This window comes from Variovorax endophyticus (assembly GCF_025376855.1).
Lineage (GTDB): Bacteria > Pseudomonadota > Gammaproteobacteria > Burkholderiales > Burkholderiaceae_C > Variovorax.
The window spans coordinates 111,286-221,138 of sequence record NZ_JAHUTH010000002.1 but is presented as its reverse complement, the minus strand read 5'-3'; the positions used below and the strand labels follow the sequence as shown (position 1 = coordinate 221,138).

General features: G+C 69.0%; 110 protein-coding genes (2 of these 110 only partly in view). 67 read left to right on the top strand and 43 right to left on the bottom strand.

Annotated features, from left to right (window positions below):
* The 5 genes in view from KV106_RS03770 to KV106_RS03750 are tightly spaced (at most 57 nt apart) and all read left to right on the top strand, a layout consistent with a single transcriptional unit that may run on beyond the window.
* On the top strand, positions 1-507 hold the 3' portion of the coding sequence (locus KV106_RS03770; protein WP_261206194.1) for a fumarylacetoacetate hydrolase family protein. 369 nt of this gene lie to the left of the window's left edge; only the last 507 of its 876 coding nucleotides appear in the window; its start codon lies off the left edge, out of view; its stop codon occupies positions 505-507.
* Between the two features lie 17 nt (positions 508-524).
* Complete coding sequence (locus KV106_RS03765) at positions 525-1,553, top strand: zinc-dependent alcohol dehydrogenase (protein WP_261206192.1); 1,029 nt, start codon at positions 525-527, stop codon at positions 1,551-1,553.
* Between the two features lie 27 nt (positions 1,554-1,580).
* A complete protein-coding gene (locus tag KV106_RS03760; protein ID WP_208508640.1) occupies positions 1,581-2,063 on the top strand; it encodes a VOC family protein in 483 nt (160 codons plus the stop codon).
* 41 nt (positions 2,064-2,104) lie between these two features.
* Entirely contained in the window at positions 2,105-3,508 is a 1,404-nt protein-coding gene (locus KV106_RS03755) for an MFS transporter (protein WP_261206186.1), read from the top strand.
* 57 nt (positions 3,509-3,565) lie between these two features.
* Entirely contained in the window at positions 3,566-4,009 is a 444-nt protein-coding gene (locus KV106_RS03750; RefSeq protein WP_261206184.1) for a lipocalin-like domain-containing protein, read from the top strand.
* A gap of 13 nt (positions 4,010-4,022) precedes the next feature.
* On the opposite strand, the gene KV106_RS03745 is transcribed toward KV106_RS03750, so the two are convergent.
* The 6 genes from KV106_RS03745 to KV106_RS03720 all read right to left on the bottom strand — a co-directional run bounded on the left by KV106_RS03745 (position 4,023) and on the right by KV106_RS03720 (position 9,916).
* Complete coding sequence (locus tag KV106_RS03745; protein WP_261206182.1) at positions 4,023-4,532, bottom strand: TetR/AcrR family transcriptional regulator; 510 nt, start codon at positions 4,530-4,532, stop codon at positions 4,023-4,025.
* Positions 4,533-4,749: 217 nt separating this feature from the next.
* A complete protein-coding gene (locus KV106_RS03740; RefSeq protein ID WP_261206180.1) occupies positions 4,750-5,649 on the bottom strand; it encodes a dihydrodipicolinate synthase family protein in 900 nt (299 codons plus the stop codon).
* A 44-nt stretch (positions 5,650-5,693) separates the two neighbouring features.
* Positions 5,694-6,617 (bottom strand): LysR family transcriptional regulator, encoded by a 924-nt coding sequence (locus tag KV106_RS03735; protein ID WP_261206178.1) that lies wholly within the window; start codon positions 6,615-6,617, stop codon positions 5,694-5,696.
* A 76-nt stretch (positions 6,618-6,693) separates the two neighbouring features.
* Positions 6,694-8,370, bottom strand: coding sequence for an MFS transporter (locus tag KV106_RS03730; RefSeq protein ID WP_261206176.1), 1,677 nt, complete (start codon positions 8,368-8,370; stop codon positions 6,694-6,696).
* Positions 8,371-8,464: 94 nt separating this feature from the next.
* Complete coding sequence (locus KV106_RS03725; RefSeq protein ID WP_093346426.1) at positions 8,465-9,082, bottom strand: amino acid synthesis family protein; 618 nt, start codon at positions 9,080-9,082, stop codon at positions 8,465-8,467.
* 189 nt (positions 9,083-9,271) lie between these two features.
* Positions 9,272-9,916, bottom strand: coding sequence for a CGNR zinc finger domain-containing protein (locus KV106_RS03720; protein WP_261206170.1), 645 nt, complete (start codon positions 9,914-9,916; stop codon positions 9,272-9,274).
* Positions 9,917-10,297: 381 nt separating this feature from the next.
* Here KV106_RS03720 and KV106_RS03715 point away from each other — a divergent pair, with 381 nt between their 5' ends.
* Both KV106_RS03715 and KV106_RS03710 read left to right on the top strand, forming a co-directional pair.
* Entirely contained in the window at positions 10,298-11,068 is a 771-nt protein-coding gene (locus KV106_RS03715; RefSeq protein ID WP_261206168.1) for an SDR family oxidoreductase, read from the top strand.
* Positions 11,069-11,140: 72 nt separating this feature from the next.
* Positions 11,141-11,911 carry an SDR family oxidoreductase gene (locus KV106_RS03710; protein WP_261206166.1) on the top strand — a complete coding sequence of 257 codons (771 nt, stop codon included), beginning with the start codon at positions 11,141-11,143 and terminating at the stop codon, positions 11,909-11,911.
* 72 nt (positions 11,912-11,983) lie between these two features.
* Here the strand turns inward: KV106_RS03710 and KV106_RS03705 are convergent, their stop codons facing one another.
* Positions 11,984-12,691 carry an alpha/beta fold hydrolase gene (locus tag KV106_RS03705; RefSeq protein WP_261206164.1) on the bottom strand — a complete coding sequence of 236 codons (708 nt, stop codon included), beginning with the start codon at positions 12,689-12,691 and terminating at the stop codon, positions 11,984-11,986.
* A 345-nt stretch (positions 12,692-13,036) separates the two neighbouring features.
* Between KV106_RS03705 and KV106_RS03700 the strand changes: the two genes are divergently transcribed.
* Positions 13,037-13,708, top strand: coding sequence for an HD domain-containing protein (locus KV106_RS03700; protein ID WP_261206162.1), 672 nt, complete (start codon positions 13,037-13,039; stop codon positions 13,706-13,708).
* A 9-nt stretch (positions 13,709-13,717) separates the two neighbouring features.
* On the opposite strand, the gene KV106_RS03695 is transcribed toward KV106_RS03700, so the two are convergent.
* The gene (locus KV106_RS03695; RefSeq protein ID WP_261206160.1) at positions 13,718-15,196 is read right to left on the bottom strand and encodes an amidase; all 1,479 of its coding nucleotides are present in this window, start codon (positions 15,194-15,196) and stop codon (positions 13,718-13,720) included.
* A gap of 242 nt (positions 15,197-15,438) precedes the next feature.
* On the opposite strand from KV106_RS03695, the gene KV106_RS03690 reads away from it, so the two are divergent.
* Positions 15,439-16,797 carry an epoxide hydrolase family protein gene (locus KV106_RS03690; protein WP_261206158.1) on the top strand — a complete coding sequence of 453 codons (1,359 nt, stop codon included), beginning with the start codon at positions 15,439-15,441 and terminating at the stop codon, positions 16,795-16,797.
* A gap of 16 nt (positions 16,798-16,813) precedes the next feature.
* Here the strand turns inward: KV106_RS03690 and KV106_RS03685 are convergent, their stop codons facing one another.
* Positions 16,814-18,049 carry an amidohydrolase gene (locus KV106_RS03685; RefSeq protein ID WP_261206157.1) on the bottom strand — a complete coding sequence of 412 codons (1,236 nt, stop codon included), beginning with the start codon at positions 18,047-18,049 and terminating at the stop codon, positions 16,814-16,816.
* A 255-nt stretch (positions 18,050-18,304) separates the two neighbouring features.
* Between KV106_RS03685 and KV106_RS03680 the strand changes: the two genes are divergently transcribed.
* The 5 genes from KV106_RS03680 (at position 18,305) to KV106_RS03660 (ending at position 24,146) form a co-directional block, all read left to right on the top strand.
* Positions 18,305-19,060 carry an SDR family oxidoreductase gene (locus tag KV106_RS03680; protein ID WP_261206156.1) on the top strand — a complete coding sequence of 252 codons (756 nt, stop codon included), beginning with the start codon at positions 18,305-18,307 and terminating at the stop codon, positions 19,058-19,060.
* Between the two features lie 40 nt (positions 19,061-19,100).
* Entirely contained in the window at positions 19,101-20,765 is a 1,665-nt protein-coding gene (locus KV106_RS03675) for an MFS transporter (protein ID WP_261206155.1), read from the top strand.
* A gap of 32 nt (positions 20,766-20,797) precedes the next feature.
* Entirely contained in the window at positions 20,798-21,766 is a 969-nt protein-coding gene (locus KV106_RS03670) for a LysR family transcriptional regulator (RefSeq protein ID WP_261206154.1), read from the top strand.
* A gap of 140 nt (positions 21,767-21,906) precedes the next feature.
* Complete coding sequence (locus KV106_RS03665) at positions 21,907-22,818, top strand: alpha/beta fold hydrolase (RefSeq protein ID WP_261206153.1); 912 nt, start codon at positions 21,907-21,909, stop codon at positions 22,816-22,818.
* Entirely contained in the window at positions 22,818-24,146 is a 1,329-nt protein-coding gene (locus KV106_RS03660) for an aminotransferase class III-fold pyridoxal phosphate-dependent enzyme (RefSeq protein ID WP_261206152.1), read from the top strand. The genes KV106_RS03665 and KV106_RS03660 overlap by 1 nt, the downstream gene beginning before the upstream one ends.
* A 10-nt stretch (positions 24,147-24,156) precedes the next feature.
* Here the strand turns inward: KV106_RS03660 and KV106_RS03655 are convergent, their stop codons facing one another.
* Positions 24,157-25,446, bottom strand: a complete 1,290-nt coding sequence (locus KV106_RS03655; protein WP_261206150.1) for a phospholipase D-like domain-containing protein — start codon at positions 25,444-25,446, stop codon at positions 24,157-24,159.
* A gap of 116 nt (positions 25,447-25,562) precedes the next feature.
* Here KV106_RS03655 and KV106_RS03650 point away from each other — a divergent pair, with 116 nt between their 5' ends.
* From KV106_RS03650 to KV106_RS03640, 3 genes are all read left to right on the top strand, one after another.
* A complete protein-coding gene (locus KV106_RS03650; RefSeq protein ID WP_261206148.1) occupies positions 25,563-28,091 on the top strand; it encodes an excinuclease ABC subunit UvrA in 2,529 nt (842 codons plus the stop codon).
* A 75-nt stretch (positions 28,092-28,166) separates the two neighbouring features.
* Positions 28,167-29,234 (top strand): RNA methyltransferase, encoded by a 1,068-nt coding sequence (locus tag KV106_RS03645; RefSeq protein WP_261206147.1) that lies wholly within the window; start codon positions 28,167-28,169, stop codon positions 29,232-29,234.
* Positions 29,213-29,494 carry a ribbon-helix-helix domain-containing protein gene (locus tag KV106_RS03640; RefSeq protein WP_261206146.1) on the top strand — a complete coding sequence of 94 codons (282 nt, stop codon included), beginning with the start codon at positions 29,213-29,215 and terminating at the stop codon, positions 29,492-29,494. The genes KV106_RS03645 and KV106_RS03640 overlap by 22 nt, the downstream gene beginning before the upstream one ends.
* Positions 29,495-29,610: 116 nt before the next feature.
* On the opposite strand, the gene KV106_RS03635 is transcribed toward KV106_RS03640, so the two are convergent.
* The gene (locus KV106_RS03635) at positions 29,611-30,327 is read right to left on the bottom strand and encodes an alpha/beta hydrolase (protein ID WP_261206145.1); all 717 of its coding nucleotides are present in this window, start codon (positions 30,325-30,327) and stop codon (positions 29,611-29,613) included.
* Complete coding sequence (locus KV106_RS03630) at positions 30,324-31,985, bottom strand: ATP-binding protein (RefSeq protein ID WP_261206144.1); 1,662 nt, start codon at positions 31,983-31,985, stop codon at positions 30,324-30,326. The genes KV106_RS03635 and KV106_RS03630 overlap by 4 nt, the downstream gene beginning before the upstream one ends.
* 134 nt (positions 31,986-32,119) lie before the next feature.
* Between KV106_RS03630 and KV106_RS03625 the strand changes: the two genes are divergently transcribed.
* Positions 32,120-32,752 carry an ankyrin repeat domain-containing protein gene (locus tag KV106_RS03625; protein ID WP_261206143.1) on the top strand — a complete coding sequence of 211 codons (633 nt, stop codon included), beginning with the start codon at positions 32,120-32,122 and terminating at the stop codon, positions 32,750-32,752.
* 15 nt (positions 32,753-32,767) lie between these two features.
* Here the strand turns inward: KV106_RS03625 and KV106_RS03620 are convergent, their stop codons facing one another.
* The 3 genes from KV106_RS03620 to pdxR (KV106_RS03610) all read right to left on the bottom strand — a co-directional run bounded on the left by KV106_RS03620 (position 32,768) and on the right by pdxR (KV106_RS03610) (position 36,256).
* Positions 32,768-33,895, bottom strand: a complete 1,128-nt coding sequence (locus KV106_RS03620; protein WP_261206142.1) for a hypothetical protein — start codon at positions 33,893-33,895, stop codon at positions 32,768-32,770.
* Between the two features lie 22 nt (positions 33,896-33,917).
* On the bottom strand, positions 33,918-34,667 hold the full coding sequence (locus tag KV106_RS03615) for an extensin-like domain-containing protein (protein WP_261206141.1): 750 nt from the start codon (positions 34,665-34,667) through the stop codon (positions 33,918-33,920).
* A gap of 113 nt (positions 34,668-34,780) precedes the next feature.
* On the bottom strand, positions 34,781-36,256 hold the full coding sequence (pdxR, locus tag KV106_RS03610; protein WP_261206140.1) for a MocR-like pyridoxine biosynthesis transcription factor PdxR: 1,476 nt from the start codon (positions 36,254-36,256) through the stop codon (positions 34,781-34,783).
* 117 nt (positions 36,257-36,373) lie between these two features.
* Here pdxR (KV106_RS03610) and KV106_RS03605 point away from each other — a divergent pair, with 117 nt between their 5' ends.
* The 4 genes from KV106_RS03605 to map all read left to right on the top strand — a co-directional run bounded on the left by KV106_RS03605 (position 36,374) and on the right by map (position 40,251).
* Complete coding sequence (locus KV106_RS03605) at positions 36,374-37,642, top strand: 4-aminobutyrate--2-oxoglutarate transaminase (RefSeq protein WP_261206139.1); 1,269 nt, start codon at positions 36,374-36,376, stop codon at positions 37,640-37,642.
* The gene (locus KV106_RS03600) at positions 37,639-39,105 is read left to right on the top strand and encodes an NAD-dependent succinate-semialdehyde dehydrogenase (RefSeq protein ID WP_261206138.1); all 1,467 of its coding nucleotides are present in this window, start codon (positions 37,639-37,641) and stop codon (positions 39,103-39,105) included. Before KV106_RS03605 ends, KV106_RS03600 begins: the two co-directional genes overlap by 4 nt.
* Positions 39,106-39,181: 76 nt before the next feature.
* Entirely contained in the window at positions 39,182-39,460 is a 279-nt protein-coding gene (locus tag KV106_RS03595) for a ParD-like family protein (RefSeq protein ID WP_057589954.1), read from the top strand.
* Positions 39,457-40,251: a type I methionyl aminopeptidase gene (gene map, locus KV106_RS03590; protein ID WP_261206136.1), complete on the top strand. Its 795-nt coding sequence runs from the start codon at positions 39,457-39,459 to the stop codon at positions 40,249-40,251. The genes KV106_RS03595 and map overlap by 4 nt, the downstream gene beginning before the upstream one ends.
* Here map and KV106_RS03585 read toward each other — a convergent pair.
* Complete coding sequence (locus KV106_RS03585; RefSeq protein ID WP_261206134.1) at positions 40,248-41,639, bottom strand: tryptophanase; 1,392 nt, start codon at positions 41,637-41,639, stop codon at positions 40,248-40,250. The genes map and KV106_RS03585 overlap by 4 nt on opposite strands.
* Positions 41,640-41,910: 271 nt before the next feature.
* On the opposite strand from KV106_RS03585, the gene KV106_RS03580 reads away from it, so the two are divergent.
* The gene (locus KV106_RS03580; RefSeq protein ID WP_261206571.1) at positions 41,911-42,369 is read left to right on the top strand and encodes an Lrp/AsnC family transcriptional regulator; all 459 of its coding nucleotides are present in this window, start codon (positions 41,911-41,913) and stop codon (positions 42,367-42,369) included.
* Between the two features lie 9 nt (positions 42,370-42,378).
* Here KV106_RS03580 and KV106_RS03575 read toward each other — a convergent pair whose 3' ends face one another.
* Positions 42,379-43,281 carry a LysR family transcriptional regulator gene (locus KV106_RS03575; RefSeq protein WP_261206132.1) on the bottom strand — a complete coding sequence of 301 codons (903 nt, stop codon included), beginning with the start codon at positions 43,279-43,281 and terminating at the stop codon, positions 42,379-42,381.
* A gap of 108 nt (positions 43,282-43,389) precedes the next feature.
* Between KV106_RS03575 and KV106_RS03570 the strand changes: the two genes are divergently transcribed.
* On the top strand, positions 43,390-44,268 hold the full coding sequence (locus KV106_RS03570; RefSeq protein ID WP_261206131.1) for an aldo/keto reductase family oxidoreductase: 879 nt from the start codon (positions 43,390-43,392) through the stop codon (positions 44,266-44,268).
* Positions 44,269-44,316: 48 nt separating this feature from the next.
* On the opposite strand, the gene KV106_RS40045 is transcribed toward KV106_RS03570, so the two are convergent.
* Positions 44,317-44,577 carry an energy transducer TonB gene (locus KV106_RS40045; RefSeq protein WP_409976479.1) on the bottom strand — a complete coding sequence of 87 codons (261 nt, stop codon included), beginning with the start codon at positions 44,575-44,577 and terminating at the stop codon, positions 44,317-44,319.
* 229 nt (positions 44,578-44,806) lie between these two features.
* Between KV106_RS40045 and KV106_RS03565 the strand changes: the two genes are divergently transcribed.
* The 9 genes from KV106_RS03565 to KV106_RS03525 all read left to right on the top strand — a co-directional run bounded on the left by KV106_RS03565 (position 44,807) and on the right by KV106_RS03525 (position 49,523).
* Positions 44,807-45,262 (top strand): DUF5990 family protein, encoded by a 456-nt coding sequence (locus KV106_RS03565; RefSeq protein WP_261206130.1) that lies wholly within the window; start codon positions 44,807-44,809, stop codon positions 45,260-45,262.
* A gap of 215 nt (positions 45,263-45,477) precedes the next feature.
* Complete coding sequence (locus tag KV106_RS03560; RefSeq protein WP_261206129.1) at positions 45,478-46,005, top strand: hypothetical protein; 528 nt, start codon at positions 45,478-45,480, stop codon at positions 46,003-46,005.
* Between the two features lie 188 nt (positions 46,006-46,193).
* Positions 46,194-46,625, top strand: coding sequence for a ribonuclease E inhibitor RraB (locus tag KV106_RS03555; protein ID WP_261206128.1), 432 nt, complete (start codon positions 46,194-46,196; stop codon positions 46,623-46,625).
* Positions 46,626-46,635: 10 nt separating this feature from the next.
* A complete protein-coding gene (locus tag KV106_RS03550) occupies positions 46,636-47,058 on the top strand; it encodes a tetratricopeptide repeat protein (protein WP_261206127.1) in 423 nt (140 codons plus the stop codon).
* 137 nt (positions 47,059-47,195) lie between these two features.
* Positions 47,196-47,594: an ankyrin repeat domain-containing protein gene (locus KV106_RS03545; RefSeq protein ID WP_261206126.1), complete on the top strand. Its 399-nt coding sequence runs from the start codon at positions 47,196-47,198 to the stop codon at positions 47,592-47,594.
* A gap of 138 nt (positions 47,595-47,732) precedes the next feature.
* Entirely contained in the window at positions 47,733-48,182 is a 450-nt protein-coding gene (locus KV106_RS03540; RefSeq protein WP_261206125.1) for a hypothetical protein, read from the top strand.
* 112 nt (positions 48,183-48,294) lie between these two features.
* Positions 48,295-48,627 carry a hypothetical protein gene (locus KV106_RS03535; RefSeq protein WP_261206124.1) on the top strand — a complete coding sequence of 111 codons (333 nt, stop codon included), beginning with the start codon at positions 48,295-48,297 and terminating at the stop codon, positions 48,625-48,627.
* Between the two features lie 66 nt (positions 48,628-48,693).
* The gene (locus tag KV106_RS03530) at positions 48,694-49,140 is read left to right on the top strand and encodes a hypothetical protein (RefSeq protein WP_261206123.1); all 447 of its coding nucleotides are present in this window, start codon (positions 48,694-48,696) and stop codon (positions 49,138-49,140) included.
* On the top strand, positions 49,137-49,523 hold the full coding sequence (locus tag KV106_RS03525; protein ID WP_261206122.1) for a hypothetical protein: 387 nt from the start codon (positions 49,137-49,139) through the stop codon (positions 49,521-49,523). The genes KV106_RS03530 and KV106_RS03525 overlap by 4 nt, the downstream gene beginning before the upstream one ends.
* Before the next feature lie 107 nt (positions 49,524-49,630).
* Here the strand turns inward: KV106_RS03525 and KV106_RS03520 are convergent, their stop codons facing one another.
* From KV106_RS03520 to KV106_RS03505, 4 genes are all read right to left on the bottom strand, one after another.
* Positions 49,631-50,122 carry a hypothetical protein gene (locus KV106_RS03520; protein ID WP_261206121.1) on the bottom strand — a complete coding sequence of 164 codons (492 nt, stop codon included), beginning with the start codon at positions 50,120-50,122 and terminating at the stop codon, positions 49,631-49,633.
* 34 nt (positions 50,123-50,156) lie between these two features.
* Positions 50,157-50,456: a DUF6881 domain-containing protein gene (locus tag KV106_RS03515; RefSeq protein WP_261206120.1), complete on the bottom strand. Its 300-nt coding sequence runs from the start codon at positions 50,454-50,456 to the stop codon at positions 50,157-50,159.
* A 139-nt stretch (positions 50,457-50,595) separates the two neighbouring features.
* The gene (locus tag KV106_RS03510) at positions 50,596-51,426 is read right to left on the bottom strand and encodes a helix-turn-helix transcriptional regulator (protein WP_057589945.1); all 831 of its coding nucleotides are present in this window, start codon (positions 51,424-51,426) and stop codon (positions 50,596-50,598) included.
* 75 nt (positions 51,427-51,501) lie between these two features.
* Positions 51,502-53,649: a PQQ-dependent dehydrogenase, methanol/ethanol family gene (locus KV106_RS03505; RefSeq protein ID WP_261206119.1), complete on the bottom strand. Its 2,148-nt coding sequence runs from the start codon at positions 53,647-53,649 to the stop codon at positions 51,502-51,504.
* Between the two features lie 227 nt (positions 53,650-53,876).
* Here KV106_RS03505 and KV106_RS03500 point away from each other — a divergent pair, with 227 nt between their 5' ends.
* From KV106_RS03500 to KV106_RS03475, 6 genes are all read left to right on the top strand, one after another.
* A complete protein-coding gene (locus KV106_RS03500) occupies positions 53,877-55,322 on the top strand; it encodes an aldehyde dehydrogenase family protein (RefSeq protein WP_261206118.1) in 1,446 nt (481 codons plus the stop codon).
* A gap of 208 nt (positions 55,323-55,530) precedes the next feature.
* Entirely contained in the window at positions 55,531-55,821 is a 291-nt protein-coding gene (locus KV106_RS03495) for a proteophosphoglycan ppg4 (RefSeq protein WP_261206116.1), read from the top strand.
* Positions 55,822-55,837: 16 nt separating this feature from the next.
* Positions 55,838-56,512: a L,D-transpeptidase gene (locus KV106_RS03490; protein WP_261206115.1), complete on the top strand. Its 675-nt coding sequence runs from the start codon at positions 55,838-55,840 to the stop codon at positions 56,510-56,512.
* Positions 56,513-56,597: 85 nt separating this feature from the next.
* Positions 56,598-57,344, top strand: coding sequence for an SDR family oxidoreductase (locus KV106_RS03485; RefSeq protein ID WP_261206114.1), 747 nt, complete (start codon positions 56,598-56,600; stop codon positions 57,342-57,344).
* A complete protein-coding gene (locus tag KV106_RS03480) occupies positions 57,341-57,853 on the top strand; it encodes a helix-turn-helix transcriptional regulator (protein ID WP_261206113.1) in 513 nt (170 codons plus the stop codon). The genes KV106_RS03485 and KV106_RS03480 overlap by 4 nt, the downstream gene beginning before the upstream one ends.
* Positions 57,850-58,257 (top strand): VOC family protein, encoded by a 408-nt coding sequence (locus tag KV106_RS03475; RefSeq protein WP_057589938.1) that lies wholly within the window; start codon positions 57,850-57,852, stop codon positions 58,255-58,257. Before KV106_RS03480 ends, KV106_RS03475 begins: the two co-directional genes overlap by 4 nt.
* A gap of 10 nt (positions 58,258-58,267) precedes the next feature.
* Here the strand turns inward: KV106_RS03475 and KV106_RS03470 are convergent, their stop codons facing one another.
* Together KV106_RS03470 and KV106_RS03465 are read right to left on the bottom strand one after the other, a co-directional pair.
* Complete coding sequence (locus KV106_RS03470; protein ID WP_261206112.1) at positions 58,268-59,359, bottom strand: ABC transporter substrate-binding protein; 1,092 nt, start codon at positions 59,357-59,359, stop codon at positions 58,268-58,270.
* Positions 59,360-59,458: 99 nt separating this feature from the next.
* Complete coding sequence (locus KV106_RS03465; RefSeq protein ID WP_261206111.1) at positions 59,459-60,085, bottom strand: flavin reductase family protein; 627 nt, start codon at positions 60,083-60,085, stop codon at positions 59,459-59,461.
* Between the two features lie 129 nt (positions 60,086-60,214).
* On the opposite strand from KV106_RS03465, the gene pdxR (KV106_RS03460) reads away from it, so the two are divergent.
* The 5 genes from pdxR (KV106_RS03460) (at position 60,215) to KV106_RS03440 (ending at position 63,755) form a co-directional block, all read left to right on the top strand.
* A complete protein-coding gene (pdxR, locus tag KV106_RS03460) occupies positions 60,215-61,618 on the top strand; it encodes a MocR-like pyridoxine biosynthesis transcription factor PdxR (RefSeq protein WP_261206110.1) in 1,404 nt (467 codons plus the stop codon).
* Positions 61,619-61,738: 120 nt separating this feature from the next.
* Positions 61,739-62,482 carry an NAD-dependent epimerase/dehydratase family protein gene (locus KV106_RS03455; protein ID WP_261206109.1) on the top strand — a complete coding sequence of 248 codons (744 nt, stop codon included), beginning with the start codon at positions 61,739-61,741 and terminating at the stop codon, positions 62,480-62,482.
* Positions 62,479-63,015 (top strand): cupin domain-containing protein, encoded by a 537-nt coding sequence (locus tag KV106_RS03450; protein WP_261206108.1) that lies wholly within the window; start codon positions 62,479-62,481, stop codon positions 63,013-63,015. The genes KV106_RS03455 and KV106_RS03450 overlap by 4 nt, the downstream gene beginning before the upstream one ends.
* Before the next feature lie 87 nt (positions 63,016-63,102).
* Positions 63,103-63,432 (top strand): type II toxin-antitoxin system RelE/ParE family toxin, encoded by a 330-nt coding sequence (locus KV106_RS03445; RefSeq protein ID WP_409976475.1) that lies wholly within the window; start codon positions 63,103-63,105, stop codon positions 63,430-63,432.
* Positions 63,429-63,755, top strand: a complete 327-nt coding sequence (locus KV106_RS03440; protein WP_057589932.1) for a helix-turn-helix domain-containing protein — start codon at positions 63,429-63,431, stop codon at positions 63,753-63,755. Before KV106_RS03445 ends, KV106_RS03440 begins: the two co-directional genes overlap by 4 nt.
* A gap of 56 nt (positions 63,756-63,811) precedes the next feature.
* Here KV106_RS03440 and KV106_RS03435 read toward each other — a convergent pair whose 3' ends face one another.
* Entirely contained in the window at positions 63,812-64,369 is a 558-nt protein-coding gene (locus tag KV106_RS03435) for a DUF308 domain-containing protein (RefSeq protein ID WP_261206106.1), read from the bottom strand.
* A gap of 124 nt (positions 64,370-64,493) precedes the next feature.
* Between KV106_RS03435 and KV106_RS03430 the strand changes: the two genes are divergently transcribed.
* The 3 genes from KV106_RS03430 to KV106_RS03420 all read left to right on the top strand — a co-directional run bounded on the left by KV106_RS03430 (position 64,494) and on the right by KV106_RS03420 (position 69,498).
* A complete protein-coding gene (locus tag KV106_RS03430) occupies positions 64,494-65,969 on the top strand; it encodes an HD domain-containing phosphohydrolase (RefSeq protein ID WP_261206105.1) in 1,476 nt (491 codons plus the stop codon).
* Positions 65,970-66,106: 137 nt separating this feature from the next.
* Positions 66,107-68,200 carry a carboxypeptidase regulatory-like domain-containing protein gene (locus KV106_RS03425; RefSeq protein WP_261206104.1) on the top strand — a complete coding sequence of 698 codons (2,094 nt, stop codon included), beginning with the start codon at positions 66,107-66,109 and terminating at the stop codon, positions 68,198-68,200.
* 203 nt (positions 68,201-68,403) lie between these two features.
* Complete coding sequence (locus KV106_RS03420; protein ID WP_261206103.1) at positions 68,404-69,498, top strand: helix-turn-helix transcriptional regulator; 1,095 nt, start codon at positions 68,404-68,406, stop codon at positions 69,496-69,498.
* Positions 69,499-69,602: 104 nt separating this feature from the next.
* Here the strand turns inward: KV106_RS03420 and KV106_RS03415 are convergent, their stop codons facing one another.
* Positions 69,603-70,817 carry a GAF domain-containing sensor histidine kinase gene (locus tag KV106_RS03415; RefSeq protein ID WP_261206102.1) on the bottom strand — a complete coding sequence of 405 codons (1,215 nt, stop codon included), beginning with the start codon at positions 70,815-70,817 and terminating at the stop codon, positions 69,603-69,605.
* A gap of 242 nt (positions 70,818-71,059) precedes the next feature.
* On the opposite strand from KV106_RS03415, the gene KV106_RS03410 reads away from it, so the two are divergent.
* The 3 genes from KV106_RS03410 (at position 71,060) to KV106_RS03400 (ending at position 74,490) form a co-directional block, all read left to right on the top strand.
* The gene (locus KV106_RS03410; protein WP_261206101.1) at positions 71,060-71,968 is read left to right on the top strand and encodes a LysR family transcriptional regulator; all 909 of its coding nucleotides are present in this window, start codon (positions 71,060-71,062) and stop codon (positions 71,966-71,968) included.
* Between the two features lie 78 nt (positions 71,969-72,046).
* Positions 72,047-73,405: an MFS transporter gene (locus tag KV106_RS03405; protein ID WP_261206099.1), complete on the top strand. Its 1,359-nt coding sequence runs from the start codon at positions 72,047-72,049 to the stop codon at positions 73,403-73,405.
* Entirely contained in the window at positions 73,402-74,490 is a 1,089-nt protein-coding gene (locus KV106_RS03400) for a M14 family metallopeptidase (protein WP_261206097.1), read from the top strand. The genes KV106_RS03405 and KV106_RS03400 overlap by 4 nt, the downstream gene beginning before the upstream one ends.
* 24 nt (positions 74,491-74,514) lie before the next feature.
* On the opposite strand, the gene KV106_RS03395 is transcribed toward KV106_RS03400, so the two are convergent.
* Positions 74,515-75,222: a Crp/Fnr family transcriptional regulator gene (locus KV106_RS03395; protein ID WP_261206096.1), complete on the bottom strand. Its 708-nt coding sequence runs from the start codon at positions 75,220-75,222 to the stop codon at positions 74,515-74,517.
* A 69-nt stretch (positions 75,223-75,291) separates the two neighbouring features.
* On the opposite strand from KV106_RS03395, the gene KV106_RS03390 reads away from it, so the two are divergent.
* Positions 75,292-76,107 carry a crotonase/enoyl-CoA hydratase family protein gene (locus KV106_RS03390; RefSeq protein ID WP_261206095.1) on the top strand — a complete coding sequence of 272 codons (816 nt, stop codon included), beginning with the start codon at positions 75,292-75,294 and terminating at the stop codon, positions 76,105-76,107.
* Here the strand turns inward: KV106_RS03390 and KV106_RS03385 are convergent, their stop codons facing one another.
* Positions 76,108-78,489, bottom strand: coding sequence for a DNA polymerase II (locus KV106_RS03385; RefSeq protein WP_261206094.1), 2,382 nt, complete (start codon positions 78,487-78,489; stop codon positions 76,108-76,110).
* A 41-nt stretch (positions 78,490-78,530) separates the two neighbouring features.
* On the bottom strand, positions 78,531-79,952 hold the full coding sequence (locus tag KV106_RS03380; RefSeq protein ID WP_261206093.1) for an aminotransferase-like domain-containing protein: 1,422 nt from the start codon (positions 79,950-79,952) through the stop codon (positions 78,531-78,533).
* Positions 79,953-80,081: 129 nt separating this feature from the next.
* Here KV106_RS03380 and KV106_RS03375 point away from each other — a divergent pair, with 129 nt between their 5' ends.
* Together KV106_RS03375 and KV106_RS03370 are read left to right on the top strand one after the other, a co-directional pair.
* The gene (locus tag KV106_RS03375) at positions 80,082-80,957 is read left to right on the top strand and encodes a DMT family transporter (protein ID WP_261206092.1); all 876 of its coding nucleotides are present in this window, start codon (positions 80,082-80,084) and stop codon (positions 80,955-80,957) included.
* Between the two features lie 7 nt (positions 80,958-80,964).
* Positions 80,965-82,044: an ABC transporter substrate-binding protein gene (locus tag KV106_RS03370; protein ID WP_261206091.1), complete on the top strand. Its 1,080-nt coding sequence runs from the start codon at positions 80,965-80,967 to the stop codon at positions 82,042-82,044.
* A gap of 34 nt (positions 82,045-82,078) precedes the next feature.
* Here the strand turns inward: KV106_RS03370 and KV106_RS03365 are convergent, their stop codons facing one another.
* Together KV106_RS03365 and KV106_RS03360 are read right to left on the bottom strand one after the other, a co-directional pair.
* A complete protein-coding gene (locus tag KV106_RS03365) occupies positions 82,079-82,444 on the bottom strand; it encodes a nuclear transport factor 2 family protein (RefSeq protein WP_261206090.1) in 366 nt (121 codons plus the stop codon).
* Between the two features lie 106 nt (positions 82,445-82,550).
* Complete coding sequence (locus KV106_RS03360; RefSeq protein ID WP_261206089.1) at positions 82,551-82,991, bottom strand: GNAT family N-acetyltransferase; 441 nt, start codon at positions 82,989-82,991, stop codon at positions 82,551-82,553.
* Positions 82,992-83,165: 174 nt separating this feature from the next.
* Between KV106_RS03360 and KV106_RS03355 the strand changes: the two genes are divergently transcribed.
* From KV106_RS03355 to KV106_RS03335, 5 genes are all read left to right on the top strand, one after another.
* Positions 83,166-83,870: a response regulator transcription factor gene (locus tag KV106_RS03355; protein WP_314733626.1), complete on the top strand. Its 705-nt coding sequence runs from the start codon at positions 83,166-83,168 to the stop codon at positions 83,868-83,870.
* Positions 83,867-85,180: a sensor histidine kinase gene (locus KV106_RS03350; RefSeq protein ID WP_261206088.1), complete on the top strand. Its 1,314-nt coding sequence runs from the start codon at positions 83,867-83,869 to the stop codon at positions 85,178-85,180. Before KV106_RS03355 ends, KV106_RS03350 begins: the two co-directional genes overlap by 4 nt.
* A 125-nt stretch (positions 85,181-85,305) precedes the next feature.
* Positions 85,306-86,337, top strand: coding sequence for an ABC transporter substrate-binding protein (locus KV106_RS03345; protein ID WP_261206087.1), 1,032 nt, complete (start codon positions 85,306-85,308; stop codon positions 86,335-86,337).
* A 10-nt stretch (positions 86,338-86,347) separates the two neighbouring features.
* Positions 86,348-88,585 (top strand): ABC transporter permease, encoded by a 2,238-nt coding sequence (locus KV106_RS03340; RefSeq protein ID WP_261206086.1) that lies wholly within the window; start codon positions 86,348-86,350, stop codon positions 88,583-88,585.
* 22 nt (positions 88,586-88,607) lie between these two features.
* Positions 88,608-89,657 (top strand): ABC transporter ATP-binding protein, encoded by a 1,050-nt coding sequence (locus tag KV106_RS03335; RefSeq protein ID WP_261206083.1) that lies wholly within the window; start codon positions 88,608-88,610, stop codon positions 89,655-89,657.
* Here KV106_RS03335 and KV106_RS03330 read toward each other — a convergent pair.
* On the bottom strand, positions 89,654-90,367 hold the full coding sequence (locus KV106_RS03330) for a GntR family transcriptional regulator (RefSeq protein WP_057589908.1): 714 nt from the start codon (positions 90,365-90,367) through the stop codon (positions 89,654-89,656). The two genes, KV106_RS03335 and KV106_RS03330, sit on opposite strands and share 4 nt — an antisense overlap.
* 102 nt (positions 90,368-90,469) lie before the next feature.
* Between KV106_RS03330 and KV106_RS03325 the strand changes: the two genes are divergently transcribed.
* From KV106_RS03325 to KV106_RS03305, 5 genes are all read left to right on the top strand, one after another.
* A complete protein-coding gene (locus tag KV106_RS03325) occupies positions 90,470-90,988 on the top strand; it encodes a TRAP transporter small permease (protein ID WP_261206082.1) in 519 nt (172 codons plus the stop codon).
* Between the two features lie 22 nt (positions 90,989-91,010).
* Positions 91,011-92,288 (top strand): TRAP transporter large permease subunit, encoded by a 1,278-nt coding sequence (locus KV106_RS03320; RefSeq protein ID WP_261206081.1) that lies wholly within the window; start codon positions 91,011-91,013, stop codon positions 92,286-92,288.
* A gap of 39 nt (positions 92,289-92,327) precedes the next feature.
* Positions 92,328-93,311, top strand: coding sequence for a TRAP transporter substrate-binding protein (locus tag KV106_RS03315; RefSeq protein WP_261206080.1), 984 nt, complete (start codon positions 92,328-92,330; stop codon positions 93,309-93,311).
* 114 nt (positions 93,312-93,425) lie between these two features.
* On the top strand, positions 93,426-94,076 hold the full coding sequence (locus KV106_RS03310; protein ID WP_057589904.1) for an RraA family protein: 651 nt from the start codon (positions 93,426-93,428) through the stop codon (positions 94,074-94,076).
* On the top strand, positions 94,063-95,007 hold the full coding sequence (locus tag KV106_RS03305) for a sugar kinase (RefSeq protein ID WP_261206079.1): 945 nt from the start codon (positions 94,063-94,065) through the stop codon (positions 95,005-95,007). Before KV106_RS03310 ends, KV106_RS03305 begins: the two co-directional genes overlap by 14 nt.
* 6 nt (positions 95,008-95,013) lie before the next feature.
* Here KV106_RS03305 and KV106_RS03300 read toward each other — a convergent pair whose 3' ends face one another.
* The 6 genes from KV106_RS03300 to KV106_RS03275 form a co-directional block, all read right to left on the bottom strand.
* A complete protein-coding gene (locus KV106_RS03300) occupies positions 95,014-96,213 on the bottom strand; it encodes a trans-sulfuration enzyme family protein (RefSeq protein WP_057589902.1) in 1,200 nt (399 codons plus the stop codon).
* Between the two features lie 130 nt (positions 96,214-96,343).
* Positions 96,344-97,546, bottom strand: coding sequence for a trans-sulfuration enzyme family protein (locus tag KV106_RS03295; RefSeq protein WP_261206077.1), 1,203 nt, complete (start codon positions 97,544-97,546; stop codon positions 96,344-96,346).
* 35 nt (positions 97,547-97,581) lie between these two features.
* Complete coding sequence (locus KV106_RS03290) at positions 97,582-98,322, bottom strand: amino acid ABC transporter ATP-binding protein (protein WP_314733625.1); 741 nt, start codon at positions 98,320-98,322, stop codon at positions 97,582-97,584.
* A gap of 33 nt (positions 98,323-98,355) precedes the next feature.
* Positions 98,356-99,462 (bottom strand): amino acid ABC transporter permease, encoded by a 1,107-nt coding sequence (locus KV106_RS03285; protein WP_261206076.1) that lies wholly within the window; start codon positions 99,460-99,462, stop codon positions 98,356-98,358.
* A gap of 1 nt (position 99,463) precedes the next feature.
* On the bottom strand, positions 99,464-100,654 hold the full coding sequence (locus tag KV106_RS03280) for an amino acid ABC transporter permease (RefSeq protein ID WP_261206075.1): 1,191 nt from the start codon (positions 100,652-100,654) through the stop codon (positions 99,464-99,466).
* Positions 100,655-100,716: 62 nt separating this feature from the next.
* The gene (locus tag KV106_RS03275) at positions 100,717-101,733 is read right to left on the bottom strand and encodes an amino acid ABC transporter substrate-binding protein (protein ID WP_057589897.1); all 1,017 of its coding nucleotides are present in this window, start codon (positions 101,731-101,733) and stop codon (positions 100,717-100,719) included.
* Between the two features lie 499 nt (positions 101,734-102,232).
* Between KV106_RS03275 and KV106_RS03270 the strand changes: the two genes are divergently transcribed.
* Positions 102,233-103,114 carry a LysR substrate-binding domain-containing protein gene (locus tag KV106_RS03270; RefSeq protein ID WP_261206074.1) on the top strand — a complete coding sequence of 294 codons (882 nt, stop codon included), beginning with the start codon at positions 102,233-102,235 and terminating at the stop codon, positions 103,112-103,114.
* A 4-nt stretch (positions 103,115-103,118) separates the two neighbouring features.
* On the opposite strand, the gene KV106_RS03265 is transcribed toward KV106_RS03270, so the two are convergent.
* The gene (locus tag KV106_RS03265) at positions 103,119-104,075 is read right to left on the bottom strand and encodes a PDR/VanB family oxidoreductase (protein WP_261206073.1); all 957 of its coding nucleotides are present in this window, start codon (positions 104,073-104,075) and stop codon (positions 103,119-103,121) included.
* 2 nt (positions 104,076-104,077) lie between these two features.
* Entirely contained in the window at positions 104,078-105,013 is a 936-nt protein-coding gene (locus KV106_RS03260; RefSeq protein ID WP_261206072.1) for a pyridoxamine 5'-phosphate oxidase family protein, read from the bottom strand.
* Between the two features lie 130 nt (positions 105,014-105,143).
* On the opposite strand from KV106_RS03260, the gene KV106_RS03255 reads away from it, so the two are divergent.
* Positions 105,144-106,043, top strand: a complete 900-nt coding sequence (locus KV106_RS03255) for a LysR family transcriptional regulator (RefSeq protein WP_261206071.1) — start codon at positions 105,144-105,146, stop codon at positions 106,041-106,043.
* A 33-nt stretch (positions 106,044-106,076) separates the two neighbouring features.
* Here the strand turns inward: KV106_RS03255 and KV106_RS03250 are convergent, their stop codons facing one another.
* On the bottom strand, positions 106,077-106,448 hold the full coding sequence (locus tag KV106_RS03250) for a DsrE family protein (protein WP_261206070.1): 372 nt from the start codon (positions 106,446-106,448) through the stop codon (positions 106,077-106,079).
* A 205-nt stretch (positions 106,449-106,653) separates the two neighbouring features.
* Between KV106_RS03250 and KV106_RS03245 the strand changes: the two genes are divergently transcribed.
* Together KV106_RS03245 and KV106_RS03240 are read left to right on the top strand one after the other, a co-directional pair.
* On the top strand, positions 106,654-107,598 hold the full coding sequence (locus KV106_RS03245) for a LysR family transcriptional regulator (RefSeq protein ID WP_064262131.1): 945 nt from the start codon (positions 106,654-106,656) through the stop codon (positions 107,596-107,598).
* A gap of 23 nt (positions 107,599-107,621) precedes the next feature.
* Complete coding sequence (locus tag KV106_RS03240; RefSeq protein ID WP_261206069.1) at positions 107,622-108,533, top strand: LysR family transcriptional regulator; 912 nt, start codon at positions 107,622-107,624, stop codon at positions 108,531-108,533.
* Positions 108,534-108,548: 15 nt separating this feature from the next.
* Here the strand turns inward: KV106_RS03240 and KV106_RS03235 are convergent, their stop codons facing one another.
* Together KV106_RS03235 and KV106_RS03230 are read right to left on the bottom strand one after the other, a co-directional pair.
* Positions 108,549-109,637: an NADH:flavin oxidoreductase gene (locus tag KV106_RS03235; protein WP_261206068.1), complete on the bottom strand. Its 1,089-nt coding sequence runs from the start codon at positions 109,635-109,637 to the stop codon at positions 108,549-108,551.
* Positions 109,638-109,644: 7 nt separating this feature from the next.
* A protein-coding gene (locus KV106_RS03230; protein WP_261206067.1) for an efflux transporter outer membrane subunit crosses the window boundary here: on the bottom strand, positions 109,645-109,853 show its 3' portion. It continues 1,303 nt past the right edge of the window; the window shows 209 of its 1,512 coding nt (coding positions 1,304-1,512); its start codon lies beyond the right edge, outside the window — the gene reads right to left on this strand; its stop codon occupies positions 109,645-109,647.

Here is a 109,853-nt window from a genome sequence, read left to right as displayed (position 1 = left end):
GTGGAACTCGTCGTGGTCATGGGCCGGGAAGCCCGCGACGTGCCGCGCGCCGACGCCTGGTCCTTCGTCGCGGGGCTCACGGCGGGGCAGGACCTGTCGGAGCGCACGATGCAGAGACAGGGACCGCTGCCGCAACTCTCGATGGCCAAGTCGCTCGCGGGCTTCGGGCCGCTGGGCCCGGCGGTCGTGAGCGTGGACGAGTTTGCCGACCCCGACGACCTCGAGCTCGGCTGCGCGGTCAACGGCGAGCGCATGCAGTGCTCGCGCACCTCCGATCTGATCTTTCCGGTGCCGGCGTTGATCGAATACATCTCGCGCCACTGCACGCTCTATCCAGGCGACCTGATCTTCACGGGCACGCCCCAGGGCGTGGGCGCGACCCGCCGCCCACCTCGCTTCCTCGCGCCGGGCGATGTGCTGACCACCTGGGTCGAAGGCGTGGGCGAGCTGCGCAACCCGATGACCGGACCGGGCAGTCGCGAACAAGCATCTCTTTCCAGCCCATGAACCACGGAGCCATTCGCATGAAAGCCGTCATGATTTCCGAAGACCGCAAGATGGTGGTCACCGACATTCCCGAAGCCGCCTTGCGCCCCGACAGCGTGCGTGTGCGGGTCCAGCGCTGCGGCATCTGCGGCACCGACCTGCATGCGCGCGCCAATGCCGCCAATCCGCGCTGGAAGGCCGGCTGCATCCTCGGCCACGAGATCGTGGGCGAGGTCGTCGAGGCGGGCGAGCAGGTCCGGGCCTGGCACCCCGGCGACCGCGTCGCGCTCCATCACGGCACGCCGTGCGGGGTCTGCGCGATGTGCACCAGCGGCCGCTCGCACCTGTGCATCGATCATCTGGACGCCGCGCTGGGCCATGGCGTGGCCCAGGGCGGCTATGCCGAGAACCTGGTGGTCCCGGCCGACCTGCTGCATCGCATACCCGATGCGCTGAGCTACGACCAGGCGGCCATTGCGGAACCGCTGGCGATCGCCGTCCATGGCGTCAGGAAATCGGCGCTGCGCCCCGATGATCCGGTCTGCGTGCTCGGTGCCGGACCGATCGGGGCGATGACGGCCTGCGCGCTGCGCGCGAACGGCAGCACGAACGTGGTGCTGGTCGACCCCAATCCGGGCCGGCGCGCGCGCCTGTCGTCGCTGGGCTTCAGCGCCGTGGGCCTGGAGAACGTGCTGGAAGCGGTCATGGAGGCGCTGGGCGGAAGGCGGCCGGTGGCGGTGTTCGAATGCGCGGGCCATGTGGACGCGGCGGGACTGGCCGTGAACCTCGTGGACTACAGCGGCCGCATCGTGTTGCAGGGCGTGCCGATGAAGCCGGTGTCGATCTCGCAGTACGCGGTGGTGCAGAAGGAGGTCGAGATCGTCGGCGCCGCGAGCTGCACGCGGGCGGACATGGACGAGGCGCTGGAGCACCTCGCGTCGGGGCGCGTGCCCGCGCACCTGCTCGTCACCTCGGTCGTCTCCCTGGCACAGACCGACGGCGCCTTCGACGCCCTGGTCGACCCGAAGGGCTCCGAGCTCAAGGTGCTGATCGCGCCCTCCCTCTGACTGTCGAACCCACAGGAGAAGAATGCCATGCGAATTGCCGAACTGGGCCATGCCGGCCTGCATGTCCACGACCTGGGCCGGATGCGCGATTTCTACGAGCGGGTGCTCGGGCTGCGCGTCACCGACGAGGATCCCGAACTCGGACTGGTCTTCCTGTCGTCGCGGCCGGAGGTGGAACACCACGAGTTCGTGCTGGCCCGCGGACGGACCGCGCCCGCCGACGTCCGGCTGCTCAACCAGATCTCGTGGCGCGTCAAGGACGCCGCGGCCCTGCAGCACTACCAGCGGGTCTTCGAGGCGGAAGGCGTGCGCGTTCAGTATGTGGTGACGCACGGCAACGCCATCGGCATCTATTTCCTCGACCCCGAGGGCAATCAGCTCGAGGTCTACTGGACCACGGGGCTCGAGGTCGCGCAGCCCTTTCGCAAGTCGATCAGCCTGGAGGGGCGGCCGGAGGAAATCGCCGCGCGCAACGCCACCCTCGTCGCCGCCGGCGGTCCGCGCTACTAGTTCAGCACCCGCATCGGTTCACCCCATTCCCGGAGCAGACCATGGCCCACATTCCAGCGGCTTCACCGGACGCGGTCCGGTCGACCGACACGCCTTCCACGCGACTGCCGGCCGGCGCGCTGGCCTGGGCGCTCTACGAGGGCGTGCGAACGCCCTACGTGACCCTGATCAAGGTCTACATCTTCATCCCCTACTTCGCGACCGTGGTCATCGGCGATGCGGTGAGCGGCCAGGCGCTGGTGGCCAAGCTGGCCACGATCTTCAGCCTGTTCGCGGCCCTGACCAGCCCGCTGCTCGGGGCCCACGTGGACCGCTTCGGCGCGCGCAAGCCCTGGCTCGCGGCGGTCACGGCCGCGATGGTGCTGCTGATCGCCTGCCTGTGGTGGGTCAAGCCCGACGGCTCGGGGCTGTCGGTGCCCGTCACCTGCGTGCTCCTCGCGTTCATCAGCGTGCTGTTCCACTACAGCGAGGTGCTGCACAACTCGCTGCTTTCCCATGCGGCACCCGCGGCGCAGGCCTCGGCCACCTCGGGCCTGGGGCTGGCCCTGGGCAACGGCCTCGCCGTCGTGCTGCTCGCGTTCTCGCTGTGGGCCTTCGCGCTCCCCGGCAAGATCTCCATGGCCTTCCTGCCCGATGCACCGCTGTTCGGCCTGTCGAGGGCGTTGCACGAGCAGGAGCGCATCACCGCGCCCATCGTCGCGCTGATCTTCGCGCTCGGCGCGATTCCGCTGTTCCTGCTGACCAGGGATGCGCCCAAGGGCCGGGCGGGCGGGGGCATCTCCGCCAGCTGGGACCAACTGCTCGGCACGCTGAGGAACCTCAGGCAGGACCGCCGCATGGCGCTGTTCCTGGGCTCGCGCATGGTCTATACCGACGGCGTCACGACGATCCTCGTCTTCAGCGGCGTCTACGCGGCCGGCGTGATGGGATGGAAGGTGCTGGAAATGCTGACCTTCGCGATCGTCGTCAGCGTGTTCCTCGCCCTGGGCGGCCTGCTGGCGACGCGCCTGGACAATGCCTTCGGCGCCAAGCGGGCCATCCAGATCGAGCTGGTCATCGTGATCGCATGCCAGCTCGTGCTGCTGGGCTTCGGGCCCGGGAAGATCCTGTATCAGGCCTACGCGGCCGAAGTCCTGTGGAGCGGGCCGGTCTTCAGGACGCTGCCCGAGATCCTCTTCGTGCTCGTGAGCTGCATCAATGCCATGGGCCTGTGCGGCACCTATGCGTCCAGCCGCGTGCTGTTGACCCAGCTGGGAACGCCCGAGCGCATGGCGGGCTGGTTCGGGCTCTATGCGCTGTCGGGCACGGTGACCATGTGGCTGGGAGCGGCCCTGGTCGGCCTGGCGACCAGCTATTTCGGGACGCAGCAGGCCGGCTTCGTCGCGCTGATCGGGCTGGTGGTGCTCGGCCTCGCGGGCCTGTCGCGGATCAGGGTCGGGCCGTGAGAGACGGGGCGCGGGGCCGTGGCTCGAGATGATGCTGACCGGGAAAGGGGAGACGCGATGGCATGCGACGATGCACGAAAGCTCGTGGGCACCTGGGACCTGCTGAGCTACCGCGTGACCCTGGCCGACGGCCAGGTGATCGAACCGCTGGGGCCGCGGCCGCGCGGGACCGGCATCTATACCGCGCAGGGAACGGTCGCCGCGCAGCTGATGCGCACGGGCAGGCCGCGCCTGGGCACCGCGCGAGGCATCGCCGGCCTGGACCTGGAGCCGCGGCTGCTGGCGCAGGCCTTCACCGGATACATCGCCTACAGCGGCCGGTACGTGGTGGACGCGGTCAGTGCCATCGTCGACCACCATGTCGAATGCAGCCTGATGCCCGACTGGGAAGGCACGACCCTCAGGCGCGGCTATGCGTTCGAGAACGAGCTGCTGGTGCTGCGCCCCTCGCCCAGCGAAGGCCGCCACGCCGAACTGCGCTGGCGCCGGCGCATCGGTTGACGCAGTGCGGCCTCTAGGTTGCGACGAGGCGCGTGATCAACGCCTTCACGACGCGGCGCGACAAGGGCTTGCCGGTCACGGCGGCGTTCGATGCCAGTCCGCTCAGGATCACGAGCACGAGGTCCAGGTCCAGGCCATCGCCCCAGCGAAGCGGCTCGGCCATGGTTTCCAGCGCCTTGCCGACCGCTTCCCGGCGCACGCGCACGGCTTGCTGGGTGCGTTCGAAGGCATCGGGATGGGCCTTGATCTCGGCGATCAGGAAACCCACCGCCGGCGTCACGAGCGGCTGCGCATAGGCATGTTCGAGCGCGAGCGCGAACTTGAGCAGGTAGTCGACCGGCGTCTTGGCCGAGAAATCCATCGGAAAGTGGAAGGCCTGGTTGACCGCCTCGGCCACGGCATCCGCGGGGCTGGCCCAGCGACGATAGAAGCTCGCGCGCGAAACGCCCGAGCGGGCGCAGATCTCGTTGACCGTGAGCCCCGAGAATCCCTTTTCCGCCAGCAGCTCGAGGGCGGTCCGCATGATGCCTTCGCTGACTTCGGGCGAGCGGGGGCGACCCATGACCGATTCGGGCGGTGCGGCCTCTTCCGCCGCAGGAGGAGACCCTGGTTTTTCTTTGCGCATTGACCGATCCACTGTAAGAAAGCAAGGAGGCTCGCCAGCCCGGCGAAGGCTGGCGACGCCTCGTATTCTGCTGAACTTTATAGGACCGGCCGGGCCGGGCTCCGCGTGGCCCGGGCTAGGCGATCATTCGCGAATCCAGCTCCCTCAGCAGCCGCTGCAGCTGCCCGGTCGGTGCCTCGTCGAGCCCTTGCAGCGGCAGCCGCGGCACCCCCGCCTCGAACCCCCGCAGCCGCAGCCCAGCCTTCACGGTCGTCGGCAGTCCGCCCTTGAGGATGAACTGCAGCACCTCGAGCTGCCCGTAGAAGATCGTGCGCGCCGCTTCCATGTCGCCCGACAGGCAGGCGTCGTAAAGCGCGACGGGCCAGGCCGGAATGATGTTGGGCGCCGCCGTGCACCAGCCCACGGCGCCGGCCGCGAAGGCCTCGAGCGCCAGCGGATTGCTGCCGTTGAAGAACGGGATCTCGCCGGTCGACAGTTGCCGGATGCGGTGCATGCGCTGGATGTCGCCCGTGCTCTCCTTGACCATGGTCACGTTCGCGATGTCCCGCACGATGCGAACGATCAGCTCGGGCTGCATGTCGACGCCGCTGGTCGCGGGGTTGTTGTAGAGCATGACCGGCAGGCCGATCGCGTCGGCGATGCTCTGGTAGTGGCGAAAGATCTCGGCCTCGCCGAGCTTCCAGTAGGACACGGGCAGCACCATGACCGCGTCGGCGCCGGCCGCTTCGGCGAACCGGGCCTTGCGCACCGCGTTGCGGGTCGTGAGGTCCGAGATGCCGACGATCACCGGCAAGCGCTTCGCGACCTGCGCGATCGACGCCTCCGCCACGGCATCCCATTCCTCGTCGGACAGGTAGGCGCTTTCGCCGGTGCTGCCGAGCGGTGCGATGGCATGGGAGCCCGACAGCACCAGCCGCTCGACCACGCGGCGGCTGGTCTCGATGTCGACGGCGCCGCTGCGCTCGTCGAAGGCGGTGATGGGATAGGAAACGATGCCGAGGATTTTCTTGTTCATGGAAATGAATGAGCAAAGGGTGGATGGAAAGAAAGCGATAGGTGTCAGGCCGGCGCCATCGGCTGCTGGGCCGCGAGCTTCTCTGCCATGAGCTGCGCGAGCAGGTCGAAGACGGCCCGGATATGGGGCAGGTACTGCAGGTCGTACTGCACGCTGATGAACAGCGGCACTCGCGCGGAGCGGTCGGGCAGCAGCCGGATCAGCCCGAAGGACTCGGCCTCGGCATAGGAAGGCAGCAGCACCACGCCCAGGCCCTCCTGCGCCGCGAACAGCTGCGAGAACATGCTGGTCGCGCGGAAGCCGATGCGCGGCGCATCGACGAACTCCTCGAGCCAGCGTGCCGAGGGCAGGTAGATCGGGTCGTCGATGTAGCCGATGAAGAAGTCCTGCGCCAGGTCCTCGGGCCGCGCGATCTCGCGGCCCGCGAGATAGGAGGCGCTGGCATAGAGATGGAAATGCACGTCGGCCACCTTCTGCGTGTGCAGCGACTTCGGCGGGGGCTCGAAGAAGCTCACGAAGATGTCGGACTCGCGGCGCGCGATGTCCACGTAGTTCGAGGTGGTGGCGAGCTGGATCTCGATCGCCGCGAAGCGCTCGTGCAGCTTCCTGACCGCGCGCGAGATCAGCATCGCGCCCACGCCCTCCATCGTTGCGATGGAGACGGTGCCGGCGTTCTGCCCGAAGCGGTCGGCGGTCAGTCCCTGGATTTCGTGCAAGGCCGTTTCCATCTTCTCCACCCTCGTGAACACTTCCCGCCCGAACGGGGTCAGGACGATGCCCTTGCGGTCGCGCCGGAACAGCGTGCCGCCCGAGCTGTACTCCACCTGCGCGAGGCGGCGGCTGATGGTCGACTGGTCGACGCCCAGCTTGCGCGCGGCGGGCGCGAGCGCACCGCCGCGCGCGACTTCGAGCAATGCGCGCAGGTGGTCCCATCCGAGTTGATCCAGGGGCAGGTGCTTGGTGGCCATGGCGTTGAAGGCTGAACGAAGGAGCGAAGACATTAGTCCAGCGTGGGCCCGGGCGCCATCGGTGCAAGCTTGCGGTTCAGGCCGCGGCCCGGGTCTCCCTGGTGTCGCGCAGCCAGATCGCGCCGATCACGAAGGTCATGAGCGCGCCTGCGACCGGATAGGCGAGGCCGGCATAGATGTTCCCGTGCTCGGCCACGAGCGCGAAGGAGATGGTCGGCAGCAGCCCGCCGAACCAGCCGGCGCCGATGTGATAGGGCAGCGACATCGAGGTGTAGCGGATGCGCGCGGGGAACATCTCCACCAGCAGCGCCGCGAGCGGCCCGTAGGTGATGGCCACGAAGCCCATGAAGACCAGCAGGATCAGCACCACCATTGGCGAGTCGATGCCCGCGCGGTCGGCCGTCGTGGGATAGCCGGCGCCCTGGAGCGCGGCGCCGATCCGCGCGCGGAAGCCGTCGATCTCGGCCTTGCTGGCGGGCTCGAAGGCGTTGCCGTTCGCGACCAGCCGTCCCTGCACCGAGGCGATGGCCCGGTCACCGACGGTCACGGTCGCCAGTTCGCCGGCCGCCGCGTCCTTGACCTCGTAGCTGGCCGCGCTCTGCGCCAGCACGCGCTTGGCGATGTCGCAGGAGGTCCGGAAGTCGACGTCGCGCGCGATCGGGTTGCCCTGGAACGAGCATTCGCGCGGGTCGGCCGTCAGCACGATCGAGGCGCTGCGCTGGGCGCGTTCCAGCGCCGGGTTCGCGTAGTGCGTGAGCGCCTTGAACAGCGGGCCGTAGGACAGGGCGGCCACCAGGATGCCGATCATGATCAGCCACTTGCGGCCGATGCGGTCCGACAGCGCGCCGAAGAAGATGAACAGCGGCATGCTCAGCACCAGCGAGGTGGCGAACAGCGTGTTCGCGTAGATCGGATCCACCTTGAGGATCTGCGTGAGGAAGAACAGCGCGTAGAACTGCGAGGTGTACCAGACGATCGATTGCCCGGCGCACAGGCCGAACAGGCAGATCAGCACGATGCGCAGGTTCTTCCATTCGCCGAAGGCCTCGCGTACCGGCGCCTTGCTGATGCCGTTGCCGGCCTTGAGCTTGAGGAACACCGGCGACTCCTTCATCGAGACCCGGATGTAGACCGAGAGCACGAGCAGGCCCAGCGAGATGATGAAGGGGATGCGCCAGCCCCAGGCGTCGAACTGCTCGGGCGACATGGTGCTGCGCACGCCGAGGATCACGACCAGCGACAGCAGGAAGCCGAGCGTCGCGGTGGTCTGGATCCATGCCGTGCTGGCGCCGCGCTTGTGCGGCGGCGAGTGCTCGGCCACGTAGGTGGCGGCACCGCCGTACTCGCCGCCGAGCGCCAGGCCCTGGCACAACCGCAGCACGATCAGGATGATCGGCGCGGCCACGCCGATGGTGTCGTAGTTGGGCAGGAAGCCGACCGAGAAGGTCGAGATGCCGATCAGCAGCAGCGTGATCATGAAGGTGTACTTGCGCCCGATCATGTCGCCCAGGCGCCCGAACAGCACGGCGCCGAGCGGCCGCACGATGAAGCCCGCGGCGAAGGCGAGCAGCGCGAAGATGAAGGCGGCCGAGGGGTCGAGCGCCGAGAAGAACTGCTTCGCGATGATGGTCGCGAGCGAGCCGTAGAGGAAGAAGTCGTAGTACTCGATGACGGCGCCCACGGAAGAGGCCACGATGACCTTCCTGCCTTCCGCGCGATGTGTCGCACCCGTCAGGGTTGCGGGGATGTCCATGCTTGTCTCCTGTCTTTTGGTTCTGGAGGGAGGAGGCCGCCCGGTGGGGGCTCCCTCCCTGGCCGGCCACGTGGCGTGGCCGGTGGCGGGCGCTTCAGGCCTGGCGGCGCGCCCGGATGTCGGCCACCACCTTGGCGACCTGCTCGGCGCTGGCGCCCTTCACGCGCGCATTGATGCGCACGGTGCCGAAGCCGACGAACAGCACGAGTTCGTCGGGGCCGGGCGCGCCCGGGATCGCGAGGGTGATGCCGTCCATGGCGTCGTAGTCCCAGGCGTCGTCGGCGCCGCCGAACAGCAGGTCGACCGAGCCGCCGGCCGTCGACACCTTGGCATTGCCCGGAATCAGCGCGGGGCCCGCGCCGAGGCCGGTGCGCATGGCCAGGCCCAGGCGCGGATGGATCAGGGCCGCGCCGTGCTCCGACTCGCCGGCCGTGCCCACCAGCGCGGCCTTGCCGTAGGCGCGGGGCTTCTCCTCGCCCGCGAAGTGCGAGAGCGCGCGTTCGGTCAGCAGCGTGCCGATCTCGACCGAGCGCTGCGCGAGGTCGGCCAGCTCGGCATCGGTCGCGGCGCCGCGTCCGGCGCAGGGGTTCTTGAAGATCGCGGCGGCGACCACGTGGCGCGAGGGCGCGGCGGCGGCGCGGCCGCCCTCGGCGAGCGTGTTCCTCTCGAACACGAAGATCTGTCGAATGGTCTCGAGCGTTGATGGGCTCATGGGGGTCTCCGTCCTGTGGATGTGGCTGAATCGCCCGGTCCCTGCGTCGCAGGGGCTGAAGTGGCGGACGGAGATTAGGTTCGCGAGGCCCTTCTGTCAGTTTGCAAGAACGCAAGCGGGCTTGCGTTTTTTGGGCCTGGCGGTGCACGTCGATGCGCGCTGGCAGGGAAGAATGACCGGAACAGGCCGCTAGCGCTTTTCCGAACTCAGCTTCGAACGATGCGCTGCCTGCTTGGCGCGATTGCCGCAGACGGCCATGCTGCACCAGCGGCGAATGCGTCCACGCGTCGTGTCGAGAAACATCAACGTGCAGGCCGGACCCTCGCATGCCTTCACGTGGGTGAAGTCGGCGGTCGTCAAGAGCTCGGCCATGGATTGGGCGATCGGCAGCAGCAGCGAATCGGCGGAACGCCAGCGGCGGCGGCGCACCCATACCAGCTCGGAGGGCTCGTCCCCGGAGGCTGACGCCTTGTCGCCGATCTCGATCTGCTCGAACGCCTCGTCGCGCGCCAGCAGCCGGTTCAGCGCTTCCAGCTCCTTGAAGGATTTGCGCGTGAGCCGCGCGCCCTGGTGCTGCCGGACGAAGGCCCTGAACCACTCGCGCAATGCGCGCGCCTGCGCGGCCACCGCATCCAGCTCGCCCGGACCGGCCGCCTCGCCCAGTTCTCGCAGCACTTGCGGATCGACCATGCCGGCCTCTCGCAGCCAGTTCAACAGGTCCTCGCCCGAGCCGAGCCACTCCACCTGCGTGTCGGTCGGGACGGCCACCGAATTCAGGAAGTCGAGTGCGGGCGAATCCGCCAGGAACATCGGCGGGGGCCGGACCTCGCTCATTCGCGATCTCCCGGTCGCGGGCAGCGAAGTCCTCGGCGCGGTTGCGCGTGGGCACACGGGATCGAGCATTTCATTGGGTATCGATGGGTCATGGGATCGAAGCTCCTTGCAGTCGCAATGCGCACATCGGTGGATGCCGGTACAGCGAAGTTCCTGGCATTTTCCCCCGCCGCGGTTCCGGCACGGCACCGCGGGCAGTGCGCAGATTAGATTATTAATAACCTAGCCAATATAGTTTGACAGGTTATTAAGAAGACTTTAATCTCGGCGCCGAACAGACGACAGGCATCGGGTTTCGAGCGGTGGTTGGCCACCGAGCGCCGGGCCGGCGCGGGAGCTCCCAAAGCGAGGAGGGAGCCATCCAAGGAACGCGAGGAACGCATGAAGAACGCAGTGGCCATCGTGTCGGGCGCCAGCCAGGGGATCGGGCGCGAGACCGCCATCCGCCTGGCCAGTGATTTCGGCCGGGTAGTGCTCGTCGCCCGGAGCGAAGAGAAGCTGAAGCAGACGGCACAACGGGTCGAGGCCGCGGGGGCGTCCAGCCTCGTCGTCGTCTCGGACCTGGGCGAGCCGTCCGCTGCCGCCGAAGTCGTCGAGCGCACGATCGGCGAGTTCGGCCGGATCGATGCGGTGGTCAACATCGCGGGTGCGGTGCCGCAGGTGGACCTGCTGGAGATGACCGACGCGCAATGGGACGCGGGCCTCGGCCTGAAGCTGCACGGCGCGCGCAGGCTGACGGTGCATGCGTGGAAACATCTTTGCGCGACGAACGGGGCCGTGGTCATGACCTCCGGGAACTCAGCGTTGTTCCCGAAGGCTTCCTATGCGGCCGTGGGAACGGTGAACGCCGCGATCGTTGCGCTGGCCAAGGCATTCGCCGACCTCGGGATCCGCGACGGCGTGCGCGTCAACAGCGTGCTGCCCGGGCCCGTCATGACCGAGCGCCGTCGTTCGTACCTCGCGCACTGGGCGCCAGCGCACGGCATGAGCTTCGACGAGGCGCTCGAGAGCTTCCCGAAGGAGGCAGGGATCGCCCGCTACGGAGAGCCGCGGGAGATCGCCGAGCTGATGGCCTTCCTCGTGTCGCCGGCGGCGCGCTGGCTGACCGGCACGGCCATCCGCATGGACGGCGGCGAGGTCAAGGCCGTCTGATTCGAGGCCGTCGGGCGGCCTCGCCGCGGCGGCACCCAGGTCGAAGTTTTTATCAACAACCGGAATCATCCAATGTCGGAATCAGTCGTGATAGTGACGGGCGCGAGCTCGGGCATCGGCAAGGCCACGGCCCTGCGGCTCGCCAGGAACTTCTCGTGCGTCGTGCTCGCCGCGCGCAGCGGGGAACAACTGGAGCAGGTGGCGGCGCAGGTGCGCGCGCTGGGCGCGCAGGCGCTCGTCGTCGAGGGCGATCTTGGCGATCCCCAGGCCGCGGAGACGGTCGTGGCGCGGACCCTCTCGCAGTTCGGAAGAATCGATGCGCTGGTGAACGTGGCCGGCGCGGTCCCGGGACTGGACCTGTTCGAGATGACTGACGCGCAATGGGACAGCAGCCTGGCACTGAAATTCCATGGCGCCCGCAGGCTCACCTTGCGCGCGTGGGAGGCGTTGAAGTCGTCGAAAGGCGCCGTCGTCTTCATCTCGGGCACTGCTGCGGAAGCGCCGAAGGCGGCGTCTGCCGCCGTGGGCACGATCAACGCGGCGATCGAGGCGCTGGCCAAGGCTTTCGCCGATCGCGGCATTGCCGATGGCGTTCAAGTGAACAGCGTTTCGCCGGGCGCGGTCATGACGGGCCGGCGCATGGGAATGATCGAGAAGCTCGCGAGCGCGCGCCATCTCGACCTGGACGCTGCCAAGGCAGCGGTTCTCGCGAGTTCGGGCATCGCGCGTTTCGGCGAGCCGGAGGAGATCGCGGATCTGATCGCCTTCGCCGTGTCGCCGGCAGCCCGCTGGATGACCGGCACGGTGCTGCGCATGGACGGCGGCGAGATCAAGTCGATCTGATCGGGGCAGCCCGATATCCCTGAGCCGGTGCGGCCGGCCACCGCGGACATCGGGCCGCGTCGGTCCAAGCGCTCAGTAGCGCGTCGCTTCGCTGCCGAACGCGCGGGCCGCGTCGGCGATGAATCCGATGACCTCGCCCGGCGCCGACACGCTCGGCGCATGGTCGGCCGAGATCGAGCGTTCGACCGCCTGCATCCGCTGCGCCATGAAGCGCTGTGTCGAGGCCGCGATCATTCGATCGTCCTGCGCCACCAGGTACCACGCGGGCCGGGTCTTCCACAGCGGCCGTCCGACGGGCACCGTGATGCATGACACGGAGATCGGCCGCTGCACGGCCGCCAATACGCGTTGGTCTTCCGGCGAGGCGTTCTGTGCGAATGCGTCGGCAAAGGCTTCGTCGGGAAGCCAGATCCATCCGTCGCCATCGGGCGCCAGCCGTGGCGCTTTCTCGTGCGGCTCGGCGCGTCCGAAGACCTCCAGCACCGTTTCCCCTTCGTCGGGCGCAAGCGCCGCCACGTACACCAGGCCCGCCACGCGCTGCTCGGTGATCTGCGCGATCACCGCGCCCGCATAGGCATGCCCGACCAGGATCAACGGCCCTTCGATGCGTGCGAGGCTGCGCTTCAACGCGGCCACGTCGTCGGCAAGGCTCGTCAGCGGCAGCGGGGCCGCGACGGCCTCGATGCCCGCCTGCTCCAGGCCCGCAATCACCCTTGCCCAGCTGTATCCGTCGGCCCAGGCGCCATGGACCAGCACGGCGGTCATACCGCGATCATTCATCTTGTGCTCCTTCGTTCGACTCCCGCTCCTGTGCTCCCGATCCGGACCGCTGGGCGGTCTCTTCGCTCCACCGATTATGCCTCTGAGTAACCTATTTGAGATTATTTGAAAGGTTACTTTGTTGAGTGTCGAATGACTCGGCATCGCTTTCGATAGACAGATGGCGAAGGTGAGGCGGGTGTCGGATGTGCCCGCGGTCCGGCCCCCTGTTCGGGACCTGCCCCATGCTTTTGGCAGGAAGCACACCCGATCTGGCAGTCCCTGCCCCCTCGGCCGCGCGCACGGGGCGTCGGCGCGCCGGACACTGGGTTCGCACTTTCGCCAACCCCGATTCCCGGAGAACCCATGAACGAATCCATCGCCGGCATCCGCATCCCCGACAGCCAGATGGCGCGCGAGGCCACCGAGCTGGTGCGCGACACCGAGACCGCGCTGCTGTTCAACCACTCGCGGCGCGTGTTCCTGTTCGGCGCGCTGACCGGCGAGCGCCGCGGCCTGGCCTGCGACGCCGAGCTGCTCTACATCGGCGCGATGTTCCACGACATGGGCCTGGTGGCGCCCTACAGCAGCAGGACCGAGCGCTTCGAGGTCGACGGCGCCAATGCCGCGCGCGATTTCCTCGTGCGCCACGGCATCGCCGAGCCCGAGGTCGAGCAGGTGTGGGATGCGATCGCGCTGCACACCACGCCGGGCATTCCGCAGCACAAGAAGCCGGTGGTGGCGCTGGTCACCGCGGGTGTCGAGATGGACGTGCTGGGCCTGGCCTACGACGCCTTTCCGACCGAGCAGCGCGAGGCGGTGGTGCGCGCGCATCCGCGCGAGGCCGACTTCAAGGAGGGCATCATCGACGCCTTCGCCAAGGGCACGCGCTTCAAGCCAGAGACCACTTTCGGCAACGTCAAGGCCGACGTGCTGGCGCTCAAGGACCCCACGTACAAGCGGCTCAACTTCTGCGGGATGATCCTCGGCTCGTCGTGGAACGACGGCGCCTGCGGCGTGCCGGGCTGCCGGCACTGAGCATGGCTTCTAGCCGGCTGTCGTCACGTGCACGCCGGGCCGGCGGCCATCGTTCCAGCGGCCGCCGATCGCGCGCTCGATCTGCGCGCTGAGCTGCAGCAGCAGGCCGTCGTCGGCCTGCTTCGCCTGCAGCTGCATGCCCAGCGGCAGGCCGTGCTCGTTGAAGGCCAGCGGCAGCGAGATGCCCGGGATGCCGCAGAGGTTGGCCAGCGGCGTGTAGGCGAAGTTCTGCCAGAGGTTGTCGAACCAGTCGAGCACCGAGGGGTTGTCGCTGAGCGTGAGGTATTCGGTGGTGCCGACGCGCGGCGTGGGCAGCGCGGTGATCGGGGTGAGGATGAGGTCCCAGTCCTCGAAGAAGGCGCCGAAGCCGCGCGCGGTGGTGTTGAACACCGTCTGCATCCTGAAGCGCTCGGCATAGGAGATGTCGCGCCCGGCCTCCCAGATCTTGATGTTGATCGGCTCGATCAGGTCGGCCGGTGGCTGCTCGAGGCCGAAACGCGCGAGGAAGCCCTCGATGGTCTGCGCGAAGTTGCTGATGTAGCAGGTGGTCTGGGCCGCGAAGGCGGCGCGGATGTCGACCGCGGGCAGCGCCCATTCGACGTGGTGGCCCAGGCCCTCGAGGAAGCGCCCCACGCGCTCCAGCTCGGCCACGATGTGCGGCGTGGCGCGGAAATCGCCCCACTCGTGCGACATCGCGATGCGCAGCGGCTTCGGGTCGCGTTCGATCAGTTGCGTGTAGGGCTCGTCGGCCTTCCAGTAGGGCATGAACTCGCCGGGCGCGCCGCCGCGGCAGTGGTCGACGAAGGCCGCGGTGTCGCGCACCGTGCGGCTGTGGCAGCCCTGGATCGACACCAGGCCCGTGAGGTCCGACAGCGCCGGCGCGATCGAGAACACGCCGCGCGAGGGCTTGAGGCCGATGTTGCCGTTCACGCCCGCGGGAATGCGGATCGAGCCGCCGCCGTCGGTGGCGTGCGACAGCGGCAGCACGCCTGCCGCCACCGCCGCGCCCGTGCCGGCCGAGGAGCCGCAGGTGGTGTAGTCGAGGTTCCAGGGATTGCGCGTGACGTAGACGGCCGGGTTCTCGGCCGAGCTGCAGACGCCGAACTCGGGCGTGGTGGTGCGACCGATGATGTTGAGCCCGGCCTTGCGGATCTGCTGCGTCAGGTGCGTGTCGGCGGTGGCGCGCTGGCCCTTCATCAGCAGCGAGCCCATCTCCTGCAGCCGGCCTTTCATGGTCGGGCCCAGGTCCTTCATCAGGTAGGGCACGCCCGCGAACGCGCCCGCGGGGTTCATGCCGTCGGCCAGCGGATCGGCCACCACGTCGTCGAAGACCTCGACCACCGCGCTCAGCGCGGGGTTGGTGAGCGCGATGGCGGCGCTGGCCTGGGCCGCGAGCTCGGCCGGCGTGACCTGCCCGCTGCGCACCAGCGCGGCGAGCCCCACGCCGTCCTGTTCGCTCCATGCCTGCCAGCTCATTGCCAAAGTCATCCGTTGCTCCTGTCGAGAAAAGAAAAAGGGGGCGTGGGCCCCGTGTGCGCCCACTCTAGCGAAGACGCGGTGTGCCCGCGCGCCAGTCGTGTATTGGGCCGCGCGTGCAACGTAGTGTGTGGATTTTTCGCGCGGATACACAGGCATACGCGATCCGCCGCGCGGCGGCATGGCGCTCGAAGAATGCGCTCCAGCCCCGGGACAGGGGCCACGCGACTTCATCCAATCCAGAGGAACATCCCATGCACAAGACCACTGACAAGACCGCGAGCCTGGCCACGCGCCGCGGCTTCTTCGCCACCTCCGCCGTGGCCGGCGCCGCGGGCTTCAGCCTGCTCTCGGGCACCGAGCTGGCACGGGCGGCCGGCAGTCCCGAGGCCGATGCGCAAGCGGCAGCGGCCTATCCGCCGAAGCCGCGCGCGCCCACGGGCGACACGGCGGTGCGCCCGTTCCGCGTCCACGTGCCCGAGGCCGTGCTGGCCGACCTGCGCCGTCGCGTGAAGGCCACGCGCTGGCCCGACCGCGAAACCGTGAGCGACCTGTCGCAGGGCGTGAGGCTCGAGAAACTGCAGCCGCTGGTTCGGTACTGGGGCAGCGGCTACGACTGGCGCAAGGCCGAGGCGCGGCTCAATGCCTTGCCGCAGTTCATCACCGAGATCGACGGCCTCGACATCCACTTCATCCACGTGAAGTCGCGCCATCCCGATGCGCTGCCGCTGGTCATGACCCATGGCTGGCCCGGCTCGGTGATGGAACTGCTCAAGACCATCGACCCGCTCGTCAACCCCACCGCCCATGGCGGCCGCGCGGAGGATGCCTTCCACCTCGTGCTGCCCTCGATGCCCGGCTACGGCTTCTCGGCTAAGCCGCGCAGCACCGGCTGGGGCCCCGACCGCATCGGCCGCGCCTGGGACGTGCTGATGAAGCGGCTGGGCTACCCGCGCTACGTGTCGCAGGGCGGCGACTGGGGCTCGGTCATCTCGGACAGCATGGCGCGCCAGAAGCTGCCGGGCCTGCTCGGCATCCACGTCAACATGCCGGCCAGCGTGCCGCCGCAGGTGGCGCGGGCGCTCAACAACGGCGACCCCGCGCCCGCCGGCCTCGACGACAAGGAGAAGGCGGCCTTCGATGCGCTGAACTTCCTCTACAGGAAGGGTGGCGGCTATGCCGCGCTGATGGTGACGCGGCCGCAGACCCTGGGCTATGCGCTCGAGGACTCGCCCGCGGGCCTGGCCGCCTTCTTCTACGACAAGTTCACCGAGTGGACCTACAGCGGCGGCGACGCCGAGAAGTCGCTCACGCGCGACGAGATGCTCGACGACATCACGCTCTATTGGGTGACCAAGACCGCCACCTCGGGCGCCCAGCTCTACTGGGAGAACAACGCCAACAACTTCAACGCCGTCGACATCTCGATCCCGGCCGCGGTGACCGTGTTTCCGGGCGAGATCTACCGCGCCCCGCGTCAGTGGGTCGAGGCGGCGTACCACAACCTGATCTACTTCAACGAGGTCGACAAGGGCGGGCACTTCGCCGCCTGGGAGCAGCCGGCGCTGTTCAGCGCGGAGTTGCGCGCGGCGTTCCGGTCGCTGCGCGGTTGAAGGGCGTCTCGCGGTTTCATGCCGCGAGCGCTTCGCGTGCGATCGTCGCCAGCAGCGCCGCGCCGATCGGGAGCACCGCGTCGTTGAAGTCGTAGCGCGGATGGTGCAGGCCCGGCACGTCCTCGCCGACGCCGAGCCAGAAATAGGCACCGGGACGCTCGTTCAGCATGAAGGAGAAATCCTCCGAGGCCATGCTGGGCAGCACGCCCGTGAAAACGCGCGCCGCGCCCAGCAGACCGGTCGCGGCGCGCCGCACGAGCTCGGCGCAGGGCGGCGCGTTCACCGTCGGCGGCAGGAACGGCAGGTAGCGCACGTCCGCCCGGGTACCGAACGCGCTGGCGCAATCCCCCGCGATTTCCGCGACTCGCTTGCGCAGCGTCTCGCCCGCGGGCACGTCGAACCATTTCGCGATGCCGGCGATGTCCGCATGGGGCGGCACCGTCACGCTCTGGGTGGGAACGCCGTGCGCGATGGCGCCGCCGGCCTGCAGCGAATGCACGGTGAGGACCGCGCTCAGCGCGGGATCGAGGTTGCGGCTCACCACGGTCTGGAGCGCCGCGACCACGGCGCAGGCGGCCACGACCGGGTCGGCCGTGCGATGCGGCATCGCGCCATGTCCGCCGACACCCTCGATGCGGAGCCAGAAGTCGTCGCGTGCCGCCATCATCGCGCCGGAGTTGACGGCCACCGTGCCCGCCGGCAGCGAGGGCCAGTTGTGGAGCGCATAGACCGCGTCGCAGGGGAAGCGTTCGAACAGGCCGTCCTCGATCATCACGCGCGCACCCGCATGTCCTTCCTCGCCGGGCTGGAAGATGAAGTGTACGGTGCCGCCGAAGTCGCGCGTGTGCGCCAGATGGCGCGCGGCGCCCAGCAGCATCGTCACGTGCCCGTCGTGGCCGCAGCCATGCATCAGGCCCGCATGCACGGAGCGGTGCGCGCAATCGCCTTCCTCCTGCACCGGCAAGGCGTCCATGTCGGCGCGCAGGCCGACGGACTTCGAGGAAGAGCCGGCTTGCCGGCCGCGCAGCACCCCGACCACGCCGGTGCGGCCGACGCCGGTGTGCACCTCGTCGAGGCCGAAGCCTTGCAGCGCCTCGGCCACGCGCGCCGCGGTGCGCCGTTCCTCGAAGCCCAGCTCGGGGTGCGCATGCAGATCGCGGCGGAAGGCCGAGAGGAAGGGGTGGAAGTCCGAGATGGCGCGCAGGGTGCCGTCGTTGGTGTTGCCGCCGGGCGTGGGAAGAACGAGGCTCATCGGGTGGCGCTCCTGAATTGCGATGCGTCCCATCGTAGGAACGGCGGGCACCCGCGTCCAAGACCGCCTACGTCCGCTTCCAGATGCGCAGCCTATGAAGGCGACGGTGCGGATGCGCGCATGTAGGCGCTGCATATAGTTTCTGACGCCAACGCTATTGGACGCATTTCGGCAAAAGCCTTCTCATTCCGCGGCAGTTCGCAGCAGGCACCCCGCCCGCTGTTTTCACCCACGCAACACAGGAATGGAGAAGACATGCCTTCAACCCACAAGGTCGCCATCGTGACCGGCGGCGGCCGCGGCATCGGCGCGGCGATCGCGCGCCAACTGGCAAGGGACGGCCATGAGGTCGTCGTCAACTACGCGGGCGATGCGGCGAGCGCCCGCGCCGTGGTCGCCGACATCGAGTCGCGGGGCGGCCGCGCCATCGCGCTGCAGGCCGACGTCTCGAAGGAGGAGGAGGTGCTGCGGCTGTTCCGCGAGACCGATGCGCAGCTCGGCGTGCCGACGGTGCTCGTCAACAACGGCGGCATCACCGGCGGCTTCTCGCGCGTGGACGAGGCGGACGCGCGCATGCTCAAACAGGTGTTCGGCGTCAATGTCGTGGGCGCGTTCCTGTGCTGCCGCGAGGCGGTGCGGCGCATGTCGATCCGCCACGGCGGGCGCGGCGGCGCGATCGTCAACGTGTCCTCGCGCGCCGCGGAGATCGGCGGCGGTGGCGAGTGGGTGCACTACGCGGCGACCAAGGGCGCGCTGAACACGCTGACCACCGGCCTCGCGCGCGAAGTCGCGCTCGAGGGCATCCGCGTCAACGCCGTGGCCGCGGGCCTGATCGAGACCGAACTCCATGCGGCCGCCGGCAAGCCCGACCGCGCCGCGCGCATGGCGCCGGGCATTCCGATGGGCCGCGCGGGCCTGCCCGAGGAGGTTGCGCAGAGCGTCGCCTGGCTGGTGTCGCCCTCGGCCGGCTACGTGACCGCGGCCATCGTGGCCGTCGCCGGCGGGCGCTGAGCCCGCGCTGAACCCCAAGAAAAGAGAACTGGAGACAAGCATGCAAGCATCCGCACGGAATGCATCCGCGACGCCCGCCCACGCGCCGAGCCCCGCCAAGGCCAGGCACGTGGTGATCGCCTCGACCCTGGGTACCGTCTTCGAGTGGTACGACTTCTATCTCTATGGCGCGCTGGCCGCGATCATCGGCAAGAATTTCTTCGCCAGCGCCACGCCGCTGGAGGCCTACATCTTCGGCCTGCTGGCCTTCGGCACCGGCTTCGTGGTGCGGCCTTTCGGCGCGCTGGTGTTCGGGCGGCTCGGCGACATGATCGGGCGCAAGTACACCTTCCTCGCGACCATCCTGATCATGGGCCTCGCGACCTTCGCGGTCGGCCTGCTGCCCACCTATTCGTCGATCGGCAGCTTCGCGCCGGCGATCCTGATCGGGCTGCGCATGCTGCAGGGGCTGGCGATCGGCGGCGAATACGGCGGCGCGGCGGTCTACATCGCCGAGCATGCGCCGCCGGGTCAGCGCGGCGGCTACACCTCGTGGCTGCAGACCGCCTTCATCGTCGGCCTGTGCCTGGCGCTCGGCGTCATCCTGGGCTGCCGGCTCGCGATGTCGCCCGAGGCCTTCGAGACCTGGGGCTGGCGCGTGCCCTTCCTGCTCTCGATGGTGCTGCTGGCGATCTCCGTGTGGATCCGCATGAAGCTGCACGAGTCGCCGGTGTTCGCCGAGATGAAGTCGGCCGGTGCGCTGTCGCGCGCGCCGATCCGCGAGAGCTTCGGCAACTGGCGCAACCTCAAGCTGGTGCTGATCGTGCTGTTCGGCTTGCAGGCGGGGCAGGCTGTGGTCACCAACGCGGGGCCGATCTACTCGTCGCTGTTCCTGGTGAATACGTTGCGTGTCGATCCCGTCACCGCGACCACGCTGTCGACCATTGGCCTGCTGCTGGGCGCGCCCTTCTACGTGATCTTCGGCTACCTCAGCGACCGCATCGGACGCAAGCCGATCGTGCTCGCGTCGCTGGTGCTCGGGGCCGTGTCGCTGTTCCCGGTCTACCACGGGCTCACGCACTTCGCCAATCCGGCGCTCGAGGCCGCGCAGGCGCGCTCGCCCGTGGTGGTGGCGGCCGATCCGGCGCGCTGCTCGTTCCAGTTCAACCCGGTCGGCACCTCGAAGTTCACCTCGAGCTGCGACGTGGCGAAGAGCGCGCTGGTGCGGCGTGGCATTCCCTACAGCAACGAGGCCGCGGCGCCGGGCACGACGGCGGTGGTGCGCATCGGCACGCTGTCGCTGCCGGCCTACGACGGCGCGGCCGCCGACGCGAAGGAGCGCGCGGCCGCCTTCGACCAGGCGCTGGGCAAAGCGCTGGAGGACGCCGGCTATCGTGCCAGCGCCGATCCCGCGCAGATCAACCACCTCATGATCGTGCTCATCATCGTCTACCTGCAGCTGCTCACCGGCATGGCTTTCGGCCCCATGGCCGCGATGCTGGTCGAGATGTTCCCGGCGCGCATCCGCTACACCTCGATGTCCTTGCCCTATCACATCGGCAACGGCTGGATCGGCGGCCTGCTGCCCGCGACAGTCGTCGCCATCCAGGCCGCCACGGGCAGCATCTTCGACGGGCTTTGGTACCCTGTGCTGATCGCGGGCGCGGGGTTCGTGCTGTGCTGGCTGTTCGTCCCGGAGACCCGGGACCGGCCGCTCGACAGCTGAGCCGCCGACGGCGCACCGCGCAGGAGCACGCAATGCGCGACCACCCGCCCGCCCCATCGAACGACGACGATTCGCGACCCGCGCATTCGGGCGGGCCGTCCGCGCGCCTGGAGATCCGGCACCTGCGCTACTTCCGCGCGGTGGCCGAGGAACTGAGCTTCACGCGCGCGGCGGACCGGCTGCACATCGCGCAGCCGCCGCTGAGCCAGCAGATCCGCCAGCTCGAGGAGGAGCTGGGCGTGCAGCTCATCGACCGCGACAACCGGCCGGTGCGGCTCACCGAGGCGGGCACGCTGCTGCTCGAGCGCGCGGTCGCGATCATGTCGCAGTTCGATGCCGCGGTGGACGATGTGCGGCGCATCGGCCGCGGCCACAGCGGAAAACTGGCGATCGGCTTCGCGGGCTCGGCCATGTACAGCGTGCTGCCCGATGTGCTCAACGCGTTTCGCGACCGCTATCCCGAGGTCGAGCTGTCTTTCAGCGAGCTGCTCGCGGCCGAGATCGCCGAGGCGCTGTCGCGGCGTTCGATCGACGTCGGCTTCTCGCGCCCCGGGCTGCCGCCCGATCCGTCGATCGAGCAGCGGCTGCTGATCACCGAGCCCCTGATGGCCGCGGTGCCGACGCGGCATCCGCTGGCCGCGCGGGCCACCATTCCCGTGGAGGAGCTGCATGGCCAGGCCGCCGTGCTCTATCCGCGTCACCCGCGGCCCAGCCTGACCGACCTGATCCTTCATGCGCTCGGCGAGCGCGGCATCGTGCTCGAACTCAAGGAGGGCGCGCGCAACATGCAGACCGCGCTGGGCCTGGTCGCGGCCGGCGCCGGCATCAGCTTCGTGCCCGCCAGCGTCTGCGGGCACGGACGCAGCGGCGTGCGCTTCGTGGGCATCGAGCCGCAGGTGCTGACTTCGCCGATGACCGTGGTCTGGCGCAGGGACCACGCCTCGGTCGCGCTGAGGAACTTCCTGCAGATCGTCGAGACGACGGGCCCGGCGCCGGGCTGAGCCGAGGTGCGCGGGGCGCGCCAGACGCCGCGCCTCTGCCAGCGTATCGCGTCGGTATTGGACGCTGCGCGGGGCCATTCCTAAAGTTCATCGCACCGCTTCGAAGCGGTGCCTTTTCACAGATGAACCACAGGAACACCATGTCTGCACTAGATGACGCCATGCGCGACGCCGCCGCTTCCGGCATCCGATTCGATCACGTACCGGCCAACGGCCTGAACATGCACTATGCGCGCGTCGGCCAGGGCGCGCCGCTCGTGCTGCTGCACGGCTGGCCCGAGTTCTGGATGGTGTACCGGCCGCTCATGGAGCTGCTGAAGAACGATTTCGAACTCATCGTTCCCGACCTGCGCGGCTGCGGCTTCACCGGCAAGCCCACGTCCGGGCCCGATGCCAACGCCAACGCCGCGACGCACGCCGAGGACATCGCCGAATTCACGCGGCGCCTCGGCCTCGACCGCTTCGGCATGGTGGGCGGCGACCTCGGCGCCTACGTGCTGCAGGCCTTCAGCCAGGCGCACGGCGATCGGCTTAAGGGCGCGTTCTATTTCTGTACCCCGTATCCCGGCCTCGGTTCGCGCTACGGGCAGCCCGACCACCTGATCGAGGTCTGGTACCAGTACTTCCAGCAGCTGCCATGGGCCGCGAAGCTGGTCGGCGCATCGCGCGAGAGCTGCAGGCTCTACATGTCGCACTTCCTCGATCACTGGTCGGGCGACAACCCCGAGGTGTTCGCCGACATGATCGAAATCTACGTCGACATGTTCATGCGCAACGACAACATCCAGGGCGGCTTCGACTGGTACCTGAGCTCGGCCACCAACCGCCGCAAGTGGCTCGACGGCACCTTGCCGCCACCTCCGCGCATCACGGTGCCCTCGCGCTTCCTCTGGGGGCGACGCGATCCCTTGATCCGCCCCGAGTGGTCGGACCGCCTGGGCGACTACTTCGCCGACTTCAGCATCGACTTCGCCGATGCCGGGCACTTCGTGCACCGCGAGGCGCCCGCGGTCTGCGCGCGCGAGATCAAGGCCTTCTTCGAGGGCCGGTGATGGCCGCCATGCCGGGCGAGGCGGCCGCGCGCTTCATGACGCCGTGGTCGCGCCAGGGGCAGCGGCCCGGTCCCGTCTTCGTCGGCGGGGCTGGCGTCCACCTGCACACGGCCGATGGCGCGCGCTGCCTGGACCTGTCGAGCGGCCTCATGTGCGCCAACCTGGGCCACGGCCATCCGATGGTGATCGAGGCGATAAGGCGCCAGGCCGAGTCGCTGTGCTTCGTGTCGCCCACGCTGCGCAGCGACATCCGCGAGGTCTTCTCCGAGCGCCTGTGCGCACGGGCGCCCTGGCGCGGCGGCGCGCGCGTGCACTTCACCACCGGCGGCGGCGAGGCCAACGACGACGCGGTGAAGATCGCGCGCCTCGTCACCGGCCGGCTGAAGGTGCTGAGCGCCTACCGCTCCTACCACGGCACCAGCGCCGGCGCGGCCGCGCTCACGGGCGGCAGCCGCCGCTGGGCCAGCGAGCAGGCGGCGCCGGGCGGCATCGCGCGCTTCTTCGCGCCGCACCCCTATCGCAGTCCCTTCCACACCGACGACAGGGCCGAGGAGGTGCGACGCGCGCTGGCGCATCTCGAGCGCGTGATCGAGCAGGAGAACCCCGCCAACATCGCGGCGATCCTGATCGAGCCGGTGCTCGGTTCGGACGGCCTGGTCGCGTACGAGGAGGGCTATCTGGCCGGCGTGCGCGAACTCGCACGGCGCTGCGGCGCGCTGCTGATCCACGACGAGGTCATGTGCGGCTTCGGCCGCGTCGGCGAGATGTTCGCCTCGCGCCGCGTCGGCGTCGCGCCCGACATGCTGAGCTTCGCCAAGGGCGTCACGGGCGCCTGCATGCCGCTGGGCGGCGTGCTGATGCGAGAGGAGATCGCCGAAGCCTTCGATCATCGGCCCTTTCCGTTCGGCCACACCTATTCGGGCCACCCGGTCTGCATGGCGGCGGGGCTTGGCGCGCTGCGCGCCTACGAGACCGAAGGCCTCTTTACGCGAGGACGCGAGATCGAAGCCTGGCTCCGGCAAGGCCTGGACCACATCCGCGAACGCAGCGCCATCGTGGGCGACGTGCGCGGCATCGGTGCCTTCTTCGGCATCGAGCTCGTGCGCGACCGCGAGACGCGCGAGCCGCTGGTCGCGTGGCAGGGCGCGGATCAGCGCTTGATGGAGGACTTCCAGTCCGACCTGCTGGCGCGCGGCGTGTGGCTGTACGTCAAGTACAACCTGTGCGTGGTGGCGCCGCCGCTGACCATCTCCCAGGCCGATCTGATGCAAGGGCTCGCCATCGTCTCGGAGGCGTTGCAGGCCCTCGAGGCCAGGGTGTCGGCATAGGGCCGGCCGCTCAGAGCTGCGGCGACAGCACCGCCGCCAGATGCTCCCAGGCCTTTTCGAGCAACGGCCGTTCCTTCCAGCCCTCGTAGCTCAACCGCTTCGACTGCGCGAGGTCGGCCTCGAACTGCACGGTCTGCGCCGCGGCGAAGGCCTCGTCGTAGATGTTGAGGTTGGCCTCGTCGTTGAGCCGGAACGAGCGGTTGTCGAAGTTGGTCGAGCCCACCGACACCAGCAGGCCGTCGACCAGGAAGACCTTGCAGTGGTACATGGTGGGCTGGTACTCGCTGATCTGGGCGCCGGCCTCGAGCAGCGGGCCCCAGGCGGCGCGCGAGGCGCGGCGCACGGTCTGCGAATCGATGATCGGTCCCGGCGTGACGATGCGCACGCGCACGCCGCGATGCAGCGCCGCGACCAGCGCGCCCACGGTGAGGTCGTCGGGCACGAAGTAGGCGCTCGAGAGGTCGATGGTCTTCGTGGCCGCGGCGATCGAGAGCAGGTACATCAGGTGCATGCTCTCGCTGCCGCCCGAGGGCGAACTGCTGAACATCTGCGCGCGGCCGTTGCCCACCGGCGGCAGCGGCGGGAAATAGCGCTCGCCGTGGAGCACGTCGCCCGAGACCTTGATCCAGTTGTCCATGAAGACCGCCTGCATCTGCGCCACCACCGGGCCCTCGACCTGGTAGTGCGAGTCGCGCCAGTGCGCCGGGTCCTGCGCGTTGCCGGTCCATTCGGGCGCGATGCCCACGCCGCCCGTGAAGCCGATGCGGCCGTCGACCACCAGCAGCTTGCGGTGGGTGCGGTTGTTCATGCGCGCGATGTCGTACCAGCTCGGCTTGTGGAACTTGCGGATCTCCACGCCCGCTGTCTCCATCTCGCGGATGAAGTCCGCGTCGACCTTCGCGCTGCCGACCCAGTCGAGCAGCACGTGCACCTTGACGCCGGCGCGCGCGCGTTCCGACAGCGCATCGGCGAAGGCGCGGCCGATGTCGCCCGACCAGTAGATGTAGGTCTCGAAGGTGATGCTGTGCTTCGCGGCGCGGATCGCCGCGAGCATCGGCGGAAAGATCCGGTCGCCGTTCTGGAAGGCCTCGAAGCGGTTGCCGTCGGCGATCGGCGGGCCGAGCAGGGCGCCGAGCGCGCGCTGGTACTGGGGATCGTGCAGCGCGTATTCGCGGCGCACCTGTTCGTCGAGCTTCTTCTCGCCGCTCGTGAGGTTGAGCACGAGCAGGGTGGCGGCGAGCGTCAGGACGAAGGTCCAGGCGATGGCTTTCCAGGGCTTGCGGGGGGCAGAGACAGGCATGCCTTATCGTGCCGGCCTTTGCCCGCGCCGAATCGAGGTCGCGCCCTTGTCCTGCAAGGCGCCGCTGCGATGTCTGCCATCAATATCGGCCTGCGGCGCCAGCCCCCGCGAACACCATGCCCCAACAACCCAAAACCCTGCCCGACCCGGCCTCCCACCGCTTCGTCTCCGTGCGCGGCGCGCGCGAGCACAACCTGCGCAACGTCGACGTCGACATTCCGCGCGATGCCCTCGTGGTCTTCAGCGGCATCTCGGGTTCCGGCAAGTCCTCGCTGGCCTTCGGCACGCTGTATGCCGAGGCGCAGCGGCGCTACCTCGAATCGGTGGCACCCTATGCGCGGCGGCTGATCGACCAGGTCGGCGTGCCGGCGGTCGATGCCATCGACGGGCTGCCGCCGGCCGTGGCCTTGCAGCAGCAGCGCGGCACGCCGGGCACGCGCTCCTCGGTGGGCAGCGTGACCACGCTGTCGAATCTGTTGCGCATGCTCTATTCGCGCGCGGGCGACTACCCGGCGCGCCAAGCGATGCTGCACGCGGAGGACTTCTCGCCGAACACGCCCCAGGGTGCCTGCCCCGTCTGCCACGGTCTGGGCCGGGTGTTCGAGGTGACCGAGCGCGCGATGGTGCCCGACGACAGCCTCACGATCCGCGAGCGCGCGGTGGCCGCCTGGCCCTCGGCCTGGCAGGGGCAGAACCTGCGCGACATCCTCGTCACGCTGGGCATCGACGTCGACACGCCGTGGCGCACGCTGCCGAAGAAGACGCGCGACTGGATCCTGTTCACCGAGGAGCAGCCGACGGTGCCGGTCTACGCGGGCTTCACGCCGGCCGAGACGCGTGCAGCGCTGCGCCGCAAGCTCGAGCCCAGCTACCAGGGCACCTTCATGGGCGCGCGCAAGTACGTGCTCCACACCTTCGCCACCACGCAGAGCGCGCTGATGAAGAACCGCGTCTCGCGCTTCATGTCGGGCGCGTCGTGTCCCGCCTGCCAGGGAAAGCGACTGAAGGCCGAGGCGTTGTCGGTGCGTTTCGCGGGGCTCGACATCGGGCAGATCTCGCACCTCACGCTGGGCGCGCTGGCGCAGGTGCTGCGGCCGGCCGCGCGTGGCGAGGCGCATGGCAAGGTGGCGCCGTCGGCCGAGAAACGCATCGTGGCGCAGCGCATCGCGCAGGACGCGCTGGCGCGGCTCGCGACGCTGCTGGGCCTCGGGCTGGGCTATCTCTCGCTCGACCGCAGCACGCCCACGCTGTCGCCGGGCGAGCTGCAGCGGCTGCGGCTCGCGACGCAGATCCGTTCCAAGCTGTTCGGCGTGGTGTACGTGCTCGACGAGCCCTCGGCCGGCCTGCACCCGGCCGACGCCGAGGCGCTGGTCGACGCGCTCGATGCACTCAAGCGCGCGGGCAACTCGCTGTTCGTGGTCGAGCACGATCTGGACCTGATGCGCCGCGCCGACTGGCTGGTCGATGTCGGGCCCGGCGCGGGCGAGAAGGGCGGCGAGGTGCTCTACAGCGGGCCGCCCGCCGGATTGCGCGACGTGGCGGCTTCCCGCACGGCCGCCTACCTGTTCGCACCCGAGGCGGCCGGCGATGCGGGCCGGCCGCCGCGTTCGGCGCGGGGCTGGCTGCGGCTCGAAGGCGTCACGCGCAACAACCTCGAGGCGGTCGATGCGGCTTTTCCGATCGGCGCGATGACCGCGGTCACCGGCGTTTCGGGGTCGGGCAAGTCCAGCCTCGTGAGCCAGGCGCTGGTGCAGCTGGTGGCGGCGCACCTGGGCCACGAGGCGCCGGCCGACGAAGAGCCGGGCGAGGGCGAGCCCTCGCTCGCCCAGGAGACGCAGGGCCGCATCGTCGAGGGCCTGGACCGGATCCGGCGGCTGGTGCGGGTCGACCAGAAGCCGATCGGCCGCACGCCGCGTTCGAACCTCGCGACCTACACCGGGCTGTTCGACCACGTGCGCAAGCTGTTCGCGCAGACCCGCGCCGCGAAGGCGCGCCGCTTCGATGCCGGCCAGTTCTCGTTCAACGTCGCCAAGGGCCGCTGCCCGACCTGCGAGGGCGAGGGCTTCGTCAGCGTCGAGCTGCTGTTCATGCCCAGCGTCTACGCCCCCTGCCCGCAGTGCGGCGGCTCGCGCTTCGACGCGGCGACGCTGAAGGTGCGGCTGCGCGACAAGAGCATCGCCGACGTGCTCGCGATGACGGTGGACGAGGCGCATGCCTTCTTCGTGGACGACGCCCCCATCGAGCGGCCGCTGCGCCTGCTCGCGGCGATCGGCCTGGGCTACCTGCGCCTGGGCCAGCCGGCCACCGAGCTGTCGGGTGGCGAGGCCCAGCGCATCAAGCTCGCGACCGAGCTGCAGCGCGCGCAGCGCGGCGACGCGCTCTATGTGCTCGACGAGCCGACCACCGGGCTGCATCCGTCGGACGTGGACCGGCTGATGGCGCAGCTCGACGAGCTCGTCGACGCGGGCAACATGGTGGTGCTGGTCGAGCACGAGATGCGCGTGGTGGCGCGCTGCGACTGGGTCATCGACATGGGCCCGGGCGCGGGCGGCGAGGGCGGGCGCGTGGTGGCGGCGGGCACGCCGCGCGAGGTCGCGAAGGCCGGCACGCCCACGGCGAAGTACCTCGCGCGGCAGTGGAGCTGAGCGGGCCGCGGCCCGGGTGCACAATCTGGACCCCCGATCCGCGCCGCCGCGCGCGCCGCCTCCCGTTCCAGCCCCATGCGAATCCACGACATCCGACGCCGACTGCGCGAAGCGGGCGCGGGCCCCAGCCATGAGCAGCGCGTGCTGCGGCTGTGGTCCCATGCGCTGCCGCGCGACAGCGGCCGGCGGCTGCCGCACAGCTTCTTTCCGGCCGGGTTGATGGCCGAGTTGCCGGCGATCGAGGCCGAGCTCGCGGGCCTCGCGCGCGTGCATGCGGTGCATCCCGGTGCCGACGGTTCGGAGCGGCTGCTCGTGGCCCTTGCCGACGGCCAGACCGTCGAGAGCGTGCTGCTGCCGCGCGACGGCCTGTGCGTGTCCTCGCAGGTCGGCTGCGCGGTCGGCTGCCAGTTCTGCATGACCGGGCGCGAGGGCCTGCTGCGCCAGGTCGGCAGCGCCGAGATCGTTGCCCAGGTGGCGCTCGCGCGCCTGCGCCGGCCGGTGCGCAAGGTGGTGTTCATGGGCATGGGCGAGCCGGCCCACAACCTCGACAACGTGATGGAGGCGATCGAGCTGCTCGGCACGGTCGGCAACATCGGCCACAAGAACCTGGTGTTCTCCACCGTCGGCGATCCGCGCGTGTTCGAGCGGCTGCTGCAGGAACGCGTGCGGCCCGCGCTCGCGCTGTCGCTGCACACCACGCGCGACGAACTGCGCCGCAAGCTGCTGCCGCGCGCGCCGCGGCTCACGCCCGAGGAACTGGTCGCGGCCGGCGAGCGCTATGCGCGCACCACTGGCTATCCGATCCAGTACCAGTGGACGCTGCTCGAGGGCATCAACGACAGCGAGGAAGAGATCGAGGGGCTGGTGCGGCTGCTGTCGGGCAAGTACGGCGTGCTCAACATGATCCCGTTCAACGCGGTCGACGGCGTGGACTTCCAGCGCCCGGCCTGGGCGCGCTGCCAGCAGATCGCACGCACCCTGCACGAGCGCGGCATCCTGACCAAGCTGCGGAATTCGGCGGGGCAGGACGTGGATGGGGGGTGTGGGCAGTTGCGGGCGCGGGCTGTCGGCACGCAGGTGATGGTTCGCAGTGATCGTAGACCGCGGAAGGAGGCCGACGCGTGCGCGGCACCAAACGAATGACCGTAACGGTGCCCGTCGAGATAGCTGCCACCATCAGGCAGGCGGTGGAGCGCGGAGAGTACGAATCGCCTGGCGAAGTGGTACGAGAAGCTTTGCGTGAATGGAAAGCGCGGCGCTGGTTGGTACTCAATGAGTTTTCCACTCTCAAGGCGGATATCGATCGTGGTCTGGCAGACGCGACCGCTGGTTGCGTCCAGGCCTTCGATACCGATCGCATCGTTGAGCGCGGACGCTTGCTCTTGGCCGCCCGTTCCAGTTGACCGAAAGTCAGCGTCTGCGGGGGCATGCGATCTCGGCTTGATCACGGATCGAGTGTGGATCGATGTCCCGCTGCGAGAAGTCGCGCGGCTTTTGTGCATCTGGAGTTCTTGGGCTCTCAAACCTGCTTCGCTGCCTCCCTGCCCAGAAAGAACTCCACCGCCCGCCCCACCACCCAGGGCACGATCACATGGTCCCCATCGAAGGGCTGCAGCGTGAGGTCGTGCCCGCTCTCGAGCAGCCGCCGGGCGTGCGGATGGGCGCTGGTCTCGATCGGCAGCTGGCTGTCCGAGCGCCCGTGCGCGAGAAAGAAGCGCGGCGTGCCGGCCTGCGCGAAGCTGTTCATGAAGCCGGCCGACAGGCCGATCACGTGGCTCGCCACGTCGCCGTTGGTGAGGCCCAGCGACAGCGCGTAGCTGCCGCCGTCGGAGAAGCCCGCGAACGCGAGCCGCGCGGGGTCGAGCCGGAAATGCCGCGACACGGTGGCCAGCGCGTTGTCGAGCCGCTCGAGGTCGGGGCCATGGCCGCCGACCACGATGTCCCAGGTGGCGTACATCGACTGCGGCGCCAGCAGCAGGAAGCCGCGCGAGCGCGCATGCGCGACGAAGTGCGGCAGCACCCGGTTGGCCTCGCCGCCCGCGCCATGGAACATCACGAGCAGGGGCAGCGGCGCATCGGTGGGCAGGCCCTCGGGCACGACCAGCACCGCGTCGCGGCCCTCGTCGAAACCCAGGTCGTGGCGCCCGGGCGGCAGCGGCTCGTACAGGGGCGCGGCACCGGGCCGGAAGGCCATGCGGCCCGTGAGCGCACCGCCGAACAGGGTGGGATCGATCACGCGTGGCCTCCTTCGGGCGCTGCGGCGGGCGCGATGCCGCGGAACACGGCGCACTGCGCGAAGGACTGCGTCGACAGCGGCAGTTCCTTGCGCCGGCAGTACTTGCTCGTGAGCTTGAGCAGTTCCTTGATGTCGCGGCCGCTGGCGCCTGCGTAGTCGACCACCAGCCGGTCGATCACGGCGGCGGGCAGTTCCACGCCGAGCTGGGCCGACAGCGTGGTCCACAGGCGTCGCGCATCCTCGGGCCCGGGCGGCTGGTAGTCGATCACCGCGATGCAGCGCGAGAGGATGGCCTCGTCGATGTCGCCGACGCGGTTGGTGGTCATGAACAGCAGGCCGCTGAAGTACTCGAGCGTGCGCAGGAACTCGGCCACGATGGCGTTGTGCTGCAGGTCGTTGTCGCGGCGCCGGATGTAGACGTCGGCCTCGTCGAGCAGCAGCACGCAACCCCAGCGCGCGGCGCGCTGCAGGATGCGCGTGAGGCTGGTCTCCACCGAACTCGCCGTCACGCCGAGCTGGCCCGAATGCACGCGGTACAGCGGCTTGCCGACCACTTCGGCGTAGACCTCGGCGGTCAGCGTCTTGCCCAGGCCGGGCGCGCCCTTGCACAGGATGGTGGTGCCGCCCGACTTGCCGGGCACCACGTCCTCGACCAGGAAGTTGCGGTCGGCCGTGAGGATGTCGATCAGGTCGCGGTGCGCCTGCGGCAGCACCAGCCGCTCGCGCAGGCCGGGCTGGTACCGGTACTCCTGCACATGCTGGGCATGGACCCAGATGTTGCGGTGCCAGTCGAGGTGGAACAGGTGCAGGTAGCAGTGCTGGGGAATGCGGTCGAAGCCCTGGGCGATGCCGCTCTCGCGCCAGTGGTGGGGGTCGGCCGCCAGGTCGAAGCGGCGGCGCAGCAGCTCCTCGTCGTTCACGCAGCGCACCGCGGCGGCCTCGGGCAGCCGGTGGCACTCGAGCGCCGCGCGCGGGCCCTCGCCCGCGGTCCACACGCTGCCGCCGACGGTGAACTGCGCGCCGTGCTGCGGCTGCAGCTTGCCGAAGCGCTCGAGCTGCATCTCGTACTCGCGCTTGAACTCCGCGCACTCCTTGTGAAAGCCGTGGTCGGCGAACAGGTCGGCCAGCGTGCGCTGCGGCAACTGCTCCTCGTAGAAGCTCAGGCCCCAGGTCATGCCCGCGAAGCGCAGCCGGGGCTCGGAGGGCGGCTCGCGGCCGGCGGCCTGCAAGGTGTTGGCGAGCAGGCCCACGAGCACGTAGGCATTGCCCTCGGTGGGCTTCACCAGCCGCACCGTGTGGACCAGCCAGGGCAGCAGCACGCCGTCCTTGCCGCGCTGGTAGAGCCAGCCGTCGATGGCGTCGCGCGCCAGCCATTCGGTCAGTGCCGGCACCATCGCCTCGAGGTTCGCGATCGGCTGCAGCTGCGATTCGCCGTTGAGGTTGTCGAGCGCGAGCAGCTGGAACACCAGGTCGCGCGCGCCGTTGCCGAGGCTCAGCTGGTAGAGCAGGTTGAGCGAGCGGCCGTCGAAGTGGCGGCTCGACACGACGCGTATGCCGCTGCAGGCCCCCTGGCCGCCCAGCTGGAGGCCCAGCGGCGACTGCGCGCCGACCTGGCTGCGCAGGACGGCGGCCAGCATCTCCGGTATCTCGAGTTCCACGGTGTCTCCTCGTGTCGCCTGTCCATGCTAGCCCGCAGCGGGCGCCAGGCGATTGACCTGGGTCAAGCCCGTGGGAAGATGGCGGCGGCCATCGCGCCGCCATGGCCCGACGCAGACAAGGAAGGAAAGCGCCCATGTTCCCGCCCTCGAAGACATCGCTGTTCGCCGCCGCGAAGGCCTGGGACGCGGCCTCGGTCCGGACCCAGCTGGCCCAGGCGCCGGCGCTGGTCGGCGCCACCGATCCGCGCGGCCGCGCGGCGATCCACCTGGCCTGCACGGTGAAGGCCGAGGGCGCGCAGCTCGCGGAACCCCATGGGATCAAGACCGTGACCGCGCTGCTCGATGCGGGTGCCGACCTCGAGGCCGTGGTGCCCATGGACGAGGACGAGGGCGACTTCCGCGCCACGCCGATCTGGTACGCGGTGGCGCGCGGCGAGAACCTGCCGCTGGTGAAGTTCCTTGCCAAGCGCGGCGCGAACACGAGCTGGTCGCTGTGGGCCGCTGTGTGGCGCGACGACGCGGCGATGTGCCGCGTGCTGCTCGCGAACAGGCCCGAGCTGAACCTGCGCGCGCACGGCGAAACGCCGCTCTTCTATGCGGCCCGGCTGCAGCGGCTGAAGACCCTGGCGCTGCTGATCGCGGCCGGTGCCGATGCTTCCGTAACCGACGAGCAGGGGCGCGATGCGGTCGATATCGCGCGGGCGCGGCGTCTGCCGAAGGAGTTCATCGAACGGCTCGAGCGGTCGAAGCGATCTCGGCCTGGATAGACCTCCAGGGGACGATCACGCGGGCTCGACGGCCGCGAAGCCGATGCGGGGTGCGGCGATGCGGCCGTTCTCGACCGCGAGCACGAAGCGCAGGGCGTAGCCCTCGACGACGACCTGCACGCCGAGCTTCGCCGTCACGGCCTCGCCGGCGAGCTGCGCGCCGCCCCAGCTCGCCGCGATCTCGCGCGCGGACAGCGCCGCGATCTCCGCGCCCAGCCCGCGTCCCACCGATTCCGAGCGCAGCACGACCGTGTTGAGGCCCTGCTCGTGCCCGTCCATCGACACCTGCAGGCCCGGCAGTGCGAGCAGTCCGTCGCCCAGCCGCAGTTCGCCCGACAAGGCCGTGCGCCCGAGCAGCGTGCGCGCCTGCGCGGTCAGCCCCTGGGCCTGCGAGCCCGGCCCCTGGCGCAGCATCGATTCGGCGAAGGGCCGCAGCCGGAGCTTGCCGCGCTCGGAGATCCACGGGCCGATCAGGCTCTTGCGGCGCTCGAACTCCACGCCCGCGAGCGGCGCCGAGGCGAACTGGTAGAGGTAGCTGCGGCCGTTCGGGGCATCGACGTAGAAGCCGAGCGGGCTCACGCCCATGCGCGAGTCGGGGCCCACGTGCTCGACGGTGGCGTCGTTGAAGTCGACCAGCCCATGGCGGATCGGCACGGTCACGTCGGCATCGAACAGCAGGTGCGCGTCGGTGATGCGGCCGCGCAGGGTGCCGTCGATCTCGCCGAGCGGGCCGAGTTGCCAGGCGTCGGCCGGTGGCGGCAGCGCCGTGCCGTCGGCGGGGTGGGTGGCTTCCCACAGTTGGCGAAACTGCCGCGGCAGCACCAGCGGGCCGTGCAACTTCAGGCCGACGAATTCCGCGTCGCGGGCCTCGATGGCGCCGACGCGCAGCGGCCCGTTCCCGGCATGCACGCGCGCGACCAGTTCGTGCACGGCGATGCGATCGATCTCCAGCACGAGCGCGCCCGTGGCGAGCCGCAGGGCTGTCGCTTCGAGTTGCGCGATCCGCAGTTCGCGCGTGCCGTCCTGGCCCGTGGCCCAGCGCACGCCCTCGAGCGCGAAGCGGTTCGGATCGGCATCGCTGCGCGCGCCGAGTTCCAGGCCCAGCAAGAGGTCGAGGAGGGAGGCGGCGAGGGAGGCGCTCATGGTGGCTTTCTAGCAGACGGGCTCAGCGGCACATCGGAAACCCGCCCGTCTCCAGATGGAAGTGATCGCGGTGCGCCGCGTTGTACTCAGGCCCGAGCACGCCGCGAAAGAACCGGCAGGCGCCCAGATGGGCGTCGTTCAGCAGCGCGGCCGAAGGGTTCGAAGCGTCGGTGTGCCAGTCCCTGCGCACGTTGACGCGGCGCCCGTCCGCGAGGACGAAGCCGGCCACGTCGAAGGCGTCGGCCGTGGCATGCCAGCTGCGCGGCGCGCCGGGCATCGCGCCTTCGCCGCGGTTCACGTTGCGGCAGGCATAGCTGCCGAGGTGGTCGATCGCGGCGACCGGCTGGCCGAAGTGCCGCAGGGCCGCGGGCTGCAGCGCATGGTGCTCCCACATGAAGAAGGACAGCGCCATCGGGCAGCTCAGCGTGGGCGCGCTGCCCAGGCGCACGCCGGCCGAACGCAGGCGCACCGCGTTCTCGAAGCCGCAGCCCGGGCCGGTGACGCGGTCGGGCACGCGCTCGTACTGCATGCCGGTGTCGGCCAGCGCGGCCTGGCAGCGCACCGGATCGCCGCGTGCGCGCGCGAGCTTGTAGGTGGTCAGCCAGTTGGGCGCCGCCCTCACGTCGAGCGGCGCCCAGGGATCGTGGCGCTCGGGCACCTCGATGGCACCTGTGAAGACGGCCACCACGCCGGCGGCGATGGCGACGACCAGCGCGAGGGCCAGGCGGCGTCCGGGGCGGGCGGATCGATCTTGCGCGGGCGGCAGGGGCACGAGGGGCGAAAGCGTTGGATGGCGGAAGCCTCATTGGGACCCGATCGAGCGCGCGGCGCTGTCGGGACGATCGGCCAGCGCGTGTAGGCCGATGCGAACCGGCCGGGCGCCGCTCAAGGCCGGATGCAGTCGAGCAGCACGCGAAACGCCGGCTCGATGTTCGCCTCCTCCACGCAGGCATAGCCCAGCAGCAGCCCACGCCGCCCGTCGCCGCGCCGGTAGTAGCGCGACAGCGGCCGCGAGAGCACGCCGCGCGCCTGCGCCGCTTCCATGATCGCCACGTCGTCGCGGTCCTCGGGCAGCCGCAGCACCAGGTGCAGCCCGGCATTGCTGGCCTGCGGATGCAGATGGTCGGGGCCCAGGTGCTCGCCGATCAGCCCGGCCAGCAGCGCGCGCCGGCGCGCATAGAGCACGCGCATGCGGCGGATGTGGGCGGCGTAGTGGCCCTGGCCGATCAGCTCGGCCAGCGCCACCTGCGTGATGGCGTGGCCCTCGCGGTAGAGGTCGGCATGCGCGGTGCGGAAGTGCGCGGCCAGCGCGCGCGGCAGCACCATGTAGCCCACGCGCAGGCCCGGGAACAGGGTCTTGCTGAAGGTGCCGATGTAGATCACCGGGCTGTCGTCCTCGAGCCCCTGCATCGAGGGAATGGGCCGGCCCGCGAAGCGGAACTCGCTGTCGTAGTCGTCCTCCACGATCCAGCTGCCCGACTGGCGCGCGAAGTCGAGCAGCTCGCGCCGGCGCGCCAGGCTCATCACCGAACCCAGCGGGTACTGGTGCGAAGGCGTGACGAAGATCAGCCGCGGCGCGCTGCCGCCGCGCGGCCAGCCGGCCCCGGGACCGTCGCCCTCGGCCTCCACGCGCAGCGGCCGCACGCGCCAGGCGCCCATCTGCAGCAGCTTGTGGAAGCCCCAGTAGCCGGGCTCCTCGACCCACACGGTGTCGCTCGGGTCGGCCAGCATGCGCAGCGACAGGTCGATGGCCTGGTGCACGCCCTCGGTGATCAGCACCTGGTCGGCATCGCAGCGCACCGCGCGCGCCACGCGCAGGTGCTCGGCCACCGCCTCGCGCAGCGCGGGATGGCCGCCGCCGTGCGAATAGGTCAGCAGCTCGGGCGCGGGATCGCGCCACAGGCGCGCGACGATGCGGCCGAAGGCGCGGTGCGGGAACTGGGTCACGTCGGGCACGCCGGGCATGAAGGCGCCCCACTGGCGCGCCGCGGCCGAGGCATCGTCGACCAGCGCCTGGGCGCGCCGGGCCAGCCGTACCGGCGCGGCGCGGGCCGGCGCGGCGGCGGCGCCGCGGCCGGTGGCGAGCTGGCTCTCGGGCGTGGTCTCGGCCACGAAGGTGCCGCTGCCCACGCGCGAATGCACGTAGCCCTCGGCGCGCAGCTGCTCGTAGGCATGCAGCACGGTGTTGCGCGACATGCCGGTCTCGCGCGCCAGGTCGCGCGAGGCCGGCAGCGCGCTCGAGGGCGGCAGGCTGCCGTCGAGGATGGCGCCGCGCAGGCAGTCGTAGAGCTGGCGGTTGAGCGCGGCACCGGCGGCGGGAGCGATGCGCTGCAGCACCAGGTCGGCGCAGATGGATTTCATGGGTTTTTTGGATTGGCTCCATCCTGATTGCAGGAAGTGGATCTTTTTGATGGAGCCAATTGCGCATTCAATCAGAACTTCCGATCGACCTCCAGCCTTTCCCGGACGCCTTCAGCCATGACCACCAACTCCGAACTCCAGACCCGCCGCCTCGCGGCCACGCCGCGAGGCGTGGGCGTGATGTGCGGCTTCTATGCCCAGCGCGCCGAGAACGCGACGCTGTGGGACATCGAGGGCCGCGAATACATCGACTTCGCCGCCGGCATCGCGGTGCTCAACACCGGCCACCGCCATCCGCGCCTGGTGGCCGCGATCCAGGAGCAGCTCGGGCGCTTCACGCACACCGCCTACCAGATCGTTCCCTACGAGAGCGTGGTGACGCTGGCCGAGCGCCTCAACGCGCTGGTGCCGATCTCCGGCCCGGTGAAGACGGCCTTCTTCACCACCGGCGCCGAGGCGCTCGAGAACGCGGTGAAGATCGCGCGCGCCCACACCGGCCGCGCCGGCGTGATCGCCTTCGGCGGTGGCTTCCATGGCCGCACGCTGATGGCGCTGGCCATGACCGGCAAGGTCGCGCCCTACAAGACCGGCTTCGGCCCGTTCCCGGCCGACGTGTTCCACGTGCCGTTCCCGAGCGCGCTGCAGGGCGTGAGCGCCGACGACTCACTGGCCGCGATCGAGAAGCTGTTCAAGACCGACATCGACCCGAAGCGCGTGGCCGCGATCGTGATCGAACCGGTGCAGGGCGAGGGCGGCTTCAACGTCGCGCCCACCGCGCTGCTGCAGGGCCTGCGCCGCATCTGCGACGCGCACGGCATCGTGCTGATCGCCGACGAGGTGCAGACCGGCTTCGCGCGCACCGGCCGGCTGTTCTCGATGCAGCACCACGGCGTGGAGCCCGACCTGATCACCATGGCCAAGAGCCTCGCGGGCGGCATGCCGCTGTCGGCCGTGGCCGGCCGCGCCGCCATCATGGACGCGCCGGCGCCTGGCGGCCTCGGCGGCACCTACGCGGGCAATCCGCTGGCGGTGGCCTCGGCGCACGCGGTGCTCGACGTGATCGCCGACGAGAAGCTCTGCGAACGCGCCGCCGCGCTGGGCGAGCGCCTGGTCGGCCGGCTGCTGAAGATCAAGGAATCGAATCCGGCGCTGGCCGAGGTGCGCGCGCAGGGCTCGATGGTCGCGGTGGAGCTGCGCGACGCGGCCACGGGCGCGCCCGACGCCGAGGCCGTGGCGCGCGTGCAGGCCAAGGCACTGGAACAGGGCCTGGTGCTGCTGAGCTGCGGCATGTACGGCAACGTGATCCGCTTCCTGTATCCGCTGACCATTCCCGACGCGCAGTTCGAACGCGCGCTGGCCATCGTCGAGGAAGCGTTCTCGGCATGAACTCCGCATCCACCCTGGGCCTGCAGCGCCCCGACCTGCTGCGCGGCGCCGGCCTGATCGACGGCCAGTGGGTCGCGGCCGACGACGGCGCCACCTTCGCCGTCAACGACCCCGCCACCGGCCGGCACCTGGCCGACGTGCCGCGGATGGGCCGCGCCGAGACCGAGCGCGCCATCGCCGGCGCCGCCGCGGCGCTGCCCGCCTGGCGCGCGCGCACCGCGCCCGAGCGCGCACGCGTGCTGCGCCGCTGGGCCGAGCTGATGCTCGCGCACCAGGACGACCTGGGCCGGCTGATGACGCTCGAGCAGGGCAAGCCGCTGGCCGAGGCGCGCGGCGAGATCGCCTACGCGGCTTCGTTCATCGAATGGTTCGCCGAGGAGGCCAAGCGCGTGGACGGCGAGGTGCTGCAGCCGCAGCGCGCCGGCCAGCGCATCGTGGTGCTCAAGCAGCCGATCGGCGTCTGCGCCGCGATCACGCCGTGGAACTTCCCGGCCGCGATGATCACGCGCAAGGTCGGCCCCGCGCTGGCCGCGGGCTGCACCATCGTCGTGAAGCCGGCCGAACTCACGCCGCTGAGCGCCTTCGCGCTGGGCGTGCTGGGGCTCGAGGCCGGCCTGCCGCCCGGCGTGCTGCAGATCGTGGCCGGCAACGCGCCCGAGATCGGCGCCGCGCTGTGCGAGAGCCCGACCGTGCGCAAGCTCAGCTTCACCGGCTCCACCGGCGTGGGCCGCGTGCTCGCGCAGCAGTGCGCGCCGACCATCAAGAAGCTCTCGCTCGAGCTCGGCGGCAATGCGCCGCTGATCGTGTTCGACGACGCCGATCTCGACCGCGCGATCGAGGGCATCGTGGCCTCCAAATTCCGCAACGCGGGCCAGACCTGCGTCTGCGCCAACCGCATCTACGTGCAGGCCGGCATCTACGACGCCGTCGCCGCGCGGCTGGTGGCCGCGGTCGAGGCGATGCGCGTGGGCAACGGCCTCGAGGCCGGCACCACGCAGGGCCCGCTGATCGACGGCCGCGCCGTCGCCAAGGTGCGCCAGCACATCGACGACGCGCTCACGCAGGGCGCGCAGCTGTGCACCGGCGGCAAGCCGCATGCGCTGGGCGGCAGCTTCTTCGAGCCCACCGTGCTGACCGGCGTGACGCAGGCCATGCGCGTGGCGCGCGAGGAGACCTTCGGGCCGCTGGCGCCGCTGTTCCGCTTCGAGACCGAGGAGGAGGTCGTCGCGATGGCCAACGATTCGGAGTTCGGCCTCGCCGCCTACCTGTTCACCGAGGACCGCCGCCGCCTCTGGCGCGTGGGCGAGCAGCTCGAGACCGGCATGGTCGGCATCAACACCGGCCTGATCTCGAACGAGGTCGCGCCCTTCGGCGGCGTGAAGCAGTCGGGCCTGGGCCGCGAGGGCTCGCGGCACGGGATCGAGGACTACCTCGAGCTCAAGTACCTCTGCCTGCAGGACTGAGCATGGCGGCGCGGCGGTTTGCCCTGATGGGAATGATGCTATATGATTTGTATACGTTTCATATAGAAGAACAACCATGGGCATCGTCAAGATCTCCGACCTCATGCACGAGAACCTGCGCGTCGCGGGCACCGCGCTGAGCCGCTCCATCAACGCGCAGGCCGAGCACTGGATGCGCATCGGCATGCTCGCCGAGCTGCATCCCGACCTCGATCACCGCGAGCTGTGCCAGCTGCTGGTGCGCGCCGAGATGGCCGGCGGGCTCGACCTCGCGATGGCCTGCGCGCCGAGCGAGCCGCATGCGCCGCGGCCATCGGGCCGCGCGGCGGGGCGGGCGGCGAAGGTCGTGCAATGAACATGGCCGTGCCCCTGAAGACGCCCGAGCAGATCGCGCTGTCGCGCAAGGCCGGGCATCTCGCGGCCGAGGTGCTGCGGATGATCGGAGCCTACGTGAAGCCCGGCGTCACCACCGGGGAGCTCGACAGCCTCTGCCATGACTACATCGTCAACGTGCAGCACGCGATCCCGGCCAACGTGGGCTACAAGGGCTTCCCGAAGACGGTATGCACCTCCGTCAACCACGTGGTCTGCCACGGCATTCCCTCGGCGCAGAAGACGCTGAAGAAGGGCGACATCGTCAACATCGACGTGGCCGTGATCAAGGACGGCTGGTTCGGCGACTGCAGCCGCATGTACTTCGTCGACGAGCCGAGCCCGCTCGCGCGCCGGCTGGTCGAGACCACCTACGAGGCCATGCGCGCCGGCATCCTGGCCGTGCGCCCGGGCGCGACGCTGGGCGACGTGGGCCATGCGATCCAGAGCGTGGCGCACCGCGAGCGTTTCAGCGTGGTGCGCGAGTACTGCGGCCACGGCATCGGGCAGATCTATCACGACGATCCGCAGGTGCTGCACTACGGCCGGCCCGGCGAAGGCCTGCGGCTCGCGCCCGGCATGGTCTTCACCATCGAGCCGATGATCAACGCGGGCCGCCGCGAGACGCGCGAGCTGCCCGACGGCTGGACCGTGGTCACGCGCGACCATTCGCTGTCGGCGCAGTGGGAGCACATGGTCGCGGTGACCGAGGACGGCTTCGAGGTGCTGACGCCCTGGCCCGAGGGCACGGGCAGCTACCCGCCCATCGGTTAGTTGTCGGCCCAGCGAAAGCGCGCCGTGAAGTTGCGCAGCAGCGCCGGCTCGTAGGTGAAGGCCATGCCGCGGATGCGCGGGGCGCGCCGGGCCACTTTGGCCAGCGCGTCGGCCACGTAGTCCATGTGGTCGTTGGTGTAGACGCGCCGCGGGATCGTGAGCCGCATCGATTCGAGCGGCGCCTCCTCCTGCAACCCGGTGGCGGGATCGCGCCCGAGCAGCAGCGAGCCGATCTCGACCGCGCGCACGCCCGCTTCGAGGTACAGCTCGCAGGCGAGCGCATGGGCCGGAAAGCTGTCGGCCGGCAGGTGCGGCAGCAGCGCGGCTGCGTCGACGAACACCGCATGCCCGCCGGTCGGGTGCTGGATCGGAATGCCCTGCGCGCGCAACCGCTCGCCGAGGTAGGCGACCTGGCCGACGCGGTAGCGCAGGTAGTCGGCATCCATGGCCTCCTCGAGGCCGACCGCGAGCGCCTCCATGTCGCGGCCGGCGAGGCCGCCGTAGGTGATGAAGCCCTCGCTGACCACGCAGCGTTCCTGCACGGCGCGAAACAGGTCCTGGTCGTCGCGGAAGCTGCAGAAGCCGCCGATGTTGACCAGCCCGTCCTTCTTCGACGACATCACCGCGATGTCGGCGCAGGCCATCATGTCGCGCACGATGTCGGGTACCTCGCGCCGGGCCTGGCCGGCCTCGCGTTCGCGGATGAACCAGGCGTTCTCCGCGAAGCGCGTGGCGTCGATCACCACCGGAATACCTGCTTCGCGCGCGAGATGCGAGGCCGCGCGCAGATTGGCCAGCGCGACCGGCTGGCCGCCGCTGGTGTTGCAGGTCACGGTGGCCACCAGCGCCACCACGTTGGCCGCGCCGTGCGTCTCGATCAGCCGCGCGAGTTCGTCGAGGTCGAAGTTGCCTTTCCAGTCGTGATACGTCGCGGTGTCCAGTGCCTCCTTCGTCAGTGCGTTGAGCGCGCGCGCGCCGGCCAGCTCGATGTGGAGCTTGGTGGTGTCGAAGTGGAAGTTCGACAGGAACACCGGCTGCTTCGCGCCGCGGCGCTTCACGAGCTCTGGGTAAAGCAGCTGCTCGGCCCCGCGGCCCTGGTGCGCGGGCACCGTGTGGCGATGGCCGAAGACCTTCTCGATGGTGTCGGCGAGCCGGTAGTAGCTGCGGCTGCCGGCATAGGCCTCGTCGGCCGCCATCATCGCGGCCCACTGGCGGTCGCTCATCGCGCCGCTGCCGCTGTCGGTCAGCAGGTCGATGAAGACGTCGTCGCTGCGCAGCAGGAAGGGATTGAGCCCCGCTTCGAGCAGGGCCTGCTCGCGGTGCGCTCGGCTGGTCATGGCGATGCGCTCGATGGTCTTGATGCGGAACGGTTCGGGGATGCGCTTCATGGGTTCTCCTGGTCGAAGCTCGGTGCGGATGGATCGGATGGCCGCCCCCGGGGCGTTCGCGAATGGCGATGCAATGCAGTTGCGCATTCGTTGCCTGTCGAGAGAAGATGTCTCGCCTGCTTCGCCCCTGGGTCGAGCTCGCAACGATTCTTTCGTCCGGCTCGTGCAATGGGTTTTCATCTCGCCTGGGGATCGCCCCTCGAAGAAGAAAAGTCCTTTCGTCATTCCAACCAAACAGGAGAACATCTTGCAACCCGTACCGCTGGACTCGATGGACACCCGCATGCTCGAGGTGCTGCAGGGCCATGGCCGCATCTCCAACCTCGAGCTCGCGGCCGCGGTCGGGCTCTCGCCCGCGCAATGCAGCCGCCGGCATCACCGGCTCGAGGAGGAGGGCGTGATCGCGCGCTACGAGGCGCGGCTGCGGCCCGCGGCCGTGGGCCTGCGCGTGATGGCCTTCGTCCACATCGCGATGGAACGCGGCCATGTGCGCGATTTCAAGCGCTTCCGACAGGCCGTGACGCAGCTGCCCGACGTGCTCGAGTGCCATTCGGTGACGGGCGACGTCGACTACGTGCTCAAGGTGATCGCGCGCGACCTCGAGGCGCTCAGCACCTTCCTGACCGAGAAGCTCTCGGCGCTGCCCGGCGTGAGCATGGTGCGTTCGAGCGTGTGCCTCGAGGAACTGAAGGGCGGCGCGGCGCTGCCGCTGGCGCAGGCCGGCGGCTGAAGCGCGACCTCAGCCGCGTCGCGACTGCACGAAGTCGACGAAGGCACGCAGCGGCGCCGGCAGCCGCTCGCGCCCCTGGTAGTAGAGAAAGGGCCCGGTGAAGGGCTGCCACCAGTCCTCGAGCACCGGCACCAGCGCGCCGCTCGCCAGTTGCGGCTGCAGCCACTCCTCGAACAGGTGGATCACGCCGATACCGGCCACCGCCGTATCGACCGCGAGCTCGACACCGCCGCCCAGGCGCACTATCAACGGCCCATCGACGTCCACCGTCACCACCTCGCCCTCGCGCTCGAATTCCCAGCCCGCCATCGCGCCGCTCGCGAAGCGCCCGCGCAGGCAGGCGTGCTGCAGCAGGTCGCGCGGATGCATGGGTCGGCCGTGCGCCGCGAGGTAGGCCGGCGAGGCCGCGGTCGCCATGCGCTGGCGGCGCGGGCCGATCGGGATCGCGATCACGTCCTGCTCGAGCCGTTCCTCGTAGCGGATGCCGGCATCGCAGCCCGCGGCCAGCACGTCGACGAAGCTCTCCTCGACCACCACCTCGAGCAGGATCTCGGGATAGGCCGCGAGAAAGGGCGGCACGATCGCCGGCAGCACCAGCCGCGACGCGCTCGCGGGCACGTTGAGCCGCAAGGTGCCCGCGGGCTTGTCGCGAAAGCCGTTGACCACGTCGAGCGCGGCCTCGACCTCGCCGAGCGCCGGCCCGAGCCGGTCGAGCAGCCGCGCGCCGGCCTCGGTGGGCACCACGCTGCGGGTGCTGCGATGCAGGAGGCGCACGCCCAGCCGTGTTTCGAGCCGGCGCACCGCCGCGCTGAGGCTGGAGGCGCTCACGCTCTGCAGCCGCGCCGCCTCGCGAAAGCCGCCCGCGCGCGCCACCGCCACGAAGACCGCCAGATCGCCGAGCTGTTCCGTCATCGCCTGTCTTTCGATTGTTCGTTTTTCCGCACGACCCGTGCGCATTGAGCCGGCTTATCGTACGCCGCTGCGGTGCCTACATTCAGCGTCAACTTGAAAGGAACCCTGATGAACCCGCTCGACACCATCTCCACCTTCCGCCTCGGCAGCCGCGACGTGAAGCGTCTCGGCTACGGCGCCATGCAGCTCGCCGGCCCCGGCGTCTATGGCCCGCCGAAGGACCGTGCCGCCGCGGTCGCGGTGCTGCGCGCCGCGCTCGAGGCCGGCGTGGACCACATCGACACCAGCGACTTCTACGGCCCGCACGTCACCAACCAGATCATCCGCGAGGCGCTGCACCCGTACCGCGACGACCTGACCATCGTCACCAAGGTCGGCGCCACGCGTGGAGCCGATGCCTCGTGGAACCTCGCGGCCTCGCCGGCCGAGCTGCGCCAGGCGGTGCACGACAACCTGCGCAACCTCGGCCTCGACGTGCTCGATGTCGTCAACATGCGCAGCATGCTGGGCGTGCACGGGCCGGCCGAAGGCTCGCTCGAGGCGCCGCTGACCGCGCTCGCCGAGCTGCGCCAGCAGGGCCTGATCCGCCACATCGGCCTGAGCAACGTGACCGCGAAGCAGGTCGACGACGGCCGGCGCATCGTGCCGATCGTCGGCGTGCAGAACATGTACAACCTCGCGAACCGCGGCGACGACGCGCTGGTCGAGAAGCTGGCGCGCGAGGGCATTGCCTATGTGCCCTTCTTCCCGCTCGGGGGCTTCACGCCGCTGCAGTCGGGGGTGCTGTCGGAGGTGGCGGGTGAACTCGGGGCCACGCCGATGCAGGTGGCGCTGGCCTGGCTGCTGCAGCGCTCGCCGAACCTGCTGCTGATCCCGGGGACTTCGTCGCTGGGGCATCTGCGGGAGAACCTGGCGGCGGCCGGGCTGAAGTTGCCGGCCGAGGCTGTGGCGCGGCTGGACACCATTGGCGCTGGGGCAAGGCACTGAAGGACGGGCGTCGATGCCTGCTCTGTGTTCCAGAAAAGTCAAAGACCTCTATTGGTTGTGGAACACGAACGGCCGACGACATCCTCGCCCATCCTTTCGCAATGGAAAGTAGACAGACGGTGCCCAGGTGGTCACCGATTCCTCGAACATGCCCTGGGGGCTCGATGCGATCACCCGTATGTTGGTCATTCGTCCATCGGCCACGTCATGTTCCAGGATGACCCAGCCATCCTGCCGGGCTTCGCGGGCCGCTCGCGGAAAGACAAGTGTGGGAAATATGGGCGTTCCCAAGTCTCGACACACGGACATGAAGGGGCTTGGGATCGCGGGCATGGCCTCCGGCGGAGGTTTTGCACCGGACGCACAACCGCCCAGCACGGCGAGCAAAGCCAGGGCGTGAATCAGTCTTGTCATGGGAGGCGGACGAGCATTCCGGGTGCTCGAGTCTTTTGGGGAGATCGGGGATTCTGTCTCGACGATGTTCGATGTGCCAATCTCGCGCGCGCCAGCGCCGAGGTCGCCTCTAAACTGCAGCCCCATGCGGACCGACCACCGAGCAAACCTCCAACTCATTCTCACGCTGCAGTCGCCGCTGCCGGGCGTCGACTTTGCCGTGCAGCGCGGGCGCAATGAGTTGGTGAGGCCATTCCTCGCGACTGCGGACTCGGTGTCTCTCGCCATCACGCTGACACTTGGCCCCTCACTCGCCGATGGTTCTCCCAACTTCCGGGGCCCTTTCGCGCAAGGCACGCCCGCAGATCGATTCGTGTACGTGAACTCTGGGTTGTCCGCGGGGCAGACGGGAACGCCGTGGCAGCGAAGGGCGAAGATCAAGCTGGCCGATATTCCGATCGCGCTGGTGGAGCGCGCAGCGGGCGACCCGAATGCCGCGATCGAGGCATGCATCGAAGGAACTATGAAGGATGGGGGGCCGGTGTGCGCGAGTGTTCGGGCGCCGCAGATTTCTTGGCAAGTGGTGATGCGGTCGGATTGAGCCGATGAAAGGGCTTCGAGAACATGTTCTTTGGGCGTGACGGGCTGGAGTCTTCTCGATGAAGGATTTCGCTTCGGTCGGGTTCGCGGATGGGCCTCGGTGGCCGCCACGCGCTCGATGCCGATCATCGACAGGCAGGCCGAGGTAGGCCTGGCACGAATGGGTACGATCGGCCGGAAGCAGACTCGGACGACAGTTTCACGCAGGAAGATGGAATGATCCACGAATTTAGAGAAGCGATCTCAAGCAGCGGGATGCTCACAGATGTCGAGGTGCGCGAGGACATCGTCGTTGGCCGGGCTCGAGTGTTGGCGGCGCAAGCCGACGTTTGGGTCAACGTCGATCCTGAACTCGAGGACGGGGGAGCGCCGGACGCTAAAGTTCTGCTGCACCGCATCGACCAGATACTCGGCGTCTCGCCAACGCAGTGGGGCCTGATCATCGACCAGATCGTTGGCGAAATCGAAGCGGCCGTCGGTGACGAGCCGGTGAAGGAATCCACCAGCCTGCGATCCGACCTGGTCTTGAAGTCGGTCGTCGTGTTCGCCGAAGCGACACTTCTGCGCTTCGAAGCTCCACGTCAGTTCCCCGATAGCTGGATCCATGCTCAGCTCGACGAACAACTCGGTCTCGATGACCTTGCAATCGCAGAGCGGGATGTGGATGCAGAAACGATGTCGTTCGATACCGTCGATGATCTGCTGGACCATGTCAGCAAGGACAACACGTCGCGAGAACCGTAGAAACGAGATCTCTTCGACGGCGATCCGGTGGTCTTCGGTCTCATGCTCCGAGCTGTGGATGCTCGACAGGATCCCATATTTCGGTGGTCGAGGCATACCGCGCTTCTCAAGGAAGCAGACCGCAACTAGCATCCGTCCTGCAGGTCGCTTGCGGCCACAACCCGACATCGGGATCAATCATGCGGAACATGAATCGACGCTTTTCTATCGTGTTCACTGTTGCTCTAGCTGCTGCCGTTCCAACGGGATCAGAATTCGCGATAGCCCAAACAAAACGGCAAATTTCGCGCAGTCAACTTGACGCGATGTTCTCGCAGATGCGTGCCAAGACGCCCTGGAACGTCGATGGCCCACTGCTTTGGGGTTACTTTTTTCTCGATGGTTCTCGAGTGAAGCTTGAGTTGGCCGCCTCCGAGCTCACAAGCAAAGGCTATCGCGTAGTCGGCATCGAGCCGGCGGATGTTGGACGTTACCGACTACACGTTGAGCGAATCGAGGTCCATTCGCCGGCATCGCTGGACTCTCGAAATCAGGAACTCTACGCACTTGCCGAGCGACTCGAAATCGCCTCCTACGATGGTATGGATGTTGGGCCCGTAGGTCCGCCCACAAGAAAGTAACGCTCTGACCATGTCTGCCGCGGACGTATCCACGACAACGGTACGACCGGCTACAGTCGGCCAGGGCCTGCACAAGCAGGCAATCATCACGTTCAACGAAGCTTGGAAACTGGTGCCAGAACCGGCAACCGAATGGGAGGCCAGTACTTGGGTGCTGGCTGCGATCGGAGATGCCGCCTTCGCGCGTGGCTTCTGGACATCTGGGTTTGACGCATTTCACTATGCATTACGGGGTTCGGCTGGCGCGACTAACCCATTCGTCTTGCTTTGTTTAGGTCAATGCCAGTTTGAGCTAGAGCTACTTGATGAGGTTGCCGACAGTCTGGCAAAGGCATACATGCTTGAGGGTCGGGAAATTTTTGCTCGCGAGAACCTGAAGTACTTCGGTTTCCTTCAGACCCGAATAGAGCCGCCACTTTCGGGTCAGTGTTGACTTCAGCCGGCCATGTGCGGACATTTGAGGAGCACTATGACCAAGTTAAAAAAAGACCTTTGGACGACTTGCAAGAAGGGCCCGCTAACGCAATCAACATCAGGCTGCATCCAGACAGTACCAGAAGGTGAAGCCCAATGAGCGCCCACCACGATTCACAAGACTATGCTCGCCTCTACTACCTTGCCAAAAGAGGCGAGACGGGAGAGCTTCTCGCCTTTCTCGCAAACTTGCGAGGAAAGCACATCGATGATGAGGCTGAGGGCTGGGCGTTGGTCTCTGCGGCTGAAGCAAATCAATTGGCAACGGTCGCCGCGTTGCTGGATCGCGGCGTAAGCCCAAACAGGATCGGCAACCGCAGTCACATTCAACCGCTTTGGAAGGCCGCAAAGCGCGGCCACCTGGAAGTCGTCAAATTGCTAGTTGCCAAAGGGGCTGATGTGTCCTTTTCTTGCGATGAAGGCATGACCGCTCGGGACTATGCGAGTCGGTACTCGCACCATGAGGTCGAAGATTATCTGGCGTCCATAAGCTAGGCGCGCTCCAAGGACCGCTTTGGAGAAGTGCCGACCGGCCGTTTTGGGCGTTTTTGCGACGGCTGTGCGCGTGGCGACGGTCGGCCAAAGCCGGCCGTTCATCGCGCCGCCCCACCATGCACTTTCGTAAAAGCCACGATGCTAGAACGACCACTCCATGACGCCATCTCAGCCAGGCTGTTGTCCGAGTTGCAGCAACTCGAGCAATCGGGTGACCTAGTCATTGCTCATCATGCGCCATCGATGCTTGCCGACCGGCTGAGCGATGCCATCGTCCAGCAATGGGCGAACGAGTTCTTCGAGGAACCGCCGCCCGAAGTGGTCATTGAGACGAGCTTGCGTTCATCAGCGCGCCTGCTGATCCAGCACTTCGGAATGGACGAAGCAGGCGCGTGTTCTGTTGCGAGAGGGTTCATGGACCGACTAGCATCGACGCGGACGCTTCGAGAAGTAGCGGAGCTCGTGACTCATCAAGGCGCGCAAGACGTTGCAGATGGCGCCTATTTCTGCGTTCATCTTGATAAGGGCGAGTATTACAGCCCAGGCTACTTGGATTGGCGGAAAGCACGGTACTCCAGGCGCAAGTGACCGAATCGGAGGGAAGTCGGAGTACGGCCAGGACCGGACACTCACCGGACCCTCGGAATTCGCGACAAAGGCGACTTTCTATACGCGTAGACCGAATACTCATTGAGACCTGATGAGCCGCTATCAAGACAAGCCGTTCCTGCGATTCTTGGACAGCTACGTTCTCGACGCAATTGACCAACTCAGTGACGACCAGCGTCGAGGGCTCGAGGAGCTTCGGCCGATGCTGGCGAAGTCACTTGGCCTCGATGGCACTTGGCAGGAAATCGTAAGCGCCGCGATGGAGTTTCCTGAATCGATGCCCGAATCCATCCGTCGAATATGGGGCGCCTATCTGGACGCGGCACGCGCCGCCCAGAACCCTGTTGACCCGAACGAATTCGTCGCAGAGTTCATCGGCGCAAACTTTCCAGACATCGCGCCCCCGTCGCGCGATGTCCACTAGTCAGCTCCCGGCCACAACCAGTCGTTCGCTGCAAGGGCACAATCCGGTCAGGAGTGAAGAGTCACTATGGACGAAGTAGAAGCGCTGTCGAAGACCATCGAGATGGGACGCCCACGCTGGGGCGCCATCCTGCCAACGCTCTGGTGGAGTCTTGAGGACAGCGAATGGCATGTGACTTTTAGCTCTGAAGTGACATTCCGATTTCGCCAGAGCGACGGCCAATTTGTTGACGATACCGATGGTTTGGATGCGATAACTGCCTTTCGCATCGCCAGAAATCACGCCCTACAAGAAGAGGCGCGATGGGCCCCTGCTATTTCTATCAGCCGGAAGACTGGCGAATGGCATGTCGGTGCTCGGCAGTCACAACTCGGCGGCCAGATCTCCATCGTCGTTAGGAATGATGGCTCCATAAAGACGATGTCCGTCAACCCAAAAATTGGGACAACTGGCAGCCAACAGCGGTCGTCCAACACAGGCTGTCAATTAAGCCAAGAATCGCAACTTCGATGAGTCACCTCACCATTTTGAGCATCAACTGGCTTTCGGATGGCGAGGACGCCGACGTTACGCTTTCCAGCGATGTGGCCACGGTGGTGGCCTTCTGCTTTCAGTGCTCTTACAAGGTTGGCCAAACAGTTCCCAACCTGCTGCATCCAGTCATGGTTGACGAACTGGAGTCTCCGTACCTGCAAGACTGGCCGACAGATGAAAAGGCGCTTGCTGGTGCAGAACGGCTGGAATGCCACGGGAGCTACGGGTATCGCGGTTGCGGTGAAGTAGTCGATCAAGCTGAGGGCCTGGTCCAAGCGTGCGGCTTCGTCTTCGACTTCGGGGATGTTCCGGCTGGTGCAGAAATTGTTCGATTTCAGTTTGACCGGCTGGACCTTTGGTGAGCACAAGTGTGAGCAGACAAACGACTGCTTTCGAGAACAGCGAACTTCGGCTCAGGGCCCATTTCAGTCTCTCGCCTTGCCCCAGAGCAGTCGTTCGCCGCTGGCATCTAGGGGCGCCGTCCACTTGCGCCTGCTGCCTCCGAGAACACATTCCAGTAGGCAGCAAGGTAGGAGTTCTTTTGAGAGAGTTGCTCAATCCGCTCTAAGACGCTCCGGTCCAATCTGACTCTGTCCCAGAAAGGCGTGACTCGAGTTCGCGCGTCTTCAAACGCACCCTTCTTGGCGGAGCAGTTGAAGCCACAAAAAAAGTAGATCCTGTGCAGGGCCTCGCCAATAACGTTGTCGTCGGTGTCCGAAAGGGCATTGATCAGCGCGTCACTTTCGTCGGCCTTAGATGGATGAAGGATGCTGGCCAGGCATCCGCGCCAGCTCGCCGGCTTTGTCTTCGCAGAGAGGAACAACATTGCGCGCTCTTCTGCGTCCAGCCTGGAGAGAAGTCCTTCACCGTCTTTGTAGGCGTACTCGCCCCAGGCCATTGAGTCCCGATCGGACTTCGTCAAGAGAGCATCGAGCTCGGCAAATGCGTCGGTGTGCTGCATTGGATGTCAGATTCTGGCCGCATTCTGCCTTCCATCACTGATTCGCACGCCGCGCATGTTCGAGCCACATCGCCTCGAACTCATCTTCTGTGATGGCTGAACCTTCGAACTGAGAGTCTTGGTTGATTTCGTCTAGCGGAGGCACCGCACCGATGCCGAGACGCGTTCGCGGAGTTTCACGGCCGCCATCCGCAGCATCGACGGTGCCGTCTCGGAAGAACTCCAGCTTGCGCAACTCGGAACGATCCACGTCAAGCTCAGACACCAACCGGACGGGCTCCTCATCGAATTGGTGCTTCCAAAGCACATCGATGTACTGCTTGGAGGGGTTCACTGAGAGTCGCTCATGGTTGTCTGGTGCTGGCCGAATTCTGGCGCTCGACCGCGCCCAGGTTCACCTCGATCAGCGAGCCGCGAAGTCGAACTTCAGCTGGCAGGTATGGCCGCATCACGGTGATGCCGCGCAGCTTTCCTCAGTGCGCCCGCGTCCCCGACATCAAATTCACCAACCGCGCCGTGGAACTCACCCCCAGCTTGCTCCGCGCACTGCGCAACTGATGATCCACGGTGGAGAACGACCGATTGAGCCGCCGCGCAATCTCCTTGTAGCTCAGCCCGTCGACCGCCAGCCGCGCCACGGTGCGCTCGGCCGGCGTCAGGCTCTCGAGCAGGTCGATCGCATCGCCGCCATGCACCGGCCGACCCACGTCCCGCTGCGCACCGCTGGCCACGCGCTGCGCCGCACTCATCACCGGCCCCAGCACCACCGCAGCGATCTCCTCGAAGCGCGCCCAGCGCTCGTCGCGCGCCGGCTCGCAGGCATCCATCCAGTCGACGCACATCAGCCCCAGCGGGCGCGTGCGGTCCATGATCGGCGCGGCCATCTTCACGCGCGTGCCCATGCGCAGCAACTCGGCGCGCGTGCCGTGGCCAAGCCGGCGCTCCTGCTCGACGTCGCGCAGCACCACCACGCCGTGCGCGTGCCAGACGGTCTGCACGCCGCAGTCGGCGGCGTCGATGGCGAGGCCGATGACCGAGGGCACGTCGCGGTCGCGGCGCAAGGCCTCGGCCTGGGGGCGGTAGCAGGCTTCGTCGGGGCGGCCGAAGCCGCAGTCGACGCGGTCGGCGTCGAAGGCCTCGCGCAGCCAGCCGGCGGCGAAGCGCCAGCAGTCGTCGGGTTCGTCGAGATGCAGCAGGAGGTGCGCGGCCAGGTCGCGCGCGGGCCGCCAGCGCAGGGCGCCATGGCCATCCAGCAGGCTTCGGCGCAACTGGCGTTGCGCGGCCATCAGCTCTTCGTCGTTCATGCGCCCATCTCCGACTGCACATCCAGGTCGGCCGGATGATAGCCAGTCCGGGCAGGGCGTCGGCATGGGGTTTGCCTACTTGGCGGCCGGCCGGGCGGCCGCGATCTCCGCGCTGAGGTCGTGGGTGCGCTTGATGACGTACTGGTGCAGCAGCTGCATGTCCTCGGGCTTGAGCACGCCCGCGAAACCCGGCATGCCGCGGTTGATGCGCGCGCCGCTGACGGTGGCCGCGAACAGCTCGTGCTGCTCGGGCTTCATGTAGCGCAGGTCGGGGACGACGCCGCCGCTGACGGCATTGAGGCCGTGACAGGAGCCGCACAGGCCGTTGAACATGAGGCGCGCCTGCTTGATCTGCTCGGCCGACGCGGTGAGCGGCGGCACGTCGGCGGCGCGCGGCAGCGCGGGCGCGAGCTTGGCGGGCGGCAGCTTCTGGCTGGCGCCGAGCTTGAAGGTCACGACGCGCGCCTCGGGCCGCACGCGGGCGCTCAGCGAAATGGGGCCGGTGATGTGCGGGAAGGCGCCGCCCCAGCCGACCATGAAGCTCACGTACTGCTCGCCGTCGACCTCGTAGCTGATCGGGCCGGCCATGGCGCCGCTGTTGACGGGGCTCTGCCAGAGCTGCTTGCCGTTGTCGGCCGCATAGGCCACGGCGCGGCCGTCGGCCGTGCCCTGGAACACGAGGTTGCCCGCGGTGCTCAGGGTGCCGCCGTTCCAGGCGCTGGCGTAGTCGTGCGACCACGCGGCCTTCTGGCGCACCGGGTCCCAGGCCAGCAGGCGGCCCTTCCAGGCGCCGCGGATCTGGGCCTCGATCTTCGGGTCCTCGGGCAGCTCGGGCACCTCCAGCCCGAGGTTGACCACCGACTTGGTCGGCAGGAACAGCGGCTCCTTCTGCGCCTCGAGCTCGGCCATGGTCTCCTGCGCGGGCAGATAGACGAGGCCGGTCTTCGGGTTGAAGGACATCGGGTGCCAGTTGTGGCCGCCCAGGAAGGCCGGGATCACGAGCTTCTTCTGCTCGCCAGGCCCGTAGTTGCCGGCGCCGGTCTCCACGGGCCGGCCGGTCTTCAGGTCGATGTGCGAGGCCCAGTTGACCGGCACGTAGTTCTTCGCCGAGATCAGCTTGCCGTCGGTGCGGTCGAGCACGTAGAAGAAGCCGTTCTTTGGCGCCTGCATCAGCACCTTGCGCAGCTTGCCGTCGATGCGCAGGTCGGCCAGCACGATGTGCTGCGTTGCGGTGTAGTCCCAGCGGTCGGCGGGCGTGGTCTGGTAGTGCCAGACGTAGTCGCCGGTGTCGGGGTCGAGCGCGACGATCGACGACAGGAACAGGTTGTCGCCCTTGCCCTCGCTGCGGAACTGGTAGTTCCAGGGCGACCCGTTGCCGGTCCCGATGTACAGCAGGTTGAGCTCGGGGTCGTAGGCCATCGAGTCCCAGGCCGTGCCGCCGCCGCCCCACTTGACCCAGCCGTTGCCCGACCAGGTCTTCATCGCCATGGCCATGGCCTTGTTCTCGGGCGGCTGGGCCGGGTCGCCGGGCACGGTGAAGAAGCGCCAGGCCTGCTGGCCGGTCTCGGCGTCGTAGGCCGTGACGTAGCCGCGCACGCCGAACTCGGCGCCGCCGTTGCCGATCAGCACCTTGCCCTTCACGATGCGCGGCGCGCCGGTGATGGTGTAGCTCTTGGTCTTGTCGAGCACGGTGTCGACCGACCAGACCTGCTCGCCAGTGCGCGCGTCGAGCGCGATCAGCCGGCCGTCGAAGGCGCCGACGTAGACCCGGCCCTTCCACACGGCCACGCCGCGGTTGACCACGTCGCAGCAGCCCTGGCTCAGCGATTCGGCATTGACCTTCGGGTCGTGGCGCCACAGCAGCTTGCCGGTGCGCGCGTCGAGCGCGTAGACGATGCTCTCGGCGCCGGTGGTGTACATCACGCCGTCGACCACGATCGGCGTGGCCTCCACGCCGCGGTCGACATCGAGCTTGTAGGTCCAGGCCATGCCGAGCTTGCCGACGTTGCGGTCGTTGATCTTCGCGAGCGGGCTGAAGCGCTGCTCGTCGTAGGTGCGGCCGTGGCTCATCCAGTTGCCCGGCTCGCGATCGGCCGCGGCGATGCGCGCGCCGTCCACGGCCTGGGCCGCGGCCGCGCCGGCGAGGGCGCAGCCGGCCAGCAGCAGTGCGAGGCGCGCAGGCGAGCGGAGGCCGGTGAGAGCGGGCGGAAGGCGGTGAGGCATCGTGTCTCCTGGTTTCTTGTCGGTTGTTGTGAGGGGGCCGGGGCCGGCGAGGGCAGGGCAGCGGCCCCCGGGATTCTGGAAAGCGCTCGCTCGCCTGGCTATCGCGAGCTTTCGCGATAGGGTTTGCCGCAGGGGGCGGCGCGCCGGGCCCTGGGGAAGACCCCGGGATTACCCCGTCGCGAATGTTCGCGATGCCATGAAGGCGGCGGGCTCGCAGACTGCGCCCCATGAGCCTTCAAACCTACCCCAATACCGTCGACAACCGTCCGGTCACGTCGGAGCGCAGCTTCGAATCGAAGAACCCCGCCACCGGCGAGGCCATCGGCCTCGTGCCGCATTCCACGGCCGAGCAGGTCGAGCAGGCCGTGCGCGCGGCGCGCAAGGCGCAGCCGGCCTGGGCCGCGCGCCCCGACGCCGAGCGCCGCGCGCTGCTGATGAAGGTGGCCGAGGTGCTGCATGGCAATGCCGAGTACCTGGCCGGCTGGGTCACGCGCGAGCAGGGCAAGCCGCTGGGCGGTGTCGGCCCGACCGAGGTGCCGGGCGCGCGCTTCGAGCTGTTCGGCTGCGAGGCCTGGACCCAGGTGCCGGCCAGCCTCGATATGCCGGTGGACGTGGTGTTCGAGGACGCCACGCGCCGCGACGAGATGCACCGCAAGCCCTTCGGCGTGATCGCGGCGATCGCGCCGTGGAACTGGCCGCTGCTGATCGCCATCTGGCAGATCGTGCCCTCGCTGCGCGCGGGCAACACGGTGGTCATCAAGCCCTCGGAATACACCAGCATCGGCACGCTCGAGATGGTGCGGCTGATCGCCGAGGTGCTGCCGCCCGGCGTGCTCAACACCGTGAGCGGCACCGGCGAGGTCGGCGGCTGGCTGGTCGAGAACCCCGACGTCGACAAGATCATGTTCACCGGCTCGAGCGCCACCGGTGCGAAGATCGCGGCCGCCGCGGCGCGCAACCTCACGCCCACCACGATCGAGCTCGGCGGCAACGACGCGGCCATCGTGCTGCCCGATGCCGACCCGAAGGCCATCGCCATGGACCTGTTCTGGGGCGCCTTCCTCAACATGGGCCAGACCTGCGCCTGCGCCAAGCGGCTGTACGTGCCCGATGCGCTGCACGACGCGGTGGTGGCCGAGCTCAAGGCGATCGCCGAGGCGATGCCGATGGGTGACGGCGCGCAGCCCGGCATCGCGATGGGCCCGATCCAGAACCGCATGCAGTTCGACAAGGTGCGCCGGCTGGTCGACGAGGCACGCGCCGGCGGCGCGACCATCGTCTGCGGCGGCGAGCCGAGCGCGGGCGCTGGCAACTTCTATCCGCTCACGCTGGTCACCGACATCGCGGACGGCGCGAGCCTGGTCGACGAGGAGCAGTTCGGCCCGGTGCTGCCGGTGATCCGCTACCGCGACATCGACGACGCGATCGCGCAGGCCAACCGCGTCGACGTGGGCCTGGGCGCTTCGGTCTGGGGCACCGACATCGAGCAGGCGCGCGCCGTTGCGTCGCGCATCGAGGCCGGCACCGTGTGGATCAACCAGCACGGCGCGATCCATCCGATGGTGCCCTTCGGCGGCGTCAAGGGTTCGGGCTGGGGCCTGGAGTTCGGCATCGACGGGCTCAAGGCGGTCACGCAGCCGCAGGTCATCAGCTTGAAGAAGAAGCCGCAGTAGCCAACGCCATCGAATGGCATTTGCCGGCACGGGCCGGGCGTCGAGCACGCCCGGCCCGTGTCGTTTTCGGGTGTCGCGCTCCTACAGGAGGCCGGGCCGCGAACTGACCTGGCGATTTTTCGTGGGCCCTAAGTTGAAACCAGTCGGGCAAACGGTCCGGCGGATCCCCAACCTTCCGGCATTGCCGGATCCCTCAAGGAGCATCGTCATGAATCGCACGTCCCATCTGATCGCAGCCCTCGCCTTCACCGCCGCCGGCGCCGCCTTCGCGCAGGGCAACCCGCCCACCACCGCGCCGCCGAACCCCGCCACCGCGGCCGGCCAGCAGAACCCCGCGGGCGGCCCGATGGGCACGACCGGCACCACGCCCCAGAACAACACCATGGCCGCCACCCCGGCACCGGCTCCGATGCGCGGCGCCGCGATGTCGCAGGATTCGGGCAGCAGCAACATGGCCGCCGCCCAGCCGATGCGTCCGGCGCGCGCCGACCGCAACTGAGGCCGCGGCTTCAGTGATGAAGACCGGCATCCCGTTTCCGCGGGCGGCGGCGGCAGCGCTGCTGCTCGCGAGCGCGGCGGCGCTTGCCGCCCCGCCCGCGATGCCCGCGGCCCCGCTGACGGCCGATGCCCAGCGCATCGCCCAGGCCGCGGTCGCGGCGCGCGACAACGCGGGCGGCGCCTTCGCGGTGGTCGACAAGAAGGCCGCGAGCGTCTTCGTCTTCGACGCGAAGGGCACGCTGCTCGGCGCGTCGCCGGTGCTGCTGGGCCTCGCGCGCGGCGACGATTCGGTGCCGGGCATCGGCGAGCGTCCCATGGCCAAGATCCGCCCGCACGAACGCACCACGCCGGCCGGGCGCTTCGCTTCCGAGCCGGGGCGCAACACGGGTGGCGAGGACATCGTCTGGGTCGACTACGACGCCGCTATCTCCATGCACCGCGTGCGCACCACCAACAAGGCCGACCGCCGGCTCGAGCGGCTTGCCTCGCCCACCATCGCCGACAACCGCATCTCGTACGGGTGCATCAACGTGCCCGCGGCCTTCTACGACGCCTACGTGAAGCCCGCGCTGGGGCAGCGCCGGGGCGTGGTCTACGTGGTGCCCGAGTCCTCGCCGATCGCCGCGCATTTCGACTTCATGAATCCCGCACGCGATGCGCGCGCGCCGTCGGCCGCGCGGCCGGCGCTGTAGCTCCGCGCGACGAGCTTCGCCGGTCTCCTGCGACACAATGCCGGCGTGCCCGGCATGGCGGCACGCCCATCGAAGGAGACGACCCATGGCGAGTGCGGGAACCGTGTTGATCACGGGTGGCGGCCGAGGCATTGGCGCCGAGGCGGCGAAGCTGCTGGCCGCGGCCGGCCACGACGTGTGCTTCACCTACGAGCGCCGGCACGACGCGGCGGCCGCGCTGGTGCGCGAGATCGAACAGGCCGGCCACCGCGCCTTCGCGATCCAGGCCGACGCGGCCGATCCCGCCAGCGCGGCGCGCGTGCTGCAGGCCCTGCCGCCCTCGTTCGCGCCGCTGGCCGCGCTGGTCAACAACGCCGGCATCACCGGGCCGCTCGGCAGCTTCGCCGACGTCTCGCATGCCACCCTGCGCCAGGTGATGGACGTCAACGTGCTCGGGCCCATGTACCTCACGCAGGCCGTCGTCGCGCAATGGCGTGCCGAGGGGCGCACCGGCGCGGTGGTCAATGTCTCGTCGATCGCGGCCACGCTGGGCGCGCCCGGCGAGTACGTGCACTACGCGGCTTCCAAGGCGGCGCTCGAGGCCTTCACGGTCGGCCTCGCCAAGGAACTGGCCGAACAGGGCATCCGCGTCAACGCGGTCTCGCCCGGCACCGCGCTCACCGAGATCCATGCCGCGGCCGGCGAACCCGGGCGGCCGCAGCGCGTGGCGGCGCGCATCCCGATGCGCCGCGCGGCCGAGGCGCGCGAGATCGCCGAGGCGATCGTCTGGCTGCTGTCGGACAAGTCGTCCTATGTCACCGGCAGCGTGCTCAAGGTGGCGGGCGGCCTGTGACGAGGCGCCGGGAGCCGGTCGACGCGGCCTCGCTCGCGCAGGACCCGGCGCTGCTGCGGCGCCTGCTGCGCGCCAGGGACCGCATGGACGCCGCTTCGCACGAGGAATGGCCGGTCGAGCGGCTGGCGCAGGTCAGTGGCGTTTCCGAGGCCCACTTCGCGCGCTCGTTCAAGCAGGCCTTCGGCACACCGCCGCACCGCTATCTGCTCACGCGCCGCATCGAACGCGCGAGCGCGCTGCTGCGCGAGACCGAGCTCTCCATCACCGACATCGCCTTCGCCACCGGCTGGTCCAGCCTCGGCACCTTCGGGCGCACCTTCCGCGACATCACGGGCGGCAGCCCGGGCGAGGTGCGCGCGCGTGGCAAGGGCGGGGCGCGGGCCTTCGGGCCGGTGCCGGCCTGCATCGTCAGTGCCTCGCAGCGGCCCCATCTCGAAACAGCAGTTTCGGAGAAGCGCCGTCAGGCCGCGGCCGGTACAAACGAGGCCGAACCACAGGAGATTCCATGAGCCAAGGTATTGAAACGGTCGGTCTGTATGTGCGCGATCAGGAGGAGGCCCTCGCCTTCTACGCGGGCAAGCTCGGCTTTCGCGTCCACACCGATGTCGGCAACGGCGACTACCGCTGGTTGACCGTGCAGCATCCCGAGCAGCCGGCGTTCCAGCTCGGCCTGTTCAAGCCCGGCCCGCCGGTGCACGACGCGGCCACGGCCCAGGCGTTGCAGGCGATCGTGGCCAAGGGCGCGATGCCGCCGCTGGTGCTGAGCGTCGACGACTGCCGCGCGAGCTACGAACGGCTGCGCGCCCAGGGCGTGGAGTTCACGCAGGAGCCGGTCGAGCGCTACGGCACCGTGGATGCCGGCTTCAGGGATCCGTCGGGCAACGGGTGGAAGATGATCCAGCGCGCCGGGTAGGCGCGGCCCCTCAGCCCACGAAGTTGCCGCTGCTGTTCAGCAGGATCTGGCTGACCTGGTTGCTGGCGCGCGAACCGCCGGCGTAGTCGAAGCGCCAGCCGTCGAGCTCCACCGCGGCGCGGCGCTTGAACTGGGCCAGCAGCTTCGCGCGCCCCGGCTCGGCGCCCGCGCCCGCGATGACGGCACCGGCATGGCGCCCGCCGAGGTAGCCGGCGAAGCTGGTCGGCGAGGGCTCCTCGTCGAAGTAGCGCTGCAGCGCGTTGCGGTAGCTGCGCACGATCGCGATCTTGCTGGTGCGCGGGTCGGGCACCACGCGCGTGAAGATGATGGGTACGCCCTTGCCGGGGCTCAGCTGCAGGAAGGTGTTGGTGTCGACATCGGACAGGCACACCACGGTGCGCTGCACGCCCCGTCGGGCGAGGCCGCGCGTGAACAGTGCCAGCTCGATGGCATCGCCCGTGAACAGCAGGAAGTACGGCGTGCTGGCGGGCAACTGGCCGCCGAAGAATTCGAGGTCGCGCCCCTGGGGCGCCGTCAGCACCTGTGCCTCGAGCTTGAGGCGTTCGGCGATCTGCGCCATGCCCGGCTGCAGCGCCCTGGCGTGCCCGGCGCTCGGGTACACGATGCCGATCTTCGCCACGCCCATGGTCGCGAGGTTCTTGAGCACGTGGCGGATCTGGTCTTCCCGCGACGCGAACAGCGCGAACAGGTTGGGGTTCGCATCGAAGCGCGAGTCGGCGAGCCAGGGCGCGACATGCGCGATCTCGAGGCGGCTGCTCTCGGCATGCGCCAGGCTCGCGAGCGCAAGGCGTTCGCCGACGCTGCCCACCAGGGCCGCCTGCGTGCTGTCCTCGCCGACGGCCTTCAGCGCGGCCTGCACTTCGGCATCCGATTCGCCCACCTCCAACGCCTTGAGCTGCACGTTGAGCCCCGTCGTGGCCTTGAGCTCCGCGAAGGCGAGGCGAAAGCCCGTCGCATAGTCGCGCGACAGCGCCTGCTGGCTCGGCGAGACGTCCATGAGTTGCGTGACCTTGACCGCCGGCTGTTCGGCGGGACGCGCGCCCTGGGCGAAGCTGGATCCGAGGGACGAAGCGAAGGCCATGGCCGTCGCACCACGAAGGACTTGGCGGCGGCTGGGGCGATGCAGGCTCATGCGGCCATGCTAGGGAGGATTTATGACATTGGTACTCGTCGCCGTGAGTCAGAGCTGGTCGATGCCGTTGCCCGCCGACGCCGCCGCGCCGAGCGCGAAGCGCTGCTGCGTGCCCACGTAGAAGCTCGCGCCGAAGCGTCCCACGGGCCGGTAGTCCTGCAGCTGCACGCGCCAGCGTTCGGCGTCCACGAGCCCGTCGCGCACCGCGAGCCACTGCACGCGGCCGAAGAACACGTAGCGGCTCTCGGTTTCCATCTTCTCGTGCAGCACGCATTCGAAGGCCACGGGCGCCTCGGCGATGCGCGGCGGCGCCACCGTGTTCGATGGGACCGCATGCAATCCGGCGTGCGCGAGCTCGCTGCTGCCGCGCGGCAGCGCATCGCCGCAGGCATGCATCTGCTCGGCCATCGCCTCGTCGGTCAGGTGCACGACGAACTCGCCGGTGCGCAGGATGTTGGCGGCGGTGTCCTTGACGCGCCCGTCATGCATGCGGTTGATGCTCACGAAGACCAGCGGCGGGTCTTCGCCCACCATGTTGAACATGCTGAAGGGCGCGGCATTGACCGTGCCCTCGGGCTCGAGGGTCGTGACCAGCGCGATCGGCCGCGGCACGATCAGGCTCGCCATCAGCTTGTAGCGGGCGTAGGGGTCGAGGGTCTGGAAGTCGATTTCCATGGATGGGTGGGAAGAGATTCAAGGGATTGCATGCACTGTATGCAAAAAACCTGCCGCTTCCGCGGCTGCCTGGCCTCGAGCGGGCGGTGCCCGGGTCGATTCCACAGGCCACCTGCTTAACATCCGCCCATGTCGAAGCTCCAGCTACGAATCGACCGCGCGGCACGCGAGCCGGTCAGCGAACAGATCGCCGCGGGCCTGCGCGCGGCCATCCGCGAGGGCCGGCTCGCGCCGAGGGCGCGCCTGCCGTCGTGGCGCGACCTGGCCTCGCAGCTCGGCGTGGCGCGCGGCACGGTGAGCGCGGCCTACGAGCGGTTGCTCGATGCGCAGCTGATCGTCTCGCTGGGCGCGGCCGGCACCTTCGTCGCCGAGCATCTGCCGCCGTCGTCGCGCCCGCGCGAGGCAGTGGCGGTCCCATCCGCGCCCGTCGGCACCATCCCGAGCTTCCCCGGCCGCTCGGGCATCTTCCAGATGGCGAACCCGGCGCAGGACCTGTTCCCCGCCAAGGTCTGGGCGCGGATCATGACCGGTGCGGTGCGCGCCACCTCGCATGCGCGGCAGATCAATCCCGACCCGCGCGGCGAACTCGCGCTGCGCAGCGAGATCGCGGCCTACCTCTCGCTCGCGCGCGGGCTGCCGTGCACGGCAGCACAGGTCTTCGTCACCACCGGCTACGCGGGCTCACTCTCGCTCGCGGTGCAGGCGCTGGGGCTGCGCGGCACCGCGGCCTGGACCGAGGACCCCGGCTATCCCACCACGCGCCGCTGCCTGCATGCGCTCGGCGTGGAACCGGAGCCGGTGCCGGTCGATGCCGAAGGCCTGGTGGTCGACGAGGGCATGGCACGCGCGCCCGATGCGGCGCTGGCCGTCGTCACCGCGGGGCAGCAGGCACCGCTCGGTGTCGCGCTGTCGGCGCGGCGGCGGCAGGCGATCCTCGCGTGGGCCGAGCGCGCGCGGGCCTGGGTGGTCGAGGACGACTACCTCGGTGAGCTGCAGCTCGGCGCCCGCGCCGCGCCCTCGCTCGTGGCCGCCGGCGATGGCGCGCGCGTGCTGCACGTGGGCACCTTCAGCAAGACCATCAGCCCGATGCTGCGGCTCGGTTTCCTGGTCGTGCCGGCGGACCAGGTCGAGCGCTTCGCGCGCCATGCGGCGGTGCTGCCGCCGGCGCCCGCGCCGCTGGTGCAACTGGCGGTAGCGGCCTTCCTGCGCGATGGCCATTTCCTGCGCCACCTGCGCCGCACCCGGCAGGTCTATGCGCAGCGGCGTGCGGCATTGGTGGCCTGCCTCGATGCCGCATCGGCCACCTACATCGCCGCGGGCCTGACCGTGCTGCTGCGCCTCGCGCCGGGCGTGTCGGACCTGGCGCTGGCGCAGTCGCTCGCGGCGCACGGCCTCACGCCGGTGCCGCTGTCGCCGTGGTACGCGCAGCCCGGGCCCGAGAACACCGGGCTGCTGCTCGGCGTGGCGGATCTGCGCGTGGAGATCGCGGCGGAAACCTGCGCGCGGTTGCTGGCGCTGGTGCGGCAAGGCTGAGCGCGCCATCGCGATGGGCTGCGATGGTCCATCCGATCCACCGATTCTTGGCACTGTGCGCCGGGCCATCGGCTGCCTAAGCTGGAGGCTCCAAAGCATCCGTCTCCGAGAAAGAACGCCATGAGCGAAAGAATTTTCCTGGCCGGCGCCACCGGCGCCATCGGCTCGGCCCTGATCCCGCTGCTGCGCGAGGCCGGCTACGAAGTGCACGGCAGCACCCGCCAGCCCGAGCGCGCCGCGGCGCTCGAGGCCCGGGGCGTGAAGCCGGTGCTGGTCGACGTGTTCGATGCGCAAGCGCTGAAGGTCGCGCTGGTGCGCATCGCGCCGCACGGCGTGATCCACCAGCTCACCGACCTGCCGCGCGGCCTCGATCCCGCGCGCATGGCCGAGGCCACGGCGCGCAACGCCCGCGTGCGCACCGAGGGCACGCGCAACCTGGTCGAGGCCGCGCGCGCCGCGGGAGCGGTGCGCATGGTGGCGCAGAGCATCGCCTGGGCCTATGCGCCGGGCCCCAAGCCGCATGCGGAAGCGCAGCCGCTCGACACCGAGGCCGAAGGCGCGCGCCGCATCAGCGTGGGCGGCGTCGTGGCGCTCGAGCAGGCCGTGCTTCACGCACCCGGCATCACCGGCACCGTGCTGCGCTACGGCCAGCTCTACGGCCCGGGCACCGGCGCCGACGAGCCCAAGGGCGCGAGCCCCGTGCACGTCGAAGCGGCCGCCTGGGCCGCGCTGCTGGCCTGGCGCCATTCGGCTGGCGGTGTCTTCAACATCGCCGAGGACAACCCCGAGGTCGACAGCGGCAAGGCGCGCCGCCTGCTGGGCTGGACCCCGTCGATGCGCCTGGGCGCGGAGGCACGGTTGTGAGCATCGCGGCCCGCCTATCGTCGCGCGCGCCGCGGCACGCGGTCGTGCTGGCCCTCGCGGGGCTCGCCCTCGGCGCGGCCGCATGGGCGCTGGTGCCGCATGCGGGCAAGCAGGCCACCGTCGCATGGCTCGACGACCTCTGCAGCAGCGTGACGCGCCCGATGTTCGCTTCGGCGCCCGCGCCCGAGGGCAGCGCGGCGCGGCCGCAGACGACCGTGCGGCCGCTGTCGTGCGAGCCGCTGCCGAACGTGCCGGGCAAGTCCATCACCACCGCCATGGTCGAGTTTCCGCCGCTGGCCTACACGCCCGCGCACCGGCACCCGGGCTCGGTGCAGGCCGTCGTGGTCAGCGGCACGGTGCGCTCGCAGATGGCGGGCGGCCCCGCGGTCGACTACCAGACCGGCCAGACCTGGTTCGAGCCGCCGCGCGCGCTGCACCTGTTCGCGGAGAACCCCGATCCGGTGAAGCCGGCGTCGCTGATCGCGACCTTCATCGCGGATTCGGATTGCGGGCCGTTGGTGTTGCCGCCTTGAGCGACCAGCTTCAGGAGAGAAGATTTTTCGCGGGAGTGTGCAGGACTGCGCTGTAGGTTTCAATACAAGATTTTGTATAAAATGGGTATGAAGCCCATCGAATTCCGAGGCACTTCCTTGAACGATCTACGCAGCTTTCCCGAGCTTGCTCGGAGCGAGGCCGGCTACCAGTTGCACCTCGTGCAGAACGGCCTGGCGCCGGTCGACGCCAAGGCGGTGCCCAGCATTGGCGCCGGCGTGGTGGAGTTGAGGATCCGGGAAGAGGCGGGAATCTTCCGCGTGATGTACGTAGCCCGGCTGGTCGACGCCGTCTATGTGCTTCACTGCTTCCAGAAGAAGACTCAGCAAACTGCGAAGCGCGACATCGAACTGACCAGGAAGCGTTTGAAAGACCTAGTGAAGGACCTCGCATCATGACCGGAGCCCGCCGCTTCGACAGCGTCTTCGACGCCATTGCAGGCACGCCCCAGGAGGCGGCCAGCATGCGCGCGCGTGCCGACCTGATGATGAGCCTGGCCGAAGTCATTCGGCAACAGGGCATGACGCAAACCGAGGCGGCGCAGTTGTTCGGCGTGACGCAGCCGCGCATCTCCGACCTGGTTCGGGGAAGGATCAACCTGTTCTCCCTGGACACCCTGATGGACATGGCCGCCACCGCCGGCATGGCGCCGGTGGTGAAGCTGTCCAGACCGAAGGGCCTGGCGCAAGCTCGCCGTCGCAAGGCGGCCGAGGCTGCATAGCGTGGGGAGTCGTCGGACCCGTTGCCGGGTGCGCAAAGTGGCGGCGCACCGACGTTTCAGCGCCTGCGCTCCCGCACCAGAATCACCACCCCCGAAATCAAAAAGTACACCGCCCCCACCGCCGCATACCCCGCCAGCGTCTGCGGAATCGGCGCATCGGTGCCCTGCCGCGAGATGAAGAGTCCGCCGGCCAGCGCTGACTGCGCGCCGCTGAGCATCATCACCCACTGGCCGCGTTCGGCCTTGCGGCGGCGGATGGCCGTGGCCAGTTGCAGCAGGCCCGAGACGATGGCCCAGATGCCGAAGATCAGCAGCACGACCTGCCATCCGGCCACGAGCGAGGCCGCGACCGCGAGCGCGACCAGGGTGCTCATCCAGAGGTTGAGCATCTGCGTGGGGTTGGCCTGCGCGCCGCCGCTCATGCGGGCGTCCCACAAGTTGGCGAGGGCGTCCCAGGCGGGGTAGACGATCAGCAGCACGGTGGCCAGCGCGGGCGACTGCTTCGCGGCGGTGAAGGCCAGCGCGACCCAGGCGAAGGAAAAGGCGGCGCGGGTGAAATAGAGCTTGCGCAGCCAGGCGGCGCGCGGGGATGGGTTTTGCAGGATGTCGGTCATGAGAAAGAGGCGGTGGAAGCCGCGAGTGAAAGGGGGCCGCCCGTCGAGCGGTGGATGCCACGATTCTTCCGAGCCACCCCGGCGGCCGGTATCGGTCGAATGACCGACACGCGCAAAATGGGCCATGTCCCACGACACGACCATTCCCGTTTTCGACGCCGTCCGCGCGCTGGCCTTCATCGGCGACCTGAGCATGGGCCAGCCGATCGACCATTCGTTGCGCACGGCCTGGCTCGCGGGCAAGATCGCGGCGCGGGCCGGCTGCACCGCGCCGCAGATCGAGGCGGCGCGCCATGCCGCGCTGTTGCGCTGGTCGGGCTGCACGGCCAATGCGCAGGAGTTCGCCGACTTCCTCGACGACGACGTCGAGGGCCGCCGGGCGCTGCTCGCCTCGTCGGCACCGCGCATGCGCCAGCCCCACGACAGCGCGCCGGTGCCCGGCGCCGTGCTCGCCATGGCCGAGATCCACTGCGAGATCGCGGGCGACATCGCCCACACGCTGGGGCTGAGCCACGATACCGAAGCCACGCTGCGCGCCGTGTTCGAGGCCTACGACGGCAGCGGCGTGCCGGGCCTGCTGCGCGGCGAGGCGGTTCCGTTCTCGACCTACGTGGTGGCGCTGGCCAGCGACCTCGAGATCTTCGGCCGCCTGTACGGCGTCGAGCAGGCGCTCGCGCTGGTGCGCGGCCGCGCGGACAGTCTCTACCCGGCCGCGCTGCTCGACGCCAGCGCGGCCGATCTCGCGGCCTGGATGCAGGCGCTCGATGCACCCGCCGCGCCATGGGCCGAGGCGGCTGAACAGCCGGCCTCGATGCGCCGGCCCATGGGACTGGAACTGGTCGGCGACGTGATCGACCTCAAGCTGCCGTGGATGACCGGCTACTCGCGCCGCGTGGCCAGCCTGGCGCGCGACTGCGGCGCGCGCATGGGGCTGGACGAAGCCGGCTGTGGCCGCGCCTACAAGGCGGGGCTGATCCATGGCATCGGACGCGCCTCGGTGCCCAATGCGATCTGGAACGCGCCCGGGCCGCTGCAGGCCTCGGCGCTGGAGCGCGTGCGGCTCGTGCCCTACTGGACCTCGCGCGCAGCCGGGCAGATCGACGGCCTCGCGGCCGAAGCGGAGATCGCCTCCTTCGCCTTCGAGCGGCGCGATGGCTCGGGCCATTTCCGTGGCCGTTCGGGTGCGGCCATGCCGCTGGAAGGACAGGTCGTCGCAGCGGCCGAACAGTGGTGGTCGCACTGCACGCGCCGTCCGTGGCGCGAAGCGCTGACGCGGGAACAGGCGGCCGAGCGCATGCAGGAGGACGCCGCGGCCGGCCGCTTCGACGCGGCCGTGGTCGAGGCGCTGTGCGCCAGCACGCTGCCGGGCGCGGTGCCGCCGAAGCCCGCGGCGCCGGCGCAGGACGATGCATCGCTGTCCCAGCGCGAGCTCGAGGTGCTGCGCTGCATCAGCCAGGGCGACAACACCAAGGAGGTGGCGCGCGCGCTGGGCATCAGTCCCAGCACGGTGCGCACGCACGTGGAGCGCGTGTTCCAGAAGCTCGGGTGCACGACGCGCGCGGCGGCGACCTTGAAGGCGGCGACGCGGGGGCTGATCTAGCGTCGGTCGCGATCATCGGAAATTCCGGGCCAGCCTTACTCAGAGTTGGTGATGCCGTCGCGCATGGTCTGCGCAACACTGCCTTCGCGGGTGCCAGGGTCATCCTGGGCCGAGCCAACCTTGCGGAGGAAACGCACATGAAAAGATCGATGAGGAATGCAGGTCCGCGGTCGTCTCTCGCGATGGCCGCGTTGCTGGCCATTGCCGGTTGCGGCGGCGGCGGAGGAGGAGGGAGCGGAGGCTTCTTCTGGCCCGTGGGCGGATCGACGGTGGCGCCTCCGGCGCCAGCGCCGAACCCTTCCACCGGAACGACGCTGAGCGGCGTGGCGGCAACAGGCGCCCCTTTCGCGGGCGCGGAGATCACGGTCACCGATGCCGGGGGAACCACGGTCTGCACCACGCAGACCGACACCGGCGGCGCCTACACCTGCCCGCTGCCGGCGGCGACCCAGGCACCGCTGGTGATTCGCGCACTGCGCGACGACCAGGTGCTCTACGGCGCGGCGGTCCGGAGTTCGGGCATCGCGAATGTCACGCCACTCACGAACATCGTGGTCGCCCGCCTGTCTCCCGCGGGCAACCCGGCCCAACTCGCGGGCGTGCTGTCGAGCCGTCCCGAGATCCTCACGGCCGACAGCATCTCGCAGCAGGTGGCGGCACTGAAGACGGCCTTGCAGCCGCTGCTGGACAGCCTGGGCTTGGCGCTCGGCCACCCGTTGCTCGACGCACTGGTGGCCGACGGTACCGGACAGGACAGGCTGCTCGATGTTCTGAGCGTGAGTGTCCGGCCCGACGGCGAGGCGGCCAACATCGAGATCACGGTGAAGACGGCCGATGGGACGCCTGTCTCTGTCCGGTTCCGCAGCGGCGACAGCAGCATCCCGCCGATCGGCGCAGGCGTGGAGGTCGCGGATGCGCCGCCGCCCGCGCTCGTGGCGGAGCTGCTGCGGCGATTCACCGATTGCTACGCTTTGCCGCTGACGCAGCGCGTCAGCACCGCAACCGATGACGACACGGACGCCGTCGGCGGGCCGTCGGCGGTCGCGGCGCCCGCATGCCGGCAACTCTTTCTCGACGACGATCCCTCCACCTTCTACAGCAATGGCGCGAACGTGGGTCGTTCGTCCGCGAACGCCGGGGCCTATGCCAGCCTGTTTCGCGCGAGCGCGAGGGGACTTCGCTGGGAACGGGGCAGCGTGGAATTCTTTCGCCCCAACGGAGACATGGTGCTCAGCTATCGCACGACGGACCCTCAAGGCAACACCGCCTTCGACCTGCTCGGTGCGCGCCGGGTCGGCAACACGCTCAAGCTGGTCGGCAACGGCAATGCGTACCGGGCCACGGTACAGCCCTACGCCCAGCTTCGCGAGTTCCTGAACACCCCGGCGTTCAGCAACTACGGCACCGGGTACGACGTCACGATCCCGAACCTGACCGACGGCGCCGGCAACCCCGTCTTCGCCAAGGCCGTGGTCACGACGCCGTGGGGCACGCCGCTGACCTTCCTGCCGGGCGCGGGCTATTCGACGCTGCGGTTCGCGCGGGCGAACGGCGCCATCACCGGAAGTTCCGTCTACAGGCTGCGCGGCGAGTATCGGAGCACGGAGACGCCCGGCAATCCCTCGACCAAGGAGACATCGCTCACCTATGCGCAGCCGCAGCTCGATGACGCACAAATCCGCGCGATCGCCGACCAGGGCATCTGGACCGTGGAGTTCCATCATGCCGACACGACGAAGCCGAACGTCGTGCAGACCGCGCGAACGCTTTCGCGCGCACTCACGATGGCCGAGTTGCGGCAACAGCCGCTGGCGCAGCTGTCGGGCGGACTGCGGGACTTCCTGGCAACGGGGTCGGCGGCCAGCGGCTACCTGCTCGTCGCCAACCCGATCTGGGTCAATTTCAGTTCGCCGCCCGGGGACAAGGACGGCTGGTCGGTACCCGCCGGCGCGCCCGCGCCGACCCAGCTGAGCGTTTTCGGCAATGCGCCTTTCGGCAGCACCACCCCGGGTGCGAACGGCGCGGGTTTCAACGACTCCGCCACGTTTCCGAGCAGCGCCCGCAGGGCCGTCGTGTACTGCTCGCGGCAGACCTCCGCCGACAGGCACTGCGACACCACCGACTCCACGATGTACGCGAAGAACTCGACCATCAACTCCTTCCTGCTGCAGGCGACGAACCAGAAGCAGGTGGCGTTCAGTTCGGCGATCGCGCTGTACAAGCTCCAGTAGCCGCGTGGCGGCAGGGCATTGCCGGGCGGAGCGCACGCATACTCAATTCGAGTGATGCGGCTGCCCGGGGAATGCCCAACACTTCGCGCAAGAAAGAGTCCCTCCCGCCTCGCGGTCCAGGCCATGAGACTCGGCAGTTTCCGGCGCACGGATGGACGAGCCGCTCTCCCGGGCGCATCATCACCCGGCGGAGGAGAAGTCTGATGCGACAAGATGTCGACCTGATGCGCGCACTGGAGGCCGTTCGATCCATCCCCGATGCCAGGGCATCCTGGCGCGACGTCCTGGCGACCGCGAACACGCTGGTGGAGAGCGATGCGGCGGTGATGATCGTCTTCGAGGGAGACCGCGTCGTCGACATGCAGAACTTCGGCGCGGACCTCGGCGCGATGCGCGACTATGCGGAGCACTTTCACACCGAAGACGTCATGACCAAGCCCGGCGTCGTTCGTGACCCCGGGACCTGGCTCGACACGCAGCAACTGATTCCCGAGCCGCTCCGGCAGCGCAACGCCTACTACGTCGACTTCATGTCGAGGCACCGGATGCGGCAGCTGTATTCCTACATGGTCGAGAACGGACCGGGACGGCGCGTGAGCCTGGGTTTCCAGCGGGCGGTCGCATCCGACGCGCTGGGCGAAAGACTTCGAGGAGCGAGGATATGCGGATATTCCAGGGCCTTGCAGGACGCGATGGCGTTGCGCAGGGCGCGCGCCTCCTCCTGGCTGAGCGTCAGCGACGTGGCCTTCGACGCGCTGGACGAGGCCAGCTGCCTCGTGCACCGCAATGGCCTGCTGGTGCATGCGTCGCCCAGGGCACGAGCGTTGCTCGACGAGCGCAGGGGCCTGCTGCAGCGCAAAGGGCATCTTGCCGCCGCGGATGCGCGCCTGCAGGCACGGTTGGAGGGTGGCCTGGCCGCGGCATGCGCCGACGGTGTCGTCCGCACCATGGCTTTTCCCATCGCGCCGGGCGCGGGGCTGCTCTGCATCGATGTGACGAAGGCCAATCCGATCCTGCGCCTGGCCGCCGAGCCGCTGCTTTTCGTCCGGATGCGCCAAGAAGGGGTGCCGATGCTCGCGAGCCCCGAGGCGCTCGCCGGTGCGCTGGGAGTGACCGGTGCCGAGGCCGCCGTGCTTCACGCACTGGCCAGCGGCATGAAGGCTGCCGACTATGCGACGCACCGGGGTCTGTCGATCCATACGGTGCGCAAACAGATCGCCATGATGATGGGAAAGCTCGACTGCAAGCGGCAGGTGGAGCTCGTCCGCATCGCGATGAACGTCCGTGACGGCTGCTAGCGGGGTTCACGCGATGGGTGGCAACCCGCGCTGTTCTCGCGGAGCAATTGAACCTGCGATCGAGGGCATGTCCTTCTCCCCGGCGCAGGCGAGCGCGGCGATTCCTAGGCGACCGCCGCAACCCCCGGCCGCACCGGAATGCGCGCCACGAAGCTCGTGCCGTGCTCCGCCGTCGAGGTCACCTGCAGCGTGCCGCCGTGCGACTTCACGATCAGCGAGCAGATGTGCAGCCCGAGGCCCAGTCCGCCATGGCCGCGGCTCTCGGCGGGCCGCCAGTAGGGCTGGAAGATCTTCTGCAGGTTGCCGGGCGGAATGGGCTCGCCCTGGTTCTTCACGCTCAGCACGAACCAGCCGTCGCGCGTCCAGGCCGCCACGTCGATGGGGCTGTCGAGCGCGCCGTGCGAGACCGCATTGCCCAGCAGGTTCGACAGCACCTGCTGCAGGCGGCCGCGGCTGCCGTGCACGGTGTCCGTCACCTCGATGTCGGCGGCGATGACGCGCGCGGGATGCGCGGCGCGCATCTCGGCCACCACGTCGTCGAGCGCGAGGCCCAGGTCGGGAATCTGCTCGCGCGCGACATCGAGGCCGTTGCCCATGCGCCCGCGCGCGAAGTCCATCACGTCCTCGATCAGCGAGGCCATCCGCTTCGTGGTGGCGCGGATGCGCAGGCCCGCGCGCGTGGTGTCGGGGTCGGCCGCGCGCCGGGCCAGCAGCTCGCCGATGGCGCTGAGCGAGGCCAGCGGATTGCGCAGGTCGTGGCCGAGCACGGCGATGAACTGGTCGCGCAGTTCGGCGGTGGCCTCGGCATCGAACAGGGCGACCTCGGTCGCGCTCTGCCGGTCCTCGAGCTCCAGCGTGTGGCCGATCAGGTCCGCGAAGCCCTGGAACATCGCGATGGTGCGGGCGTTGTCGACGCCGTGCGGCGTCGGGTCGATCGCGCAGAGGTTGCCGAAGTAGCTGCCGTCGCCCTTGACGATCGGCACCGAGATGTAGCTCTCGATGCTGTAGAGCCGCGGCGTGTGGTGCGTGCGGAAGACCGGGTGCGTGCTGGCGTGGTCGAAGGCGATGGGCTGGCGCGCGGCGCGCGATTCCACGCACAGGGTCGTGTGCAGCTCGAGCTGGCCGCCGGGCTTGAGGCCGAAGTTGATCCGGTCGAGCACCGCGCAGGCGGTCCAGCTGTCGCCGTCGACGCGCGCGACGGCGGCGAAGCCCATGCCCGTCTGTTCGCAGATCAGCCGCAGCATCGAGGGCACCGCGCTGATCCGGCCGATGGCCTCGACGTCGCGCCGGATGTGCTCGGCCAGTTCCTGGGATTCCATGGGGGTGTCCTGACTCGGGGTGATCGGACGCATCCGGTCTGTCGTTCGGTGATCGACGGGGCCTGTATGTCAGGCAAAAGGCCCAGTCCGTTGCTATTGTCGAGCAAGAAACGGGATGCGCCTATGCCAAAAGACATGGCGGCTGCGCGTCCCGACCCGTCGACCGGCCACGAGCGCCGGGTCTGGGGACACCCGGGACCCTGCGTAAACTGAAAACCCCCGATCCACCGAGCCCGACCGCCATGAAACTGAGTCAACTCCGCTCGTTCCTCAGCGTCGCCGAGCATGGGAGCATCCGGGCCGCGGCGCGCGCGCTCGGCATGTCGCAGCCGGCCGTGACCCAGGCGATGCGCGAGCTCGAGCTGTCGGTCGACGCGCCGCTGCTGCAGCGCGGCACCGCCGGTGTCGAGCTCACCGTGTATGGCCGCTCGCTGGTGCGCCGGGCCAGCGTGATCCAGCGCGAGATGGAGCGCGCGGTGGCGGAGATCGAGGAGATCCGCGACGGCAGCTCGGGCCTGATCTCGATCGCGATCTCCACGGCCGTCGCCTTCGAGATACTGCCCCAGGCCTTCGCGGCGTTCCGTGCGCGCTTCCCGCATGTGGAGGTCCGCTTCAACGAGGCCTCGATCCCGCACACGCTGCCGCGCATCCTCGACGGAACGGTGGACTTCATGGTCGCTCACATGCTGCCGGGCTCGCTGGCCGACTGGGAGATCAAGCGCCTGTACCGCACCGCCATGGTGGCGGTGGCGCGCGAGGGCCATCCGATCCTGGACGCGGCGAACACGGACGGTTTCGCCGACTGGGAATGGCTGCTGCCCTACGACGACGAGAGCGCGCCCGCGCTGGTACGCCAGCTGTTCGCCCCGAAGCGCATCGCGCCGCCGACGCGGGTGGTGCGCTGCACCTCGACGGCGATCGGCCTGAAGCTCGTGGGCGAGAGCGACCTGATCGGCGTGTTCGTGGACACGATGACGCGCGAGGAGTTTCCGCACTACGGCCTGGTGAAGCTGCCGCTGTGCGATCCCCTCGCGGCGCTCGACGTCAGCGTGATCTCGCGGCCCGGCTCCGTGCTGAGCCCGGCGGCGCAGAACTTCCTCGATGGCCTGCGCCATGAAGCCGCGATGAAAGGCAATGCCTATCACCGCTGACGAGTGCTTGTCTTCCGGCCGCGGATCGCCGCTCCTAGCATCCGCCATCGCAACAAAAGGCATGGCCAGGAGACAGCAATGGGTACCCAGACAAGCGGCGTCGCGCCGCCGCTATCGAAGCGCAAGGCGGTGACGGCGATCACGGTCGGCAACGCGCTGGAGTTCTACGACTTCACCGTCTACGGCTTCATGACGAGCATCATCGGGCGGATCTTCTTCCCCTCCCTGAGTCCGTATGCGCAGCTGCTGCTGGCGGTGGCCAGCTTCGGCGTCGGCTTCCTCGCGCGGCCGCTGGGCGGCGTGGTGATCGGCGCCTATGCCGACCGCCATGGCCGCAAGAAGGCGATGGGGCTGACCATCGGCCTCATGGCGCTGGGCTGCGCCATGATCGCGGCGGCACCCACGCCCGCGCAGATCGGGCTGGCGGCGCCCGCGATCATCGTGCTGGCGCGGCTGATCCAGGGCTTCTCGGCGGGCGGCGAGGTCGGGGCATCGACGGCCATGCTGGTCGAGTACGCGGGCCGCAACGAGCGCGCCTTCATGGCCAGCTGGCAGGTCGCGAGCCAGGGCCTGGGCGTGATGTTCGGCGCGCTCGTCTCGAGCACCGTGATCTCGGTGCTGGCCCCGGCCGATCTCGAGAGCTGGGGCTGGCGGCTGCCCTTCGTGCTCGGCATCCTGATCGCGCCGGTGGGCATGTACATCCGCACGCGCCTGCACGAGACCCATGTCGACGCGCCGACGCCAGCGGCCTCGGGCGAAGCGGGCGGCAAGATCGGCCTGCTGCTGCGCCACCACTGGAAGCAACTGATCCAGGCCAGCCTGCTGTTCCTCGCGTGCACGGTCGGCATCTACGTGGTCGCGTTCTACATGCCGACCTACGCGGCCCGGGAGCTCGGACTGCCGGTGCAGGTCGGCATCTGGGCCGGCGTGGTGTTCGGCATCGTGAACCTGCTCGTCGCGCCGCTGTCGGGCCTGCTGGCCGACTGGCTGCGGCGCAAGCCCGTGATCTTCTGGTCGCGCGTGGTGTTGCTGCTGCTGGTGTTCCCGTGCTTCCACTGGCTGCTCGCCGCGCCATCGCCGGGGCGCCTGTACGTGGTCGTCGGGCTGCTCAGCGTGTGCCTGACCTCGCAGTTCCCGGCGCTGCTGGTGATGCTCACCGAGATCTTCCCGAAGCATGTGCGCGCCAGCGGGCTCTCGACCGTCTACAGCGTGGTGGTCGCGGTCTTCAGCGGCTTCTCGCCCTTCGTGCTGACCTGGCTGGTGCACGAGACCGGCGACAAGCTGGCTCCCGCCTGGTACCTGGTGGCCGTGACCGTGGTCTCGACCCTCGTCATGCCCTGGCTCGTCGACCGCACCGGCGAGGACCTCGATGCGCAGAGCCCGAAGGAAGCGCCGCCGCGCGTGCGCCCCGCGATGCCGGTGGGGAGCTTCAAGTGAAACCCACGAACCATTTCGCGGCCAGCTATGCCGCGGCACGCGAGCGCTTTCTCGCGAGCGCGGACGCAGCGGGGCTCGCCGTGGCTTCGCATGCGATCGAAGGCGTGCGCGGCGCGCAGGGTGAGGAACTCGCGATGGATGTCGTGCGATTCGGCGATCCGCGCGCCGACAAGCTGCTGGTGCTGACCTCCGCGATCCACGGCGTCGAGGGCTTCTGCGGTTCGGGTTGCCAGTCGGCGATGCTCGTGGACGAGCCGCTGCTGGCCACGGCCGAGCGCATGGGCGTCGGCCTGCTGTTCGTGCACGCGGTCAATCCCTTCGGCTTCTCGCACCTGCGCCGCGTCAATGAAGACAACGTGGACGTGAACCGGAACTTCGTGCGCTTCGACGAGGCGCGCTCGCCGAACCATGGCTACGCCGAGCTGGAGCCCCTGCTGCTTCCGCCTGCATGGCCTCCGGGCCCCGAAGAGGCCGCGCGGCTCGATGCCTGGATCGCCGCGCAGGGCGTCGAGGCCTACGGACAGTCCGTGTTCCAGGGGCAGTACGACTCGCCCACGGGAATGTTCTACGGCGGCAGCCGCGCGACCTGGAGCAACAGGACGATCCGGCAGGTTCTTCGGCAGGAGGGCGCCGCGACGAAGCAGGTGGGCTGGATCGACCTCCACACCGGGCTCGGCCCGCGGGGCCACTGCGAGAAGGTCTTCATCGGCAGGCCCGGCGAGATCGACCGGGCCCGGACCTGGTGGGGCGCGGATGTCATCTCGACCGAGCGCGACGATTCGGTGATGTACGAGATCCGCGGCCCGATGGTGACGATCCTCGCGCAGGAATGCCCCCACGCACTGGGCACCACGATCGCGCTCGAGTTCGGCACCGTGCCGTTGCTGCGGATGATCGATGCGCTGCGCGCGGACCACTTCTGCTGGCGGGCCGAGCCGCCCGTCGCGCCGCGGCTCAAGGCCGAGGCCGGGCAGGAACTGAAGGCCTGCTTCTACGTCGACGATGCCGATTGGCAGGGCATGGTCTTCGGCCAGGCGCGCACGGCGGTCGTGCAGGCCTTGTGCGGGCTCGGCGCTTCGGCGTGACCGGGTGCGCGGCGCGGCGGATGGTCAGGCGGCGCGCCCGCTTTTCCTTCGCCCGCCGGCCTTCGCGCCATGGCTCGCCAACCCGGCGAAGTCGACGATCCTGATCCGGGGACCCTCGAGCTGCACCAATCCGTCGGACCTCAGCGCGCGCAGCGCCATGTTGGTCCGCTGGCGCGACAGCCCGCACAGGTTGGCGAGCTGATGCTGCGGCAGGGCCAGCGCGTCGCCGTCGTCGCCCTGGGCCAGCAGCGAGAGGCAGCGCGCGACGCGCATGTCGGGCGCCAGCATGCGCGAGGCTTCGAGCAAGGCCGTGACCGTGCCCATGCGCTGGTTGAGGTTGTTGAGCAGGAAGTTGTTGAACGGCACGCTCTGCGCGAGCAGCAGCTCGAAGGTGGGTGCGGGCAGCAGGCAGACGCGGCTCGCGCGCACCGCGATCACGTCGTAGCGCCGCTGCTCGCGCTTGAGCATCGAGCCTTCGCCGCCCCACTCGCCCTCGCGCAGGAAATGCAGCGTGGTCTCGCTGCCATCGGCGGCGGTCACGGACATCTGCAGGAAGCCGCTGTCCACGCCGATCCAGTGCGCCGCGGTCTCTCCCACCCTGGCCACGCATTCGCCGATCGCGGCATCTTTTTCGACCAGGGTGGCGCGCACCAGCGCCTGCTGCGCCGGCTCCAGCGTGGCGAACCAGGCGCTGCGGTCTAGCAGGGAGGTGGGCGGTGGGGCGGGCTTCATGGATGTCGTTGCAACGACAGCGCGATGCGCGTGTCTTCACGATAGTAAGCACTTCAACAGGAGACGCCAATGACCGTGAGAACCGAGAAGGATGGTGCGGTGTGGACCGTGATCCACAGCCGCTTCGACGAAGCGCGCAACGCGATGGACCCCGACAGCGCCGACGCGCTGGTCGAGCAGCTGCAGGCCTTCGACCGCGATCCGCAGGCGCGCGTCGCGGTGCTGTGGGGCGAGGGCGGCGCCTTCTGCGCCGGCTGGGACCTCAAGTACGCGAGCACGCTGGCGGACCGCGAGCGCTTCGACCAGGACATCGTGCGCGGCCTGGCGTTTCCGATGGGTGCCAACGCGGCGCCGCGAGGGCCGCTGGGGCCGACGCGGCTGGAGCTGTCGAAGCCCGTGATCGCGGCGTTGGAAGGCCCCGCGGTGGCGGGCGGCATGGAGCTCGCGCTGTGGTGCGACATCCGCGTGATGGCTGAGAGCGCCTACTTCGGCGTCTACTGCCGCCGCTGGGGCATCCCCTTGCTCGATGGCGGCGCGGTGCGTCTGCCGCGGCTGGTGGGACAGGGCCGCGCGATGGAGATCATCCTCACCGGCCGCAAGGTGCCGGCCGAGGAGGCGCTGCGCATCGGCATGTGCGAGCAAATGGTGCCGCACGGCGAGGCGCGGCAGGCGGCCGAGGCGATGGCCAGGGAGATCGCGCGCTTTCCGCAGGCCGCCGTGCGGGCCGATCGCCGCACGGTGCACGAAAGCCATGGCCTGCCGCTGCGCGATGCGATGCGCGTGGAGTGGGCCAACGGCGTGGAGGCGCACCACCAGGAAGGCGCCGATGGCGCGGGCCGCTTCGCGTCGGGACTGGGGCGCGGCGGCGACTTCGGCCGCATCTGATCACTCCTCGAACAGGCGCGACTGCGAGGAGGTCAGCGCCGAGAAGCTGTCCCCCATCGGCTGCAGGATCGCATCCGCGATCGGCCGCAATTGCTTTGCGAGGTAGTGCTCGTAGTCGATGCGCGACTGGCGCGCTTCCAGCGGCTCGGGCCCGTTGTGCGTCATCACGTACTGGATCCAGCCGCCGTTCTGGTACTGGCGCGGCCGCTGCGCCCGGTCGTTGAATGCGTCGGCGATGCGCGCCGCGCGCACCTGCGGCGGCACGTTGACCTGGTAGTCGTCGAGCCGATGGCGCAGGCGCTTGCGGTAGATCAGCAGCTCGTCCTTGGCACCCGCCAGCATCGAGCGCGTGTAGTCGGCGACGAAATCGCGGTAGGGCTCGTCGTGGAAGATGCGCGACAGCAGTCCTTCCTGGAACTGGCGCGCCAGCGGCGTCCAGTCGCTGCGCGCCATCTCGAGGCCGCGATAGACCATCTCCTCCCGGCCCTTGGCATCCACGCTCAGGCCCGCATAGCGCTTCTTGCTGCCGATCTCCGAGCCGCGGATGGTGGGCATGAAGAACTTCTTGTAGTGGGTGTCGAACTCGATCTCGAGGAAGTTGCGCAGTCCCTGCTCGTCGTGCAGGGTGCGGGTCCACCAGGCATTGATCTCGGTGGTGAGCGCCGCCGCGATGGCGTGCGCGTCCTCGCTGGAATGCGCGCGCTTGAGCCAGATGAAGATGGAGTCGGTGTCGCCGTAGATGACCTCGTAGCCGCGTTCCTCCACGAAGTCGCGCGTGAGCCGCATCATCTCGTGGCCGCGCAGCGTGATGGCGGACACCAGGTCGGGATTGAAGAAGCGGCAGTCGGACGCACCCAGCACGCCCGCGAAGGAGTTCATGAGCAGCTTCAGTGCCTGCGACAGCGGCTCGTTCTTCGCGCGCTTGGCCTCGTCGCGCGCATGCCAGAAGGTGCTGACGATCTCGGGCAGGCAGTGCCTGTCGCGCGAGAACAGGGTGCCGTTCGGGCCCTTCACGCCCGCGGCCGGGTCCTGCGCCCGCATGCCTTCCACCAGGCCCACGGGGTCGACGAGGAAGGTGCGGATGATCGATGGATAGAGGCTCTTGTAGTCGAGCACCACGACCGAGTCGTAGAAGCCGGGCTTGGAGTCCATCACGTAGCCGCCCGGATAGGCCTTGCTGAGGATCTCGCCGACGTTGGGCGCCACGTAGCCCAGCCGGTGCATGCGCGGCAGGTAGTGGTGGCTGAACGCGGCGATGGAGCCGCCGAAGTGGTCGGCCTGCAGGCCCGTGGTCTGGGCGCGCTCGAGCACGAAGCTCAGCAGCTTCGTCTTCTCGAAGATGCGCAGCACCAGCTCGCAGTCGCGGATGTTGTAGGTGGCGAGCGCCGGCTTGTCCTGCTGGTAGCGGCGCTCGATCTCGGCCATCTTGTCGTACTCGTCGCCGATGGCCTTGCCTTCGCCGAGCAAGGCTTGCGACACCGACTCGAGGCTGAACGAAGGAAAGCTCCACATCCCGGAGCGCAGCGCCTCGATGCCGTCGATGATCACGCGGCCCGCAGTGGTCGCGAACAGGTAGCCCTGCTTGCCCGGATGCGTGCGCCATTCGAAGGGCCGGCGCTCGCGGCCCGGCAGCAGCGGCGTGCCGGCGGTGTCGGCCGTCTTCTGCAGCACCCGCAGGTCGAACTGGATCACGCTCCAGCCGACGATGACGTCGGGGTCGTTGTGTTCGAACCAGTCGTTGAGGCGCTCGATCATCGCCTTGCGGCTGGCGCAGTAGACGAGCGAGAAGTCCAGCGGCTCGCTCGCCGCCTGCGCGGGCGCTTCGCCCAGCATGTAGACCACGCGCTCGCCGGTGCCGTCGAGCGCGATCGAGTAGAGCTCCTCGTGCTGGCTGGTCTCGATGTCGAGCGACACCACCTTGAGCCGCGGCCGGTAGGCGGGCGCGGGCTTGAGCCTCGCATCGACGAGGGCGGCGCCGTCGGGCCTGCCGCCTTCCACGAGCGCGCCCGCGGTGATGAAGCGCTCCATCAGGTAGCGGTCGTGCGGCCGGATGTCGGCTTCGAGCAGTGGAATGCTCTTCGCCTCGAGCAGGCGCACCAGCCGCTTGAGCTGGCGGAAATGCGTGACGTAGACGCCGACGACCGGCTCCTGCCCGAAGGTCTTGAGCGCGAGTTCGCGCAACTGCAGGCCCGGCAGCTCCGGGGCGTGCGCTTCCACCGCCTGCCTGTGCTTCGCCGCCACGAAGGCGACCGAGGTCTGCGCATTGAGCAGCACCTTGCGCGGGCCCTCGTCGGTGGCGAGCCAGAACTCGATCTCGGTGCCGCCGGGCGCATCGCGCCAGCGCCGGGTGAGGATGAACCCCTGGAGTTCGGAGGTCGGCACGGGAGGCTGGAGATCGGGTGGAGCGGGAACGTGGTGGATTTTCACAGGGCCGCGCTTTGCTTGCGCCTGGCCGTCGCAGGGCGCGGCGGCATGCTGTCCTTCATGGCCTCCTTGAGGATGCCGAACACCCGCCGGTCGCCGAGCTGCGCGGCATTGAAGCGCACGAACGCGCCGGCCGTCTGCGAGACGCTGAAGACATTGCCGGGCGCGAGCACGACCTTCTGTTCCATGCAGCGCCGCGCCAGCACCGCGGAGTCGAGCCCATCGGGCAGCCGGCACCAGAGGTAGAAGCCGCCGCGCGGCGCGAGCCAGGGCTCGATCCCCAGCGCCCTCAGGCGCTCGGTGGCGTCCTTGCGCGCGCGCATGAGGCGCTGGCGCACCTCGTCCATGTGCTTGCGGTAGCTGCCGCCGGCCAGCACGCCGGCGATCAGTTCGGTGGCCACCGGGCTCGGGCCGCCGAACTGGGTCGCCACCTGCAGGTCGACCAGCCCGTCGATCCAGTCGCGGCGCGCGGCGATGTAGCCGCAGCGTACCGAGGCCGAGAGCGTCTTGGAGAAGCTGCCGATGCGGATCACGCGCTGCAGGCCGTCGAGCACCGCGAGCCGCGGCGAGGGCGAGGGCTCGAAGTCGGCGAAGACCTCGTCCTCGACGATGGTCATGCCCTGCGCCGCGGCCGCGCCGAGCACGCGGTGCGCGGTCTGCGGCGAGATCGTGGCGCCGGTGGGGTTGTGCAGCGCCGAGTTGGTGATGTAGAGCCGCGGGTTCTGCGCCAGCGCCTGCGTGAAGGCCGCGACGTCGGGGCCGGTGGGCGTGAACGGCACGCCGACGATCTTCGCTTGATGCGCGCGCAGCAGCGCCTGGAAGTTGAAGTAGCAGGGATCGTCCACCAGCACGGTGTCGCCGGGCCGCAGCAGCAGGCGGCAGATCAGGTCGATGGCCTGCGTGCCCGAGGTGGTCAGCAGCAGCTGTTCGGGCGTCGCGGCGATGCCCTCGTCGGCCAGGCGCGCCAGCAGCAGGCGGCGCAGCGCGAGTGCGCCGCGCGTGCTGCCGTAGTCGGCCAGCAGCGCGTCGTCGGCGCGGCTCAGCGCGCGCAGGCCCTTGCGCAGGGCGGCGTGAGGCATCCAGTCGGCCGGCAGCCAGCCGCAGCCCGGCATGAGAAAGGAACCATCGGCATCCAGCGACTGGCGCGAGACCCAGAAGGGATCGACGTCGCGTTCGCGCGGCGCGCCCATCTCGGCCAGCGCCATCGGCGGCAGGTTGGCGCCGGTCACGTAGAAGCCCGAGCCGCGCCGCGCGCGGATCACGCCCTCGGCCTCGAGGCGGTCGTAGGCCTCGACCACGGTGGAGGGCGAGACGCCCATGGTCTCGGCGAAGCTGCGCACCGAAGGCAGGCGGTCGCCTTCCACCAGGGCGCGGTTCGCGATCTTGGCGCGCACCGCCTCCATCAGCGCATCGGTCCGCATCGTTGCCTTCACACCGTTCATCCTCGCCGCCTTCCGGGTGACTGTGTGGCCGGGATGAGCCATACAGTTTGCGGAAATTGTATGCCTCTGTGCCTTCCCGTCAGGGCCCGGCCCAGATACGCTGGGCGGATGACAAGCGAAGGTTCTCGACGACATTCGGCCGGCTGGGGCAGCGGCCTGCTGGGCGTGCTCATCTTCAGCGGCTCGCTGCCCGCCACGCGCGTGGCCGTGGCCGATTTCTCGCCGTTGTTCCTGACGGGCGCGCGCGCGGTGATCGCCGCCTTGCTGGGCGCGGTGTTCCTGTTCGCGCTGCGCGAGGCGCGGCCCAAGCGGGCCGACCTCATGCCGCTGACCCTGGTGGCGATCGGCGTGGTCGTCGGCTTCCCGCTGCTGACCGCGTTGGCGCTGCAGCACATCGATGCCGCGCATTCGGTGGTCTTCGTCGGGTTGCTGCCGCTGTCGACCGCGATCTTCGGCGTGCTGCGCGGCGGCGAGCGGCCCAGACCCGCCTTCTGGCTGTTCTCGATCGTCGGCGCCGCGGTGGTGGCCGGCTTCGCGCTGCACGGCAGCCGCGGCGGCAGCCTGCAGGGCGACCTGCTGATGATCGCGGCCATCGTGGTGTGCGGACTCGGCTATGCCGAAGGCGCCACGCTCTCGCGCCGCCTCGGCGGCTGGCAGGTGATCTGCTGGGCGCTGCTGCTGTCGCTGCCGCTCATGGCCGCCATCGCGCTGTTCACCCTGCCGCATGCCTGGGACCGCATCGGCGCCCCGGCCTGGGCCGGCCTCGCCTACGTGTCGGTCTTCAGCATGATGATCGGCTTCGTCTTCTGGTACCGCGGCCTGGCGCTCGGCGGCATCGCGGGCGTGGGCCAGCTGCAGTTGCTGCAGCCCTTCTTCGGCCTGCTGCTGGCCGGGATGCTGCTCGGCGAGCCGGTGGCCTGGACCATGATCGCATCGACCGTGGTCGTGGTGTTCTGCGTGGCGGGCGCCAAGCGCTTCGCCTGAGCGGTCGATGAGTTCTTCCGCGATCGAGATCGGCGCGCTCGCGCCGCTGAGCCGGCCGGGCTGGGTCGAGGCGGGCGAGCATCTGCTGGCGGGCATGGAACTGGCTGCCCTCGAGATCAATGAGGCAGGCGGGATCGCGGGCAGGCTGCTTCGATTGGTGGTGAGGGATACGGCGGCCGATCCGAACACGGCAATGACTGCCGTGGACGAACTGGCCCGCCTCGGCGTGGTGGCGCTGGCCGGGGAGTACCACAGCGTGGTCGCCCGCGCGGCGGCCGCGCGGGCGCATGCACTCGGCCTGCCGTTCCTCTGCGCGTCGGCGGTGCTCGATGCGCTGTGCGAACAACCGAGCCGCTGGGTGGCGCGGCTGGCGCCGGCGCAGTCGCACGGCTGGCGGATCTATGCGGACTTCCTGCTCGGCGAGGGCCATCGCCGCATCGCGGTCGCGGCCGATGCCAGCGTCTATTGGGCGGCGGGCACCGGCATCCTGCGCGAGCACCTGGCCGCGCGCGGCGGCACGTTGGTCGAACTCGATGCGCGTGCGTTGTCGCCCGCGGCACTGTGCGACCAGCTGTTCGAGCAACGCGCCACGGCCGTCCTGATGCTGGCCGGCCACCCCGAGCCGGCCGTGCCCATCGTCAAGGCCGTGCGCCATGACCCGCGGCTGGCCGGCATGCGGATCGGCGCGCCGGCGGGACAGCCCGAGTTCGCCGAGTGGATGGCGGCGCTGGACGCGGATGGCGCGGCGATTCCGTTTCTTCGCTATCTGCCCGAGCGTCTCGGTTCGTCAGCCATGCGCATCGAAGCGGCATTGCGCGAGCGACTGGGCGTGGCGCCTTCGTTCGTCGCCTTCGAGGGCTACGACGCGATCGCTGTGCTCGCCGAAGCGATGCGATCGCACGGTGCGCGGCGCGAAGGCATTGCCGATGCATGGTCGCACGCGAGCTTCGAGGGCAGCCGCGGTCCCTTCCGGTTCTCGCGCGTGCCGGGCATCGATGTCCTGCAATGGGCCTGGCCGCCGGTCCAGGTGGTCGAGCGCGATCCCTCGAAGCCCGATCGCTTCAGGGTGCTCCACACCGGCGTCTGACGAAGGGCGGAAGTCATGCGGCGCCCTCTGTTCATCACGGGCCGGCCTGCTGCCCCGTCTCGACCACGAAGGCATGCAGCTCGGCGAGCTTCCCGTCGCGAAAGCGCCAGACATCGCAGTAGCTGTGATGGGTCGCTTTGCCCACTTCGTCCTTCAGCGTGATCTCGCCGATGGCCGCCACGATGTCGCCCTCGGCGACCAGCCGATGCACGTCGAACCGGGGCGGCTCCTTGTACGTCCGGGCCATCCACTGGCGAACGGCTTCCTTGCCGTCGAGCGTCTGTTCGCCCACGAAGGTCCACTTCGTGTCGTCGGTGCAGACACTCAGAAAGCCTTCGTAGTCGCCTTCGACGATGGCCGCGTTGGCCCGCTCGAGGGTGGCCTTGTTCGCCTGTGACATCCGGAACTCTCCTTCGTTGAACCAGGAACAGGTTCCGGTTGTAGAGCTCCGGCGCGTCGCGATCGTCAGTCCATGGGCAACGATGGCGTACGCGATCGGCTGACAGCTAACGCAGGTCGAATCCGAAATGCAGGCCGCGTGCGAGCAGGTCGTTGCGGAAGTAGAAGCGCTGCGCCAGCGCGTTGTCCAAGCCGGTGTCGAGCGTGAGGCGCGTGCACCCGGCTTCGCGCGCCAGCGTCTTCAACGCGCCGAGCAGCGCGCTGCCCACGCCGCCGCCGCGCTCGTCCTGCGTGGTCACGAGGTCGTCGACATAGAGGAAGCGCCCGTGGATCAGGTTGCGCTGGAAGCGGTAACCCGCGAAGCCGCACGGCGCATCGTGCCGCCAGGCCGCGAGCATGCGGTAGCCCTCGCGGCGCTGCTCGGCCACGGCCTGCTGGAAGGCCTCGGGGCTCGCGAGGTGAGGACGCAACTGGCGCACCATGGGATGGCAGGCGAGAAGGTCCGCATCGGATTCGACGGGACGGAAGTGGATCGGGGTGGCGGTCATGAGGGCAAGGTCGATGAAAGGGGTCGAGGCAGTGTGCGTCCGCATCGCGCCTTCCGGTTGGACCACGTTCTTCGAATCTGGCTGGACCATTGCCCGCTGGATCGACGCCGGCCTTTCTTTCGTCTGTCTTTCACCGTTGCGTGGTGCAAGCCCCAGTTCGCGGGAAGGTCCCCGATGGCAACATCCGGGCATGCAACTGCTGCTCGTGGAAGACGACTTCGACCTGTCGGGAATACTGTCCCGCAGCCTGTCGCGCGCGGCTTCGAGATCCTGTGCTGCAGCGATGGCGCCGAGGCCCTGGCGGCGGCGCGCAAGAAGAACTTCGACATCATCGTGCTCGACCTGTCGCTGCCCGGGCTCGACGGCCTGGAGCTGTTGCACCGTCTGCGCGGCGACGGGAACGCGACCCCGGTGCTGATCCTGACGGCCCGCGGCGCGGTCGGCGACCGGATCGCGGGGCTCAATGCCGGCGCCGACGACTACCTCGCCAAGCCCTTCGACCTCGAGGAGATGATCGCGCGCGTGGGCGCGCTGACCCGCCGGCTCGGCCGTAACGGCGAGCTGCGCTGCGGCCGCCTGCGCTACGAGGCGGCCGCCAATGTCTTCTACCGCGACGAGAGCCCGCTCGAACTGTCGCAGCGCGAGGCCGACCTGCTGAAGAAACTGATGTCGCGCGTCGATCGCGTGGTGCCCAGGGAGGAGCTCAGGCAGGCGGTGTTCGGTGCCGACACGGCGCAGTCGGAGGCCATCGACCTCGTGGTGCACCGGCTGAGGAAGAAGCTGGTCGGCGCCAGCGTCGAGGTGCTCAACCTGCGCGGCGTCGGCTATCTGCTGTGCGACGACACCTCCGCGGCGGCGCAACGCCCGGTCGGCGGATGATGCCGTCGTCCTGGCCGCCAGGTGCCGTGTCGCTGCGGCGCTTCCTGCTGCTGTGGCTGCTGGGCGGCCTGTGGCTGGTCGTGGCCTGCATCGCGGCGTTCCATCTGGTGGTGGCGCTGATCGAGCTGGCGCGGGCGCAGGACGCGCGGCTGGTGGCGGCGCTCGGCGCTTCGGGCCAGCCCGGTGTCGGTGCCGTGTTCGAACGGACCGGTTCGCTCGACGGCAGCCGGATCGCCGGCGACCGCATGCTCGAGGCGTTCCCTTGGGTCGCGAGCCTGCCGGCGTCGGGCGCGCCGCGCCTCTATGTGAGCCAGCGCGGGGACGTGGCGGTGCGTGCCGCGGCGGCCTTGCGCGAGGACGCGACCCAGTCCGGAGGGAAGGTGGTGGTCCAGGCCGCGGAACCGATGCGCGCGCGCTTCGCCGCCTGGGACCGGATGCCGCGGCAACTGCTGGGCTGGCTCGCCGCGGCCGCCCTCGGCATGTCGGCCGTGGTGGTCTCGGCGGTGGCCATGACCTCGCGCTGGCTGGCGCGCGCGCGCCGCGCGCTCGATGCCCCGCAGCTGGACATGGCGCTCTACGACGGTCCCTCCGAGCTGCGCCCAGCGATGGCGCGCATGCATGAGCTGCACCAGCGGCAGCGCGAATGGGTCGAGCAGCAGCGCCGCTTCCTGGCCGATGCCTCCCATCAGCTGCGCACGCCGATGTCGGTGCTGCGCACGCAGCTGCAGTCCGCCATGGCGGGCGACGTGCCGGCCGGCGAGATCCTGCCGCAGATGCTGCACACGGTCGATCGCGCGACGGACATGGCCAACCAGCTGCTGAGCCTCAGCAAGCTCGAGCAGGTCAAGCGGGCGGGGCGCCTGCAGGCGGTGCTGCTGCATGCGGCGGCCGTCGACGCGGTGATGGAGCTCGCGCCGCTCATCGCGGCCAAGCGGCTGGACTTCGCGCTCGAGGGCGACGAGCAGCTGGGCGCCACCGGCGATCCGCTGATGCTCGGCGAGCTGCTGCGCAACCTGCTCGCGAACGCGATCCATCACACGCCCGATGGCGGCCGGCTCGGCATCCTGGTGCGCGCCTATGCCGCGACGGTGGAGCTCGTGGTGTGGGACGGCGGCCCGGGCGTCGACGATGCGCTGCGGCCGCGGCTGTTCCAGGCCTTCTCGGCCACCAAGGGCGGGGTTGGCCTGGGCCTGTCGATCTGCCGCCAGATCGCCGAGGCCATGGGCGCGTCGATGGAGATCTACAACCGCGTCGATGCCGGGCGGGTCATCGGCGTGGACGCCGTGGTCCGCTGGAGCCAGGCCCCCTGAACGCGGCCGGCACCCATGCCGGCCGAACGAAGCCCCCCGCATTCCTTCCCGTTTCTTCACGGCCCGCGCGTGGCCGGGGACGCGTGTCGCCCTTTTCTTTTCGATCCCACTCCAAGGAGATATCCATGAACAAGACAAATGCCCTCGCGGCCCTCGCGCTGGCCGCCGGCCTGTGCGCGCCGGCCGTCCATGCCCAGGGGGCTGGCCAGTTGAACGTCATCTGCTCCGTGCAGGACGAATGGTGCTCGCTCATGAGCACCACCTTCGCCCGCAGTTCGGGCATCAAGGTCAACGTGCTCAAGCGCGGCAGCGGCGAGGCGCTGGCCCAGTTGCTGGCCGAGCGCGGCAACCCGAAGACCGACGTCTGGTTCGGCGGCACGGGCGATCCCCATCTCCAGGCCGCGGAGCAGGACCTGACCCTTGCGTACAAGTCGCCCTCGCTGCCGCAGTTGCACGCCTGGTCGCAGTCGCAGGCCGAGCAGTCGCAGTGGCGCACCGTCGGCGTGTACTCGGGGCCGCTGGGCTTCGCCTACAACACCGAACTGCTGGCGAAGAAGAAGCTGCCCGAGCCCAAGTGCTGGAAGGACCTGCTGTCGCCGGGCCTGCGCGGCGAGATCCAGGTCGCCAATCCCGCGAGCTCGGGAACGGCCTACACCATGATCGCGACCCTCGTGCAGCTGATGGGCGAGGACAAGGCCTTCGACTACATGAAGGGCCTGCACCGGAACGTGAGCCAGTACGCGCGCTCCGGCACCGGCCCGATCAAGGCCGCGGCGCGCGGCGAGACCACGGTGTCGATCAGCTTCGTGCACGACGCGCCGAGCGAGCAGATGCAGGGCTTCCCGATCGCGACCGCGACGCCCTGCGAGGGCACCGGCGCCGAGATCGGCTCGATGTCGATCATCAAGGGCGCGCGCAATCTCGAGAATGCCAAGAGGTTCTACGAATGGGCCCTGACGCCCGCGGCGCAGCAACTGGCCGCGGCGGCGCACCAATACCAGCTGCCGTCCAACAAGTCGGCCACGCTGGACAGCCACATCCCCGACTTCCGCAAGATCCGCCTCATCGACTACGACTATGCGAAGTACGGGCGCTCGGCCGAGCGCAAGCGCCTGATCGAACGCTGGGAGCGCGAAGTCAATGGCCAGTCGCGTTGAACGGATCCGCATGAAGCTCGATCCTCACAACAGGCCGATCGCGCTCTGGTCGGTCGTCGGCCTGCTCGCCTTCTGCCTGCTGCCCTGGCATGCCTTGCCCGATGGCCTCGCGGGACTGCAGGGCGTGGGCGAATTGCTCGCGGGCCATGACAGCTCCTCGGCGCTCGCGCAGGTGCTGCTGCATCGCCGGCCCTGGCTGGCCCTGGCCGCCTGGCCGCTGCTCGCCGGCCTGCTGGCGATGCGGATGACGCCCGGTGTCGCGCAGGGACGGCTGCTGGCCGGTTGCGGCGCGCTGGGCGTGGCGGGCGTGCTGCTGCAGGGTTTCGCCATCGGCCTGCCCGCCGCCGACCCGGCGCCGGGCCTGTTCGCGGCGGCCGTTGCCGCCGGCCAACCGGGCTTCGGCTGGGGCGCGATGCTCGTGCTGTGCGCGCTGCTGATGCTGACCGCGTTCGGCGCGGCGCGCACGGGGGCGTTCCGCGGCGACCTGTTCGTCGCGGCGGCCGTGGTGGGCGCGGGCAGCCTGCTGCTGGCCTTCGTCGCGCTGCCGGTGTTCCGCTCGCTGGCCGGCGCCTTCCTCGACGACGGCGGCCAGTTCAGCGCCGGCGCCTGGTTCGCGCGCATCGCGAGCGAAAGGATCTGGGGCGTCGGCTGCCTGCATTTGGCGCGCAGCTGCGGCGTTGCCTGGAATACGCTGGCACTGGCCACGCTGACCGGCGTCACGACCACGGTGCTCGGCACGCTGCTCGCGCTGGTCGAGAACCGCAGTGCCTCGCGGATCCGGCATGCGCTGCGCTTCCTCGCGCCACTGCCGATCATCACGCCGCCCTTCGTGGTGGGGCTGGGCCTGATCCTGCTGTTCGGGCGGGCGGGGCTGGTCAACCAGTTGATCGAATGGGCCTTCGGCATCGAACCCACGCGCTGGTTCTACGGCTGGTTCGGCGTCTGGCTCGCGCAGCTGTTCGCCTTCACGCCGATCGCCTTCCTCATCGTGCGTGGCGTGATCGAGGGGATCAGCCCCTCGCTCGAGGAGGCCTCGCAGACGCTGCGCGCCGATGCCTGGCGGACCTTCCGCCATGTCACCTTCCCGCTGATGCTGCCGGGCCTGACGAACGCCTTCCTGGTCGGCTTCATCGAGAGCATCGCCGACTTCGGCAACCCGATCATCGTGGGCGGGCAGTTCTCGGTGCTGTCCACGGAGATCTTCTTCGCGATCGTCGGCGCGCAGTTCGACCAGGGCCGCGCGTCCGCGCTCGCGCTGATCCTGACCGTGTTCGCATTGGGGGTCTTCGCGGTGCAGCGCGGGATCCTGGGCCGCAGGAACTTCACCACCGTCTCGGGCAAGGGCGACGCGGGGCTCTCGATGCGCCTGCCCGACGGTCTGCGGCGCGCCGCGCTGTGCGTGGTCGTACCGTGGCTGGTCTTCACGCTGGTGGTCTATGTGTTCGCCTTCTGCGGCGGCTTCGTGCAGACCTGGGGCCGGAACTACACGCCCACGCTGGCGCACTTCCGCACGGCCTTCTCGGTGGTGGTGGAGGGGGGCGCGGTGCAATGGGCCGGCGTGGCCTGGGATTCGCTCTTCACGACGGTGCGGCTGGCGGCCGTGGCGGCGCCGCTCACCGCGGGGCTGGGCCTCCTGATCGCCTGGCTGCTGGCACGCGTGCAGTTCCGCGGGCAGGGCGCGTTCGAGTTCTCGGCGCTCATGGCCTTCGCGATCCCGGGCACGGTGCTGGGCGTGAGCTACGTGCTGGCCTTCAACGCTCCGCCATTCGAGATGACGGGCACCGGGCTGATCATCGTGCTGTGCTTCATCTTCCGGAACCTGCCGGTGGGCGTGCGCGCGGGTTCGGCGGCCTTCAAGCAGCTCGACAAGTCGCTCGACGAGGCCTCGCTGATGCTGCGCGCCTCGACCGCGCGCACGCTCTGGTCGGTCACGCTGCCGCTGCTGAAGCCGGCGCTCGCGGCCTCGCTCATCTACAGTTTCGTGCGTTCGATGACCACCGTGTCGGCGGTGATCTTCCTCGTCACGGCGCAGACCGAGCTGGCCACCACCTTCATCATCGGCCGCGTCGGCCAGGGCGACTACGGCGTGGCGCTCGCATACAGCACCGCGCTGATCGTGCTGATGGCGGTGGTCACCGGCCTCGTGCAATGGCGCGTCGGCGACCGCAGGCTGGGCCGCAGGGCCGCCACGGCCCGGCGCCCGGACACCGGGGCGGCCGACGCACGGCATGCGCCGGCGGCCACCTGAAGCATCTCAATCGGAGAAGAACATGTACGGCATCGAATTCAGGAACGTGTCCAAGAACTATGGCACCGGCGCCCAGGCGCCCATGGTCGTGAAGGACATCAGCTTCGGCGTGCCCCGGGGCACGCTCACCACCATCCTCGGCCCGTCGGGCTGCGGCAAGACCACGACGCTGCGCATGATCGCGGGGCTCGAGACGCCGAGCGCGGGGCGCATCTTCATCGACGGCGTGGACGTCACGACCCTGGGCGCGGCGCAGCGCAACGTCAGCCTGGTGTTCCAGAGCTATGCGCTGTTCCCGCACATGAGCGTCATCGAGAACGTCTCCTACGGGCTGCGCATGTCGGGCTTCGCGAAGGCGCAGGCGCGCGAGAAGGCCGCGCTGATGCTCGAGACCGTGGGCCTGAAGGGAATGAACGAGCGCATGCCCAGCGAGCTGTCGGGCGGGCAGCAGCAGCGCGTGGCGCTGGCGCGCGCGCTGGCGCTGGAGCCGGCGGTGCTGCTGTTCGACGAGCCGCTGTCGAACCTCGACGCCCGGTTGCGCCGCTCCATGCGCGAGGAGATCCGCGCGTTGCAGCAGCGGCTGTCGCTCACGGTGGCCTACGTCACGCACGACCAGAGCGAGGCGCTGGCGGTCAGCGACCACATCATCGTGATGGACCAGGGCGCGATCGCCCAGCGTGGCGCGCCGCACGAGCTCTACGAGTCGCCGCAGTCGGAATTCGTCGCGGGCTTCATGGGCGAAGCGATGCTGTTCGACGGCGTCTGCGATGCGCGGCGCCAGGTGATGCTGGGCACGCTCGGCGTGACGGCGCCGGACGGCATCGGCGCGGGGCCGGTGAAGGTGGCAGTGCGGCCCGAGGCCTGGATCATCCGGCCGGTCTCGAACGATGGTCTCGCGGCGCGCGTGCTCAAGAGGACCTATGTCGGCAGCACCGTGGAATACACCTTCTCGAGCGGACTCGGCGAGATCTTCGTCGTTTCGCCCGAGGTCAGGCAGTCGCTGATGCCCGGCGCGCCCGTGAGCCTGCACCTGGCGGACCACGGCGTTTCCATCGTGGCCGCGGCAACTTAGGGTTTCGCCGTTTCGCGCGCCGGCGCCACCATGTTGCGGCAGGCGATCAGGTAGGCCTGCTCCGTGCTCTGGATGTGCTCGCGCAGGATCGCCTGCGCGCGCGCCGCGTCGTTGGCGCGGATCGCGTCGACCACCACGCGGTGGTTGTCCTGGCAGTGCGTGACCTGGCTGTTCTCGGCCGGCAGCCGGTAGCGCAGGGCGGTGAGCTGCGCCGCCACCAGCATGTAGGCGGACTGGATGTAGCCGTTGGCGCAGCTCTCGATGATGGCGTTGTGGAACTCGGTGTCCAGGCGCGGGAACTCGTCGTGCTGCTGCTTCGAGAAGGCGGCCGCCATGTCGTCCAGGCATTTCTCGAGCGCCTGGATCAACGCCTCGGGCCGGTGCTCCATGCCGTCGGCCAGCGCCTCGCATTCGATCATCGAGCGGAAGCGGCAGATGTTCGCGACCTCGGCCTCGCCGAGCTGAAAGACGAAGGTCCCGCGCTGCGGATGGACCTCGACCAGCCCTTCCATCTTGAGGTGCAGCAGCGCCTCGCGCACCGGCGTCTTGCTGATCCCCAGCGTGGCCGCCAGCACCGACTCCGACAACGCCTCCCCGAAGCCCAATTCGCCCCTGACGATGGCGGCGCGGATCTGGTCGATCGCGAGTTCGGTGAGCGATTTGGGCCGCTCGACCTTGACGGAGAGGGCGGATTGACGGGGCGGGGCCATGCGCGATCCTAACAGGACCGGCCCTCGGGAAATACCGGATCTGATCTCTGGCGTTTAATATCTGGCATCTGATATATTTGTTGCCACAGATCAGGAGACAAGATGAATGCAGCAATGGACCGGCTCTACCGGTGGTTCGAGCACGCGCTCGTGGGCGGCCTGGCCGTGATGTCGCTGATGGTGTTCGCCAACGTGGTGCTGCGCTATGTGTTCGACACCGGCATCACCTTCACCGAGGAGGTGTCGCGCATGCTGTTCGTCTGGCTGACCTTCATCGGTTCGATCGTCGCGCTGCGCCAGGGCACGCACCTGGGCATGGACACGGTGGTCAGCCGGCTGCCGCATGCGGGCAAGCTGGCCTTCTTCGTCCTGAGCCACCTGCTGATGCTGGGCTGCATCGTGATGCTGTGGCTGGGCTGCTGGGAGCAGACCAAGGTCAACCTCGACAACCACGCGCCGGTCTCGGGCATCCCGGTGGCGGCGGTCTATTCGGTGGGGCTGGTGGCCGCGGTGCTGATGGGCATCACCCTGCTGGCCAACCTCTGGCAGGCGTTGCGCGGCGACCTCAGCGACGCGCAGCTGGTGACGGTGCGCGAGAGCGAAGACCGCGCCGCCGACTGAGCGCAAGGACAGAGGCCACTCCATGACCGTCTTCACCTTCATCGCATCGCTGCTCGGCGCCATGACGCTGGGCATGCCGATCGCGTTCGCCCTCATGGTCTGCGGCGTCGCGCTGATGCTGCAGATGAACAGCTTCGACGTGCAGATCCTGGCGCAGAAGCTGGTCGACGGCGCCGACAACTACCTGCTGATGTCGGTGCCCTTCTTCCTGCTGGCCGGCGAGATCATGAATCTCGGCGGCCTGTCGCGGCGCATCGTCGATGCCGCGATGGCCATCATCGGCCACATCCGCGGCGGCCTGGGCTACGTGGCGGTGCTCACGGCGCTGGTGCTGGCCAGCGTCTCGGGCTCGGCGATCGCCGACACCGCGGCGGTGGCGGTGCTGCTGATCCCGATGATGCGCAATGCCGGTTACGACGTGGGCCGCTCGAGCGGGCTGATCGCGGCGGCCGGCATCATCGCGCCGGTGATCCCGCCCTCGATCGGCTTCGTGGTGTTCGGCGTGGCCGCGGGCCTGTCGATCACCAAGCTGTTCATGGCCGGCATCGTGCCGGGCCTGATGATGGGCGCCTCGCTGATCGTCACCTGGTGGTGGCTCTCGCGCCGCGGCACGGTGCAGCCGGCGCCGCGCCGCAGCCTGCCCGAGATCGGCGTGGCGGTGCTGCGCAGCCTGTGGGCGCTGGGACTGCCGGTGATCATCATCTTCGGCCTCAAGCTCGGCCTGTTCACGCCCACCGAGGCCGGCGTGGTGGCCGCGGCCTACGCGCTGTTCGTGAGCACCGTGGTCTACCGCGCGCTGTCGTTGCGCGACCTCTACCGCGCGCTGCTGAGCGCGGCCATGACCTCGGCCATCATCATGTTCCTGGTGGCGGCCTCGCTGGTGTCGGCCTGGCTCATCACGGTGGCCAACATCCCCGACCAGATCGTGGCGCTGGCGCAGCCCTTCATCGAGCACAAGACGCTGTTGATGCTGGTGCTGATGGCGGTGGTCGTGCTGGTGGGTACCGCGCTCGACTTCACGCCCACCATCCTGATCCTCACGCCGGTGCTGATGCCGATCATCAAGGAGGCAGGCATCGACCCGATCTACTTCGGCGTGCTGTTCATCATCAACAACGCCATCGGCATGGTGACGCCGCCCGTGGGCACGGTGCTCAACGTGGTGGCCGGCGTGGCGCGCATCCGCATGGACGACGCGATCCGCGGCGTCATGCCCTTCATGCTGGCGCAGCTCGTCGTGCTGCTGCTGCTGATCCTGTTCCCGGCGCTGGTGCTCGTGCCCGCCACCTGGTTCCGCTGAATCCGTTCACCCATCGCATCACACAAGGAGACAAGAGACATGCTGAAGAAGATCATCGTCGCGCTGGCCGTCACCGCCGCGCTCGGCCTGGCCCATGCGCAGGCCGGCAAGTTCGGCTACGGCGCCAGCGACGACAACTCGCAGGGCCTGGCGGCCAAGCGCTTTTCCGAACTGGTGAAGACGCGCACCGGCGGCCGCGTCAACGTCAACACCTACGGCAGCGGCAAGCTCGGCACCGATGCGCAGATGCAGTCGGCGCTGCAGGGCGGCGTGCAGGAGCTGATGGTCGGCCCGACCTCGGGCCTGGTCGGCGTGGTCAAGGAATACGCGCTGCTCGACCTGCCGTTCCTGGTCTCCAGCTTCAAGGAGGCCGACTCGCTGCTCGACGGCCCGGTCGGCCAGTCGCTGTTCCAGAAGCTCGAGGCCCATGGCCTGGTGGGCCTGGCCTACTGGGAGAACGGCTTTCGCCATCTCACCAATTCGCGCCGCCCGGTCAACAAGCTCGAGGACATCGCGGGCCTGAAGATCCGCGTGATCCCGAACCCGGTCTACATCGAGACCTTCAAGGCCCTGGGCGCCAACCCGCTGCCGCTGCCCTACACCGAGCTCTATGGCGCGCTCGAGACCAAGTCGGTCGACGCGCAGGAGAACGGCCTGGGCCTGATCGAGTCGGGCAAGTTCTACGAAGTCCAGAAATACCTGACCCTGAGCGCCCACAGCTACACGCCCTACATCGTGCTGGCGAGCAAGAAGTGGTTCGACAAGCTCTCCGAGGCCGATCGCGACGTGGTGCGCAAGGCGGCCGTCGATGCCGGCACCTACCAACGCCAGATCAACCGCGAGGAAACGCGCAAGCTGGTCGACCAGATGAAGAAGCACGGCCTGCAGGTGGTCGACCTGCCGGCCGCCGAGGCCAACCGCATGCGCGAGAAGGTCAAGCCCGTGCACGAGAAGTTCACCGAGCAGATCGGCGCCGCGCTGATGAAGCAGGCGCGCGAGGAGATCGCCAAGGCCGCGCAGTGAGCGCCTGAACCCCCGATTCGTTTTTCTGCCGCCCTCCGCGAGGAGGGCGGGCGGGAGCCTGCCCGCCGTTTTCCGTCTTCCAGCCCATTGCCCCATATACAAGGAGAGAGATTCATGGACACCCAGCAACTGATCGCCGCCTTCGAGAAGGTCGCCACCGCCTCGGTCGCCGATGCCGTCGACAAGGTCACCGGCAAGCGCGGCTACCTCGACCACGAGATCAAGCCGCGCATCAACGACAGGCGCGTGGTCGGCCCGGCCGCCACCGTGATCGAGGTGCCGACCGACGAGTTCGTGCCGCCGCAGCATGCGCTCGACCTGATCGACGAGGCGCCCGAGGGCAGCGTGATCTGCATCGGCATCGGCGGCGAGAGCGATGTCGCCGTCTGGGGCGGCCTGATGACCGCGGGCGCCTTCGCCAACCGCCATGCGGGCGCGCTGCTCGACGGCGGCGTGCGCGACATCGCCGAGATCCGCCGCGACTACGACTTCCCCGTGTTCGCGCGCAGCGTCTCGCCGGGCACCACGCTGGGCCGCCACAAGACCCTGAGCTCGGGCGTGCCGACCATGATCGGCGGCGTGATGGTGCACCCGGGCGACATCGTGGTGGCCGACATCGACGGCGTGGTGATCGTGCCGCTCGCCCACGCCGAGGCCGTGCTCGCGATGGCGCAGGAGATCGACCAGCGCGAGCTCGAGCAGGCCAAATTGATCGTGGCCGAGCGCTCGCTGCGCAAGGGGCTGGCGAAATATGGCCGCATCTGAAGCCACCGGCGCGGTGCAGATCGTCGCGCTCGGCGAGCCGATGGTGGAGTTCAACCAGGTCCGTCCCGGCGAGCCCGGCTACCTGCAGGGCTTCGGCGGCGACACCTCGAACGCCATCATCGCCGCCGCCCGGCAGGGCGCGCGCACCGCCTACCTCACGCGCGTGGGCAACGACATCTGGGGCGATGCGCTGATGGAACTCTGGCGCGCCGAGGGCGTGGCCACCGACGGCGTGGCGCGCGATGCGCAGGCGCCGACCGCGGTGTACTTCGTCACGCACGACGGCGACGGCCATGCCTTCAGCTATCTGCGCGCCGGCAGCGCCGCCAGCCGCATGGTGCCGGCCGGGTTGCCGCGCGGCACCATCGAGGGCGCGCGCTTCCTCCATGTGTCGGGCATCAGCCAGGCCATCAGCGCGAGCGCCTGCGACACCGTGTTCGAGGCCATCGCCATCGCGCGCGCGAAGGGCGTGCAGGTCAGCTACGACGCCAACCTGCGGCTCAAGCTCTGGCCGCTGGCGCGCGCCCGCGCCGTGATCCGCGAGACCGTGGGCCTGTCGGACCTGTTCCTGCCGAGCATCGAGGATGCGCAGCAGTTCACCGGCCTCGACGGCGAAGACGCCATCCTCGACTGGTGCTTCGAGGCCGGCGCGCGCACCGTGGTGCTGAAGCTCGGCAAGGCCGGCGCGGTGCTCGCCACGCCCTCGTCGCGCGAGCGCATCGCGGGCCATGCGGTGCGGGCGGTCGATGCGACCGGCGCCGGCGACTGCTTCGCGGGCTCGCTGCTCGCGCGGCTGGCCGCGGGCGACGCGATCGCGCAGGCGGTGCGCTATGCCAATGCGGCGGCGGCGCTCACGACCACGGGCTTCGGCGCGGTGGCGCCGATACCGCGGCCGGAGGAGGTGCGTAACCTGCTCGCGCGCGTGGCCTAGGGTCGCTCAGCCGGCGGACGAGGCTTCCAGCGCCTGCCGCAGGTCCTCGAGGATGTCTTCGATCGCCTCCAGCCCGATCGACAGCCGGATCAGGCTGTCGCCGATCATGTGCCGCGCGCGCTCCTCGGGCGTGTAGGTCGCGTGCGTCATGCTCGCGGGATGCTGGGCCAGGCTCTCGGCATCGCCCAGGCTGACGGCGCGCGTCACCAGGCGCAGCGCGTTGATGAAGCGGCGTCCGGCATCGAGTCCGCTATGGATGTCGAACGCGATCACCGCGCCCGGTTGCGACATCTGCCGCCTGGCCAGCTCGTACTGGGGATGCGAAGGCAGTCCCGGGAACTTCACGCGTGCCACCTCGGGCCTGGCTTCGAGGAATTCCGCGACGCGCTGCGCGTTCGCGCAATGCCGGTCCATGCGCACCGGCAGCGTCTTCAGGCCGCGCAGGATCAGGTAGGCATCCATGGGCGACATGCAGGCGCCGGTCAGTTCCTTGATGCCCACGAAGCGCAGCGTCGACATCAGCGCCTTGGTGCCCACCAGCGCACCCGCGATCACGTCGCCGTGGCCGTTGATGTACTTGGTGAGCGAATGCACGACCACGTTGGCGCCGAGCTTCAGCGGCTGCTGCAGGTAGGGCGTGCAGTAGGTGCTGTCGACCGCGACCAGTGCCGTGCTGTGCGCATGGACCATCTCCGAGACCGCTGCGATGTCGACGACGCGCATGTGGGGGCTCGCGGGCGTCTCGAACAGCACGAGCTTCGTTCTCGCATTGAGATGGGCCGCCAGCTCGCCTGGCTGCGTGAAGTCCGCAACGCGCGTGACGATGCCGAAGTCGGGCAGCAGGTGGTGCACGAGGGCATGGGTGCAGCCGTAGAGCGTGAGGTCGACGAGTAGCTCGTCGCCCGGTCTCAGCAAGGTCCACATCAGCGTGCAGATCGCGCCCATGCCGGACCCGAAAGCGAGCGCGGCCTCGCCGCCCTCGAGCGATGCGAGGCGCTCCTCGAGCAACTGCACGGTCGGATTGGTGACGCGCGTGTAGATCATCCCCGGCTCTTCCTGCGCGAAGCGCGCGGCGCCCTGCTCGGCCGAGTCGAAGGCGAAGGTCGACGACCAGAAGATCGGCGGATTCAGCGCCCCTTGGTGCGCCGAGGCATCGTAGCCCGCGTGGATGGCGCGGGTCGCCAGAGAAAGGCCTGCTGATTTCATTGCGGTGTCCTGTCCTCGATGCGCATCGCATCCGATGACTCATTCTTTCCCGAACGGCGGATCGGACTGTGGAGTTATTCGCATGAAGCGCGCCCATTGATGCGGGCGGGCGCGCCCGTGCAGCGCCGAATCAGGGCGCGTCGAGCGCCTGCCTCAGATCGGCGATCAGGTCCTCCACATCCTCGAGTCCCACCGAAAGGCGTATCAGGTCCATGGTGACGCCTTCGCTCAGGCGCGCCGTCGGCGCGATCTTCTGTCGCGCGCGCATCAGGGCGCCGGGGCTCGTGATCAGCGACTCGGTATCGCCGAGGCTGATCGCGCGCGAGATCAGGCGCAGGCGATCGATCATCCGGATCGCGCCGTCGTATCCCGTCTTCAGGTCGAAGGACAGCATGCCGCTGCCATGCAGCATCTGCCGGCGCGCGATCTCGTGCCCCGGGCTGTCTTCGAGGAAGGGATAGCGCACGACTTCGACCGCCGGATGGGCCGCCAGCATCCGCGCGATCGCCAGCGCGTTCTCGCCGTGCTGGCGCATGCGCAGCTTCAGGGTCTTGAGACCGCGCAGGACCAGGAAGCAGAGCATCGGCGAAAGGGAAGCGCCGGTCATGTACTTCAGGCCGACGCTGCGGACCCTGTTCATGGTCGGCAGGTCACCCACCACGATGCCGCCGAGCAGATCGCCGTGCCCGTTGATGTATTTGGTCAGCGAGTGCACCACCAGATCGGCGCCATGGGCCAAGGGGCGCTGCAGGGCCGGGGAGGCGAAGGTCGAATCGACCACGACCCGCACGCCGGCGGCCTTCGCGATCTTCGAGATGGCCTCGATGTCGAGCACCTCTCCGGTCGGATTGATCGGCGTCTCGAAGTACACGAGCTTCGTCTTAGCCGTGATCGCTGCGGCCAGCTCCGCGGGCGACGACAGATCGACCTTGGTCACCTTGATGCCCAGGCGGGGCAGGCCTTCGTCGATCAGCGTGGTTGCCGTGGCATAGATCGTGTGGTGAACGACGATCTCGTCGCCGCTTCCCAGGAGACTGAGGAACACCGCGTTGATCGCGGCCATGCCCGAGGCGGTGGCGACCGCGGCCTGCGCACCCTCGAGGTTGGCCAGCCTCCGCTCCAGAAGATCCTGCGTCGGGTTGTGCTGCCGCCCGTAGACGTAGAGGTCGCTCTCGCCGGCGAAGATGGCTTCGGCCTCGGCATTCGAGTCGAACGCGAAGGTCGACGTCATGTAGATCGGCGGCGAGACGGCCCCGTAGGGGTCTTGCGAGCCGTAGCCGTGATGGATGGCGCGGGTCTGGAATCCCGGGGCCCGATCGAGTTCTCTTGTCATCCGATTCTCCGATGTCCGAAAAGTGGTGGAAGTCGTCAGTGCAGGATCTGGCCCAGGAACGCGCGCGTGCGTTCGTTGCGCGGATTGCCGAAGAAATCCTCGGGCCTTCCCTGCTCGATGATTTCGCCGCGGTCCATGAAGATCACGCGGTCGGCGACCTTGCGCGCGAAGTTCATCTCGTGGGTGACGCACAGCATGGTCATGCCGCTTTCCTGCGCCAGGTTCACCATGACGTCCAGCACCTCCTTGACCATCTCGGGGTCGAGCGCGGAGGTGGGTTCGTCGAACAGCATGATCTTGGGCTTCATGCACAGCGAGCGCGCGATCGCCACGCGCTGCTGCTGCCCGCCCGAGAGCTGGCCGGGGAATTTCCTCGCCTGTTCGGGGATGCGCACCCGCTCGAGGTACTTCATCGCATCGGCCTCGGCTTCGGCGCGTGGCCTCTTGAGCACCCAGGTCGGCCCCAGGACGAGGTTCTCCAGCACCGTGAGGTGGGGGAACAGGTTGAAGTGCTGGAACACCATGCCCACGTCGCGGCGAATGGCCTCGATGCGCCGCAGGTCGTCGGTCAGCTCGGTGCCGTCGACCACGATGCGTCCCTGCTGGTGCGCCTCGAGCCGGTTCAGGCAGCGGATCATCGTGGACTTGCCCGACCCCGAGGGACCGCAGACGACGATGCGTTCGCCGCGCGCGACCTCGAGGTCGATGTTGCGCAGCACGTGGAATTCTCCGTACCACTTGTTGACGCCTTGCAGGCGGATGATGGGTTCTTTCATGTCTGGAATCCTTGGAGTGCGGGGCGGTCGCTTCTAGGCCCGGTGGCCCGTCGCCAGGCGCCGTTCCAGGGCCTGGCTGTAGCGCGACATGGCGAAGCAGAAGACGAAATAGATGGCCGCGATGAACAGGTAGGCCTCCATGCCGAAGCCGGTCCACGCGGCATCCGCCAGCGCGGCCTTCGCGGCCAGCGTCAGGTCGAAGATCCCGATGATCACGACGAGGGAGGTGTCCTTGAACAGCGCGATGAAGGTGCTGACCAGCGGCGGGATCACGATCTTCAGGGCCTGCGGCAGCACGATCGCGCGCATCTGCTGCCAGTAGCCCAGGCCGATCGAATCGGCGCCCTCGTACTGCCCCTTGGGCACCGACTGCAGGCCGCCGCGCACGGTCTCCGCGATGTACGCGGCGGCGAACATGACGATCGCGATCTGCGCGCGCAGCAGCTTGTCGATGGCGAAGCCCTCGGGCAGGAACAGCGGCAGCATGACCGACGACATGAACAGCAGGCTGATGAGCGGCACGCCGCGGATCAGCTCGATGTAGACGACGCACAGCGCCTTGATGACCGGCATGCGCGAACGCCGCCCGAGGGCGAGCAGCACGCCGAGCGGGAAGGCCAATGCGATGCCGAAGGTCGAGAGGATGAGCGTCAGCGGCAGGCCGCCCCAGCGCACGTTCTCCACGTAGACCAGCCCCGGCACGCCGCCCCACATGAGCACGGCCACGGTCGACAGGCCCAGCACCCACATCGCCGGCAATGCGAGGTTCCAGAACCGGCGGATACCGCTGCAGACGATCAGGCCGATCAGCAGGCAGGTGGCGACCAGCGGCCGCCACTGCTCGTCGTGGGGGTAGGTGCCGAAGAGGATCAGGCGGTGCTTCTCGGCGATGAAGGCCCAGCACGCACCGTGCGAGCGATGGCATTCCTGGCCGCTGGTGGCGCTGAAGTTCGCCTGGATCCAGCCCCAGTCGACGAGCGCCGGAACGGCCATCAGCAGCAGCCAGGCGAGCAGCACGGTCGCGGCCACGCTGGCGGGCGAGACGAGGAAGCGCCGCTGGAGCCAGGCGAGCGGGCCGCCCCGGGGCGGGCGCGGCGGCGCGATGTCCAGATGCCGCGCGGGCGATGCGATGCCGTTCATGTCAGCGCTCCACCAGCGACATGCGCTTGTTGTAGGCATTCATGAAGCAGGAGATCGACAGGCTCACCGTGAGGTAGGCGCCCATGATGATCAGGATGCCCTCGATGGCCTGCCCCGTCTGGTTGAGCGTCGTGTTGACCACCGACACCAGGTCGGGATAGCCGATGGCCACCGCGAGCGAGCTGTTCTTGACCAGGTTGAGGTACTGGCTCGTGACGGGCGGCACCATCACCCGGACCGCCTGCGGCAGCACCACCAGCCGCAGGATGCGCGAGCGGCGCAGGCCCAGCGAGCGCGCGGCCTCCCATTGGCCGCTGCCGACGGCCTGGATGCCCGAGCGCACGATCTCGGCGATGAAGGCGGTGGTGTAGAACACGAGGCCCGCCAGCAGCGCCGCGAGTTCCGGCGACAGCGTGGCGCCGCCCTCGAAGCTGAAGCCCCGGAGCTCGGGCAGGTTCAGCGACAGCGAGGCGCCCCCCAGCAGCCAGCCGGCCAGCGGCAGGCCGAGCAGCAGGGCCGTGGCCACGCGCCCGGACGGGAATTCCCGGCCGCTGGCTTCCCTGCGCTTTTCGCCCCAGTGCGCGAGCAGCAGCGCCAGCACCAGCGCGAGCGCCGCGCCACCGAGCATCCAGTCGACCGAGCTGCCTTCGAGCGTCGGCACCTTCAGGCCGCGGTTCGAGAGGAAGACGCCCGGCAGCGGATGGTGCGCCTGCCGCGGCCCGGGCATGTTCTCGGTGATCAGCGCATACCAGAGCAGCAGTTGCAGCAGCAGCGGGACGTTGCGCACCAGCTCGACGTACAGCGCCGAGAGCTTCGCGATCAGCCAGTTGCCGGACAGCCGCGCGATGCCGATCAATGTGCCGAGCAGCGTGGCGGCCACGATGCCGATCAGCGCGACGCGCAAGGTGTTGAGCGCGCCCACGCCGATGGCCCGCGCATAGGAGTCGGCCGGCGTGTAGGCGATGGTGCTCTCCCCGATCGCGAAGCCGGCTTCGCGCCCGAGGAAGCCGAAGCCGGTGGAGATGTTCCTCGAGGCGAGGTTGTGGAGCGTGTTGGACACCAGGAACCAGGCGACCAGCGCGACGGCCGCGATGGCCGCCGCCTGGCAGGCCAGAGCGCGCGTGGAGGGATCGGTCCAGCTGAAGCGCCGGGGCCGGCGCGTGGGCGGTGCAAGTGTGTGGTGGGAGGGCATGGCTGCGTGGAAGAGGTTCGGAAGACGCGGACATCGCGGCGGCGCGTGCGCCGCCGCCGGTCTCAGCGGATCGGCCAGCCGTACATCAGCCCGCCCTTGGTGTAGGGCGCGTTCAGGCCCCGCTCCAGCTTCATGGGGCTGGCCATGCCCAGGCTGCGGTCGAACACCTCGCCGTAGTTGCCGACCTGCTTGACGATCCGGTAGGCCCACTTGTCGTCGATGCCGAGGTTCTTCCCCATGCCGGGCGTCACGCCGAGCATGCGCTGGATGCCCGGCGACGGGCTCTTGAGCGCCTCGTCGACGTTCTTCGAGCTCAGGCCGTACTCCTCGGCTTCCAGCAGCACATTGAGCGACCAGCGCACCACGTTGAACCAGGCCTCGTCGCCCTGGCGGACCATCGGGCCCAGCGGCTCCTTCGACAGCGCCTCGGGCAGGATCACGAAGTTGTCGGGATTGCCGAGATTGATCCGCGCCAGTGCGAGCTGCGACTTGTCCATGCTGATGCCGTCGCAACGCCCGGCGGCGAAGGCGCGCAGGATCTCGTCGGCCTTGTCGAGGACCACGGGCTTGAACTCCATCTTCGCGCCGCGGAACCAGTCGGCCAGGTTCAGCTCGGTGGTCGTTCCCGGCAGCACGCAGATGGTGGCGCCGTTGAGCTTCTTCGCGCTTGCGACGCCGAGGTCCTTCTTCACCATGATCCCCTGGCTGTCGTAGTAGTTGACCCCCACGCCGATCAGTCCCAGCGTGGTGTCGCGCGTGAGCGACTGGGTCGTGTTGCGGGTCAGCACGTCCACCTCGCTCGACTGCAGCGCGGTGAAGCGGGCCTGCGTGGTGAGCGGCGTGAACCGCGCCTTCGATGCATCGCCGAACATGGCCACCGCGATGGCCCGGCAGGTGTCGGCATCGATGCCCTGCCACTCGCCCTTGCTGTCCGTGAACGCGAAGCCCGGCAGGTTGGTCGAGACGCCGCACTGGACGGTGCCGCGCTTCTTGACGGTGTCGAACGTCGTGCCGGCACCGGCCGTGCCGATGGCGGCCAGGGCGAGCAGCGCGCAGGCTGCGGTTCTCATGGCTTTCATGCTTGTCTCCTAAGACGGTTTCTTTTTTGGGGATGGAATACCTGTGTCCGACGGGACACCTGCCCATCGCCGCGGTTGGCGCGGTATGCGTGCGGCGGGGCGCCTTGCAGGCTGCTTCCGGCCGGCAAGATCAGGTTGGCATGGGCTGGAGCTCGTGGCTCGCGACATGACAAAAGTTTCCTGATGGGAAACGAATGCTAGCAGCCGGGTCACGGGGCCGCAAACTGTTCTTCCGCGGCGAAATACGGGGCAGATTGTTCTGGAGGCTGAACAATCCCAGGCGTCGGTCATGCGTTCGGTGTCCCGCCGCCGTTGGCGCGATCTGGCTTTTTTGTTTCCTTATTGGGAAACTAAAAAAACGAGTTCCTCAGCGGGGATCGGCGACGCCCGGCTGGCGCCGATGGCCAGGGGAAGCCGCGAAACCCAAACGTAGAATGCTCCGGCCCTTCCCTATCCAGACCCCACAACCGTAGCAACCGCAGTGGATCGCGCGCACCTGATGACCGTGTTTCTCGCGGTGGCCGAAGCGCAGAATTTCGCGGCCGCGGCGCGGCATCTGGGCATGTCGGCGCCGGCCGTCACGCGCGCGATCGCCGCTCTCGAAGAGCACCTGGGCGTGAAGCTCATCCTGCGCACCACGCGCAGCGTCAGGCTCACCGACGTCGGCCATCGTTACCTGGAAGACGTGAAGCTCATCCTCGCGAAGCTCGCCGATGCGGCCGAGACGGCCCGTGGCGTGAGCAGCGCCGTGCAGGGACACCTCAACGTCACCGCCCCCGCGCTGTTCGGCATCTCGCACGTGATGCCGTGCATCGAGGAGTACCTGGGGCGCTTTCCGCGCATGAGCATCTCCGGCTATTTCCTCGATCGCATCGTCGACCTCCGCGAGGAGGGGATGGATGTCGCGATACGCATCGGCTTTCTGGCCGACACCGGGCTCAAGGCCATCCGCGTGGGGCAGGTGCGGCGCGTGCTGTGCGCATCGCCCGATTACCTGAAGGCGCATGGCACGCCGCGCGATCCCTCCGAACTCGCCCGGCATGCGATCGTTTCGGCCGCGCCCCTGTCGCCGGGGAACGAATGGCGGTTTCGCTCGGGCGATGCGGACCTCGCGCTGCGGCTCGCGCCCCGGCTGATCGTCGGGACCAACGACGCGGCCATCGAGGCCGTCGTGCGCGGCAGCGGGATCGCGCAACTGCTCTCCTACCAGATCGCCACCCACCGGCAGGCCGGGCGCCTGGCGATCGTGCTGGCGGACCACGAGGAACCGCCGTGGCCGATCCATGTCGTCTGCGAGCGGGACCGCTGGGAATCGCCGCGGGCCCGCGAGTTCGTCGAGCTGCTCGTGCACCGCCTGCGCGGTCGCGAGGCGTTGAACTGAGGGTTCAGGCCCGCAGCACGAGCGCGTCGCCCGGCTCGGCCCAGGACACGCACAGGCACAGCGAATGCGTGCGCTGCTGCGGAGTCAGGCAGTTGTCCCGGTGGATCGGCGTGCCGCCGCCGTAGCTCACGATGCAGGCGCCGCACTCGCCGCGCCTGCAGTCCGAGGGGATCCAGGCGCCCGCGGCCTCGACCGCGTCGAGCAAGGTGGTTCCCGGCGAGGCTTCGAGTTCGAGGCCCGATTCGGTCAATGCGAGCCGGACCTTCGTGTCGGTGGCGCTCCACGCGGGTCCGAAGCTCTCGAAGTGGATGCGCGACGACGCAATGCCGAGGGCCTTGGCCGCCAGCCGCACATCGTCGATGAGCTTCGCCGGGCCGCAGACATGGAAGTGCACGCCCTCGTCGCGAGAGCGAGGCCGCAGCAGCCCCTGCACATCGATGCGCCGCGGGGATTCTCCTTGCCGCGTCGCGTAGAGGAACAGCTTGTCGTGCCCCTCGTCGAGCAGCCGGTCGCGAAAGGCCATTTCCCGCTCGTGCCTGGCCGCATAGTGCAGTTCGTACGAAGCACCGCACTGCTTCAGCGCCGATGCGATGCCGAGCATCGGCGTGATGCCGATACCGCCGGCGATGAGCACGTGGTGGCTGGCGGCAGGCACGATGCCGAAGGCATTGACCGGCGTGGACACTTCCACCGTGTCGCCAACGGCCAGCACGTCGTGCAGGAAACGCGAGCCGCCGCGGCCGCTGTCGTTGCGCTTCACCGCAATGTCGTAGCGGTCGAGCGCTCCGGTGTCGGAGACCAGCGAATACTTGCGCAGCAGGCTTTGCCCATCGACATCGAATCCCAGTTCGATGTGCGCGCCGGCATCGAAGCCGGGAAGGCGTTCGTTGGCGGGATGCTGCAATCGGATGAGCCGCACGCCGGCGGCCAGCGCCTCGGTCTTCGTCACGGTGAGTCGCATGTTCAGTCCACCTTCGGCAGAAAGGGCGAGAACTCGATGAACTTCGCCTGCAGCGTCGCCGGCAGCTCGCTCTCGATCCAGTGCGAGGTCCTGAACTCCCAGAATCTTCCGGTGCCGCCCGTGAGGCCCGCGGGATCGGACTGGTTCCACATCATCTCGACCGTGCCGGCCAGCTGCAGCACGCGGCGCCGCTCGTAGTCGGGAAAGGCCAGGCCCGCCTGCGGGTTCAGCAGGAAATTCCCGAAGCTGTTGAACATGCTGTTGCCGTTGTAGTCGGGAATCCTCAGCACGCCATCGCCCGCATGCCGCACGAAGCCGCGCGGGCCGCCGCGGTGCGAGCAGTCCGTGCCGCGCGTGGCGTGCGCCGATGCGAGGAAGAAGGTGTCGGCGTCGCCGATGAGCGCGAGTTGCTCGGGGCCCAGTTCATGGCCATGGCTGGCGGTCGAGGACGGCGCCGCTTCGCCAGGGTGCGGGAGCGTGATTTCGCGCCGATGGATGTAGCGCGGGCAAATGGGGAAGGACTTGGTCACCTGGACCTCGAGCCGATCGCTCTCCAGATGGGCCTCGCCGTTGATCTTCAAACGGCGCCGGCTCTGCGGCTCCAGCAGCAGCAGGCCGATGCGCGCATCGTGCCGGATGTTCTCCCAGAAGGGATCGGCATCGAGCCGCGCGACCTTGCCCAGGTCGACCGACAGCGCGGCGGCGTCGTCGCTGGGGGCCAGGAAGCCCGGCTCGCCCAGCAGGATCGAGGCCCACACCTGTCCGTTGCGGTCCAGGCTGGCCGCGTAGGCCGTCTTCTGCTGGCGCACGAAGGGCAGGGCGCCCCGGACGATGGTGCGGCCCACGGTGGCGCCGTTGCGCTCGGCGATCTCTCTCTCGCCCGCGTTGCGCTGGGCCGTCAATTCGCCTTCGTGGAACAGGGTGTCACTGGTCGTCATGGGTCGATGCTTTCGAGAACGGTCATTGGAAAAAAATTGTGCCGATCGATGCGGCGACCCGAAAGGAAGCGGACCGCAATTGATAATTGCGCGCGACGCAGGGCGGTCGAGCCGGAAAGATGGTGGTGACATGGACGACATTCATTTGATGACGGTGTTCGTCGCCGTCGGCGAGGAACGAAGCCTGGCCGGCGGTGCGCGGCGGCTCGACATCTCGGCCGCCGCGGCCATGCGCGCCATCAACCACCTCGAATCGAAGATGGGCGTCGCCTTCTTCCAGCGCAACACCCGGGGCCTGGCGCTCACCGAGAGCGGGCAGCGGTACCTCGAGGATTCGCGCGCGGTGCTGCAGCTGGTCGATCGCGCCGAGGCCTCGGTGATCGGCGCCAACGTCGTCGCGCGCGGCCAGTTGCGGATCACCGCGCCGACGGTGTTCGGCCGGCTCTTCATCATTCCGCTGATCAAGGAATACCTCGCGCTCTATCCCGAGATGGAGATCTCGGCGATCTTTCTCGATCGCACGGTGAACCTGATCGACGAGGGTTTCGACGTGGCCATCCGCATCGCCGAGCTGCCCGACTCGGGCATGAAGGCGCTCAAGGTCGGCCAGGTGCGCAGGCTCAGCTATGCCTCGCCGGCCTACCTCGAGCAGCACGGCGAGCCGGTGCATCCGATGGACCTGCAGAAGCACAGGATCGTGGCCGCAGAGGTGTCGGCCCAGGTGGCGGTGTGGAAGTTCAGGTCGAAGGACAGCGCGATCTCGGTCAAGCTCAAGCCGGTCCTCGATGTCATCGGCAGCGATGCCGCCATCGACGCGGCCGTGCGCGGCATCGGCATCGTGAACCTGCCGTGCTACCAGGTGGCCGACAAGGTCCGCAGCGGCGAATTGCGAGCGATCCTGGCCGACTACGCGAGCGGCTCGCTGCCGATCCACCTGCTGCACCGCGAGAGCCGCTTCGGCTCGTCCAGGGTGCGAAGCTTCATCGACCTGGTCGGACCGAGATTGCGCCGCGAACTCGCCGCGCTCTAGGACTCCCGGGCGCGGCGAGTTCGAATCGATCGATCAGAAGGTCAGGATGGTGAAGCCGTCGGCCGCGAGGGCGCCGATGCTCGGCAGTCCGGAAGTGCCCGGCACGTCGTTGCCGCTCAGCAGTTCGAAGCCGTTCTTGATGGCGTCCTCGCGCGCACCGAAGACATCGGCGCAGCCGCAGGACACGCCCGCGACCTTGTCCTCGACGGCCTTGTAGAGCCCATGCACCGGATGATCGGCATTGCCGACCACGCCGGCCCAGCGCGTGCCGGTGCCCTGGAAATAGATGGCGACTTCGACATGGCGCTGCTTGAAGTCGTAGGCGGTCGCGAGCGCATTGAAGAGGCGTCCCACGGCTTCTTCCCCGGCCTTGGGATCGGAGAAAACGAAGATGGCGAATTTCATTGAAAGACCTTGAATCGGTTGCATTGAATCGAGAAGACAGCCCGTAGTTCGGGCTGGCGAAGTCGATCTTAGGTTTGGACCACCGATTCGATGCATCGGCGAACGCAACTCACAATTGCGCCGCGCGTCGCACCCGGCGCGGTGTTCTTGCGTAGAGTCCCGCATGCGCCGGTCCGTCTCGCGACGCGGTGCCATCACTCTTTCCATGGACCGTCAAAGACCGCTATCGATCGGACCCCTGCGCGCCTTTGCCGCGGTCGCCAGGCATCTCAACTTCAATGCCGCGGCGGCCGAACTCCACCTCACGCAATCGGCCGTCAGCCGCAAGATCCAGGCACTCGAGAGCGACATCGGCGCGACGCTGCTGGCGCGCAGCACGCGCTCGGTCGAGCTGAGCGCCGAGGGCCGGGTGCTGGTCAAGGCGCTGTTCCCGATGCTCGACCGCCTCGACGAGGCCGTGCGCCAGATCCGCTCGCCGAGCGCCAAGGCGCGCGTCACCGTCAGCACCTTCGCCTCGTTCACTTCGCTGTGGCTGTTGCCGAGGCTGGAGCAGTTCCAGCGCGAGCACACCGAGATCGACATCCGCGTGTCGTCGAGCGATGCGATGGCGCCGATCGAGAGTCCCGACACGGACGTGTTCCTGCGCTACTGCGCGCCGAAGCTCGCGCCCGCCGGTGCCACGCGGCTGTTCAACGAGGCGCTGACGCCGGTCATGAGCGCGGCCTTCGCGCGGCAGATCGAGCTCGGCGATGCGCCGCCGCTGAAGAGCGTCGGCGACCTCGCGCGGCACACGCTGGTCGAGGAGGACGACGCCTATGCCTCGGCCGGCCTCGCGAGCTGGCGGCATTGGCTGCGCATCCACAACCACGCCGAGCTCGAGCCGCGCAACTGGATGCACCTGAACTTCACCTACCAGCAGGTGCAGGCCGCGGTGGCCGGCCACGCGCTGGCGCTGGCGCGGCTGCCGCTGGTGGCCGACCTGCTGGGGCGCAACGAGTTGCGCGAGGTGTTCGGCGAGGCGTACCGCACCGCGGGCCCGGGCGCCTACTGGATGATCGTCAACCCGAACGCGGCCGGCCGTCCCGAGGTGAGCAGCTTCTGCAACTGGATCCTCCAGCAGGCCGCGGGCACCCGCGCGTTCCTCGCATGACGGGCGGCGGGGCAGGGCGAGCGATGAACAAGCTGCAGGCGATCGAGGTCTTCGTGCAGGTGGTCGACACGGGCAGCTTCACGCGCGCGGCCGAGCACCTGAAGCTGCCCAAGGCGACGGTCTCGACGCTGATCCAGGCGCTGGAGTCCTCGCTCGCGACGAAGCTGCTGCACCGGACCACGCGCAAGGTCAGCGTGACCGCCGACGGCGCGGCCTACCACGAGCGGTGCCTGCGCATCCTGTCGGATGTGCGCGAGGCCGACGAATCGCTGTCGCGCACGCGGCGCAGTCCCTCGGGGCGCCTGCGCGTCGACGCCCCGACCGGCCTGGCCAGCCTGGTGATCATCCCCGCGCTGCCCGACTTCTTCGCACGCTATCCCGACATCCACCTCGAGCTGGGTTGCAGCGACCGGCCCGTGGACCTGATCGAGGAGGGCGTGGATTGCGCGGTGCGTGGCGGAGCGCTCGAGGACTCGAGCCTGATCGCGCGCCGCGTCGGGGCCATGCACTACACCACCTGCGCCTCGCCGGCCTACCTCGAGCGCCATGGCCGTCCGCTGCATCCGGACGACTTGGCGCGGCATCGCTGCGTCAACTACTTCTCCGCGCGCACGGGCGAGATGTTCCACTGGGACTTCACGCGCGGCGGCGAGCGCGTGCAGCTCGTGCTGCCCGGGCGGATCGCGCTGAACGACAGCTATGCGTACACGGCCGCGGGCCTGTCGGGGCTGGGCATCGTGCAGATGGCGGAGTTCCTGCTGCGGCCCATGATCGAGGACGGCCGTCTCGTGCCCGTGCTCGAGGACTGGAGCAACGACCCGATGCCGATCCACGTGGTGTTTCCGCAGAACCGGCATCTGTCGAACAAGGTGCGGGTGTTCGTGGACTGGGCGGCCGATCTCTTCAAGAGCCATCCGGCCATGCACCAGGGATAGTCCCCGCGCCCGAACTCAGGGGCTCGCGGGGTGGACGAAGTGCGGCCAGCCGCGCATGTGTGCGATGAAGCGTTCGCTCAAGCCGCCCGCGCGCAGGTAGTCGGCGGTCACCGGCAGCCTCGGACTGTCGTACAGCGGGTTCTCCATCACCCGCAGCGGAAAGTCGCGCTGCAGGATGCCGGCCCGGCCGACCAGCACGAAGTCGCATCCCTCGTCGAGCAGCTCGGCCGCGCGCCGGGCGCTCATGATCCGGCCCGCCGCTCCCACGCGCACGCCGCGGCGCGGCAGTTCGGTGAAGACGCTGAGCATGGTGCGGCCCTGGAGCGTGCCCTGCTGCACGACCTGGGCCGAATCCCACAGCGCGAGGTCGAGGTAATCGATCAGCTCGCGGTCGAGGATGTCGGCGGTGACGTCGCGCAATTCCTCGAGCCGCAGCCCGTAGCGCTCGATCGACAGGCGCCAGCCGATCTGGAACGCGGGACCGCAGGCGCGGCGGATGCCCTCGATCACCTCGAGCGTGAGGCGGGCGCGGTTCTCGACGCTGCCGCCATAGCGGTCGGTGCGGTCGTTGAGCAGCGGCGACATGAACTCCGAGAGGATCCAGCCGAAGGCGCCATGGACCGCGACGCCGTCGAAGCCCGCGCGCTCGGCGCGTTGCGCGGCCGCGATGAAGCTGTCGCGGATCCGTTCGACTTCCTCGGTCGTCAAGGCATCGATGCCAGGCAGGGTGTCGCCGGAAGCCGGCGCCGGGATGCCGCCCAGCCGCGGATTGGCGCGATGGCCCGCATGGTGCAGCTGCACCGCGGACAGCGCGCCGCCTTCGCGCATCGCGTCGGCCATCCGGCGCAGGCCCGGCAGATGGGCGTCGCTGTGGATACCGAGTTGCCGCGCGAAGGCGATGCCGCCGGCCTCGACGGTCGTGGCGCAGGTCTGGATCAGGGCGTAGCCGCCGCGCGCGAGCTGCGCGATCCAGTCCTGGTCGAACTCGGAGGCGTCGCCGCCGACCTCGCTTTGCTGGTTGGTGAGCGGCGCCAGCATGAAGCGGTTGCGCATCGGCGGGCCGTGCAGCAGGGTGAGAGGCTCGAAGAGTTTCGAATGGGACATGGAATCTTCAGGACGAGGAGGGTGCGGAACGGGCATGCGCCGCGGTGCCGGTGGCTTCCCAGCCGCCGCCGAGCGCGCGCACGAGGTCGACGCTCGCGCGTGCGCGCGCGCCTTCGGACTGGATCAGCGATTGCCGGTTGCGCAGGCGCGTGCGCTGTGCGTCGACCACCGCCAGGTAGTCGGTGTCGCCTTCATCGAAGCGCGCCTTCGCGGACC

What these genes read in the sequence shown, in the direction of transcription:
- KV106_RS03765 (WP_261206192.1), top strand. Translation starts at nt 525, where the DNA reads ATGAAAGCCGTCATGATTTCCGAAGACCGCAAGATGGTGGTCACCGAC.
- KV106_RS03760 (WP_208508640.1), top strand. Translation starts at nt 1,581, where the DNA reads ATGCGAATTGCCGAACTGGGCCATGCCGGCCTGCATGTCCACGACCTG.
- KV106_RS03755 (WP_261206186.1), top strand. Translation starts at nt 2,105, where the DNA reads ATGGCCCACATTCCAGCGGCTTCACCGGACGCGGTCCGGTCGACCGAC.
- KV106_RS03750 (WP_261206184.1), top strand. Translation starts at nt 3,566, where the DNA reads ATGGCATGCGACGATGCACGAAAGCTCGTGGGCACCTGGGACCTGCTG.
- KV106_RS03745 (WP_261206182.1), bottom strand. Translation starts at nt 4,532, where the DNA reads ATGCGGACCGCCCTCGAGCTGCTGGCGGAAAAGGGATTCTCGGGGCTC.
- KV106_RS03740 (WP_261206180.1), bottom strand. Translation starts at nt 5,649, where the DNA reads ATGAACAAGAAAATCCTCGGCATCGTTTCCTATCCCATCACCGCCTTC.
- KV106_RS03735 (WP_261206178.1), bottom strand. Translation starts at nt 6,617, where the DNA reads ATGGCCACCAAGCACCTGCCCCTGGATCAACTCGGATGGGACCACCTG.
- KV106_RS03730 (WP_261206176.1), bottom strand. Translation starts at nt 8,370, where the DNA reads ATGGACATCCCCGCAACCCTGACGGGTGCGACACATCGCGCGGAAGGC.
- KV106_RS03725 (WP_093346426.1), bottom strand. Translation starts at nt 9,082, where the DNA reads ATGAGCCCATCAACGCTCGAGACCATTCGACAGATCTTCGTGTTCGAG.
- KV106_RS03720 (WP_261206170.1), bottom strand. Translation starts at nt 9,916, where the DNA reads ATGAGCGAGGTCCGGCCCCCGCCGATGTTCCTGGCGGATTCGCCCGCA.
- KV106_RS03715 (WP_261206168.1), top strand. Translation starts at nt 10,298, where the DNA reads ATGAAGAACGCAGTGGCCATCGTGTCGGGCGCCAGCCAGGGGATCGGG.
- KV106_RS03710 (WP_261206166.1), top strand. Translation starts at nt 11,141, where the DNA reads ATGTCGGAATCAGTCGTGATAGTGACGGGCGCGAGCTCGGGCATCGGC.
- KV106_RS03705 (WP_261206164.1), bottom strand. Translation starts at nt 12,691, where the DNA reads ATGAATGATCGCGGTATGACCGCCGTGCTGGTCCATGGCGCCTGGGCC.
- KV106_RS03700 (WP_261206162.1), top strand. Translation starts at nt 13,037, where the DNA reads ATGAACGAATCCATCGCCGGCATCCGCATCCCCGACAGCCAGATGGCG.
- KV106_RS03695 (WP_261206160.1), bottom strand. Translation starts at nt 15,196, where the DNA reads ATGACTTTGGCAATGAGCTGGCAGGCATGGAGCGAACAGGACGGCGTG.
- KV106_RS03690 (WP_261206158.1), top strand. Translation starts at nt 15,439, where the DNA reads ATGCACAAGACCACTGACAAGACCGCGAGCCTGGCCACGCGCCGCGGC.
- KV106_RS03685 (WP_261206157.1), bottom strand. Translation starts at nt 18,049, where the DNA reads ATGAGCCTCGTTCTTCCCACGCCCGGCGGCAACACCAACGACGGCACC.
- KV106_RS03680 (WP_261206156.1), top strand. Translation starts at nt 18,305, where the DNA reads ATGCCTTCAACCCACAAGGTCGCCATCGTGACCGGCGGCGGCCGCGGC.
- KV106_RS03675 (WP_261206155.1), top strand. Translation starts at nt 19,101, where the DNA reads ATGCAAGCATCCGCACGGAATGCATCCGCGACGCCCGCCCACGCGCCG.
- KV106_RS03670 (WP_261206154.1), top strand. Translation starts at nt 20,798, where the DNA reads ATGCGCGACCACCCGCCCGCCCCATCGAACGACGACGATTCGCGACCC.
- KV106_RS03665 (WP_261206153.1), top strand. Translation starts at nt 21,907, where the DNA reads ATGTCTGCACTAGATGACGCCATGCGCGACGCCGCCGCTTCCGGCATC.
- KV106_RS03660 (WP_261206152.1), top strand. Translation starts at nt 22,818, where the DNA reads ATGGCCGCCATGCCGGGCGAGGCGGCCGCGCGCTTCATGACGCCGTGG.
- KV106_RS03655 (WP_261206150.1), bottom strand. Translation starts at nt 25,446, where the DNA reads ATGCCTGTCTCTGCCCCCCGCAAGCCCTGGAAAGCCATCGCCTGGACC.
- KV106_RS03650 (WP_261206148.1), top strand. Translation starts at nt 25,563, where the DNA reads ATGCCCCAACAACCCAAAACCCTGCCCGACCCGGCCTCCCACCGCTTC.
- KV106_RS03645 (WP_261206147.1), top strand. Translation starts at nt 28,167, where the DNA reads ATGCGAATCCACGACATCCGACGCCGACTGCGCGAAGCGGGCGCGGGC.
- KV106_RS03625 (WP_261206143.1), top strand. Translation starts at nt 32,120, where the DNA reads ATGTTCCCGCCCTCGAAGACATCGCTGTTCGCCGCCGCGAAGGCCTGG.
- KV106_RS03620 (WP_261206142.1), bottom strand. Translation starts at nt 33,895, where the DNA reads ATGAGCGCCTCCCTCGCCGCCTCCCTCCTCGACCTCTTGCTGGGCCTG.
- pdxR (WP_261206140.1), bottom strand. Translation starts at nt 36,256, where the DNA reads ATGAAATCCATCTGCGCCGACCTGGTGCTGCAGCGCATCGCTCCCGCC.
- KV106_RS03605 (WP_261206139.1), top strand. Translation starts at nt 36,374, where the DNA reads ATGACCACCAACTCCGAACTCCAGACCCGCCGCCTCGCGGCCACGCCG.
- KV106_RS03600 (WP_261206138.1), top strand. Translation starts at nt 37,639, where the DNA reads ATGAACTCCGCATCCACCCTGGGCCTGCAGCGCCCCGACCTGCTGCGC.
- KV106_RS03595 (WP_057589954.1), top strand. Translation starts at nt 39,182, where the DNA reads ATGGGCATCGTCAAGATCTCCGACCTCATGCACGAGAACCTGCGCGTC.
- map (WP_261206136.1), top strand. Translation starts at nt 39,457, where the DNA reads ATGAACATGGCCGTGCCCCTGAAGACGCCCGAGCAGATCGCGCTGTCG.
- KV106_RS03585 (WP_261206134.1), bottom strand. Translation starts at nt 41,639, where the DNA reads ATGAAGCGCATCCCCGAACCGTTCCGCATCAAGACCATCGAGCGCATC.
- KV106_RS03580 (WP_261206571.1), top strand. Translation starts at nt 41,911, where the DNA reads ATGGACACCCGCATGCTCGAGGTGCTGCAGGGCCATGGCCGCATCTCC.
- KV106_RS03575 (WP_261206132.1), bottom strand. Translation starts at nt 43,281, where the DNA reads ATGACGGAACAGCTCGGCGATCTGGCGGTCTTCGTGGCGGTGGCGCGC.
- KV106_RS03570 (WP_261206131.1), top strand. Translation starts at nt 43,390, where the DNA reads ATGAACCCGCTCGACACCATCTCCACCTTCCGCCTCGGCAGCCGCGAC.
- KV106_RS40045 (WP_409976479.1), bottom strand. Translation starts at nt 44,577, where the DNA reads ATGTCCGTGTGTCGAGACTTGGGAACGCCCATATTTCCCACACTTGTC.
- KV106_RS03565 (WP_261206130.1), top strand. Translation starts at nt 44,807, where the DNA reads ATGCGGACCGACCACCGAGCAAACCTCCAACTCATTCTCACGCTGCAG.
- KV106_RS03560 (WP_261206129.1), top strand. Translation starts at nt 45,478, where the DNA reads ATGATCCACGAATTTAGAGAAGCGATCTCAAGCAGCGGGATGCTCACA.
- KV106_RS03555 (WP_261206128.1), top strand. Translation starts at nt 46,194, where the DNA reads ATGAATCGACGCTTTTCTATCGTGTTCACTGTTGCTCTAGCTGCTGCC.
- KV106_RS03550 (WP_261206127.1), top strand. Translation starts at nt 46,636, where the DNA reads ATGTCTGCCGCGGACGTATCCACGACAACGGTACGACCGGCTACAGTC.
- KV106_RS03545 (WP_261206126.1), top strand. Translation starts at nt 47,196, where the DNA reads ATGAGCGCCCACCACGATTCACAAGACTATGCTCGCCTCTACTACCTT.
- KV106_RS03540 (WP_261206125.1), top strand. Translation starts at nt 47,733, where the DNA reads ATGCTAGAACGACCACTCCATGACGCCATCTCAGCCAGGCTGTTGTCC.
- KV106_RS03535 (WP_261206124.1), top strand. Translation starts at nt 48,295, where the DNA reads ATGAGCCGCTATCAAGACAAGCCGTTCCTGCGATTCTTGGACAGCTAC.
- KV106_RS03530 (WP_261206123.1), top strand. Translation starts at nt 48,694, where the DNA reads ATGGACGAAGTAGAAGCGCTGTCGAAGACCATCGAGATGGGACGCCCA.
- KV106_RS03525 (WP_261206122.1), top strand. Translation starts at nt 49,137, where the DNA reads ATGAGTCACCTCACCATTTTGAGCATCAACTGGCTTTCGGATGGCGAG.
- KV106_RS03520 (WP_261206121.1), bottom strand. Translation starts at nt 50,122, where the DNA reads ATGCAGCACACCGACGCATTTGCCGAGCTCGATGCTCTCTTGACGAAG.
- KV106_RS03510 (WP_057589945.1), bottom strand. Translation starts at nt 51,426, where the DNA reads ATGAACGACGAAGAGCTGATGGCCGCGCAACGCCAGTTGCGCCGAAGC.
- KV106_RS03505 (WP_261206119.1), bottom strand. Translation starts at nt 53,649, where the DNA reads ATGCCTCACCGCCTTCCGCCCGCTCTCACCGGCCTCCGCTCGCCTGCG.
- KV106_RS03500 (WP_261206118.1), top strand. Translation starts at nt 53,877, where the DNA reads ATGAGCCTTCAAACCTACCCCAATACCGTCGACAACCGTCCGGTCACG.
- KV106_RS03495 (WP_261206116.1), top strand. Translation starts at nt 55,531, where the DNA reads ATGAATCGCACGTCCCATCTGATCGCAGCCCTCGCCTTCACCGCCGCC.
- KV106_RS03490 (WP_261206115.1), top strand. Translation starts at nt 55,838, where the DNA reads ATGAAGACCGGCATCCCGTTTCCGCGGGCGGCGGCGGCAGCGCTGCTG.
- KV106_RS03485 (WP_261206114.1), top strand. Translation starts at nt 56,598, where the DNA reads ATGGCGAGTGCGGGAACCGTGTTGATCACGGGTGGCGGCCGAGGCATT.
- KV106_RS03475 (WP_057589938.1), top strand. Translation starts at nt 57,850, where the DNA reads ATGAGCCAAGGTATTGAAACGGTCGGTCTGTATGTGCGCGATCAGGAG.
- KV106_RS03470 (WP_261206112.1), bottom strand. Translation starts at nt 59,359, where the DNA reads ATGGCCTTCGCTTCGTCCCTCGGATCCAGCTTCGCCCAGGGCGCGCGT.
- KV106_RS03465 (WP_261206111.1), bottom strand. Translation starts at nt 60,085, where the DNA reads ATGGAAATCGACTTCCAGACCCTCGACCCCTACGCCCGCTACAAGCTG.
- pdxR (WP_261206110.1), top strand. Translation starts at nt 60,215, where the DNA reads ATGTCGAAGCTCCAGCTACGAATCGACCGCGCGGCACGCGAGCCGGTC.
- KV106_RS03455 (WP_261206109.1), top strand. Translation starts at nt 61,739, where the DNA reads ATGAGCGAAAGAATTTTCCTGGCCGGCGCCACCGGCGCCATCGGCTCG.
- KV106_RS03445 (WP_409976475.1), top strand. Translation starts at nt 63,103, where the DNA reads ATGAAGCCCATCGAATTCCGAGGCACTTCCTTGAACGATCTACGCAGC.
- KV106_RS03440 (WP_057589932.1), top strand. Translation starts at nt 63,429, where the DNA reads ATGACCGGAGCCCGCCGCTTCGACAGCGTCTTCGACGCCATTGCAGGC.
- KV106_RS03435 (WP_261206106.1), bottom strand. Translation starts at nt 64,369, where the DNA reads ATGACCGACATCCTGCAAAACCCATCCCCGCGCGCCGCCTGGCTGCGC.
- KV106_RS03430 (WP_261206105.1), top strand. Translation starts at nt 64,494, where the DNA reads ATGTCCCACGACACGACCATTCCCGTTTTCGACGCCGTCCGCGCGCTG.
- KV106_RS03425 (WP_261206104.1), top strand. Translation starts at nt 66,107, where the DNA reads ATGAAAAGATCGATGAGGAATGCAGGTCCGCGGTCGTCTCTCGCGATG.
- KV106_RS03420 (WP_261206103.1), top strand. Translation starts at nt 68,404, where the DNA reads ATGCGACAAGATGTCGACCTGATGCGCGCACTGGAGGCCGTTCGATCC.
- KV106_RS03415 (WP_261206102.1), bottom strand. Translation starts at nt 70,817, where the DNA reads ATGGAATCCCAGGAACTGGCCGAGCACATCCGGCGCGACGTCGAGGCC.
- KV106_RS03410 (WP_261206101.1), top strand. Translation starts at nt 71,060, where the DNA reads ATGAAACTGAGTCAACTCCGCTCGTTCCTCAGCGTCGCCGAGCATGGG.
- KV106_RS03405 (WP_261206099.1), top strand. Translation starts at nt 72,047, where the DNA reads ATGGGTACCCAGACAAGCGGCGTCGCGCCGCCGCTATCGAAGCGCAAG.
- KV106_RS03395 (WP_261206096.1), bottom strand. Translation starts at nt 75,222, where the DNA reads ATGAAGCCCGCCCCACCGCCCACCTCCCTGCTAGACCGCAGCGCCTGG.
- KV106_RS03390 (WP_261206095.1), top strand. Translation starts at nt 75,292, where the DNA reads ATGACCGTGAGAACCGAGAAGGATGGTGCGGTGTGGACCGTGATCCAC.
- KV106_RS03380 (WP_261206093.1), bottom strand. Translation starts at nt 79,952, where the DNA reads ATGCGGACCGATGCGCTGATGGAGGCGGTGCGCGCCAAGATCGCGAAC.
- KV106_RS03375 (WP_261206092.1), top strand. Translation starts at nt 80,082, where the DNA reads ATGACAAGCGAAGGTTCTCGACGACATTCGGCCGGCTGGGGCAGCGGC.
- KV106_RS03370 (WP_261206091.1), top strand. Translation starts at nt 80,965, where the DNA reads ATGAGTTCTTCCGCGATCGAGATCGGCGCGCTCGCGCCGCTGAGCCGG.
- KV106_RS03365 (WP_261206090.1), bottom strand. Translation starts at nt 82,444, where the DNA reads ATGTCACAGGCGAACAAGGCCACCCTCGAGCGGGCCAACGCGGCCATC.
- KV106_RS03360 (WP_261206089.1), bottom strand. Translation starts at nt 82,991, where the DNA reads ATGACCGCCACCCCGATCCACTTCCGTCCCGTCGAATCCGATGCGGAC.
- KV106_RS03355 (WP_314733626.1), top strand. Translation starts at nt 83,166, where the DNA reads ATGGCAACATCCGGGCATGCAACTGCTGCTCGTGGAAGACGACTTCGA.
- KV106_RS03350 (WP_261206088.1), top strand. Translation starts at nt 83,867, where the DNA reads ATGATGCCGTCGTCCTGGCCGCCAGGTGCCGTGTCGCTGCGGCGCTTC.
- KV106_RS03345 (WP_261206087.1), top strand. Translation starts at nt 85,306, where the DNA reads ATGAACAAGACAAATGCCCTCGCGGCCCTCGCGCTGGCCGCCGGCCTG.
- KV106_RS03340 (WP_261206086.1), top strand. Translation starts at nt 86,348, where the DNA reads ATGAAGCTCGATCCTCACAACAGGCCGATCGCGCTCTGGTCGGTCGTC.
- KV106_RS03335 (WP_261206083.1), top strand. Translation starts at nt 88,608, where the DNA reads ATGTACGGCATCGAATTCAGGAACGTGTCCAAGAACTATGGCACCGGC.
- KV106_RS03330 (WP_057589908.1), bottom strand. Translation starts at nt 90,367, where the DNA reads ATGGCCCCGCCCCGTCAATCCGCCCTCTCCGTCAAGGTCGAGCGGCCC.
- KV106_RS03325 (WP_261206082.1), top strand. Translation starts at nt 90,470, where the DNA reads ATGAATGCAGCAATGGACCGGCTCTACCGGTGGTTCGAGCACGCGCTC.
- KV106_RS03320 (WP_261206081.1), top strand. Translation starts at nt 91,011, where the DNA reads ATGACCGTCTTCACCTTCATCGCATCGCTGCTCGGCGCCATGACGCTG.
- KV106_RS03315 (WP_261206080.1), top strand. Translation starts at nt 92,328, where the DNA reads ATGCTGAAGAAGATCATCGTCGCGCTGGCCGTCACCGCCGCGCTCGGC.
- KV106_RS03310 (WP_057589904.1), top strand. Translation starts at nt 93,426, where the DNA reads ATGGACACCCAGCAACTGATCGCCGCCTTCGAGAAGGTCGCCACCGCC.
- KV106_RS03305 (WP_261206079.1), top strand. Translation starts at nt 94,063, where the DNA reads ATGGCCGCATCTGAAGCCACCGGCGCGGTGCAGATCGTCGCGCTCGGC.
- KV106_RS03300 (WP_057589902.1), bottom strand. Translation starts at nt 96,213, where the DNA reads ATGAAATCAGCAGGCCTTTCTCTGGCGACCCGCGCCATCCACGCGGGC.
- KV106_RS03295 (WP_261206077.1), bottom strand. Translation starts at nt 97,546, where the DNA reads ATGACAAGAGAACTCGATCGGGCCCCGGGATTCCAGACCCGCGCCATC.
- KV106_RS03290 (WP_314733625.1), bottom strand. Translation starts at nt 98,322, where the DNA reads ATGAAAGAACCCATCATCCGCCTGCAAGGCGTCAACAAGTGGTACGGA.
- KV106_RS03285 (WP_261206076.1), bottom strand. Translation starts at nt 99,462, where the DNA reads ATGAACGGCATCGCATCGCCCGCGCGGCATCTGGACATCGCGCCGCCG.
- KV106_RS03280 (WP_261206075.1), bottom strand. Translation starts at nt 100,654, where the DNA reads ATGCCCTCCCACCACACACTTGCACCGCCCACGCGCCGGCCCCGGCGC.
- KV106_RS03275 (WP_057589897.1), bottom strand. Translation starts at nt 101,733, where the DNA reads ATGAAAGCCATGAGAACCGCAGCCTGCGCGCTGCTCGCCCTGGCCGCC.
- KV106_RS03270 (WP_261206074.1), top strand. Translation starts at nt 102,233, where the DNA reads ATGACCGTGTTTCTCGCGGTGGCCGAAGCGCAGAATTTCGCGGCCGCG.
- KV106_RS03265 (WP_261206073.1), bottom strand. Translation starts at nt 104,075, where the DNA reads ATGCGACTCACCGTGACGAAGACCGAGGCGCTGGCCGCCGGCGTGCGG.
- KV106_RS03260 (WP_261206072.1), bottom strand. Translation starts at nt 105,013, where the DNA reads ATGACGACCAGTGACACCCTGTTCCACGAAGGCGAATTGACGGCCCAG.
- KV106_RS03255 (WP_261206071.1), top strand. Translation starts at nt 105,144, where the DNA reads ATGGACGACATTCATTTGATGACGGTGTTCGTCGCCGTCGGCGAGGAA.
- KV106_RS03250 (WP_261206070.1), bottom strand. Translation starts at nt 106,448, where the DNA reads ATGAAATTCGCCATCTTCGTTTTCTCCGATCCCAAGGCCGGGGAAGAA.
- KV106_RS03245 (WP_064262131.1), top strand. Translation starts at nt 106,654, where the DNA reads ATGGACCGTCAAAGACCGCTATCGATCGGACCCCTGCGCGCCTTTGCC.
- KV106_RS03240 (WP_261206069.1), top strand. Translation starts at nt 107,622, where the DNA reads ATGAACAAGCTGCAGGCGATCGAGGTCTTCGTGCAGGTGGTCGACACG.
- KV106_RS03235 (WP_261206068.1), bottom strand. Translation starts at nt 109,637, where the DNA reads ATGTCCCATTCGAAACTCTTCGAGCCTCTCACCCTGCTGCACGGCCCG.